The 92,169-nt window shown below is 44.5% G+C and carries 73 protein-coding genes and 1 pseudogene (1 of these 74 running past the window's edge); 30 read left to right on the plus strand and 44 right to left on the minus strand.

The window, feature by feature from the left end:
* The 3 genes from R7P72_RS10065 to R7P72_RS10075 form a co-directional block, all read left to right on the plus strand.
* Positions 1–775 carry the 3' portion of an efflux RND transporter periplasmic adaptor subunit gene (locus R7P72_RS10065; RefSeq protein ID WP_005378112.1) on the plus strand. The gene continues 323 nt to the left of window position 1, outside the view, so only the last 775 of its 1,098 coding nucleotides appear in the window; the start codon falls outside the window, past its left edge; the stop codon is at positions 773–775.
* On the plus strand, positions 772–3,882 hold the full coding sequence (gene vmeI, locus R7P72_RS10070; RefSeq protein ID WP_017634672.1) for an efflux RND transporter permease subunit VmeI: 3,111 nt from the start codon (positions 772–774) through the stop codon (positions 3,880–3,882). Before R7P72_RS10065 ends, vmeI begins: the two co-directional genes overlap by 4 nt.
* 72 nt (positions 3,883–3,954) lie before the next feature.
* Complete coding sequence (locus R7P72_RS10075) at positions 3,955–4,521, plus strand: DNA-3-methyladenine glycosylase I (protein ID WP_017634671.1); 567 nt, start codon at positions 3,955–3,957, stop codon at positions 4,519–4,521.
* A gap of 24 nt (positions 4,522–4,545) precedes the next feature.
* On the opposite strand, the gene R7P72_RS10080 is transcribed toward R7P72_RS10075, so the two are convergent.
* The 4 genes from R7P72_RS10080 to cls form a co-directional block, all read right to left on the minus strand.
* Positions 4,546–5,406 (minus strand): lipase secretion chaperone, encoded by an 861-nt coding sequence (locus R7P72_RS10080; RefSeq protein WP_047100759.1) that lies wholly within the window; start codon positions 5,404–5,406, stop codon positions 4,546–4,548.
* A 12-nt stretch (positions 5,407–5,418) separates the two neighbouring features.
* Entirely contained in the window at positions 5,419–6,324 is a 906-nt protein-coding gene (locus R7P72_RS10085; RefSeq protein ID WP_005378107.1) for an esterase/lipase family protein, read from the minus strand.
* 248 nt (positions 6,325–6,572) lie between these two features.
* Positions 6,573–7,778 carry a cystathionine beta-lyase gene (locus R7P72_RS10090; protein WP_042522027.1) on the minus strand — a complete coding sequence of 402 codons (1,206 nt, stop codon included), beginning with the start codon at positions 7,776–7,778 and terminating at the stop codon, positions 6,573–6,575.
* A 211-nt stretch (positions 7,779–7,989) separates the two neighbouring features.
* Positions 7,990–9,444 carry a cardiolipin synthase gene (cls, locus tag R7P72_RS10095; RefSeq protein ID WP_053303198.1) on the minus strand — a complete coding sequence of 485 codons (1,455 nt, stop codon included), beginning with the start codon at positions 9,442–9,444 and terminating at the stop codon, positions 7,990–7,992.
* A gap of 430 nt (positions 9,445–9,874) precedes the next feature.
* On the opposite strand from cls, the gene R7P72_RS10100 reads away from it, so the two are divergent.
* The 3 genes from R7P72_RS10100 to R7P72_RS10110 all read left to right on the plus strand — a co-directional run bounded on the left by R7P72_RS10100 (position 9,875) and on the right by R7P72_RS10110 (position 12,993).
* The gene (locus R7P72_RS10100; protein ID WP_042522154.1) at positions 9,875–11,245 is read left to right on the plus strand and encodes a sodium-dependent transporter; all 1,371 of its coding nucleotides are present in this window, start codon (positions 9,875–9,877) and stop codon (positions 11,243–11,245) included.
* Between the two features lie 82 nt (positions 11,246–11,327).
* A complete protein-coding gene (locus R7P72_RS10105; protein ID WP_213907082.1) occupies positions 11,328–12,020 on the plus strand; it encodes a TIGR01621 family pseudouridine synthase in 693 nt (230 codons plus the stop codon).
* A gap of 31 nt (positions 12,021–12,051) precedes the next feature.
* Entirely contained in the window at positions 12,052–12,993 is a 942-nt protein-coding gene (locus tag R7P72_RS10110; RefSeq protein ID WP_047100750.1) for a class I SAM-dependent methyltransferase, read from the plus strand.
* A gap of 213 nt (positions 12,994–13,206) precedes the next feature.
* On the opposite strand, the gene R7P72_RS10115 is transcribed toward R7P72_RS10110, so the two are convergent.
* The 9 genes from R7P72_RS10115 to R7P72_RS10155 all read right to left on the minus strand — a co-directional run bounded on the left by R7P72_RS10115 (position 13,207) and on the right by R7P72_RS10155 (position 23,493).
* Entirely contained in the window at positions 13,207–14,262 is a 1,056-nt protein-coding gene (locus R7P72_RS10115) for a hybrid-cluster NAD(P)-dependent oxidoreductase (RefSeq protein WP_213907083.1), read from the minus strand.
* An 81-nt stretch (positions 14,263–14,343) separates the two neighbouring features.
* Complete coding sequence (gene hcp, locus R7P72_RS10120) at positions 14,344–16,005, minus strand: hydroxylamine reductase (protein WP_213907084.1); 1,662 nt, start codon at positions 16,003–16,005, stop codon at positions 14,344–14,346.
* A 174-nt stretch (positions 16,006–16,179) separates the two neighbouring features.
* A complete protein-coding gene (gene norR, locus R7P72_RS10125; protein ID WP_005378094.1) occupies positions 16,180–17,709 on the minus strand; it encodes a nitric oxide reductase transcriptional regulator NorR in 1,530 nt (509 codons plus the stop codon).
* A 202-nt stretch (positions 17,710–17,911) separates the two neighbouring features.
* Positions 17,912–18,391, minus strand: a complete 480-nt coding sequence (locus R7P72_RS10130; RefSeq protein ID WP_031778989.1) for a glycine zipper 2TM domain-containing protein — start codon at positions 18,389–18,391, stop codon at positions 17,912–17,914.
* Positions 18,392–18,514: 123 nt separating this feature from the next.
* The gene (locus tag R7P72_RS10135; RefSeq protein WP_005378090.1) at positions 18,515–19,126 is read right to left on the minus strand and encodes a CDP-alcohol phosphatidyltransferase family protein; all 612 of its coding nucleotides are present in this window, start codon (positions 19,124–19,126) and stop codon (positions 18,515–18,517) included.
* On the minus strand, positions 19,119–19,766 hold the full coding sequence (locus R7P72_RS10140; protein ID WP_005378088.1) for an ATP-binding cassette domain-containing protein: 648 nt from the start codon (positions 19,764–19,766) through the stop codon (positions 19,119–19,121). The genes R7P72_RS10135 and R7P72_RS10140 overlap by 8 nt, the downstream gene beginning before the upstream one ends.
* Positions 19,732–21,441 (minus strand): ABC transporter permease, encoded by a 1,710-nt coding sequence (locus R7P72_RS10145; protein WP_005378086.1) that lies wholly within the window; start codon positions 21,439–21,441, stop codon positions 19,732–19,734. Before R7P72_RS10145 ends, R7P72_RS10140 begins: the two co-directional genes overlap by 35 nt.
* A 9-nt stretch (positions 21,442–21,450) precedes the next feature.
* Positions 21,451–22,611 (minus strand): ABC transporter substrate-binding protein, encoded by a 1,161-nt coding sequence (locus R7P72_RS10150; protein ID WP_005378079.1) that lies wholly within the window; start codon positions 22,609–22,611, stop codon positions 21,451–21,453.
* A 435-nt stretch (positions 22,612–23,046) separates the two neighbouring features.
* A complete protein-coding gene (locus tag R7P72_RS10155) occupies positions 23,047–23,493 on the minus strand; it encodes an META domain-containing protein (RefSeq protein ID WP_005378077.1) in 447 nt (148 codons plus the stop codon).
* 184 nt (positions 23,494–23,677) lie between these two features.
* On the opposite strand from R7P72_RS10155, the gene R7P72_RS10160 reads away from it, so the two are divergent.
* On the plus strand, positions 23,678–23,926 hold the full coding sequence (locus R7P72_RS10160; RefSeq protein WP_005378062.1) for a DUF1289 domain-containing protein: 249 nt from the start codon (positions 23,678–23,680) through the stop codon (positions 23,924–23,926).
* Positions 23,927–24,061: 135 nt separating this feature from the next.
* On the opposite strand, the gene R7P72_RS10165 is transcribed toward R7P72_RS10160, so the two are convergent.
* Together R7P72_RS10165 and ushA are read right to left on the minus strand one after the other, a co-directional pair.
* A complete protein-coding gene (locus tag R7P72_RS10165) occupies positions 24,062–24,283 on the minus strand; it encodes a hypothetical protein (RefSeq protein WP_005386686.1) in 222 nt (73 codons plus the stop codon).
* Between the two features lie 415 nt (positions 24,284–24,698).
* Entirely contained in the window at positions 24,699–26,387 is a 1,689-nt protein-coding gene (gene ushA, locus R7P72_RS10170) for a bifunctional UDP-sugar hydrolase/5'-nucleotidase UshA (RefSeq protein WP_005378064.1), read from the minus strand.
* A 751-nt stretch (positions 26,388–27,138) separates the two neighbouring features.
* Between ushA and R7P72_RS10175 the strand changes: the two genes are divergently transcribed.
* Positions 27,139–27,654 (plus strand): GNAT family N-acetyltransferase, encoded by a 516-nt coding sequence (locus R7P72_RS10175; RefSeq protein WP_005378065.1) that lies wholly within the window; start codon positions 27,139–27,141, stop codon positions 27,652–27,654.
* A 147-nt stretch (positions 27,655–27,801) separates the two neighbouring features.
* On the opposite strand, the gene rplY is transcribed toward R7P72_RS10175, so the two are convergent.
* The 5 genes from rplY to R7P72_RS10200 all read right to left on the minus strand — a co-directional run bounded on the left by rplY (position 27,802) and on the right by R7P72_RS10200 (position 32,712).
* The gene (rplY, locus tag R7P72_RS10180; RefSeq protein WP_005378066.1) at positions 27,802–28,080 is read right to left on the minus strand and encodes a 50S ribosomal protein L25; all 279 of its coding nucleotides are present in this window, start codon (positions 28,078–28,080) and stop codon (positions 27,802–27,804) included.
* 284 nt (positions 28,081–28,364) lie between these two features.
* Positions 28,365–29,714 carry an ATP-binding protein gene (locus tag R7P72_RS10185; protein WP_005378071.1) on the minus strand — a complete coding sequence of 450 codons (1,350 nt, stop codon included), beginning with the start codon at positions 29,712–29,714 and terminating at the stop codon, positions 28,365–28,367.
* Positions 29,704–30,363: a response regulator transcription factor gene (locus R7P72_RS10190; protein ID WP_005378073.1), complete on the minus strand. Its 660-nt coding sequence runs from the start codon at positions 30,361–30,363 to the stop codon at positions 29,704–29,706. The genes R7P72_RS10185 and R7P72_RS10190 overlap by 11 nt, the downstream gene beginning before the upstream one ends.
* 76 nt (positions 30,364–30,439) lie before the next feature.
* Positions 30,440–30,805 carry a PepSY domain-containing protein gene (locus R7P72_RS10195; RefSeq protein WP_372008595.1) on the minus strand — a complete coding sequence of 122 codons (366 nt, stop codon included), beginning with the start codon at positions 30,803–30,805 and terminating at the stop codon, positions 30,440–30,442.
* A 155-nt stretch (positions 30,806–30,960) separates the two neighbouring features.
* Positions 30,961–32,712 (minus strand): DEAD/DEAH box helicase, encoded by a 1,752-nt coding sequence (locus R7P72_RS10200; RefSeq protein WP_318110475.1) that lies wholly within the window; start codon positions 32,710–32,712, stop codon positions 30,961–30,963.
* A 121-nt stretch (positions 32,713–32,833) separates the two neighbouring features.
* Between R7P72_RS10200 and rsuA the strand changes: the two genes are divergently transcribed.
* The 3 genes from rsuA to R7P72_RS10215 all read left to right on the plus strand — a co-directional run bounded on the left by rsuA (position 32,834) and on the right by R7P72_RS10215 (position 35,836).
* Positions 32,834–33,535 (plus strand): 16S rRNA pseudouridine(516) synthase RsuA, encoded by a 702-nt coding sequence (gene rsuA, locus R7P72_RS10205; RefSeq protein ID WP_005378059.1) that lies wholly within the window; start codon positions 32,834–32,836, stop codon positions 33,533–33,535.
* Positions 33,536–33,971: 436 nt separating this feature from the next.
* Entirely contained in the window at positions 33,972–35,174 is a 1,203-nt protein-coding gene (locus R7P72_RS10210; protein WP_005378055.1) for a Bcr/CflA family multidrug efflux MFS transporter, read from the plus strand.
* The gene (locus R7P72_RS10215) at positions 35,174–35,836 is read left to right on the plus strand and encodes a DUF2913 family protein (RefSeq protein ID WP_005378053.1); all 663 of its coding nucleotides are present in this window, start codon (positions 35,174–35,176) and stop codon (positions 35,834–35,836) included. The genes R7P72_RS10210 and R7P72_RS10215 overlap by 1 nt, the downstream gene beginning before the upstream one ends.
* Before the next feature lie 30 nt (positions 35,837–35,866).
* Here R7P72_RS10215 and R7P72_RS10220 read toward each other — a convergent pair whose 3' ends face one another.
* Positions 35,867–37,318: a DUF2867 domain-containing protein gene (locus R7P72_RS10220; protein ID WP_005378051.1), complete on the minus strand. Its 1,452-nt coding sequence runs from the start codon at positions 37,316–37,318 to the stop codon at positions 35,867–35,869.
* A gap of 94 nt (positions 37,319–37,412) precedes the next feature.
* Between R7P72_RS10220 and R7P72_RS10225 the strand changes: the two are divergent.
* From R7P72_RS10225 to fabV, 8 genes and pseudogenes are all read left to right on the plus strand, one after another.
* Positions 37,413–38,788, plus strand: a pseudogene (locus tag R7P72_RS10225) (MATE family efflux transporter).
* A 187-nt stretch (positions 38,789–38,975) separates the two neighbouring features.
* Positions 38,976–39,647, plus strand: coding sequence for an ABC transporter ATP-binding protein (locus R7P72_RS10230; protein ID WP_005378040.1), 672 nt, complete (start codon positions 38,976–38,978; stop codon positions 39,645–39,647).
* Positions 39,628–42,081 carry an ABC transporter permease gene (locus R7P72_RS10235; RefSeq protein WP_318110478.1) on the plus strand — a complete coding sequence of 818 codons (2,454 nt, stop codon included), beginning with the start codon at positions 39,628–39,630 and terminating at the stop codon, positions 42,079–42,081. The genes R7P72_RS10230 and R7P72_RS10235 overlap by 20 nt, the downstream gene beginning before the upstream one ends.
* Entirely contained in the window at positions 42,081–43,205 is a 1,125-nt protein-coding gene (locus R7P72_RS10240) for a lipocalin-like domain-containing protein (protein ID WP_005378036.1), read from the plus strand. The genes R7P72_RS10235 and R7P72_RS10240 overlap by 1 nt, the downstream gene beginning before the upstream one ends.
* A 330-nt stretch (positions 43,206–43,535) precedes the next feature.
* A complete protein-coding gene (nhaA, locus tag R7P72_RS10245; RefSeq protein ID WP_005378034.1) occupies positions 43,536–44,687 on the plus strand; it encodes a Na+/H+ antiporter NhaA in 1,152 nt (383 codons plus the stop codon).
* A gap of 718 nt (positions 44,688–45,405) precedes the next feature.
* Positions 45,406–46,041 carry a TetR/AcrR family transcriptional regulator gene (locus tag R7P72_RS10250; RefSeq protein WP_005378033.1) on the plus strand — a complete coding sequence of 212 codons (636 nt, stop codon included), beginning with the start codon at positions 45,406–45,408 and terminating at the stop codon, positions 46,039–46,041.
* A gap of 71 nt (positions 46,042–46,112) precedes the next feature.
* On the plus strand, positions 46,113–48,395 hold the full coding sequence (locus R7P72_RS10255) for an acyl-CoA dehydrogenase (RefSeq protein WP_005378031.1): 2,283 nt from the start codon (positions 46,113–46,115) through the stop codon (positions 48,393–48,395).
* Between the two features lie 174 nt (positions 48,396–48,569).
* Positions 48,570–49,772: an enoyl-ACP reductase FabV gene (gene fabV / locus R7P72_RS10260; protein WP_005378029.1), complete on the plus strand. Its 1,203-nt coding sequence runs from the start codon at positions 48,570–48,572 to the stop codon at positions 49,770–49,772.
* A 78-nt stretch (positions 49,773–49,850) separates the two neighbouring features.
* On the opposite strand, the gene R7P72_RS10265 is transcribed toward fabV, so the two are convergent.
* The gene (locus R7P72_RS10265) at positions 49,851–51,533 is read right to left on the minus strand and encodes an aspartate:alanine antiporter (RefSeq protein ID WP_005378028.1); all 1,683 of its coding nucleotides are present in this window, start codon (positions 51,531–51,533) and stop codon (positions 49,851–49,853) included.
* A gap of 175 nt (positions 51,534–51,708) precedes the next feature.
* The gene (locus R7P72_RS10270) at positions 51,709–51,975 is read right to left on the minus strand and encodes a GrxA family glutaredoxin (RefSeq protein WP_005378026.1); all 267 of its coding nucleotides are present in this window, start codon (positions 51,973–51,975) and stop codon (positions 51,709–51,711) included.
* A gap of 377 nt (positions 51,976–52,352) precedes the next feature.
* On the opposite strand from R7P72_RS10270, the gene R7P72_RS10275 reads away from it, so the two are divergent.
* Positions 52,353–53,597: an iron-containing alcohol dehydrogenase gene (locus R7P72_RS10275; RefSeq protein WP_005378023.1), complete on the plus strand. Its 1,245-nt coding sequence runs from the start codon at positions 52,353–52,355 to the stop codon at positions 53,595–53,597.
* Positions 53,598–53,673: 76 nt separating this feature from the next.
* On the opposite strand, the gene R7P72_RS10280 is transcribed toward R7P72_RS10275, so the two are convergent.
* The 5 genes from R7P72_RS10280 to R7P72_RS10300 form a co-directional block, all read right to left on the minus strand.
* Positions 53,674–54,528 carry a MurR/RpiR family transcriptional regulator gene (locus R7P72_RS10280; RefSeq protein ID WP_005378021.1) on the minus strand — a complete coding sequence of 285 codons (855 nt, stop codon included), beginning with the start codon at positions 54,526–54,528 and terminating at the stop codon, positions 53,674–53,676.
* 311 nt (positions 54,529–54,839) lie between these two features.
* On the minus strand, positions 54,840–56,486 hold the full coding sequence (gene panP / locus R7P72_RS10285; protein ID WP_005378019.1) for a pyridoxal-dependent aspartate 1-decarboxylase PanP: 1,647 nt from the start codon (positions 56,484–56,486) through the stop codon (positions 54,840–54,842).
* Between the two features lie 211 nt (positions 56,487–56,697).
* Positions 56,698–57,210, minus strand: a complete 513-nt coding sequence (locus R7P72_RS10290; RefSeq protein ID WP_017634875.1) for a hypothetical protein — start codon at positions 57,208–57,210, stop codon at positions 56,698–56,700.
* Positions 57,211–57,418: 208 nt separating this feature from the next.
* Entirely contained in the window at positions 57,419–58,324 is a 906-nt protein-coding gene (locus R7P72_RS10295; RefSeq protein ID WP_005378011.1) for a lysine exporter LysO family protein, read from the minus strand.
* Positions 58,325–58,470: 146 nt separating this feature from the next.
* Positions 58,471–59,391 (minus strand): HDOD domain-containing protein, encoded by a 921-nt coding sequence (locus tag R7P72_RS10300; RefSeq protein ID WP_005378009.1) that lies wholly within the window; start codon positions 59,389–59,391, stop codon positions 58,471–58,473.
* A 369-nt stretch (positions 59,392–59,760) separates the two neighbouring features.
* On the opposite strand from R7P72_RS10300, the gene R7P72_RS10305 reads away from it, so the two are divergent.
* Entirely contained in the window at positions 59,761–60,348 is a 588-nt protein-coding gene (locus tag R7P72_RS10305; protein WP_005378007.1) for a TfoX/Sxy family DNA transformation protein, read from the plus strand.
* Between the two features lie 193 nt (positions 60,349–60,541).
* Here R7P72_RS10305 and R7P72_RS10310 read toward each other — a convergent pair whose 3' ends face one another.
* The 3 genes from R7P72_RS10310 to R7P72_RS10320 all read right to left on the minus strand — a co-directional run bounded on the left by R7P72_RS10310 (position 60,542) and on the right by R7P72_RS10320 (position 63,816).
* Positions 60,542–61,090 (minus strand): hypothetical protein, encoded by a 549-nt coding sequence (locus tag R7P72_RS10310; RefSeq protein WP_005378006.1) that lies wholly within the window; start codon positions 61,088–61,090, stop codon positions 60,542–60,544.
* Between the two features lie 291 nt (positions 61,091–61,381).
* A complete protein-coding gene (locus R7P72_RS10315; RefSeq protein ID WP_005378005.1) occupies positions 61,382–61,879 on the minus strand; it encodes a response regulator in 498 nt (165 codons plus the stop codon).
* A complete protein-coding gene (locus R7P72_RS10320; protein ID WP_031778988.1) occupies positions 61,876–63,816 on the minus strand; it encodes an ATP-binding protein in 1,941 nt (646 codons plus the stop codon). The genes R7P72_RS10315 and R7P72_RS10320 overlap by 4 nt, the downstream gene beginning before the upstream one ends.
* A gap of 186 nt (positions 63,817–64,002) precedes the next feature.
* Between R7P72_RS10320 and R7P72_RS10325 the strand changes: the two genes are divergently transcribed.
* From R7P72_RS10325 to R7P72_RS10335, 3 genes are all read left to right on the plus strand, one after another.
* Positions 64,003–65,271 carry a DUF945 family protein gene (locus R7P72_RS10325; RefSeq protein ID WP_005378002.1) on the plus strand — a complete coding sequence of 423 codons (1,269 nt, stop codon included), beginning with the start codon at positions 64,003–64,005 and terminating at the stop codon, positions 65,269–65,271.
* A 137-nt stretch (positions 65,272–65,408) separates the two neighbouring features.
* Positions 65,409–66,503 (plus strand): 3-phosphoserine/phosphohydroxythreonine transaminase, encoded by a 1,095-nt coding sequence (gene serC, locus R7P72_RS10330; protein WP_005378000.1) that lies wholly within the window; start codon positions 65,409–65,411, stop codon positions 66,501–66,503.
* Between the two features lie 90 nt (positions 66,504–66,593).
* Positions 66,594–67,925 (plus strand): D-serine ammonia-lyase, encoded by a 1,332-nt coding sequence (locus tag R7P72_RS10335; RefSeq protein WP_005377999.1) that lies wholly within the window; start codon positions 66,594–66,596, stop codon positions 67,923–67,925.
* Positions 67,926–68,022: 97 nt separating this feature from the next.
* Here R7P72_RS10335 and cydC read toward each other — a convergent pair whose 3' ends face one another.
* The 3 genes from cydC to trxB all read right to left on the minus strand — a co-directional run bounded on the left by cydC (position 68,023) and on the right by trxB (position 72,587).
* Positions 68,023–69,744: a heme ABC transporter ATP-binding protein/permease CydC gene (gene cydC, locus R7P72_RS10340; protein WP_005377996.1), complete on the minus strand. Its 1,722-nt coding sequence runs from the start codon at positions 69,742–69,744 to the stop codon at positions 68,023–68,025.
* Positions 69,737–71,524 (minus strand): heme ABC transporter permease/ATP-binding protein CydD, encoded by a 1,788-nt coding sequence (gene cydD / locus R7P72_RS10345; protein ID WP_005377993.1) that lies wholly within the window; start codon positions 71,522–71,524, stop codon positions 69,737–69,739. The genes cydC and cydD overlap by 8 nt, the downstream gene beginning before the upstream one ends.
* Positions 71,525–71,627: 103 nt before the next feature.
* Entirely contained in the window at positions 71,628–72,587 is a 960-nt protein-coding gene (gene trxB, locus R7P72_RS10350) for a thioredoxin-disulfide reductase (protein ID WP_005377991.1), read from the minus strand.
* Positions 72,588–72,946: 359 nt separating this feature from the next.
* Between trxB and R7P72_RS10355 the strand changes: the two genes are divergently transcribed.
* Positions 72,947–73,603, plus strand: coding sequence for a 2OG-Fe dioxygenase family protein (locus R7P72_RS10355; RefSeq protein WP_005377989.1), 657 nt, complete (start codon positions 72,947–72,949; stop codon positions 73,601–73,603).
* Positions 73,587–74,822 (plus strand): cysteine desulfurase-like protein, encoded by a 1,236-nt coding sequence (locus tag R7P72_RS10360; protein ID WP_005377986.1) that lies wholly within the window; start codon positions 73,587–73,589, stop codon positions 74,820–74,822. Before R7P72_RS10355 ends, R7P72_RS10360 begins: the two co-directional genes overlap by 17 nt.
* Before the next feature lie 90 nt (positions 74,823–74,912).
* Here R7P72_RS10360 and R7P72_RS10365 read toward each other — a convergent pair whose 3' ends face one another.
* Positions 74,913–75,737: a DUF2797 domain-containing protein gene (locus R7P72_RS10365; protein WP_005377984.1), complete on the minus strand. Its 825-nt coding sequence runs from the start codon at positions 75,735–75,737 to the stop codon at positions 74,913–74,915.
* Between the two features lie 333 nt (positions 75,738–76,070).
* On the opposite strand from R7P72_RS10365, the gene R7P72_RS10370 reads away from it, so the two are divergent.
* On the plus strand, positions 76,071–77,408 hold the full coding sequence (locus tag R7P72_RS10370) for a GGDEF domain-containing protein (RefSeq protein WP_005377983.1): 1,338 nt from the start codon (positions 76,071–76,073) through the stop codon (positions 77,406–77,408).
* Between the two features lie 142 nt (positions 77,409–77,550).
* Here R7P72_RS10370 and R7P72_RS10375 read toward each other — a convergent pair whose 3' ends face one another.
* From R7P72_RS10375 to R7P72_RS10385, 3 genes are all read right to left on the minus strand, one after another.
* Positions 77,551–78,921, minus strand: a complete 1,371-nt coding sequence (locus R7P72_RS10375; protein ID WP_005377981.1) for an SLC13 family permease — start codon at positions 78,919–78,921, stop codon at positions 77,551–77,553.
* Between the two features lie 219 nt (positions 78,922–79,140).
* Positions 79,141–79,875 carry a vancomycin high temperature exclusion protein gene (locus R7P72_RS10380; RefSeq protein ID WP_005388862.1) on the minus strand — a complete coding sequence of 245 codons (735 nt, stop codon included), beginning with the start codon at positions 79,873–79,875 and terminating at the stop codon, positions 79,141–79,143.
* 154 nt (positions 79,876–80,029) lie between these two features.
* Complete coding sequence (locus tag R7P72_RS10385) at positions 80,030–81,718, minus strand: NAD-dependent malic enzyme (RefSeq protein WP_005377977.1); 1,689 nt, start codon at positions 81,716–81,718, stop codon at positions 80,030–80,032.
* Between the two features lie 213 nt (positions 81,719–81,931).
* On the opposite strand from R7P72_RS10385, the gene R7P72_RS10390 reads away from it, so the two are divergent.
* From R7P72_RS10390 to R7P72_RS10400, 3 genes are all read left to right on the plus strand, one after another.
* Positions 81,932–84,286, plus strand: coding sequence for a helicase-related protein (locus R7P72_RS10390; protein WP_170893868.1), 2,355 nt, complete (start codon positions 81,932–81,934; stop codon positions 84,284–84,286).
* A gap of 288 nt (positions 84,287–84,574) precedes the next feature.
* The gene (locus R7P72_RS10395) at positions 84,575–84,952 is read left to right on the plus strand and encodes a hypothetical protein (RefSeq protein WP_005377965.1); all 378 of its coding nucleotides are present in this window, start codon (positions 84,575–84,577) and stop codon (positions 84,950–84,952) included.
* 330 nt (positions 84,953–85,282) lie between these two features.
* A complete protein-coding gene (locus R7P72_RS10400) occupies positions 85,283–86,956 on the plus strand; it encodes an alkaline phosphatase D family protein (protein ID WP_017820829.1) in 1,674 nt (557 codons plus the stop codon).
* A gap of 78 nt (positions 86,957–87,034) precedes the next feature.
* On the opposite strand, the gene R7P72_RS10405 is transcribed toward R7P72_RS10400, so the two are convergent.
* The 6 genes from R7P72_RS10405 to R7P72_RS10430 form a co-directional block, all read right to left on the minus strand.
* The gene (locus tag R7P72_RS10405) at positions 87,035–88,138 is read right to left on the minus strand and encodes a phosphoribosylaminoimidazolesuccinocarboxamide synthase (protein WP_005377963.1); all 1,104 of its coding nucleotides are present in this window, start codon (positions 88,136–88,138) and stop codon (positions 87,035–87,037) included.
* Between the two features lie 204 nt (positions 88,139–88,342).
* Positions 88,343–88,735 (minus strand): SulA-like leucine-rich domain-containing protein, encoded by a 393-nt coding sequence (locus tag R7P72_RS10410; RefSeq protein WP_005377962.1) that lies wholly within the window; start codon positions 88,733–88,735, stop codon positions 88,343–88,345.
* A 411-nt stretch (positions 88,736–89,146) separates the two neighbouring features.
* Complete coding sequence (locus tag R7P72_RS10415; protein WP_005377960.1) at positions 89,147–89,329, minus strand: hypothetical protein; 183 nt, start codon at positions 89,327–89,329, stop codon at positions 89,147–89,149.
* A gap of 177 nt (positions 89,330–89,506) precedes the next feature.
* Positions 89,507–90,481, minus strand: coding sequence for a hypothetical protein (locus R7P72_RS10420; protein ID WP_005377958.1), 975 nt, complete (start codon positions 90,479–90,481; stop codon positions 89,507–89,509).
* 76 nt (positions 90,482–90,557) lie between these two features.
* Positions 90,558–91,217: an OmpA family protein gene (locus R7P72_RS10425; protein ID WP_005377956.1), complete on the minus strand. Its 660-nt coding sequence runs from the start codon at positions 91,215–91,217 to the stop codon at positions 90,558–90,560.
* A gap of 217 nt (positions 91,218–91,434) precedes the next feature.
* On the minus strand, positions 91,435–92,130 hold the full coding sequence (locus tag R7P72_RS10430) for a DUF2786 domain-containing protein (RefSeq protein WP_005377954.1): 696 nt from the start codon (positions 92,128–92,130) through the stop codon (positions 91,435–91,437).
* Between the last annotated feature and the right edge of the window lie 39 nt (positions 92,131–92,169).

Consider the following 92,169-nt stretch of genomic DNA (forward strand, 5'->3'; position numbering starts at 1 on the left):
CGACAGTCAGTATCGCCGCTCACGCCCTTTGGTTGATAAAGGCCTATTAGCTAAGTCTCAGTTTGATGAAATTGCAGCACAACGACAAATCGCCTTAGCTGAGCTTCAGTTAGCCAAACTTCGTCTATCATTTACTGCCTTAAAAGCGCCCGTGGATGGGATTATTTCGCGAGTTAATATCGACCAATTCGAAAATGTTCAAGTCGGACAGCATATCGTTAATATTCACAGCTTGGAGCGAGTCGAAGTGTTGATTCAGCTTCCAGACCGCCTCTATGTGAACCAACCGCCAACGGAAGAAAGGCTCACCGCGATCAAAGCATTGGTGCGCGTGCCCAGTGGTAACGAATATAACGCGACGGTAAAAGAATTTACGACTGAGCCCGATCCAACAACAGGTACGTTTACTGTCACACTGTCGCTTCCTATGCCGGAAGAAGAGTACATCCTAGATGGTATGGCTGTTGAGGTAACTTCTAAAGACGAGAATGTTGGGCTTGATCTCAACCTAGGAATTAATGTCCCTATCGAAGCCATTTTCAATGCGGACGGTGACGAGCTGGGGCGCGAAAACAAATTTGTTTGGGTACTGAATGACGACAATACGGTATCGCGCAAACAGGTGCGAGCAGGTAAGGCATCTAAAACGTCCATTCAAATCCTTGATGGTCTCATGCTCAAAGACAAAGTCGTGATTGCCGGTGTTTCTCGATTAAGGGATGGCATGAAAGTGGAAGTGATACAGGAAATGGCTACGCAGGAGGCCGGTCTATGAGCGATCTTAATAAATCAGTGCCTCAAAGTGATGATGATGTGACCGGTATTGCTGCGTACTTCATCCGAAATCGCGTCATCAGTTGGATGGTCGCACTGATATTTTTGATTGGTGGTATCGCCGCATTCTTTGGTTTAGGGCGTCTTGAGGACCCTGCTTTTACTATTAAAGATGCGATGGTAGTGACCTCTTACCCTGGTGCGACACCGCAACAAGTCGAAGAAGAAGTGACGTACCCAATCGAAAAAGCGATTCAGCAGCTTACTTATGTTGATGAAGTAAATTCGATTTCTAGCCGGGGATTATCTCAAATCACGGTCACGATGAAGAACAATTATGGCCCTGATGATCTACCACAAATTTGGGATGAGTTGCGCCGTAAAGTGAACGACCTTAAAGGGACGTTGCCTCCAGGTGTGAATGAACCTCAAGTGATCGATGATTTTGGTGATGTTTACGGGATTTTGTTAGCGGTGACTGGCGACGGTTATAGCTATAAAGAGCTACTGGATTACGTCGATTACTTACGCCGAGAGCTCGAACTGGTTGATGGCGTGAGTAAAGTTTCGGTATCCGGGCAACAGCAAGAGCAAGTTTTCATCGAAGTATCGATGAAAAAGCTGAGCAGTATAGGTCTTGCTCCGGATACCGTGTTTAATCTTCTTTCGACGCAAAACGTGGTTTCTGACGCAGGGGCGATCAGAATTGGTGACGAGTACATCAGAATTCAGCCGACTGGCGAGTTCCAGAGTGTGGAGGAGCTGGGTGATTTGTTGATTACTGAGTCGGGCGCTCAGGGGCTCATTTTCTTGAAAGATGTGGCGGAAATAAAACGCGGGTATGTAGAAGTACCGAGTAATGTTATTAATTTTAACGGCAGCCTTGCACTGAACGTGGGTGTTTCTTTTGCTGAAGGCGTCAATGTGGTTGAAGTCGGAAAAGCGTTTGATCATCGCCTTGCCGAGCTAAAGTACCAACAACCTGTCGGTATCGAAATCTCGGAAATTTACAGTCAGCCTAAAGAGGTGGATAAATCGGTTAGCGGTTTTGTTGTCAGCTTGGCTCAAGCTGTCGGTATCGTCATTATCGTACTTCTGTTCTTTATGGGGCTACGTTCTGGGCTACTAATCGGTTTAATCTTGCTGCTGACGGTGCTGGGTACGTTCATTTTCATGAAGTATCTCGCGATAGATTTGCAGCGGATTTCATTAGGTGCCTTGGTTATCGCGTTAGGTATGCTGGTGGACAATGCAATCGTCGTGGTTGAGGGGATTTTGATTGGTACGCAAAAAGGGCGAACTCGACTCCAAGCAGCGACCGACATTGTTACCCAAACAAAGTGGCCATTACTTGGGGCAACTGTGATTGCGGTAACTGCATTTGCGCCAATTGGACTGTCTGAAGACTCGACGGGCGAATACTGTGGCACTTTATTTACGGTTCTGCTGATCTCTTTAATGTTGAGCTGGTTTACCGCTATCTCGTTGACACCATTCTTTGCTGACATCTTCTTTAAAGGCCAGAAGATTAAACAAGGTGAAGGGGAAGAAAATGATCCATATAACGGGGTTATTTTCGTTATTTATAAAAAGTTTCTTCAGTTTTGTATGCGTCGTGCTTGGTTTACCGTTGTGGTGCTGATTGCGGGATTAGCGGCAAGTGTTTACGGGTTCACCTTTGTGAAGCAAGCGTTTTTCCCATCTTCGACAACGCCGATTTTTCAGTTAGATGTATGGATGCCAGAAGGAACTGATATTCGAGCAACCAACACAACGCTTAAAGAGTTAGAAAGTTGGTTAGCTAAGCAAGAGCATGTTGACCATATCACGACGACCGCGGGTAAAGGCTTACAGCGCTTCATGTTAACGTACGCGCCAGAGAAAAGTTATGCGGCTTATGGTGAGATAACCACTCGTATGGAAAATTACGAAGCGTTGAAACCATTAATGGCGAAGTTTCGAGAGTATTTAAAAGCCAACTACCCAGAAATCAATTACAAGCTCAAACAGATTGAGTTAGGCCCTGGTGGTGGTGCAAAAATTGAAGCTCGCATTATTGGCTCAGATCCAACCGTCCTTCGTACGATAGCCGCTCAGGTCAAGGACATCATGTACGCCGACCCTCAGGCAACAAATATCAGGCATGATTGGCGTGAACGAACCCAAGTTCTTGAGCCTCAGTTTAACGAGAGTCAGGCACGTCGCTATGGCATTACCAAATCAGATGTCGATGACTTCTTGTCCATGTCATTCTCTGGAATGACGATAGGCCTTTACCGAGACGGCACGACGCTCATGCCTATCGTGGCTCGTTTACCTGAAGATGAACGTATTGATATTCGTAACATTGAAGGCATGAAAATATGGAGTCCAGCACAGAGTGAGTTTATCCCACTTCAACAAGTCACAATGGGTTACGACATGCGTTGGGAGGATCCTATCATCGTACGTAAGAACCGTAAGCGTATGCTCACTGTGATGGCAGACCCTGATATTCTAGGTGAAGAAACCGCATCGACATTGCAAAAACGCTTACAGCCCCAAATCGAAGCGATTCAATTACCACCAGGTTATTCCTTAGAGTGGGGTGGTGAATACGAATCTTCAGGTGATGCTCAAGAGTCACTGTTTACTACTATGCCAATGGGGTACTTGTTCATGTTCTTGATCACTGTATTCCTATTTAACTCTATCAAAGAGCCACTCATTGTTTGGCTTACCGTACCGCTGGCGTTAATTGGCGTCACCACTGGTTTGTTGGCACTCAACACGCCGTTTGGTTTTATGGCATTGCTCGGCTTCTTAAGCTTATCGGGAATGGTGCTCAAAAATGGCATCGTATTACTGGACCAAATTGAAATTGAAATGAAGTCCGGTAAAGAGGCTTATGACGCGGTCGTTGATGCTGCGGTAAGTCGCGTCCGTCCCGTTTGTATGGCTGCTATCACGACGATCCTTGGTATGATCCCACTGTTGCCAGATATTTTCTTCAAACCAATGGCGGTTACGATTATGTTTGGTTTGGGTTTTGCGACAGTCCTGACACTGATTGTCGTGCCAGTGTTGTATCGTTTGTTCCATAAAGTGGCAGTACCGAAACAGGCTTAGTGCTACTGATATAACGATGAAAAATATCGCGCCTCTAGCTCATCAGTTAGAGGCGCTTTTTAAGGAAGAATAATGACAGAACAAAAAACGTGTGCGTGGGCGATGAATCACCCATTAGAGCGCGAATATCATGATTCCGAATGGGGCGTGCCAGTATATGACGACCAAGTCCTGTTTGAATTTATTACTTTGGAAGGTGCGCAAGCTGGTCTTAGTTGGATCACCATCCTTAAAAAGCGCGAAGGTTACAGAGAAGCGTTCGAGAATTACGATCTAGATGCGTTGGAACAAAGAAATGAAGAACGCGCTGAATACATCGTGGAAAACTTCGATGTTGTAAGGCATCGCGGAAAGATTAACTCGGTTTTCAGTAATGCCAAAGCGGCCAAAGCGTTAATTGCTGAATACGGAAGTTTATCAGACGCGTTGTGGCAGTTCGTGGACGGCGAACCAATCATTAATCAATGGCAACATATGAGTGACGTGCCAGTTTCGACAGAGCAATCCAAAGCCATGAGTAAATTCCTAAAAAAGAAAGGCTTCAAGTTTGTCGGTGAAACCATCTGTTATGCTTTCATGCAAGCCGTCGGCATGGTGGATGACCATATCGTTGGATGTCCTAAAAAGCAGAATAAGTAACGTTTGGCTATTAAGCTAATGTTGTTAGTTCTGGCTATCATGAATACGTTCCAAAGCTTCGATTCGACGCCATTGAGTGGCATCGAAGCTTTGTTTTCTTAAAGCAATGATTTCTGCCTGTTTTTCGTCTTGCCCTAGAAAATCTCTATTCAGAATATTTTGACGCTGCTTTAAGTAAGTGGCGAGTTGAGTCTCAAATGATTCTCTTTGCTCATCAAGTTTTTGCAGCCTCTGCGCTCCGGCATCTCCTACCAGAGCAACACGGGCGATGTACTTGTCTTGTGAATCAAGCTGAGAAGCTTGCTCGAGCTGCTTTGCTAATGCGTTATTGCGTTCACTTTCTCGTATGTAATCCGGTTGTTCTGATAACGCTTGATTGAGAAGGTGTTCTTGACTCTCGATATCCGATGCCTGTGTTTTAATCGTCAGCTTTTCTAAAGCAAGTTGGCGAAGTCGGTTTTCTTCGTCAAACAATTGGGTTATCTGCGCCTCGCTAAAGTATTGAAGCTGTAAGTTCAGTATTGCTTCATTCAGCATGGTTAACTGTTCAAGCGTTAGGTGATTGTGCTCAAAAGGCTCTAATGCAGAGAGTGCTTGCTTGTAGGAAAGGTAGGTTTGAAAAAGTTTGGCATCAATATTCAGAGTTTGCTTTGCTAAAGTGTCATCATTGACTTCCGCTTTGATCGTATCGAGATCTTCTTCGCCCAGCCGGCTAAGAGAATATTCGAAGAAATCTTTTGGGGAAGAGACATCGGCGGCTATATCTTGCTGAGATGGCGAATGGTTAGAGGTTATCTCTTGTTGTTTGTCGCTTTGCAACAGAGAAAGCGCTCCCACGCCAAATATCGAGAGCAGGATAAAAGTGGTGAGAGCGACTTTCTTCATTGTGATGACCTCTTATAAACCTTGAAGTTTGAGACGATTTGCATGTTGGCGATAAAGCGTGACTGGATCGGTTTCAAAAAGATGATGAATACCGAGTAGACCGTTAATTTCATCCAAATGGTTCATTTGATAATCATCACGTATGACTTTGCCTAAATGTGTGCTGCACGCACCAACTAAGCCATCATTCGGCCCATCAAAGGCTAAGCCAAGTACCATCATGGCAGCGTCAGTCGGATCGAAAACGTTTGTAAAAGTGGATGATCCGGTCCATGAGTAGTAATAAACGCCATTTGAAGCTAGCAAGTCGCCATTACCACATTCACTGGTAGGGACTCCCTCTGGGTAGTGCTGGTTAAACGCCAATGATCCTTCCGTGGTCAAGGCTGCTAATGAGGCTAAAGGGTCTTGGTCGAGATCAGAACCACCTGATAGAAGATTAATAAGAGTGGTTAAACCTTGCGCCAGTTTTACCGCGAGCTGCTCACTCCCCGAACCCTCAGATACGGTGCCACGAACTAAATCGGCTACTTTAGACCCTTTATTAACGCCTCCTATACTCGTAACTGATGCGACTAGGTCAGGACGGACAGAGGCAACATAGCGCGTTGTTGGACCACCATGACTGTGACCAATGAGATTGACTTTCTCTGCGCCTGTAGCTGCAAGTAAGGTTTCTACTTGAGCAAGCAGTTGCTCCCCTCGAACTTCGCTGCTATTGGTCGCGGATACCTGTGCAACATAAACTTTAGCACCATCTTTTGTTAAGGAATGTGGTATTCCGAAAAAGTAATCAACGCCTGCCAGGGTATCAAAACCAAACAAACCGTGAACCAAGACAATCGGATACTTGGTTTGGGTATAACCTGTCGCAGCGTATACGGAGGTTATTGGGACGGTAACTAAGGTAAAAAGCATTAGCGCTATAAATTTGAGTTTCAAAACTATCTCCTTGTGGTATGACCTCTTATGAATGATAAAAAGTAGGAGAGAAACTCTAAATTTGAAAAGCCTATTTATGGCACATTATTTCATTCTGTGACTGCTCAATTGAAAAACAACACAAATGATTAACATTAATTAATGGTTCGGGCGAATGTTAGTTAATTCTAATTAAGTCAGAGGGTTATAAAAACGCCCCGCAATGCAGGGCGATTCAATCATTGTTATAGGGAGGCTTCTTTTTCAAGCATTAAGGCATTATAACGCGCAAAACCAGCCTCTAAATCAGCGATCAAGTCATTTACGTCTTCTAAGCCAATATGAATACGAACCAAAGTACCTTCAAAGTGTGGGTGAGCTACGGTTCTCAGGCTGTTAAAGCTCTTAGGTTCGTTAGCTAGAATGAGGCTTTCATAACCGCCCCAAGAGTAACCCATACTGAAGTGTTTCATACCATCAAGCAGAGCCGTCGTCGCTTTTGGATAAGACGTTTTGAGAACAAATGAAAACAAGCCGTTTCCACCTGTGAAGTCTCGTTTGAAAAACTCATGGCCAGGGCTTGTTTCTAAAGCTGGATGGCGGACATGATCAACTTCTGGGCGAGAAGCGAGCCACTGAGCGACTTTTAAACTGCTTTCTGCGTGCTGTCTTAGGCGAACATCCAACGTGCGAATACCTCGAAGACCTAGGTATGCGTCGTCAGGAGAAACGCACTGACCCATCAGGTAGCTTTGTTCACGAAGCTGATCCCAATACTTTTCAGAAGCCACAGCAGTACCTAGCATGACATCTGAATGTCCAACAATATACTTAGTTGCCGCTTGAATGGAAATGTCTACGCCATGCTCGAAAGGAGAGAAGTTCACGCCTGCTCCCCATGTGTTGTCAAGCATCACGATGATATCTTGCTCGTGGGCAATGCGCGCTAATGTAGGTACATCTTGGACTTCCATGGTTATTGAACCAGGAGACTCCAAGAAAAGGACTTTGGTATTCGGCTGAATCAAGTCTCGGATACCTTCACCGATCATTGGGTCATAATAGGTGGTTTCGATGCCCATTTTCTTCATTATGGTGTTACAAAAGTCACGAGTTGGTTCGTAACAAGTGTCCACCATTAGAATGTGATCGCCAGTTTCAACGAAAGAGAGGATGGCGTTTGAAATTGCTGCCGTTCCACAAGGGTAAAGCGCGCAACCAGCTCCACCTTCAATCTCAACCATTGCGTCTTGGAAAGCAAAGTGCGTGTTGGTGCCTCGGCGACCATAAAACAACGTTTTGTTTGCACGATTAATGGTGGCTTGGTTCTTTTCTGCAACGGTATTGAATACCACAGTTGAAGCGCGTTGAACGGGTGGGTTTACAACACCATTTGTCCACTTTTTATCGCGGCCAGCGGTAATGAGTTTGGTTTTTTTTCCCTCTGACATAAAAGTTCCCTGTCTTAAATATTGCGGTTTTGAATATTTAAAACATGGACGACGTAGGTTATGCAAGGGAAAAGTCGACTATCAGCCAATAACAGCCAAGATGAACAGGTAATGATGTCGAGAGGTATCGTGTAGATAGGGAGCTAAAAGAACAAACCTCCAGCAGGATGCATGTAGCGCTGGAGGTTTTTTAGTCGGTGTATTTGAGGTATTAGAGGAGTGGGTTGAAGAGATAGAACACTCGCTCTAAGAACCGAGAAAATAGGCTCCTTTTCTCCCACTCTTCCAATACAACAGTGTGAGATTGCTTAATATAGCTATCTTGTAACCAAGACATTTGCTTGGTGAACTCTTCGTCATCAACGGCGAGGGTCACTTCGAAGTTCAGCCACAAGCTGCGCATATCCATGTTTACGGTGCCAACTAAACAGAATTGGTCGTCAATTACGACAGATTTTGTATGCAGCAAACCACCATAAAACTCATAAATCTTGACCCCTGCACTCAAGAGCTCACTATAAAAAGCGCGTGACGCCCATTGCACCATCATAGAGTCATTTTTATGGGGAATAATGAGTTCAACGTCAATGCCTCGTTGTGCTGTCATCTTTAACGTTTCGAGTAAATCAGCATTGGGCACGAAATATGGTGTTGTGATTCGTACCGAGCGATTGGCTTGGTTTATTGCCAATGTTAATACTTGATAGATCAGATATTCCGGCATACCTGGGCCAGAAGGCACAACCTGAATAGGGTGTTGGAATTCACTCTCATCGATTTTACATTCAGGTAGTCTCGGTAAATGGCGTTCGCCAGTTTCGACTTCCCAATCCCAACAGTGGATGGCACTCAATACGTTTACCGTTGGTCCCGTAATGCGAACCATGATGTCCACCCAATGCCCAACGCCACTATTTTGCTTGAAGTAAGCCGGGTCAACCAAGTTCATTGAACCGGTATAAGCAATTTCATCATCAATTACGATGATCTTGCGATGCTGGCGAAGATCAAGACGACGTAAGAAAATACGCCACATCTTCACTTCTAACGCTTGAATAACTTCAATTCCAGCATCCTGCATCATTCGATACCAAGGACTTCTGAAAAAACGCGGGCTACCTGCTGAATCGAGCAATAGCTTGACATCTACGCCGCGTTTAGCCGCTCGGATAAGTGCAGAAGCGACAGAGTCAGCCAAACCACCTGGATGCCAAATGTAGAATACCATTCGAATACTGCTCTGCGCGTTTTCGATGTCTTCAATAATGGAATGCAAAATCTCATTAGGTGACTGTTGCAGCGACAATGTATTACCGCTCAATGCGGGAAGACCAAGGCGGTTGTTACATAGTTCATCAATTCGGTAGATGTGCCTTCCCATCGTTTCTGGGTTGTGCGCGTTACAGTCGTTAAGCTGACTGAACCACTTCTCAAATGGTGTAAACATCTCTTTTGCGCGTTCGGCCCGTTTTCTGCCTAAGTTCAGTTCACCGAAGAGGAAATAACACGCGACACCCAGAACGGGAAGGATATAAATGATCATTAGCCAAGCTAAAGACACGCTCACTGCACGGCGCTTTAAAACGACACGAATGGTCACACCTGCGACCAATAACCAATATAGCCCGATGCCAGCTAAAGTAAGAAAGTGATAAAACTTGTCCATATACGCTCAGAGTAATATGCCCTTCTAGGATATTAAGCATAAAAGTGGGTTGGGGGAATAGATTTCCCATTTAGACATGGGATTGACCTTATATGAGGAACGAATTTCATAACAGCTGATTCTGTTATTTTAATGTGAAAAATAAGGTCATTCTTTAACTTTTGAACAAAAAAGCAGCATTTAACCTGCGTAACTCGACACTTGTGCGATAAATGTACTTTTTTGGGGTTCCAATTTTAAAGGGGAGCTGCTTTACTTTCTAGACATAGTGCGTCGAACGCTTATTTTATAAGTGTACAATAATTTTTACATAAACTTTTTAGACGCCTATCTCTATGCATACACAACAAACTAATTTTGGAGAAAAAGCGTGGCTACAACTAATACAGCAGCACCACGTGATACGTGGGGGTCTAAACTAGGCTTCGTAATGGCAGCAGCGGGTTCCGCTGTCGGTTTAGGCAATATATGGAAATTCCCTTACACAGCAGGTGAGAGTGGCGGCGGTGCATTCGTTGCTATCTATCTTATCTTTGTAATTTTTATCGGCTTTAGCGTGATGCTGACAGAGTTCGCTATTGGTCGTAAGACAGGTCTTTCTGCCGTAGGTGCATTCAAAACAACTGACCGACGCTGGACGTTCACTGGCGTTATGGGAGTCTTCAGTGGTCTTTTGATCATGGGCTTCTACCCTGTGGTTGGTGGTTGGGCATTGGCCTACATCTTTAAAGTGGGTGGTGGTCTACTCAGCGCGCCAGAAGCAATTGGCGACAGCTTTGGCGGTTTCATCTCAGATCCGATTCAACCTTTAATGTGGATGGGTGTTTACCTGTTCCTTAACGTCATGATTGTGATGAAAGGGATCTCGGGTGGTATTGAGAAAGCCGGTAAGGTTCTGATGCCGCTTTTGTTCTTAATCCTAATCGTTGTTTCTGTTAAAGGCTTGATGCTGCCAGGTGCAATGGCTGGCCTTGAGTTCTTGTTCATGCCGGACTTTTCTAAAGTCGACAGCAATGTGGTTCTTGCTGCACTAGGGCAGGCGTTCTTCTCACTTAGCTTAGGTATGGGTTGTATGATGACGTACGGTTCTTACCTGAAGAAGAAAGAGAACCTAGTTCAAACAACCGGTATGGTTACTGCGATGGATACAGGTGTAGCGATTCTTGCTGGTGTTGCTATGTTCCCAGCTATGTTTGCCTTTGGCATGGAGCCTGCGGCAGGCCCTGGTCTTGTATTCGTTGTCGTTCCTCAACTATTTGCTGAAATGGGCGGTGTGATTGGGTTGCTATTCGCGTTGCTATTTTTCATCGGCTTGACGGTGGCGGCATTAACTTCTTCAGTATCACTATTGGAAGTTGTCGTGTCTTACCTAATCGATGAGAAAGGCATGAAGCGCTCTAACGCGGTTCTGTCTGCAAGTGCAGTTATGGCGGCATTATGTATTTTTGCGTCACTATCGTTAGGTGGAATGGGGCCAACGCTGTTTGGTACAGGTGCCTTTGATATCTTCGACTTGCTAACGGACAAAATCTTCCTAGCGGTTGGTGGTATGTTGGTTTGTATCTTTGCTGGATGGCGCCTAAGCCGTGCTGAGCTAGAAAAAGAGATCACTAATGACGGCGAAGTATCCTTCCCGTTATTTGGATTGTGGTACAACCTAGTTAAATACCTGATTCCTGTTGCGATTGCTATTGTTGCCTTCATGGGGATTAAGTCTGGCTTTGATAGTGGCAAAGGTGAAATCATGCTGCTGGGTATCGCAATCATTGGTCTTGCTGGCATTTTCTCGAAGAAGCTTTAGCAAAGACCTTGGGGGCAAGCCTCGATAGCTTTGTCCGGTAACTTATGTATACTGCTGGCTCCAAACGTGGAGCCAGTTTTTTATGTTCGATATTCTACATACCCATCCCGATTTTCTGATCATCAATAAGCATCCCAACGTCTCTGTTCATAAAGACGATGGCGACACAATGCTGCTGCAAGAAGTGGCTAAGCAGAGTGGTGATCAGCAGCTCTATCTTATCCATCGCTTGGATAAAATGACATCGGGTATTCTGCTCCTCGGACGCAACGCCAAAGCGGCCAGTGCATTATCGCAAGCTTTTGCTGACCGCCAAGTGGAAAAGTTCTATCTGGCGATTGGCTCTAAAAAGCCGAAAAAGAAACAAGGTTTGGTCGTTGGTGATATGGAGCGTTCGCGCCGTTCATCATGGAAGCTGGTCAACAGCAAAAATAACCCAGCCGTCACCCAGTTTTTCTCTCTTGCGGCAGAGTCCGGAGAGCGCCTATTTTTATGTAAGCCACACACTGGTAAAACGCATCAAATCCGCGTGGCATTAAAATCGGTTGGCTCAGGTATTGTTGGCGACCCGATTTACAATGCAGGCAATGAGGCTGATCGCGGTTACCTGCATGCATTTTCACTTTGCTTCCAATACCGAGATGAGCAATATCGCTTTGTTTGCGATCCACGAGAATACCAAGTGCTGGGTAACAAATGGCACAGTGAAATCGTCTCTCAGGGTTTGGATACTTGGCTTTCCCCTTGGGAACTGAACTGGCCTACGATCAAATAACCGTCACAAAGAAAACTAATAAGAGAACTCGATGCAAGCATCACAACTTCCGCTGTTCTTTCAGCATCTAGAAACCGAGCTCGCGCAAGCTCCTAACGAAATTCGTCGACTGTTTCATGGTCGTGGCCGTCGTTTTGAGGGCCTAGAGCAAATCACCTGTGATTGGTTACAAGGTCAGTTGATCATCAACTTGTTTAAAGAAGTCGACGACGCGTTTCTCGCTGAGCTGAAAAGCAGCCTCAATGCGTTGGCACAATCACCACTGTGGGCAGACAAGCAAGGTCGCACTATGGTTCTTCAGCACCGTTATGCCGATGGTGCGCCTTCAGAAGTGCTTGTCGGTGAATTAGACGCTCGCCCTGTCGTTGAAGAAAGCGGTTTGAAATACCAATTGGATATTGGCCGCAATCAAAACTTCGGTCTGTTTTTGGACATGCGCTACGGTCGTGATTGGGTTCGCGAAAATGCGAAGCAAAAAAACGTGCTCAACTTGTTTGCTTACACGTGTGGCTTTTCTGTCGCTGCCATTGCGGGTGGCGCAGATAAAGTGGTTAACGTCGACATGGCAAAAGCGTCGCTGTCTAAAGGTCGTGAGAACCACAAGCTAAATGGTCATAACATCAACCAGGTAAGCTTTATGGGGCACGATATCTTTAAATCGTGGGGTAAGATTAAAAAATCTGGTCAGTATGACTTGATTATCATCGATCCGCCTTCATTCCAGAAAGGCAGCTTTGCGCTGACGAAAGATTACAAAAAGATTCTACGTCGATTGCCGGATTTGTTGGCAGACGGCGGTCAAGTGATGGCATGTGTGAACTCGCCATCTGTGACAAGCGACTTCTTGATTGAAAGCATGAAAGAAGAAGCGCCAGAGTTGACATTCCGTGAGCGTCTGGATAACCCACCAGAGTTTATGGACGTAGACAGCGAAGCAGCATTGAAAGTGTTGCTGTTTAGCGAGAAGCAATGACGACGAAACGAAAGTTGTACCTATCTATAATACCAGCCGTTTGAGTACGGCTGGCATTTCCACGATACCCCGTTAATCTGAATAGCGAGACGCGAGTGTGATTCAGAGTCTATTATCAGAGTGAGTTATTCCTAACACGCTGATATTAGATTCCTGACCTCGCCTAGGCTCGTCGGAATGACGGGAAACAATAAAAGATCGATACCAACAGCATTAACCGATCTGCACTTCAAGATCCGCTTCGATGATTGATGAGCAGGCGAGCACATAGCCTTGTTCAATTTCTTCTGGCGTCAATGTTTCTAGGCTAGTGGAAGAGACGTTGCCTTTACGAACCTTGCATTTGCACGAGCCACAAATCCCGCTTCGACAAGCGACGATTAATGGTAAACCTGCGCTTTCGAGCACATCGGCCAGTACCTGACCTTTTTGAGCATCGATGCTTTGAGCAAAATCAGGAACAGAAACGTTAACCGTCTCATCGGAGACCGATGATTCTGCGCCAGTCGCTGGCGTAAAACTCTCTTGGTAGAAGTTCGTCATGTCAAAACCAAGGTCATTCAAATAGCCGTGAACATCTTGCATAAACTGGCTTGGACCACACAGGTAAACGGTGCGCTGTTTGAAATCAGGAACAAGCTCTTTAAGCCAGTCGGCATTCAAACGACCTTGTGGATGCGATGTTCCTTCGCGGTTTTTCAGCAACAACTTTAAATTGAAGTTGGGATACACAGCGTCTAACGTTTCTAGCTGATCGTAGTAAATCGTCTCTTCTGGGCTGCGTGCAATATGAAGAAATGCGATGTCCACATCGTTGTCGTTTTCATCTTGATTACTCAGCCAGTGCTTTGCCATCGAAAATACGGGCGTGACGCCGCAACCTGCACTGATAAGCAAGGCTTTTGTTTCGCCATCACGTAACACGGGTGGATGGTCGATGCAGTTAAATTCGCCTGCTGGTGGTAATGCTTGAACAGTATCACCGAGCAGCAGCGAGTCAACGATGTAGTTCGATACTTTACCGCCAGATACTCGTTTGATGGTGAGTTGAAGGTGATCGTCTTCATTGATCGAGCTGATTGAATAGGCACGAAACTCCATTTTTCCATCAATTTCGACGCCCAAGTTAATAAACTGGCCAGGCTTAAACTGAAACAGAAGTGATTCGGTTAGTTCGGCCAATTTTATGCTGACGGTGTCGTGTGTTTCGAAGTATTTGTCGATGCAACGGAGTGTGACGGGTTGGTTACCTTGCCATTCAAAAAACATAACAATCTCTTTGGTTGTGGCTATTTTTGGTTCGAAATAGATAGCGCCTCCGCGTAAGGAGGCGCGTAACAAGCAAGTTTATTAAGCTGCTAGGATGGCTTTTAGATCATCCTGAACATTGCCAATACTGCGCATATCGAACTTCTCTTGGATGATGGCGATTAGGTTTGGCGTTAGGAATGCCGGTGCAGTAGGGCCTGTGTAAATGCCTTTCACGCCCAATGCAAATAGCGTTAGCAAGATAACGATCGCTTTTTGCTCGAACCAAGAAAGCACAAGCGTGAGTGGCAGTTCATTGATGTCACAGTCAAACTCTTTCGCTAGTGCAAGTGCAAGCTGGATTGCAGAGTAAGCATCGTTACATTGGCCCACATCCAATAGGCGAGGAATGCCGTTGATATCGCCAAACGTATTCTTGTTGAAGCGGAACTTACCACACGCCAAGGTCAGGATTAGCGTGTCTTCTGGTGCTTCAGCCGTAAAATCGGTGTAGTAGCTACGTTCCGCTTTATCGCCGTCACAACCGCCGACTAGGAAGAAGTGCTTGATGTTGCCTTGCTTCACTTGGTCGATAACCGCAGGGGCGGCGTTCATCAGTGCATTTCGACCAAAACCAACCGTGATGTGGTGTTCGATTTCATCGTGTTGGAAACCATCTTGCGCTAGAGCACATTCAATCACTTGGCTAAAATCATCGCCTTCGATGTGAGCCACACCAGGCCAGCCAACAATACTACGAGTGAATAAACGGTCTGCGTATTGACCCACATTTGGATTCAACAAGCAGTTTGACGTCATTACGATTGCGCCAGGGAAGTTTGCGAATTCTTTCTGTTGGTTTTGCCATGCGCTGCCGTAGTTGCCGACAAGATGAGGATATTTCTTCAGCTCAGGGTAGCCGTGTGCAGGCAGCATTTCACCGTTGGTATAAACGTTAATGCCTTTGCCTTCAGTCTGTTGCAGGATTTTTTCTAGGTCATGCAAATCATGGCCAGAAACAAGAATACATTTGCCTTTTACTGGCTTGACGTTCACCGTGGTTGGTTCTGGATGGCCGAAGGTAATTGTTTCACCTTGGTCGAGCATTTCCATCACTTTGTAGTTCATCAGGCCGATGCGCATTGAGCAATCAAGTAGTTCGCCGAGATCTTCAGGGTCTGTGCCCAACCACGCCATGATTTCATGGTATTCGGCATAGATATCGTTGTTGGTTTGCTCAAGAACACGTGCGTGCTCCATGTACGCGGCTGCACCCTTAAGGCCGTATAGGCAAAGTAGGCGTAGGCCAATCACATCTTCATGTACTTGGTCCTTACCACGGTTAACCGCGACTTGAGGAGCAAAAGCTAAGATTGCTTCTGCGCTATTTGGTAGCTCAAAGTGAGCAACAACAGGGATGTCAGCAACTTCGGTATCGGCGAGTGTTGCAGCAGACATTACTTGCTCTTTTAGCAATGCTTTGTACGTTGCCGCTTGAGAAGTTAGCTCTAGGACACGTTCAGGGTCAAAGTTTACGTTCGTCAATGTAGAGAAAAATGCCTTTGGTGCCCATTGGTTGATTTCATCGTTAATGATGTTGAATTCAAGTGCTTTTGATGCCCAAAAAGAAACCCCTTGCAGTGTGTAAACCAACACGTCTTGAAGGTCAGATACTTCAGAAGTTTTACCACACATACCTTGTGCAAAAGAACAACCTTTAACAGCAGGGGTTTGAATTGTCTGTTCACATTGAATACAGAACATATTGGGTTCTCCAGTGATTGTTTTAATAGTCGTGATGTTGACCACTAGAGAGCAGAATGCGTGCCAATTATTATCTTGTTGATTTTTAATTATTTTATTTGTTTTTGATAGGACGAGTGATGTAATTAAGACAACGTAAATGATGTCTTAATTACATCGGCTTCTTGTGGTTGGTTATTTATTGATCCCGAGCTTTTTACCCATTCGATATAAGTTCCCGCGATCCATTTGCAAAAACTCCGCTGCTTTTGCCCAAACGCCACCAGTTTGGCTTAAAGCATGTTCAATTAAATCACGTTGATAGCTTTCTATCAGTTCTCGCATTGGTTGGCTTTCTTTGGGTAAATAATGCGATGTGTTTTTTACATCACCGAGAGCCAATGAGGTGTCGAAATGGTTAAGTATGATCGTGCTTGCGCCTTGTTGAATGGCGTGCAAAGCCGCGCGCGTTAAAGTATGTTCGAGCTCGCGCACGTTTCCGTACCAAGGTGAAGATTCCAATTGAGTCAACACTTTAGGATGAACGTGCAGATTGGGTGCATTGAATTGTTGGCGTACTTTTTCCAACAAATATCCTGCTAAAACGGGAATATCCCCGTCACGGGCACGCAGTGGGGGGACTTGGATTGGGAACACGTTCAAACGGTGGAAAAGGTCAGCTCGAAACGTGCCAGATTCGACCTCTTTTTCTAATTGTCGATTGGTCGCGGCGATGATGCGCACATTGACCATCAAATGCTGATCGCTACCTACACGTTGCAGCTCGCCTTGCTGAATTACGCGCAGCAATTTTGCTTGCAAAATCAAAGGCAGTTCGCCCACTTCATCAAGGAAAATTGTTCCACCGTCTGCCAGTTCAAACTTACCGGCACGGTGGCTATTAGCACCTGTAAATGCGCCTTTGACATGGCCAAACAGTTCACTCTCAGCCAGACCTTCTGGTAAAGCCGCACAGTTGACGTAAATCATCGGCTTATCGCTACGATGAGATTGCGCGTGTACCGAGTGCGCGACCAGTTCTTTACCAGTTCCGGTTTCTCCTAAGATAAGTACCGCGTAATCTGATTGAGCAACAGTCGCAATGTTGTTTCGTAACTGGTTGATCTGCGGACTCAAACCCACCATTTCGCCATGTTGAGAACGGGCTTGCTGGATAAGGGTTTGAGTGACGCTTTTTTGCTTCTGGTTTTGCGCTTTGAGTGCTTTTAACTGAGCAATGTTACGCAATGTCGCAGCGGTCAATGCCGCAAAGGTTTCGATAGCGACAGGATCGATGCCATCAAACGCGCCCACCGTTAGTGCATCCATCGTTAGTGCGCCAACAAGTTGGCCTTCGACATACAAGCTAAAGCCCATGCAATCGTGAACATCAATGCATTGGTCTTCAGTTAATAGTGTGCCGTCGAAAGGATCCGGCAGTGAACAATCGGCATCGAAACGCACCGGTTCACCGCTATGAATAATGGCATCTAAGCGAGGGTGCGCCTTGGGGAAATAGCGACGACCTAAGACCGAGCTGGATAAGCCTTTTACCGCGACAGGAGTTAGAAAACCATCCTCATCGAAGATAAACAGGCAGCTCGCATCACATGGGAATACTTGCGCGACCCCATCAATGAGATTTTGATATTGCTGCTCGTGAGAGCGATTTGAGCTGAGGTTTAGCGCGATATTAAGGAGTACGTGGTCAACAGTCGGAGTCATAACAAGCCCAAAGTTATCTGGAATGGGCTCATGCTAGCAACTTGATGTCATTTGAACATCGAAAGGTGTGGGAGATTGATGCTCCATTGACGACGATCAAGTTTGATACGAAAAGAAACGCGCAAGTTAACAAGCCAGTGATGTAAGCTTGCGCGGGTTAGGTGTTTGAATTAAAGCAGGCCAAAGGTTTGGTTCGTCCGAATTAACGAGGAACGACTCTAGCGTCATTACCAGAAACATTGATTTGGACCGCTTGGCCTGGTTGGAAAATCATGTTTGGATTTGCTTCTTGAACAATAGAGATAATCTTTCCGTCCTCTAAACGAATGGTCAGATTCACGCCATTTCTTTTCGCGGTTGCTTCAGCCGCTTTGCTGCCTGCATAGCCACCCAATAGACCACCACCAATGGCAGCGATATCCGAGCCAGAACCGCCCCCAACTTTTGAGCCTAAGATCCCGCCCACGGCAGCACCAGCGATGGTGCCAATGGCATTGGATTGGGTAGAGGCATCAATGGTTACGGGTTCTACTTTTTCTACTGTGCCGTAGTAAACCTGCTGAACTTTGCGAGTGTCGGATGAGCCGTATGCATCTCCGTACGGGTTAGGTGAGCTACAGCCGCCAAGCACGAGCACACAAGTAATGGTGAGCAACATGCCTAAATTGATCTGTTTTTTCATATAGCCTCCGAATGGTTTCTTCATTCAAAGAGTATATACCCCAATTTAACCTGCGTTTTGGTGCTTTATAAAACAGTGGCTTAGCGGCCTGTCCCTTAAGGAAACGCGATTTTCTAAGCAGTATTAATGATCGTTAAGCGTATGAAACCCTGAATAAATACGTGTAAAAGTAGTAAACCAGCATGCCGCGCCAAAGATATACGCGATGACGGCAAAGTGTTGCGGTAGCAAACAAAATAAAACCAAGCAGCCAATGGTTTCTGTACCTTCGGTTAAGCCGCTCATGTAGTAAAGCGATTTGTTTTTATATACCGGATTATCGATGCCTTGTTTTCCTGCCATGATGGCAAAAGCCAAAAAGCTACTACCAGTGCCGATGAAGGAAAAAATCAAAAATGCGCCTGCAACGGCATTGTGTTCTGGGTTGGCAAGCACAAAGCCAAAAGGAATCAACGAATAGAACAAAAAATCTAAGCTGATATCAAGAAAGCCACCCGCATCGGTAATGCCTTGAATCCTTGCCAGTGCACCGTCTAACCCATCACAGATTCTGTTCAGCAAAATAAACAGCAACGCCAACAAGTACTGTTCGGCGATCAAAGCAGGCAGGGCAAAACAGCCAAGCACAAAACCAAATATTGTCGTCTGATTTGCGGTGATGCCACATTTATCGATATATGTCGCACTGAGTGCCAGCGGTTTGCGGATGAGCTTTATACTCAGGCTATCAAGCATGATTTGTCTCCCACGGCCAGTTTAGGCAGCGGCTGCCATCAGGAATATCATCTTCATCGTGCGTTACCATCAAAGTAGGAATGTTCGCTTGCTGCAATTGTTCGACCACCCAATTGCGAAATTGCACGCGCAGGTCTTTATCCAGCTTGCTATAGGGCTCATCAAGTAGCGCAACTTTCGGCTTTGCTAGCAGCATACGAGTCAATGAGATACGGGCACGTTGCCCTCCCGAAATTTGGTCAGGAAAGGACTCTGCTAGTTTGGTCAATGAAATGTTCTTCAGTGCTTGCATAGCGTGAGCTTTACGCTCTTCACCTTTGATTGAGTTTGGTAGCGCGAAGGCAAGGTTCTCCCACACCGTTAAATGAGGGAAGAGCAAATCGTCTTGGAATAGAATACCGACCTGACGCTTATGGGCAGGGAGGGCATCCAACTTTTCGTTATCAAGCGTAATGGATCCAGAGTAGTTGAACTCGGCGGATAGGTGCCCGGCAATGGCATCCAACAAAGTGGATTTACCACAACCGCTAGGCCCCATCAGGGTAACGATTTCACCTTTTTCTACGGTCATATTGAACGCCGAGAAAAGCGCGTCGCCATTGGTTTTACGGATGGCGAGGTTTTCGAGACAAAGACTCATTCAGTAGTAAACCTTTTATAGACAAGCGGCGATACTTTCTGTGCAAGTGGCTAAGCAGTATCGCAAAAGAGAAGAACAAGAATGGCAGCAGAGCTTGCCAAATGGCGTAAATAGCGGTGACACGTCGGTCAAAACCACTGGATAGTGCAACGGCTTCGGTTGTGATGGTGCTAATGCGCCCAGCCCCTAGCACCAATGTCGGTAGGTATTGCGCCAGACTTACGCTAATACCGATAGCCCATGCGAATGCAATCGCAGGCAGGAGGATTGGTAGTTTCACTTTTAACCAAGCTTGCATCGGCGATTTACCCAAGCTGAGTGCGACACGAGTTAACCCATTGTCGAAGCTGCGCCACGGACCGTCTAGCGAGAGGTAAATAAATGGGAACGCAAAGAATACATGCGCCCAGCATACCCAAAAGAAATACGCGTTACTGTTTAAGTACAGTGTTACCACTTGCATACCGAATAGCACCGATAATTGAGGAATCAGCATCGGGATGGCGATGATGTAACCGGGCACCTGCCAGCGATAACGGAGACGATACTCATGTGCTATTAAAGCAAGAACTAGCGCGACAGTCGCGCTGATTAGGGCGATTGACATACTTTGTTCTAGAGTCCCTAGAATACTGTGCCATTCGTATTCCCAAAAACGCAGGCTGTAACGGCTTGGGAGCAAATCTGGAAAGCGCCAACGTTGGGCAAAGCTCCACAGCACCATGAGTGGAATCATTAGAAGTGCAAGTAGAGCAATCAGTGAAAATAGGGTTTTACCGGGTAAACGAAACCCGTTTCGACCAGAGTACTGCCAGCGTTTGAAGCCTTTGGTAATACACCATTCCATTAAGCGTGCAAATCCAATCAAAAGGCTTGCGATCGCAAACAGTATTACTGCGCCAGCGGCCGCTCTTGGTAGGAGCGATAAATCTGGATCGTTAAACCATTGCCATACCAAAACCGCAAACGTCGGCGGGTTGGTGGGGCCAATAATCAGGGCGACATCGACAACGGACAAACTGTAAGCCAATACCGCCAGCATTGGAAAGCGCAGTTTTGCTATCCACTGTGGGAACACGCATTTCCACCACGCTTGCGCCGAACTGTAGCCCATCGAATGACTGACTTTTTCAACCTTATCGACTTTCAATTGCTGAAGAATTGGAATACTCATCAACAATAAAAACGGCACTTCTTTAATCGCAAGCATGATGATCAAACCGAGTGCGTGCGGATCTTTAATCAGCAATGCTAAGTCATTCACCGTTTGTGCATTCGGGTCGTAACCAAACAGTTGGTTGAGAACCCTAACGCCCATACCAGTTGGGGCAAACAAGAACGCAAAGCCAATCGCAAACGCGACGTGCGGCATCGCGAGAAGTGGGGAAAGGCTAACTTCAATTTTTCGCCAAAACTTACTGCCCCAAGAGGCTTGTAGAATTGCAAATGCGATGAAGCAAGCCAAGTAGCTACTGAAAATGGCGGAGTAGAAAGTAAGCCCGATGGATGTCCAAACACCTTCCCAATCAAAGACGGCATTGAAGCCATCAAAAGAAAAGTGGTGTAGACCGATAGGAGGTACATAACCGAGCGCAGAGACCACCACTCCAAGTAGTCCCGGAATGGTAGGCAAAATACAAACTGCGATAATGACTAAATACAGCGCTCTTAACATGGATTCTTACTAATTCCCGTAGCGTTTCAACCATTCTTTTTCTAACGCCGCTTGCCAACTTGGATGTGGCTCAGCGATAGATTTGAATTGTTGAGTGTTTTTGGCCGAACCAGTTAGGTATTGGTTGCTTAGTACCGAAGGGTCGCCCCAGATGTTTAGGTTACCTTTGCGAGACTGTGCTTCAGGGCTCAATAAAAAGTTTATCGCAACTTGTGCACCAGCACTGGCATTTGCGTTCCAAGGAATCGCTAAAAAGTGGATATTTGAGAGTGCTCCTGCGTCCATTGCGTACGCTTTGGTGCTCTCTGCAAGATTACCGCTCGACTGCGCAGAGAAAACCGCGTTCGGGTTAAAGGTAATCGCCAGGTCAGTCTGACCATCATCTAGTAGCTGAAGGGTTTCTGCTGTACCGCCTGGAAACTGCTTACCACCGCGCCAAGCGACTTTATGGAACTCATCTAGATAAGACCACAGCGGTTGAGTGACTTGTTCAAACGTGTCATCGGTAACTGGTTGTTGCAGCTCAGGGGCGTTGTTAGACAGTTCAATGAGTAATGCTTTGATAAAGCTTGTGCCATGAAACTCTGGTGGTCGAGGGTAAGTCAGGCGATTCGGGAACGCTTTTGCATAGCTCAGCATTTCTGAGAATGATTTTGGAGGGTTATGGAGGGTTTGCTCGTCATGGATAAACACTAATTGTCCTACTCCCCAAGGCGCTTCTAGACCTTCTGTTGGCTCGGAGAAGTCCACATCAATTGGTAGAGATTTATCCACATATTGCCAGCTTGGCAAACCTTCGACAAAAGGACCAAATAGCAATTGGTTATCCTTCATTGATTTGAAGTTTTCGCCATTGATCCAAACCATATCAACACTGCCACCGCTGTTTTTGCCTGCCGCTTTTTCTGCGATAAGTCGAGTAGTGGTCTCAGAAATATCAGTTACTTTAACGTGGTTTAGCGTCACGTTATAACGTGATTTTAGCTCTCTACTCGCCCACTGTATGTAGCGATTAATTTCTTGGCTTCCGCCCCAAGCATGAAAGTAGACGGATTGCCCGTCGGCTTGCTGTTCGATTTTTTGCCATTCGCTATTCACTGATGAATCGGCAAAAGAAGGTGTCGCAAAAGTCGTGGCTAAAATGCCAATGCTGCTGAGTAGCTTTTTCATATCTATTCCGTGTTATGTCTTTTGGTGCTTGCTTTCGTTTCTATTGACGTTTTCGCAAGTCGTTCCGCTCTGTTACAAGGATAGTAATTCATCTCTCTCTATTATCAATGCCAATCCCAAACGGAATCACTCATTGATTCAAAGAATTACTCTCAATGTGAAGCAAAACGAAGAAAGGACAAATTTGGTGTCATTTTAGGAGCGGACCGTTTGTTTGAGGATATTCTTTCAAGTAATTGAAAATTATTGTCCCCAGAGATATGAATAGGTTGTTTTACAGAGCAAAATTGATGTTTAAAGCATGGAATTGAGGGCGAAAAGAGAAAGAAAGTTGGCCATTTAAATGACTTTAGCATGCATGACTAACGATTCATCGATATAAAAAAAGCAGCCGTTTGGCTGCTTTAAGATACTATCTGGTTTACTTAGTTGGGATTAGTTTACCCAGTCACGTAGTGTAAACGTCAATTCGTGATCGGCACTTTTCAGAACAAGACCATCTTTAGTTAGCGTGATATCGCTCCAGTTAGATAGTGTTTGTGTCATTGCGTTTTCGATCTTCATTTGATCTTCCATACACATCTTCATGGTCATGCCCATTTTTTCGATGCGTAGTTGGTTGTTTTTCAGCTCGGCTTGACCGAAGAAGTTGTTACAACCTGCGTTGCCGTTTGCGGTTAGATTTTCACCAATTTCTAGGCGAGCCGCTTTTTGGTGTTCGTCTAGAACGATATTTTTGCCATCAACTTGAACAAGTTCCCAGTTGTGGTGCTGCAAATCTTGAGCCGTTATTTCTTTCACATCATCACCGTTGCTAGCACAAGCAGTCATAAGAACAGGGAGAGAGATTGCTGTAACTAACGTTTTTAGGCTAAGCTTCATTTTATAGACTCCGTTTTTATAAACGCGGTAAGTATAAGTAATAAAACACTGTTTTTGTCAGCATAAGGTTATGGTTTCGTATGTTTTTGACATAACGAAGTATATAGCAAGTTTTGTTGCTGACTAATCTTCTCATTATTTAAACTAGGCCAATACGCCCTAATATGGAAAGAGCGGTTTTAGTATGGAGCAACTGGAGTTTTTTACTGTCCCAAGCCCTTGTGTTGGAGTATGTACTTCCGATGAAAAAGGGTATTGCAAGGGGTGTATGAGAAAGAGAGAGGAAAGGTTTAATTGGCTTAACTTAACCCCCGCTCAGCAGTTGCACGTTATTAAGTTGTGTCGTCAAAGGTACAGAAGAAAGATGTTGGCAGGGAAGACGAAGCCAGAACAGCTTCAAGATGAGTCATCGCCTCAACAAGACTTATTCTAGAACTCTTGTTCAGTCTGTGGTGTTACGCCTTCGCTTTCGGTTCTGATTAGGCTTTTACATATTCCCGGTCCGGCAAGGTGTCCTTTAAGAACCGGGAACCTCCTATCCATTTTCCCTATAAAGCGGTAATTGGCGTTATTTCATCGACCAACGGTCGCTAACCCAGCCTCCCGCTTGTTCGTCGAAGTGATTTCCTGAAAATCGATGATTGAATTCAACATCTAATTTACTTGTTGGGCGTTCATCCATCAGTTGATGAATATATCTCGCCATAGGATCCGTACAAGCTTCACGCTCTCTACGGGTAACTACTTCTTTGATCATTTGGAGTCTGTAGCTATTGCTGGCTCGTTTCATTTTTGACCTCCAGAACTCGATGGCAGCAGTTTGAACACATTGACGTCCAGATCGCTGCTCATTAGTGTGCGCGTGGAGGCACATCACCATCGTTTGAAGTCCAAAGACAAATTGTTTGAGAGCAGTGTTTGTAACGCCATTCACATCTTTCTCAGAATCATTGACTGTGCGATTGAAAATGTTTCGCGAAATTTAGCCGATGAACCTGCATATTTAAAAGACCTTATCAAACATAGAAGCCCAACACAGGGGCGTCAATAACACAAATGAACAATTTTTGAACATATTGTGAAGGTGGAGAGTTTTCAGTAATTTATCGAAAATAAAAAACCGAAGCACAAAGCTTCGGTTTTAAGGAAAGCCCTGACGAAATTGCTTGTAAAAGCTCTTAGCGCCAGGGGTAAGGTGTTGAGTATTAGCTACCAGTTGCAGGACAACCTTTTACTGGTTGGCCATTACTGAAGTACTTGATGTTCTCTAAGTTCTTGTTGTAGTTATCCGCAGAGATTTGTGGGTTGTTTACGAAGAACTCGCGCAAAACGTATGCATCGGTTAGCTGTGTAGATTGAACATCGATGATTGGATAGTTATCGCCACCAGCAGCACTGAAGCTGATTACAGAGAATGTGTACGTTGCGTCTAGATCGAAGCCTTTATTGTTAATATCGGTAATGGTTACTGAGCCAGCATCACAATTTACATCTAAAGTGATGTTATCTAGTTGAGCGTAAGCACCAGACCCTGCAGATTTCGTCGCAACCACGTCTAGGTATTCTTTAACTTCTTTACCTGTCATAGTTGCTTTAGTCACGAAGTTACCGAATGGCTGAACCGTTAGTACGTCACGGTAAGTGATATCACCATCTTGGATTGAATCACGCACGCCGCCAGAGTTCATCACACCAAAGTCAGCATTTACCGTTTTGTAAGTACGGTATGCCTCGCCGAGTAGGTGACCTAGGTTAGTTTGTTGAGAGCGAACTACGTTACGATCACCTTCTAACTTACCCGTCGTATTAGAAATCTTCTCATCTAATAACTCTTGACCTTGTTGTTGGTATGGCAGTAGTAACGCTTTTACTGTTGCATCTTGTTGAATTCGTTCACCGATAACTTCATCGTTTTCGTCTAGAAGGTTTACAGGAATCAGTGCGTAGTTCGCTAAGTGAAGCTTGCCGTCGTAGTATTCGAAGTCTGCACGACCCACATATTTACCCCACTCATGCGCTTGCATAATCCAAGTGCCTTTTTGTTGGTCTGGGGCACAATCATCCCCAGGTTTGAAATCAGCATACTCATTGGTACCTGGTTCCATACATACAGGGTTTTGCGAGTGACCACCGATGATAGCGTTTAGCTGTCCTTCTTCAAGAGAGCGAGCGAGTTTAACGTCACCTGGTGCTTCACTACCGTTTTTGCCATCTTCGTAGTGACCCATGTGCGTCGTTGCAAATACTAGGTCTACCTTTTCGTTCTCTTCGATTTCCTTCAGTACCTTTTTGATTTCTACTTGAGGGTCTTCGAAGTGGATGTTTGATACGTTGTCTGGATTGACTAGCTTCGCAGTGTCTTGCGTTGTTAGACCAATAACAGCGATCTTAAGGCCGTTGATAGTAAATACTTTGTAAGGGTCGAAGTAACGCTCGTTTGTATCTTTTTTATAGATATTCGCAGCCAGCATAGGGAAGTCAGCTAGCTCGGCTTGCATATCGAGAATATCTAGTGAGTTATCAAATTCGTGGTTACCGACAGCCATTGCATCGTAACCAAGTAGGTTCATCCCTACGAAGTCTGGAACCGCATCTTGCATGTCTGATTCTGGTACACCGGTATTAATATCACCGCCAGATAGCAGAATGGTTTCACCGCCTTTTGCTTCGACTTCTGCGCGGATAGATTCGATTAAAGTGTGACGCGCAGCCATGCCGTATTCGCCGTCGCTGTTATGCCAAAAGCGACCATGGTTATCGTTAGTGTGGAGAACGGTGAACTTAGTACAAGAATCTGCAGTCTCGCAGGTTACTGGAGAATTGTCGCTGTCTGAGCCGCATCCTGCTAGCGCAGCGCCCACTGCCACTACCAAAAGAGATTTGGAAAACTTCATAAGGGATCCTTTCTTTGTGATTTTGTTATTGTTACGGCGTGAAATATACGGAATTAATGTGAAACTTTAGTGATCTATCTCTTATTTATACTTCTATCGGAGAAATGAATTAATAAGCCTGCAAACTACGTCTATAAATAAACAGAATTGGTATTTAGTATTTATTTTGTATCGCTAGCTCTATTTTTTGTGAGGTAGTTAATTGAATGTGTGTTGTTTGTGTGAATCAATGCGCATTTTTGCGAAGTATTACGCTGATTTTGGTGATTATTTTGCCAAGTTTATGTTTTTCCTAATAGGTATGACACAAATCGTTATAAATTTTCGCTCTAATGATGAGGGGCTCGGTTTGTATGCATAATGAACAGCACAGAGCTTAAACTCATTTGATCATGGCTTTATTCTGCCAAACTCTATCAAAAATTGTATTTATCTCTTTACTATAATTGCGATCGTTTAGAAACCTTATGCTTTAGGCATCGTTTATTTATCCTCATCCGATACCTTATCGTGCTTATTCCGCATTTGACACTCGAGTGTTTAAACAAATAGATTCAACCTAATGAGTCAAAATGAAAAGTAAATAATGGATCGTTCTTCTTCGAATATTATGATGTGAACTATCATTTAATTAATGAAAATGAAATAGATTAATGTAAAGCGTTGCGACTGTAGCCGTTATCTTTGAGCTTTGGTTTAAAGGGTAGGGTTAAAAGAATTTGTAAGTGGTGAACGCTAATAAAGGATGCTTATGAGATACACAGTAAGGGACGCACTCAAAAAGGAAGCAGCCCAAATCGCCAAGATACACGTTGATTCTTGGCTGGTGGCGTATAAAGGATTAATGCCAAAGAGCTACATAGAGCAGTTTACGATTGAGCGTCGAGAAAGGATGTGGGCACGAGTGATGACGGAGCAACTGGCCCAATTGATCGTAGTTGAGAGGCAAGGAGAAATTGTTGGCTTTTTAAGTTACGAGTTACCTAACCACACCAGCGAAGATAAAACGGCATTAGTGACATGTTGCTACGTTACGCCGCTACATTATGGGCAAGGAGCAGGAAGTGCACTGTTAGATGAGTTAGAGACACGTTTGCTCTCTACGTCAGTTATGCAGATCAGTTTGAAAGCACTGGATACTAATCAACAGGGGCTTAACTTTTACAAGAAGTGTGGTTTTGTGCGTACTGGAGAGGAAGAGTCGGAAGTGATTGAGAGTATGACGCTGACCGATCTCACTTTAGTGAAGTATATTGCCCGCTCATAAATCAAATGCTATATGCTAAATATAGTAAAACCCCGGAGGTGGTAAGACTCCGGGGTTTTGAAATTTTTTAGATGTCTCGGTTGGTAAGTCCGATTATCTTTTATGCAAAAGGTTTGGATTTAATCCGATTAATTCCTTGGTAGGGAATTAGATGCGGATGAAGTCCATGTGTTCAACTTTTGGCTTGAACGCGTGACGTTGAACGTCTTGTGGCTTAACTTTAACTTCTTTGCCATCGATAACTAGAACGATGCCTTCGTAGAATTCAGGCTTGTCCATTTGGTTTACGATGTCGTCGTGGTTAAGAACGATAGCTACTGCTGCTTCTTCACCGCCGTATACAACTGCAGGGAATTTGCCAGCGTGACGTAGGCGGCGGCTCGCACCTTTACCTAGTTCAGTACGTACTACTGCTTCGAATTTCATAGTATTTACTCTCAAATTAGTAAAAATCAAATGTTCACAATCAACAATGCGACCTTGTTGTTCGTGGTAAAGCTTGAAACAGGAACTGTTCAAGCGAGCGCGGATACTATCATTCCAATTATAAATGGGCAACCCAAATCGTATCCAAATCAACAAAAAGGTATGATTTAGCGGGGTGGAAGGCTATCCCTTTTAACGCTTTGCTTGGATTTTGTTCACATCGACTTCATTTTCATCGGTTTACTGATCATGGTCCGAAAAACAAAGTTTATGTGTTATATGCTTTATGTTCGGCTGAGATGTAAGACTAAAGATGCTTTTAATCCACCTAAAGCGCTTGTATCCAATGTTAATTGACCTCGGTAACTGTGTGCCATTTCACTGACTATGTTTAGACCAAGACCTGAGCCAGGGGTTGTTTCATCCAATCTAACTCCTCTCTTGATTACTTGACTCAGTTTCTCTTTAGGGATGCCTGGCCCATCATCTTCAATAATGATGTGTATATTTTCCTTATCCTGAGAGGAGTGCACACGAATCATGCTGTTGGCCCACTTATAGCCATTTTCTAGCAAGTTACCTAGCATTTCATCGAGATCGGTCTGCTCTACTGCTACATTCAGCTCTGAATCAAGTTCATTAATTAAGGTAATGCTTCGGCTCGCATACACTTTATCAAACGCCATTGAGATAGCATCCACACGATCTGCTGGGTTCGACTTCACTGATAATATGTTCATCGATCCGGCCATACGGGCACGACCCAAATGGTAATCGATATGGTCTTGTATTTGATTGATTGGAGCTCTGAGACGGGATTGTGCCTCAGGTTCTAACGTCTGAACTTCATTTTTTAGAACAGAAAGTGGCGTTTTAAGTGCATGAGATAGGTTACCTGCATGATTGCGAGCTCTCTCTAGTAATTCTTGGTAATGGAACAGCAGAGCGTTGAGGTCGAAGATTAGAGGAGAAATCTCTTTTGGGTAGGTTTCTTCTAGACTCTTTTTATTACCAGACTTCAGCTCGGCTAATTCTTTTTGTAGCTTTGTAAGCGGACTCAATGACCAAGCAATTTGCAGTAAAATGACGGTAAGTACGCCCGCGAATAATAAACCCAAAATAAGCCAAAGTTGGCCGATTAACGTTTGAAGGGTATTTTTAATGGGCTCTTCGTCAATACCAATAATAATGTGAATAGGACCATCGTAATCAGGAAGGTACAGTGCTTTTTCTAGCGTAATTAGTTTTTCGCCTCTTGCTCCATACGCATCTTTATCCAAACCTTTGTATTCGATTTTTTTGTCCCACAACGAACGAGAACGTTCGAGGCTTGCCTCTGTAGAGGCACTCCAATACAAACCACTGTAAGGTCGGTTAAATCGAGGGTCTGATAGCTGAGCTGCGAGTGAAAGATGCCCGGTGTTATCGACTTCTAACTGTGCTGCGACTTCATCCATAAAAATGCTGAGCTGTGAGCGAGTGTCATCAACCATATAGTTGTAGACCTGCGTCGGTATCGTCACACCAGCGGCGAGGATCATTGCCGTTAACCAAACGATCGCCGCTAAAACGAGGCGACTTTTGATACTCAGTCGTTTTATTGCGTTCAACGGTAGCCTGTTTCTATTCGGCATTTAATTGGTATCCCAACCCTCGGACAGTTTTGATGATCTTTGGTGCGATTTTTTTGCGAATTCGGCCGATAAAAACTTCGATTGTGTTGGAGTCACGATCAAAGTCTTGTTTGTAAATGTGCTCGACGAGTTCGGTTCGAGAAATCACTTTTTCCGGGTTATGCATAAAGTAAGCGACCACTTTATACTCTAGCGCCGTCAAGCTTACCGCTTGACCTTGCCACATGACTTTAGAAGTGCGTGTATCCAAGCTCAAGTCGCCAATTTGCATCACAGGAGAGGCATTACCAGAGGCTCTTCGAAGCTGTGCACGAATACGAGCGATAAGCTCAACCATTTCAAATGGTTTAGTTAGGTAATCGTCTGCACCTGCGTTTAAGCCTTCAACTCGCTGCGTTAGGGTGTCGCGAGCGCTTAGAATCACGACAGGAGTATTAATGTTTTCATCTCTGATGCCTTTTAGGACGGTAAGACCATCCAGTTTTGGCAAGCCGAGGTCAAGAACAATGGCGTCCCATTCTTCCGAAGTCGCGCGATACAGAGCGTCTATGCCATCTTGGGACAATTCTGGTACCCAGCCGGTACTTTCTAATGTTTCGATGATTTGCTCGCCTAAACGAGGATCATCTTCAACAACAAGTATTTTCATATTGATGATTCTTATTATGTTTGGATTTTTATCGAAGTAAGCTACGCATCGTGTCTGGATGACGCATTAGACAAGTTTAGTTGTTTTGCGGCTTTAACGCTTTGTTAAAGCTGCGACCTTTGATCTCAAGCATTTCTAGCGTGGCGGCGTCGTACTCAACTTTCAGGACGCTGTTGTTGTACAGAATTTTCAATTCATACACCCAAGCATCATCATCTTCTTCAAGCTCGACCTTGATGATGCGGCCGTATAGGTCGTTTTCTACTGCGGCGTAAAGTTCCGAAAATGGTCGTATATATCCTTGTTGAACCGCGCGATAGACCTCATCTTGATCTTCATCGAATTCGATACGTGTTCCTGGCTTTTCGACATCTTGCACGATGGCGTGGCCATTTTGTGATGTGTACTCGTTGCCATGCTTGGCAAAACTTGGTGCACACATGAATGTCGTGATAAGGCCGAAAAGTAACGCAGAATGTAGAGAAGTCGTTGCTTTATACATAGTCAAACCTTTTCTGGAGCGTTAGCCGCAGTATATCGGAGATAGATGAACAGAGAGTGAATCAGCTAATTAAGTTTTGCCATGTGTTGTCGATGTTATTTCAACTCATCTTCAAAAATTTTATCTCGCAGCTTCCAAAAGCGACCAGATTTTCTAGCAATAACAAACTGAGGCAAACGGAAACGATGTTGATTAGCGACAACGCGTGTCGGTGAAGCCTCTTCAAAAGGGCGATGCTTGTCTGCTAAGTGGGGGCGTACGAACTGATCTTTAAACGTTTGTTTTTGTTTTTTGGTACTCAATGTCCAAAACTCATGAACTAACGCATTGCCTTCGCCTTGGTATGGTTCACCAGAATACGTCACCTTTAGCTGAGATTTACCATCACTGGACTTAAATACAGATAGGTCCATTTCTGTGCATTCAAAGATTAATGCATCTTTGAGATTAAGGGCTTCTTTTAGCTTTTTATCTGGGTCTACGAGCGTCGCATCACACTCATGACAAATTCGTGCAGCGATATCGTTGTCCGCACCACATTCACCGCAGTATTTGGCACGAAAACGGTAGCCACAGTGTTCACGTTCGCCTGTGTCTTCATCTTCAAAGTAACCTTGGCAACGTCTGCCAAAATGTTCAACCAAGAAACCGTTACTATCCAACTTACCCCAGAAGTTGTTATTGAATCCGCAAGCCGGGCAAGGAATCGTGATAATTTCACTGTCAGAGTCTGGTTTGGGATCACCGACTTCAGGTTGGTATAAATCGTAGCTGTTGCCTGCGTAATCAAGCACTAAACATTCTGATTTTCCGTCTGATAAGCGTAATCCTCGTCCTACTATCTGTTGGTACAGATTGACTGACTCTGTTGGTCGCAAAATCGCGATTAAATCGACATGCGGCGCATCAAACCCGGTTGTCAGTACCGAAACATTGACTAAGTATTTTATTTGACGATTCTTGAACGCTTGGATGATCGCATCGCGCTCCGGCGTAGGTGTATCACCAATGACGATTTCAGTTTCGCCTTCTGGCAATAAACTGTGTATCTCCTGTGCGTGTCGAACAGTTGCAGCGAAGATCATGACACCTTGACGCTCTTTCGCATATTGCATGATTTGCTCAACAATTTGTGGAGTCGCACGTTTGGCTTTATCGATCACCATGTCCATTTCTGTTTCTTTGTAGCGTCCGGTGTTAGCGGGCTTCAGCTGAGAGAAGTCGTAAGACAAAACGGGCGCATCCATCATGCGGGCTGGAGTGAGGAAGTTTTCGTCGAGCAAGTAACGGATCGGCAGTTCGAAAATACAATCGCGGAAGAATCGAGGCTCTTCGGTTCGCACTTGACCTCGGGTGTGATACTGATAAATCCAGCCCATTCCTAAACGATAGGGCGTTGCAGTTAGTCCCAGCACCTTAATGCCAGGGTTCAGTTCTCGTAAGTGAGTAATAACTTTTTGGTAGCTGCTGTTTTTGTCATCTGGCACACGATGGCACTCATCAATAACGAGCAGAGAAAACTGGTTTTTGAACGAATCTAAGTTACGTACGACCGATTGAACCGAAGCAAACACGACTTGCTGGTCAGTTTCTTTTCGTCCCAATCCTGCTGAGAAGATAGAACCTTTTAAACCATAACCTTCATACTTCGCGTGGTTTTGCTCGACCAGTTCTTTTACGTGGGCGAGGACTAACACTCGTCCTTTCGCAAGGCGAGCAAGTTCTGCGATCACCAAGCTTTTTCCTGCACCGGTTGGCAGCACGATCACTGCTGGTGTCGAGTGTTTACGAAAGTAATGAATAACGGCTTTAACCGAGTCGGCTTGATAAGGACGAAGTGTGTACATGAAAATATGTGAAATTGCTCAACTATTCGAACGAGGAACGCTATAATACCTGACTTTTATACCCAAGTGACCTTTAAACCAAGATTTAGAGATCACTTGGGTATAATTCAATGAGGTATTCATGCGTTTAGATAAATATTTGTGTGACGCTCTGGGTGCAACACGCAAACAGGCAACAAAGATCATCAAAAGTGGAGACATCACCGTTGACGGTGAGGTTCAAAAAAGTGGTGCATTTAAAGTACCTAAAGGTGCGGAAGTGATGTGGGAAGACCGTGTTATTGGTGCTCCTGGTCCTCGTTACATTATGTTGTATAAGCCTGCTGACTTTGTTTGTTCACATGAAGATGGCTACAACCAAACTGCATTCGCATTGCTTGATGAGCCTAAAATTGAAAACCTTCACTTTGCGGGCCGATTAGATGTCGACACAACTGGTTTAGTATTGATTACGGATGATGGTAAGTGGTCTCATCGTATTACCTCACCTAAGCATAAGTGTGAGAAAACGTACCGTGTTTGGCTCGTCGATGCTATTCAGCCAGATTACGCGGAAAAGCTCGAACAAGGCATCATTTTGCGCAATGAATCAGAAGCAACATTGCCTGCTCGTTTGGAAATCGTGAACGAGGCTGAGAATGAAGTATTGTTAACTATCGTGGAAGGTAAGTATCACCAAGTGAAACGTATGTTCGCGGCGTTAGGAAATAAAGTTGAGTACTTACATCGTGAGCGTATTGGTTCTATCGAACTTGATGAGGCACTAGAACCAGGTGATTATCGCCACCTCACGCAAGAAGAAATTGATTCTATTTGGAATTAATTGTCGGCATGGGAAATTCTTTAGTTCCTAATAGGAACTAGTCTTTTGGTAGGAATTGGCTCAAAATAAATTTTCCTACCAAAATTAGTGCCTAGACAATTCCGGTGTGCTTACTCATCTCAGTGATATGCCTTTGCATTTAGCTGATGCATGCATACTCTTATTGCAAAGCCTTCGGCTACGGTGAATGGAATGATGGTGTCAACGCCATCATTTTTACTGCATTGTGTTTGTTTCCCATAAACACATTTCGCTTTCACATGCTTTTCTATGTCGAGTTCGTCAAGGTCACACCTTGGTACATATTTGCCCTTATGATTCTCGAACGTTGGATAGAACAGGTTTTTGGCTTCTACATTCAGCGATATGAGAACTTCCGTTATTTTCACTTTGTTCTGCAAGTATTGACGGTAGGGCTCCAACAAGAGGTAAAAGAATGACAGAAAAAGCTCAAAGTGCTCCGCAATCCCAAATCAGTTTTCTATTGTTTCTGGTACTAGGAGCGATTGGTGCTTTGACGCCTTTGGCGATCGATATGTATTTGCCTGCGATGCCGACAATAGCGAAAGATTTGGGGGTCGCGCCTGGCGCGGTTCAGATTACGTTGACGGCTTATACCGCGGGTTTTGCGATCGGCCAGTTAATTCACGGGCCGCTTGCCGATAGCTTTGGTCGCAGACCTGTGTTGATTTTAGGCGTACTTTTCTTCGGCTTGGCTGCTGTTGTGAGTGCGACAACAAATGGCATTGATGCGCTGACCTATGTACGTACGGCACAAGGTTTTGCTGGCGCGGCAGCGGCGGTCATTATCCAAGCTGTCGTGCGTGACATGTTTGACCGTGAAGACTTTGCACGCGCAATGTCCTTCGTTACTCTGGTCATTACTATTGCGCCGTTGGTGGCACCGATGATCGGTGGCCATCTCGCGATTTGGTTTGGTTGGCGTTCCATTTTTTGGGTATTAGCTATTTTCGCTGTAGTCGTGATTTTTCTCGTACTTTGGAAAATCCCTGAAACGTTACAGCTTGAAAATCGTCAGCCTCTTCGTTTCCGCACGACGCTGAGAAACTACGCCAGATTATGCTCCAATCCTGAAGCGATCGGTTTGATGCTCTCAGGTGCGTTTTCATTTTCCGGAATGTTTGCATTTTTGACGGCGGGTTCGTTTGTTTATATTGATTTATATGGTGTTCGACCAGACCACTTTGGTTACCTATTTGGTTTGAACATTGTGGCGATGATCATCATGACCAGTATTAATGGTCGCTTGGTGAAGAAAGTTGGTTCCCATGCCATGCTTCGTTTTGGGTTGTTCGTGCAACTTTTGGCGGGGATTGGTTTATTCGTAAGTTGGTTAATGGACTTCGGATTATGGGGCATTGTACCTTTTGTTGTGCTGTTTATCGGTACATTGTCGACGATAGGTAGTAACGCGATGGCGCTGCTTTTAAGTGGTTACCCATCAATGGCGGGTACGGCGTCGTCTCTAGCGGGGACATTAAGATTCGGTATCGGTTCATTGGTTGGTGCGCTGGTGGCATCACTGCCCGGGAATGTTGCTTGGCCGATGATCATCGTGATGTTTGCTTGTTCTGTGCTTTCAGCACTGTTTTATTGGACTTTAGGAAGAAAGGCGTAATGTCGAATTACACCAAAGAAATTCAAAACTTGGTTAACTCAGCACTTGAAGAGTTAGATCAAGAGCATCGCTCAGGTAAGTTAGCCAATGCCCCTGTTGCGAATAACCATTATTTAGTGCGTTGGGTAACAAAGGCGCTAAAATCACAACGTTTCGGACGTACGGTAGGCGATGACTTAACGCGTTGGCAAAAAGCAGGTCGCTCAAAGGGGAACGATGCTGGTTTGTTGTTTATCTTTAAACGTATTTCTGCTTTTTATGCGCAATTCTTCCCTGAAGGTGAAGACTCCAAAGTGTTCAAAGATTCAGATATTGAGTCTTTTCTTGATTTGATGGAGCAAGCAGGCTGGGAAGTCTCGACGTCTGAGCAACTGATTGGGTGCGGCAAAGTACAAATCTTCACTGAAGGTCAAAACTCTTTAGCGTTATGTGCAGACCAATGCGAAAGCTGTTTTGATGGCGAGTTGCTCGTAAAGCCAATGAGTTGGTTTGTGCGTGGCAATCATGCTGAGTTTGTTGAGAAAGCAGCGCAAGCGGGCTTTATGGTTCATAAGGTAACAGACTACAAATCGATGGTGAAATACCATGGCGAGTACCTTATTTTTCCAGCAAACGAAGGCAACCAGTTAGCCGAAATTCCACTCTCGTTCAAAGCTGACTAAAGTGACATTTTGAGTGTTTAGAAGCCCCTGTTATTGGGGCTTTTTGTTTACTAAACGGTTTGCTTCTTTCGCGATGGCTTTGACCATGCCTTTAAATATGAAGAGATGGGCTGGCATCATTGCAAACCAATAAAGCAGCCCAAGAAACCCTTGCGGGTGCCACCAGGCGGTAATATCCAGCTCTCGTTCGTCACCGAGATCTTTGATGGTAATTTCTAAACGCCCAAGGCCTGGGCCTTTCATACCAAAAAACAGTGAAAGAAACTGGTTATTATCGCAGCGAATCACTTTCCAAGAGTCAATAAAATCACCGACTTTAAGCTCTGGTCCAGGAGGAGAAACGCGAATCGGTTTTCCGCCACCAAAAAAGATATCGAGCCATTCACGTGTACGCCACAAGATGTTGGCAAAGTAATAGCCTTTTTCGCGACTCCCGATCTTTTGCGCCACTTTCCATAATGCCGCAGCGGAGGCATGAGTTTTAATGCTCGCTCCAGCTTGTTTTGGGTAATAGCCATATCCTGGTTGCCATCGACGAAGCGCTGCGGGTTCAAACCCCCAGACATTACTGCGTACAAATGTGCCTTCATCTTGAATGGTATCAGTTACCGCTTGCTCGTAGCTGATCAGCGTTTGAGGAAATCGTTCTTCAATCGCTTTGGAGTCTGCAATGTAGTCGTGCTCTAAGCCCGCAAGTAATGCTTTACCGATACTAGTTGGCACTGAGGTAACTAAACCTAGCCAGTACGATGCCATTTTCGGAGTAAGTAGCGGGGTCGACCACAGCCGATACGGCTTGTTCGTGATTCGGCAAATGACTTTGAACTGTTCGCGGTAGCTAAGTGTATCTGGCCCACCAACTTCATAGATGTGACTTTCTTCTGGAGAGGGGGCTTCTGCTAACTTCAATAAATAGTGGTTGAGATTGGGCAAGGCAATAGGGTTCGCTTTTGAGTCGACCCATTTAGGCGCGATCAAAATAGGTAAGTTGTAGACAAAGTCACGCATGATTTCGAAAGCGGCAGAGCCGGGGCCGATGATAACGCCAGCACGCAATTCAGTTACTGGAACACCAGACTGTCGAATTATTTTTCCCGTGGCTTTACGAGCGGCTAAATGGCGAGAGTTTCCGGTTTGAGGTTGAATGGCACTCAAATAGATAACATGCTCGACGGAGCTTTGTTCCAACGCATATTTGAAGTTCAAAGCAAGGTTTAGTTCGTACTCAACAAAGTCATCACCTTGAGCCATCCCGTGCACGAGAAAAAATACTAAATCAAAATCGTTCACTACAGCCTTCGTGGTCTCTGCGTCAGCCAAGTCGAGATACCTTAACGTTAAATTAGGGTGAGGCTGAGTTCTTGACTCTAAATAATCAATATGTCGCGCCGCTGCTGTGACGGCGTAACCTTTATCTAAAAGTAACGGAAGAAGTTGAGAGCCAATGTAACCCGAGGCGCCTAGCACCAACACCTTTTTCATTATCTGTCCTTTTATCGTTGGTGGAATAAACACCACAGAGTATAATCATGAGACACTTTCCCCATTCTATCAATAAGTTGTCGTTGGAGCGCTTGTGACTTTTCTTTCTCAACTCTCAATACACGCAGATAAAGCATTCTTACGTCGTTTATTTGCAATCGCGTTACCAATTACACTGCAAAGCATGATGTTTTCTAGCAGAAGCCTCGTCGATGTTCTTATGCTTGGTCAACTTGGTGAAGCTGAAATTGCCGCTGTTGGAGTTGCTGCGCGCGCGACTTTCGTCACCACCATCATGTTAGTTGGGGTGACAACGGGCGGTGCGTTGTTAACCGCTCAATATTGGGGGGCTGGCGATAAAGTTGGGGTGCGTCGCAGTACCGCTTTAACATGGATGATCGCAATGATGTTTGCTGCGATTGCTGTTGCTTTGTTTGTTGTTTTTCCACAGCCCATCATGAGTTTGACTACCGATTCACAAGAAGTGATTGAGCTAGGGGCCAGCTATCTCATTATTTCGTCGGTTAGCATGTTTGCTGTTGCATGTGTGGCCAGTATGTCGGTGGGCCTAAGGGCGATGCACCAACCAGGCTTAAGCACTTTTTTAGTGGTATAGGCATTTTATCTAATGTTTTTCTTAACTGGGTTTTAATTTTTGGTCAATTAGGCTTTCCTGCTTTGGGTATTACGGGAGCAGCGATCGCAACGGTAATCAGTGGCGCGATCGAAGTAGGTTGCTTGTTTGGTTATCTATGGTTGAAAAAACACATAATCGCATTTGGCTGGGATGATATACGCGCAGGATTGGTCTTAGATAAAATTACGCGTTTCTTGAGCCTCTCTTTGCCAACCACATTTAACTTCTTGGCGTGGGCTGGTGGGTTGTTTGCTTATCACGCCATCATGGGGCAAGCAGGCGTGCAAGGTTTGGCGGCGCTTTCCGTAATGACACCTGTTGAGTCGATCGCATTGGCGATGATGATTGGTTTATCGAATGCGGCCGCAGTTCTAGTAGGGAACCAGCTCGGCGCTCGTAATTTTGAACCCGTTTATTATCAAGCATGGGCTACGGTCATTTTGAATGTGCTTATCGCATTTGTGGTCGCCGTCTTGTTGATAGTATCAAATCAATGGATCCTTAATGCGTTTAGTGCACTGACAACGGACACTCGCGAGCTAGCTGAACAGTTTATGGTGATTCTTGCGTTGGGTGTCGTGCTACGCTCGGTGCCGATGATGGCTATTGTTGGTGTATTACGTGCGGGCGGTGATGTTAAGTTTTGTTTGTATCAAGACATCTTGGCGCAGTGGGTGATCGGGATTCCACTCGCAGCATTTGCAGCGATTTATCTCAATTGGGACCCACAATGGGTTTACTTACTCTTTTTGACGGAAGAAGTTGTGAAGTGGGCGATTTGCTTGCCAAGAATGGTTAGCCGAAAATGGATGAAAAACCTGATTGGCCAGTAAGGAGGAACAGAGTTTATTTTGGCTGCAAAAATCTGCTCAAAACGTCAACAAAATTAGCAACAGAAAGTGAATCGAGTTGCATTTGTACTTCCATAGTGTGATCAAGCATTCAAAATACTTTCTACTAACAGGATTTTAGTGTAGATTCTGATCCCAATTTTTAAACACCATCCGAGCGGCATAATCAATGTTAAAACTGTCAGACCTATGTAAAGGCTATGTAGACGGGGGAGAGTTTCACCCTGTATTACAAGGGGCAGAATTAACATTGCAGCAAGGCGACCAAGTTGCTCTGATGGGAGAAAGTGGTTCGGGTAAAAGTACTCTACTGAATTTAATCGCCGGATTGGATACTGCTGACTCTGGTGAAGTGCAGTTTCCAAATTTTGCTATGCATGAAGCACCGGAGCATTTAAGAACCCTTTATCGCCGCAACAATATTGGGAATATCTTCCAACAATTCAACCTGCTTCCTACACTTAATATTGCCGACAATATTCGTTTTTGTCGTCAGTTAAAAGGTCTGCCGGAAGATAAAGAGTTGTGGCGTCAAATTCTTTCTGCTTTGGACTTAATGCCATTGCTAGGACGTTATCCGGAAGAGGCGTCTGGTGGTCAGCAACAACGTGCGGCGATTGCTCGTGCACTCTATATGGAACCCAAAATCCTGCTTGCTGATGAGCCAACTGGTAGTCTAGATGAGCGAAACGCAGAAGCAGTAATGCGCTTATTAACGAGTCTCGCTCGCCAACTGGAGTGTACTTTGCTGTTAGTGACGCACAGTGAAAAAGTGGCCGCCCATATGGAAGGAAAGATTCGACTTCAAGGAGGGCAGCTACATGTTATGGCCCGTAGTTAAGGCACTACTCGGTCATTACCGTCGTTACCCTCTACAAATTATTCTTGTCTGGCTGGGATTAACTTTAGGCGTGTCCCTCCTTGTTGGTGTTACTTCTATCAACCAGCATGCAAAACAAAGTTATGCTACTGGGGAAAAGCTTTTCTCCAATCCTTTGCCATACCGAATCCGAACGAAGCACTCTGCCAATAAAATTCCTCAAGGTTTCTATATTCAGTTACGTCGAGCTGGGTTCAACCAATGTGCACCGTTTGACGTGCTGCATCTAGATGCCAAGACCGATATGAGCCTGATGTTGGTGGGGATAGATCCTGTCGCGATGATCCCACTACAACAAGGAAAATCGCTAGGTGAGATGCCTGTTTTATCACTAATGAAGCCTCCTTATCCTATTCTCGTTAGTCAAGATTTGGCCGCTTACATGAGTTGGCAGGATGGGGACTTCATTGAGATGAATGACGGAAGCCGTCTTGGGCCTATTCAAGTAGATAAGGACAAGATGCTTTCGGGTACTCGGCTGGTTACTGATATATCGTTGTTGCGTATGCTCAAGCGGAGCTCAGGTTTGTCTGCGATTTCTTGTGGCGAAATGCCAGAGGAAAAGCTGATAGCACTGAAAAACATGTTGCCAAACGGAATGACGCTCGTTAGGAATACGCGTACTGAGCTTGAGTCGCTAACTAACGCATTCCATATGAATCTCACCGCGATGGGAATGCTGTCGTTTTTGGTCGGGTTGTTTATTTTTTATCAAGCGATGTCTCTGTCTTTCATCCAGCGACAACGTTTGGTAGGTATTTTGAGACAGACTGGTGTTAACGGAACACAGTTAGCGCAAGCCTTATTGCTAGAGTTGTCTTTGCTCGTCTTTATTGCGTGGGCGTGTGGTAACTTTTTTGGCTTGATCTTAGCGAATGAACTTATCCCAGCAGTGTCTTCGAGCCTGAGTGATTTTTATGATGCCAACGTAGGTTTAACCATAGGATGGTCATGGCAATCTAGCTTATATAGCCTAATCATGGCAGCGATGGGTGCGTTGATATCGTGTCTGTGGCCATTAATCCGTTTGCTGAAGTCACAACCAATCCGCCTTTCTTCTCGACTGTCGCTAATGCGATTTGCTGGAAGAGAATTCTCTTGGCAGGCGCTTGCGGCATGTGCGTTTTGTGTCGCTGCAATAGCGGTATATCAGGCGCCGAAAACACAAGAAACCGGCTTTGCAATTATTGCGCTGATGTTGGTTAGTGTGGCGTTGTTTATGCCATTTATTATGTGGCATATGTTCCAAAGTTTTTCTTATACCATGCGATGGGTTCGTGTCCGTTGGTTTTTCGCTGATGCAGCAGCCAGCATGAGCTATCGCGGTGTGGCTACGATGGCGTTTATGTTAGCGCTGGCGGCAAACATTGGTGTAGAAACAATGGTCGGAAGCTTTCGAGATACAACCGATAAGTGGCTAAATCAGCGATTAGCCGCTGATGTGTACATCTATCCGACCAACAATTCAGCCGCTAGGATGAGCGCATGGCTCCAGAATCAGCCAGAGGTGAACTCGGTTTGGTGGCGCTGGGAAAAAGATATGCCGACCGAGCACGGTGCTCTACAAGTTGTAAGTACGGGCTCTTCTGAAGGTGAGTTAGACTCACTTACCGTCAAGTTAGGTGTCCCAAATTACTGGTATCAACTGCACGCTACCAAGAGCTTAATGGTCAGTGAGTCGATGGCCTTGAAGCTGGATATCCGCCCTGGCGATTTCATTAACTTGCAAGAACCGCTTGGTGGTGATTGGCAAGTCGTAGGCGTTTACTACGATTATGGAAACCCATATAACCAGGTGATGATGTCGCACCGGAATTGGCTGTATGCATTTGCAGGTACGGGTAATGTTGGTCTTGGCGTAGTATTAAAAGATAACGTCAATGGAGAAGGGCTGAAAAATCGCTTAGAGAATGTATTCCGTCTCCCGCAAGATCGTGTGTTTGATAACGGTAATATTTATAGCCAAGCAATGAGAGTGTTTGATCATACCTTTGCGATAGCAGGAACCTTGGGCAATATCACGCTGATTATTGCCGTGTTTGGTTTATTCTTTGCGACGTTGGCAGGAGAACTTTCACGGCAGCGGCATTTTTCCTTATTAAGGTGCATGGGTGTGTCCGGAAAAGAACTTGTCGTATTAGGTGGTTTGCAGCTATTCGTCTTCGGAGCCATTTCTGCGATTATTGCAGTGCCGCTCGGCTTGGCGCTCGCACATTTGATCGTTGATATTATCATTAAGCAATCATTTGGCTGGTCTCTAGAGCTTCAAACGATTCCATGGGAGTATGCTCAAACCATTGCTTGGGCGATGCTTGCCATCATGGTTGCTGGCGCATTGCCAGTTATTAGAATGATCAAAAGTACACCGATGAAGTCATTAAGGGACGCGTTGTAATGAAAAAAATGGGCTCTAAAAAACGCTTGTTGGTTTCAACGCTCATTGTTGTTACGTTCGCTTTTCTGACTGGGGCTGCTTTTTACTCAACTTTTTGGTTAGAGGCGACAACAACACGAGAAAGCGAACTTGATTCTATCTTAACGCGTGAAAATCAAACGATTTTCGAGCCTGTACTACCTAATGAGCATGTCTCTTTACCCTCAGACTTTCGCTTTCATCCCGAGTATCAGCATGAATGGTGGCACTACTTTGCGAAACTAAAAGATGAGCAAGGCAAGATCTACAATGTTCAATGGAGCTATTTCAGGGTTGCGACGGACGAGCGAGAAACCAGCGGTTGGCAGAACCCTCAATTGTACATTTCACATGTTGTCGTCAGTCATGGCTCGCATGTATGGAAAGAGCAACGGGTAGCTAGAGGTGGGATAGGCCAAGCTGGTATGATCAATCGTCCTTTCAGGTTATGGATTGATAATTGGACTTGGCGATCACTCGGTGCGACGCCTTTCCCGGGCAACTTGAATGTGAATACTGATACGTTTGGACTTGAGCTCAATACCATGACAAACGGCCCCTTTGTGGTGAATGGAGACAAAGGCTTCCAAGTTAAACATGCGTTGCAATCTGTTGCTTCTTTCAGCTTCAGTGCTCCATTTTTAAAAGTAAAAGGCAGCTTAAGCTTAAATGGTAAGCGATTCTCAGTGACGGGTTCTGCTTGGGCGCAAAAAGAGTGGGGCAGCGGCTTAATTGGTGAGGGGCAACAAGGCTGGGATTGGTTTGTTTTCAATTTAGATGATGGTCGAGCATTAACTGTTAGCCGTTATCGTCACCATGGGCAAACACCGCACGTATTTGGCACGTTGTCGACACGCTCAGGTAAAGTCATCAACCTCTCAGACGATGATATCAGTATTAAACCAATGCAAGTGACCAGTTTATCCAATGGAAGAAGGTTACCTTTGCAGTGGATTATCAATATTCCGAAGCATCAAATTAACTTGACTACCCGCATTATCAAGTCAGATATGTGGCTACCCTTTGTAATACCTTACTGGGAAGGGCCTACTTTAGCTTCCGGCTCCAATGAAGCTTGGGGCTTTATGCAGCTGACAGGCTATTGAGTTGTGAAGAAAACCACCCCCTACGGGTGGTTTTTTAGTGCGCGAAGCTTCCTGGCTTTTTCTCAAAAGTACGGGGTTATCATGATGGTACAAGCCGTGTTATGCTGATTTTCTCATCATCTTGATAAATATTTGGTGCGACAAAAACAAATACGATCTCCGATCAAAATTGAGTGTTATGTTGGAAAATACGATGTATAGTAAACTTAACATCGAAAAAACCGAAGTTTATACTCTGAAGAAGCGATTATTCTAAAGTTTTCGACAGCTATACACTCTTATCACTCTTTGTTAATCGTTTATTAAGATAATAAATATAAGGACGAAACCATGAACGATGTCATTCGTGACTTTTTCAAAATGGAATCAGCAGGTGGTATTCTTCTCGTAATTGCAGCGGCAATTGCGATGACCATTGCTAACTCACCGCTGGGCGAAACTTATCAATCTGTACTGCATACTTATGTATTCGGTATGTCAGTTTCTCACTGGATTAATGACGGCCTAATGGCTGTTTTCTTCTTACTTATTGGCCTTGAAGTGAAGCGAGAGCTACTTGAAGGAGCGCTAAAATCAAAAGAAACCGCAATTTTCCCTGCGATTGCAGCGGTTGGTGGTATGTTAGCGCCTGCTCTTATTTACGTTGCGTTTAATGCTAACGACCCAGAGGCGGTTTCTGGCTGGGCAATTCCAGCTGCGACGGATATTGCATTTGCTCTAGGTATCATGGCGCTACTAGGTAAGCGCGTACCAGTAAGCCTTAAAGTGTTCTTGTTAGCTCTCGCTATTATCGACGATTTAGGCGTGGTTGTTATTATTGCACTGTTTTACACAGGTGATCTTTCTAGCATGGCGCTGCTTGTTGGCTTCATCATGACTGGTGTCCTGTTCATGTTGAATGCGAAGGAAGTAACGAAACTGACACCATACATGATAGTCGGCGCGATCTTATGGTTTGCGGTACTTAAATCTGGTGTTCACGCAACACTTGCAGGCGTAGTGATCGGCTTTGCTATTCCTCTTAAGGGTAAACAGGGCGAACATTCCCCACTTAAGCACATGGAGCACGCACTTCATCCATACGTGGCATTTGGTATATTACCTCTATTCGCATTTGCAAATGCGGGGATTTCGCTAGAAGGCGTATCGATGTCAGGCCTAACTTCAATGCTGCCATTAGGTATTGCTTTGGGACTACTGGTTGGTAAGCCTCTAGGTATCTTCACCTTTAGTTGGGCAGCTGTGAAAATGGGTGTAGCTAAGTTACCGGAAGGCATTAACTTCAAGCATATCTTTGCGGTCTCTGTGTTGTGTGGTATCGGTTTTACAATGTCTATATTCATTTCCTCTTTAGCGTTTGGAAATGTAAGCCCTGAGTTTGATACCTATGCTCGACTAGGTATCTTAATGGGCTCGACGACAGCCGCGTTACTTGGCTACGCGTTACTGCACTTTTCTTTGCCTAAGAAAGCGCAAGCGTAAGATACACACTGTTTAGTAAAGCCTCCCATTCGGGAGGCTTTTTTATGTCTTGCAGATCGGCACATCAACCACTTCAGGGTGGTTACTTTTGTGACCAACTAAGGTCTAGCTGATGGAGTTAGGGCAAATCATCGAAAGAGGCGCTTGGTAAATCTATAGGCGAAAAAAAGCCCAGCCGAAAATTTGACTGGGCGGATACAAACATAGGAGTTAATAAGAAAAAAGCAGCAACGTAACAATTAGATGGAAACAAGTTTGACGGCCAGTGAAACTTCAAATGCCCTAACTGTTACGTATATTCAGACCGAGCCTTTTCCAAACAGTTCCATTTTTTTTCAAAAAATTTCTACTTAATGCTTTCTAGCTTCTTACACATCCGAAAGTAATAGAAAAATCGAGATGGATTACCAACTTGGCGAAGTTACTAACTTCTGTGTTTCTCATTTTATCTCCCCTAGAACCGAAGATGTATTTCATACTCTCGTCGCTCACTCCGAGCCGCCAAGGCTATTGTTAGCGTTTCAATTGCGCTGGACTGAGAAATTTGATCGTTTTCTTCTGACAAGCTTCACTGGAGTATTCGATTGAATTTCAAAAGATTAGATCACACCTTTTACTGTCTGGTCAGACCAATTGGTTAAAGTGTGATGTTAATCATTTGTTAATCTTAAGTTTCGGGAGTATATTTTCAAACAGTTGTTTAATACGAGTGATTAAAATGGCCCCGAGAACATCAACAAAAGAAAAAATACTCGATGTCGCAGAAGGACTCTTTGCTGAACATGGCTTTAATGATACTTCGCTAAGAACGATAACAGGTAAAGCTAACGTTAACTTAGCATCGGTAAACTATCACTTTGGCGATAAAAAAACGCTGGTTAGAGCGGTTTTAGATAGGTATTTAGAAGCACTAATGCCGAGCATTAAGACTTCATTAATTGAGCTAAACACGCGCGATAGCTACAACATGGACGATGTCTTTGAGTCATTGCGATTACCTTTACGTACATTAAATGATGTACGCCCAAATGGTACTGCGCTATTTATGTTGTTAATTGGCCGCGGTTATACAGACGTTCAAGGTCATCTACGCTGGTTCATTACCACCAGATACGAAGAGGTACTAAACCTTTTCACTTTCTCGATAATGAAGGCGAACCCGGAACTATGTGAAGAACAGTTGTTTTGGCGACTGCACTTCACGTTAGGGACCTGTGTATTTACGATGGCTTCAAGCCAAGCTCTTTCGGAGCTGGCAGAAAGTAAGTTTGAAAAGGAAGTCGATGTGAAATCTGTCGTCGATTTACTGATTCCATATTTGTCAGCAGGAATGTCAGCAAAGCAGTTGGCATAAGACAAATAAGAAAGTTAAACCAATAATAAGATTATACCCCGAGCGGTTACGTGAACAAAAGGATCTGAACTATGAGCTCTCTACGAAGAAAATGGATTAGTGACCCGGCTTTTAAAGTGTTCAAAAAAGTATTGCCGCCTCTGTCTAGCACCGAGAAAGAGGCGATGGAAGCGGGTAGTGTATGGTGGGATGCCGAACTATTCTCAGGCAAGCCAAACTTCACAACATTGCATCATTATCCAACGCCTACACTGACGGCAGAAGAGCAGTCATTTATGGATAATGAGCTTGAGACCCTGCTAGAAATGCTTGATGACCAGAAGATTGTCAAAGAAGACAGGGATTTACCGCCTGAAGTATGGGAGTACCTACGTAAAGAGCGATTTTTCTCTTTGATCATCTCGAAAGCATATGGTGGTCGTGAATTTTCCGCTTTGGCGAACTCAACCATTGTTTCTCGTATTGCGACTCGAAGTATCAGTACCGCAGTATCGGTAATGGTACCGAACTCTCTTGGTCCTGGTGAGCTGCTATCGCACTATGGTACGCAAGAGCAAAAAGATTACTGGTTGCCTCGTTTAGCTGATGGTACAGACATCCCTTGTTTCGCCCTAACTGGCCCTGAAGCGGGTTCTGATGCAGGTGGCATACCTGATCAAGGCGTGGTTTGTTACGGCACCCATGAAGGCAAAGAAGTGCTTGGCGTGCGAGTTAGTTGGAATAAACGCTACATCACGCTTGCGCCAGTTGCGACAGTGCTCGGGTTAGCATTTAAACTGCAGGATCCTGAAGGGCTACTTGGAGACAAGAAAGAGGTTGGCATTACATGTGCGTTGATTCCCGCTGACCATGAAGGTGTCGAGATAGGCGAGCGCCATGATCCTCTGGGGTCTGCGTTCATGAATGGCCCAACTCGTGGTGAAGATGTCTTCATCCCTATGGACTGGTTGATCGGTGGCGCTGATTACGCAGGTAAAGGTTGGCGTATGCTGGTTGAGTGTCTTTCTGCTGGTCGTGGTATCTCTCTTCCAGCGCTTGGCACAGCGATTGGTCACCTTACTACACGTACAACAGGTGCTTATGCTTACGTGCGTAAACAGTTTGGAATGTCGATCGGTAAGTTTGAAGGTGTTGCAGAAGCAATGGGGCGCATTGGTGGTCTTACTTACCTACTAGAAGCGACGCGTACGCTAACGACGACTTCTCTCGATATGAAAGAAAAACCTGGGATTGTAACCGCGATTGCCAAGTACCACATGACGGAAATCGCGCGTACCATTCTAAATGATTCGTTTGATATCCATGCGGGTCGTGCGATTCAAGATGGTCCAATGAACTATCTTGCTAAACATTACCTTGGTATCCCGGTTGCTATCACTGTTGAAGGCGCGAATATTCTGACTCGTAACCTGATGATTTTTGGTCAAGGTGCGACTCGATGTCACCCATATGTTCTAAAAGAAATGGAAGCTGCGGCGAATCCAGATTCTGAACAAGGTGCGAAAGAATTTGACAACTTACTCTTTAAACACATCAAGCACGCGCTCGGTAATACATTCGGTGCATTTGGTGCAGCACTAACTGGTTCTCGATTTGTTAACGCGCACATGAGTGGCCCAACCCAGCAATACTACAAAGACATTACTCGTCTCAGTCGTGCACTTGCAGTAAGTGCAGACTTTGCGATGTTAACCTTAGGTGGAGACTTGAAGCGTAAAGAAATGATCTCCGCACGTTTGGGTGATGGATTAAGCTATCTATATATGGCATCTGCTGCCTTGAAAAAGTATGAAGATGAAGGCCGTCAACAAGGCGATCTAGACTTCGTTCATTACGCTGTTCAACACTGTTTGTATAACGCTTCTAAGTCATTAAATGAGGCTTACACCAACTTCCCTGTGAAATACGTTGGCGGTGTGCTTAAGGGGCTATTGTTCCCGCTTGGTAATCATTTCAATAAGCCAAGTGATGAGCTGTGTGTGAATTTGGCTGAAGCGATGATGACGCCAGGTGCGCAACGTGATCGACTTACGCATCTTTGTTACATCGGAAAATCAGAGAATGACAGCGTAGGCTTAATGGAGAATGCATTCCTTGCAATGTACGACATTAAACCTTTGGAGCGTAAACTTATGAAGGCTGCGAAGGATGGTAAAGTGGCTCGTAAAGGTCTGCTGCATGACCGTTTGCAGCAAGCATTTGAAGCAGGCGTGTTAACTGAGCAAGAAATTGATCAAATCATGGCTGCAGATAAATTGCGCTACAAGGCGATTCAAGTTGACCACTTTAGTCATGACTTTTCTGAAGTGCGAACTCATAGCCCAAAAAAGTCGCAGTTGAATCCGGCGGCATAATAGACAACTAATGTTAAGAAAAGCACCTCAATGAGGTGCTTTTTTGTATTCTTGGGGAGTGGATGGTGGGATAGTGCTCCAACCACTTGCCTTTTAAGAGCATTTTTACAGAAATTAGATGCGAAATCCCAACGAAACTTTTATCCTAACAAGGTTTTTTAAAGGAAGTTGAATATGATCATCAAACCTAGAATTCGTGGATTTATCTGTACTACAACGCACCCTGTTGGTTGTGAAGCTAACGTAAAAGAACAAATTGCGTACACCAAAGCGCAAGGTCCAATCAAAAACGCACCTAAGCGTGTTCTTGTTGTTGGTGCATCAAGTGGCTACGGTCTATCTTCTCGTATCGCTGCGGCATTTGGTGGCGGTGCATCAACTATCGGTGTTTTCTTCGAAAAAGAAGGTACTGAGAAGAAACCAGGTACAGCAGGTTTTTACAATGCCGCTGCTTTTGAAAAGCTAGCGCGTGAAGAAGGTCTGTACGCAAAAAGCTTAAACGGCGACGCTTTCTCAAATGAAGCGAAACAGAAAACTATCGAGCTCATCAAAGAAGACTTAGGTCAAATCGATATGGTGGTTTACTCACTGGCATCTCCAGTACGTAAAATGCCAGAAACTGGTGAATTAGTTCGTTCATCTCTTAAACCTATCGGTGAAACTTACACATCAACGGCTGTTGATACCAACAAAGATGTGATCATCGAAGCTAGCGTTGAGCCTGCAACAGAAGAAGAAATCAAAGACACTGTCACTGTAATGGGCGGTGAAGATTGGGAACTTTGGATCAATGCGTTGTCTGATGCTGGTGTTCTTGCTGAAGGTTGTAAGACCGTCGCGTATAGCTACATTGGTACTGAGCTAACTTGGCCAATTTATTGGGATGGTGCACTAGGTAAAGCAAAAATGGACCTAGACCGTGCAGCGAAAGCGCTAAACGACAAGTTAGCAGTAACAGGTGGTAGTGCCAATGTTGCGGTACTTAAATCTGTTGTAACTCAGGCGAGTTCTGCAATTCCTGTTATGCCACTGTACATCGCAATGGTATTCAAGAAAATGCGCGAAGAAGGTGTACACGAAGGTTGTATGGAACAAATCTACCGTATGTTCAGCCAACGTCTATACAAAGAAGACGGTAGCGCGGCAGAAGTTGATGAGATGAACCGCCTACGTCTGGATGACTGGGAACTTCGTGACGACATTCAGCAGCACTGTCGTGAGCTATGGCCTCAAATTACGACTGAGAACCTAAAAGAGCTGACTGACTACGTTGAGTACAAAGAAGAGTTCTTGAAACTATTTGGTTTCGGCGTTGAAGGAGTAGATTACGAAGCGGATGTGAATCCAGCAGTTGAAGCAGACTTCATTCAAATCTAATCTAATCACAGACTAGATAACCAATAAACAAAAGGCGCTCATTGAGCGCCTTTTTGTATATCATAGTCAAAGTGAGTATTAACTTAGTATTATCAGAATCGTACCAGCTAGCGTCATTAAAATATTCGCAATCGCATAGGTACCCGCATAACCAAGGGCTGGGATGGTGGACTTAGCGTAGTCGTTAACGACATCCATAGCCGGAGCGCAAGTACGGGCGCCAATAATGGCACCGAAGAGCAGGGCACGGTTCATCTTGAGTACGTGTGCGCCAACTAAGTAAGCCAGAACTACAGGCACAACACTGACAATAAATGCCAAACCAATGACTTTTGGTCCTACTTGCGTTAGGTGCTCGAACATCTTTCCACCTGCACTTAGACCAATTCCGACCATAAAGAACATTAACCCTAGATCTTTGACCATATTCAGCGCCCCTTGTGGGACATAACCGAAAGTAGGGTGATTTGCTCGTAAGAAACCAAGCGTAATACCGGACAACAGAAGACCCACCGCATTACCCAAACTGAAAGACACCTGACCGAACGTCATTGTGATGAGGCCAAACAGAATACCCAAAATAAAGAAGCTACAAAAAGCGAGCAAATCGGCCATTTGACTGTGGATCGAGATGAAACCGATTTTTTCCGCCAGTCCATGTACTCGGCTTTTCTCGCCGCTCACTTGAAGGACGTCCCCTTTAGCGAGCACAATGTCTAAGTCCATAGGCATTTCAATCTGAGCGCGAACTACGCGGTTTAAGAAACAGCCAAACTCAGACAAATTCAAATCCGATAAACGCTTACCAGCGATTGCGTCACTTTTTACGACGATTTCTTCTTCAACGATGCGTAAATCAAGCAAGTTACGGTCGAATACTTCTTTACCATTACGGAAGCTAGGGTCTAAGCGAGCATGGCTGTCAGGGAAGCCAACCAGTGCAATTTCATCTCCCTCTTGCAAGATAGCATCACCATCTGGGTGGGCGAGAATACCATTTCGGCGGATTCGTTCAATGTAACAGCCAGTTTGACGATAAATACCCAGTTCTCGTAAGTTTTTACCATCAGTCCAGTCAATTAGCTCTGGGCCCACTCGGTAAGCTCGAATAATGGGTAAATACACTTTTCTCTGGCTTGAATTTCCAAGGCCACGCTCTTGTGCGATTTGCTGCGCGGAATCAGAAAGGTTTTGTTTTTGCAGTTTTGGCAACAATTTAGCAAACATGATCATGCTAATTAAGCCGACCAGATAAGCCATCGCGTAGCCTACGGATAGATTTTCTAATACCAGAGAAAATTCCATATTCCGCGGTATAGTCGCAAGGCCAGAGTTAAGAGCATCTTGTGCACCAACCAGTACTGGCGTTGCGGTCAATGCGCCTGCCATCATACCGGCGGATAAGCCAAAATCGAGGCCGAAATAGTGACTCAAGCCATACGTTAAGCTGACCGCAGACACGAGAACAGTCATGCTTAAAATAAAATAATGCTTACCATCTCTGAAGAATATACCAAAAAAGTTTGGTCCAGCTTCAATGCCAACGCAGTAGATAAACAGCATAAAGCCAATGGTTAAAGCTTCTGCATTAAATGAGAAACCAAGGTGGCCCATTACCAAAGAGGTAATAAGAACGCCAATAGAGTTGCCTAATTGTAATTTGCCAAATCGAATTTTTCCGATGGCAAGGCCAATGGCTAATACGACGAAGATTAGAAGGATAGGGTTTTGCTCGAGAAGGTATACGACGTCTATGTTCACTGTGTGGCTCGGTAGAGTGTGTGCCAAAAAAGATTAAGAACTGTGAATTGTAACTAAATATAGCAAAAAGATAAGTGAATTTTTTTAGGTTTTACCATTAGTTGACTTAACGTAATAACCAGCTGAAAAATAATAAAAAAGCCGCATGAAGCGGCTTTTTTGAAAACAGTCTTTATTACTCGTCAAATAGACCTAGGTGCTCTTTCGCGTATGCTTCGAACTCGTCGCAGCCACCGATGTGCTCTTGGTCGATAAAGATCTGAGGAACGGTTTCAACTGGTTTACCAACTGTTTTCTCAAGATCTGCTTTAGAAATACCTTCAGCGTGAATATCAACGTAACGGTAGTTGAAGTCATCACGTTTTGCTTTTAGCGTTTCTGCGTGCTCTTTTGCACGAACACAGAAAGGACATGCAGGGCGACCAAAGATAACAACGAACATAATCTTATTTCTCCTAAATCTATTCTTTTTTGAAAGCGTACAAAACATAGCGGCTGAGTGCGCTTTCTTTTGTTGGAGTAACTATGCCCGATCCAGATACGGAAATAAAGCGGCAATTACCTCTTGGTTCTATAGGTGAAATCTATCGAATAAAAACTAAACGCACGTGCTTATTTTACGACTCTGAAGTATGTGAAGTGACGCATAAAAAACATACATTCTAAAGGGTTAATGATGGCAAGGTGGAATTGGTCAATTTTTTTTGTTTAAAAAAATAGCAATCTATTTTGGCTATACGCAAATAACTTCAACTCTTACATAAGTGTTAAATCAGAGGGCGAGAGGTTATTTGGGTATATTCTTTTGGGAGGGTGTGTATGTTTCAGTTTATGACTGCAACAAGGATTATATTTGGTGAAGGTGCACTTCAATCTTCATTATCCGTTATTAACCAATTTGGCTACAGTGTTTTGCTGGTTACTGGGCAGGATACCCAACGAGCCGCCCCCATTATCCAATATCTTAAAGCTCAAAATATGCGTTACCAGCACGTAGCTATCGTTGGTGAACCATACATCACGATGGTAGAAGAGACCGCAGTGCTCGGTAGAAAATTCCAACCTGATATGGTGGTTGCGATAGGTGGTGGCAGCGTCATCGATATGGGCAAAGCCTTAGCTGCCATTATTCCCAATCAAGGCAATGTTTACGATTACGTAGAAGTGGTAGGAAGAAGCGTCCCTTTAAAAGCAAAGCCTCTTCATTTTATTGCAATTCCTACGACAGCAAGCACCGGTTCAGAAGTGACCAGAAATGCTGTGCTGAAATCTGGACAAGATAAAGTGAAAGTGAGTCTTCGAAGCCCTGATATGCTCGCAGACGTTGCCATTGTAGACCCGACACTTACTTACGGGACCGACCAATACACATCTGGACGTGGCGCAATGGATGCGTTCACTCATTTAATGGAAGCGTATGTGTGTGGTGAGCCAAACCCTCTTACTGATATGGTCTGCGAAGAGGGGCTACGCCGTTTAAGCCGTTCAGTGATTGCCGCTTGTAAGCAAGATAATCATAAGGCGCGCTCTGATTTATCGTTCGCTGCATTGCTTGGTGGTATGGCGATTACTAATGCCAAATTAGGTGCTGCTCATGGGTTAGCATCGGCGTTAGGAGGCAAGTTAGACGCCCCCCATAGCGTTATTACGGCTCGCCTAGCTCCGCACGTGATGCAGGAGAACATTAACGCTGCTAAACTCGCGGGTAGGAATGATGTGATAAGTCGTTATCGTAAGCTGGCCCAATTAGTCACTGAGCGAGTAAATGCTAACGAACACGATGGAATTCTTTGGGTAAATATGGTGCTAGATAAGTTAGCGTTACCGCTACTGGCTCAATTTGGAGTATGCGAAACCTCTTTTGAGCAAGTGGCGAACGATGCGCTTAAGTCAATGGCAATCAGGGGGAATCCTTTACCTCTTAATCAGGAACGTTTGATTTACATATTGCAGCAAGTCTGTGATTGTAGCGGAGAGTGTGTAGCAGAGAGTGCACAACATGTCAGTTCTGTTGAAGTACTGGAATCAAGAGCGGACTTATCGAGTGTCAACGACTTAGGGTGATTGCTCCCTTAGCAGCATTAAAACAAAAGGGGAGCCTTGAGTTCCCCTAGATAAAGTATTGACTAAGCTTTAGTGCTTAGTACTGGCTTAGTTTGTCATAGCGACTGTCTTTCAACGCATCTTTTACGCGTTTTAGGTTCTCACGGAAACCTGTACCACGGCGAAGAGTGAAGCCAGTTGCTAGCACATCAATCACTGTCATTTGTACAACTCGGCTTGCCATTGGCATGTAAACGTCGGTATCTTCTGGAATATCGAGCGTGATGGCCAGCGAGCTTGCCTTTTCTAGAGGAGAATCCTTCGCTGTAATAGCAATAACCGTTGCGCCATTTTCACGAGCAAGGTTCGCTATTTCTACCTGACTCTTTGTTCGACCGGTATGAGAAATAAGAACCACAACATCATTATCACTGCAGTTGATACAACTCATGCGCTGCATAACAATATCTTCAAAACAAGTAATTGGAATATTAAAGCGAATAAACTTGTTTTGTGCATCTCGGGCGACAGAAGATGATGCACCAAGGCCAAAGAATGAAATGCGCTTCGCTTGCGTTAGCAAATCGACCGCACGGTTCACTTGCATTGGATCTAGGCTATTTTTCGCGACATCTAAACACGCCATCGTCGATTCGAAAATCTTATGGGTGTACGCGTCTGGGCCATCGTCTTCTTCCACATTACGGTTAACGTAAGGGGTGCCGTTGGCTAGGCTCTGTGCCAAGTGAAGCTTAAAATCTGGAAAGCCCTTGGTGTCCAGACGACGACAGAAGCGGTTTACAGTGGGCTCACTAACGTCGGCCATTTTAGCCAGCGTTGCAATGCTTGAATGAATTGCAGTTTGTGGAGACGCCATAATTACTTCCGCAACTTTGCGCTCTGACTTACTGAAATTCTCCAGGTTTTTTTGAATTTTTTCTAATGTATTCATAGTGTTCACGAGGGTATAGAGAACAACTCGCTGGCTCTGCTAACGAAAGGAAACACGAAGATTCCGGAGTAGAGTGGGGCGTTAACGAAAACAACCAGCGCCATAGAATCAGTATAAACCTGATCTTCAATCAGTCTAAACCAATAACGGGTACTATTTAGTGAGAATTTGACAGGCCTCAAACAAAATGTTGTAAAAACTACAGAATTGGATGTGTAAACGAAGTTTTGTTGCGCTAGTCGCACGATAATGATGTTTGAGTTACATCAAAACGAAAAAAAATTTCAAATTGATGTAACTCGATCTGGCTGTTAAGACGATTGAATATCAACAACCAGCTGTTGAATCCTTTTCATCAAATTTGGTGCTTGCTTGGCGATTTCGCGTTGTTCATCAAGCACTGAGCTCAAAATTTCTTTTGTGGTCAGTGGATTTGCCAAAACCACTCTAAACACTATCGTATTCATGCGTTGCCATTGGTCTGGGTTCAGTCTTGTACGTGAAACGAACGATTTGCCCGTTTCGCGCTGACGCTTTTGAATAAACTGTGTTAACTCATTGATCAGCTCATTCAGTTGTTCTTTTTGTGAGCCTTCTGCTTGTGCTAATGCTTCACGGATGAATGGCGGCAAATAACGGTATGTGAGCAGACAAAGCTCTGGTTCAGAAACCAATTCGAAATCATCTTGCTGTTTGATTAGATCCGCAAAGTAGCGAGCTTTTTCAATGCTTTGGTCAATAAGAAGCTCATAACCTGGGCGACTTATGATGTGCATTGCGGCGTAGACTAACATCGCCATACCCGAACGTGAACCTTCTAATGTATGGCTGCCTAGGTCTTTTGAACCTTTTCGCAATATATATTGAGCGTGATGCTCTATGGATTTCATTGCGTCAGGGTCTTTGAACAGAACCATACCAGCGCCCATCGGGATGTAGAGCTGCTTGTGCGCATCAATAGTTACTGAGTCTGCCATTTCCACACCTTTAAGAAGGTGACGGTGATGGTTAGACATAAGTGTTGCGCCACCCCATGCGGCATCCACATGGAAGTGACAGCCGTGAGCTTGGCAGACTTCAGCGATTTCAGGCAATGGATCAACATTACCTGTCTCTGTTGTGCCAGCCACACCAATAACAGCAATAGGCTTGATGTTTTGTTTTTCGAGCTCAACAATTTTCGCTTTCAGGTCGTTGACAATAATACGGTTGTTGGCATCGGTTTTAACCGCAACCAAGCCCTCTTGGCCTAGCCCTAATACATCGGCTGCTTTCTTAAGGGAGTAGTGACCACGCTCAGACACTAGCACCGCTAAGCCATCATAGCCATAGTGCTTCATGGCTTTAAAAAGGCCTTCCTTTTCCACGCCTTTAAATGAGCCATTGGCTCTTAACGCTTTGTTACGCGCTACCCAAAGCGCAGTGATATTGGCAATGGTGCCGCCGGAACAAAATGCGCCTAATGAGTGGTTTGCACTGTGCATCCACTGATTGTAAAACGTATCATTCTGACCATATATCAAGCGATGCAGCATACCCAAAACTTGACGCTCAAGTGGTGTAAAGGCTTTGGAAGTCTCTATTTTTACCAGGTTTTGGTTTAAGGCGATCATGATCTTTGACAGTGGCATCAAGAAATAAGGCAGTGCCGATGTCATATGACCAATGAAGCTTGGTGAAGATGTGTGAACTGAGTGCGACACCAAAGTGTCGAGTAAGTGCTCTGTATGATCTGACACGAACTCTGGCTGCTCAGGAATCTGAGCAGAAGAAAAGTCTTTTTCGATTTCGCGTAAAGGCTTTTCTTCTGCCACGATGTGTTCACGAAGAAATTGATTTAGATTTCGCGAGAGGCTCTCGTCAATTTTAGTTAACGTTGAGTCCGGACCTTCTGGGACAGTGAAGATCTTTAGCAAGCTCTCAAAGCTAACATCAGCGGTTTTTTGTTCCTTAACCATAGCAAAGAATCTTTGTAGTTATTTTGGTAATGCGAGCGGCACAATCTAAACTAAAACGGGCGCAAAGTCCCGTTTTAATTGTTGAAACCCAAGTTGTAGAAATGAAAATTTTAGGTGAAGGTTACGATATTCACATTAAAAAATTCTAGATTGAGTACGTTAAAACATTCTAGTGTTTTCGAATGCTAATCAACGACTAATGCGAGCAATCTTAGTCACATTTCTGCTTTTCAATCTTTTCTATTGACTGATTGTACTTATTAAGTGCGGTATCAATTTGTTGGGGATGACTAAGCAGATCAGCGAATGCTGAACGAAGCTCGTAGTTTTTTGGGTGGTTAGTTGATTGACGGTCGCTAAATGTCTGTTTTGCAACTTCACCTAACTTATCGCTTCGGGTCGCTAACTGCTTAACGTCATGTTGCTCTAGTTTTAACCATGCTTCGATTGGCTGTTCCGTCGCAACGCGGCTAGGGTCGTTCTCTAGAAAGTAGTGAACCGCTTCGCGGTTTAATTCAAAGTGATGTTTACGTCCATCCAAGAACCATTGACTAACTTCTTTCAGATCTGGATATTGGGTAACCGTCAAATCAACAAGATCTTGATACCACTGTAGTGAGGCATCGACGTAGCCATCGTATTTGCTAGCAAGACATTGTTGATCTGCGGCAAGCGTAAAAGTTGAGCTTGTAGCGAGGAGCGCTGCAACGACAAAGCGTTTCATTCTTCTTCCTTCTGGTTGTTATCCCTTTATTAACGCAATGCACATCAGTTGATGTTTCTCCCTTCTTTCTATTTGGTCGTGACAAATCGTTGGGCTGAATGACGAAAAGAAAGAGGGGTCTTGCCAAAAAATATTGACCACTTTGACGTTAACTGGGTATTTAAATTTTTGCCGTATTGTAATGGATGTTAAAGCGAAAACCTGAGATCTAGCTAGCAAGTGATACAAAGAAAAGCATCATAACTGGTACCAATAAACTCAAAATAAAGCCGCTAACGATAGCAACAGGAACACAACGCACACCACCGGTAGTTTGAATAACGGGTAGGGTGAAGTCCATTGCTGTTGCACCGGCATAACCAATTGCGGTGCACGGATAGCTACGAATAAAGAGAGGAATGGCAACCAGTGCGACTAACTCTCTCATCAATTCAATCAAGAACGACGCGCCACCAAATACCGGACCAAAAGCGTCACCCATTAAAATACCTGCGAGTGAATACCAGCCAAAACCTGAAGCCATTGCGAGTGCTTGATAAAGAGGAAGATCCAAAAGCACCGCTGCAAGAACGCCACCAAGCATACATGTTGCGATGACAACAGCCGCAATGGCCATTCCTTGTTTATTTAATAGGATTTGACGCAGAGTAAGTCCACTATTGCGCAGCTGAATACCAATAAAAAATAGAAGTAGAAAGAGTATCCATTCGCTTGCTGTATCTACCCAACTCAAATCAATGGGTAACAGCAGGCCAACCACTAACCCTCCGCCAACGACCACAATAAGCTTAACAGACTCTAAAGCCATCGAAGATAACGGTAGCTTCTTTTGATTCTGATTGGTCTGGAGTGGAATAATTTTATCAATAATAGGCAGAGCCAACAGGTTGCAGGCACTTAGACACAAAAAAAACGTACTCGCATAGAGGAGAATACTTTGTAAGTTGCTGCTTAAATTATCGAGCGCCGCCAAACTAAGACCCATCAACGACAAAATGACGTAAATAAGGTAGGACGTTGACTGATTGATCTTCTCCAATAACGAAGATCGAGATATAGGAATTAGATACCCCACCACAAGCGGAGCGAAAATAAATAGCATCCCTGAAAACATAAAGCTCAATGATTCCTTTTTGAGATAACATCAACACGCATAAATCAAATTATCTATCGGTTGAAATTAGAGATATTTCACCACACACAGCTCAGCCTTGAGCGAATCGTTTTATCACGTATAAGGTATTATCAGAAAGCGATAAATTACAAACCGCTAGCATTGAGTACAGCACGGATTTGATCATTGAAGTCAGTATCACTCATGTTACTAAGTTCATACAAGACTTCTGCACCAGTTAAGTTGAATTCAACTTCGTGTTCGTCAATGCGTTCATCGTGATTGCGAAACATCAATAAATGATGCGCAATTCTAGCGATGTCGAGATAACTCACTTCTGGTCGCGTTAATTCGTATTTTTCGTTTGAGGATACTTCTCTGAAGTCGTTGTCAAATCCCCAACGCTCAAGCACTAGTTTACTTGTGGCAGAACAACGTGTTTGGAAGATTTGCAATGCAATATCTGGGTCTAAGTAATTGCCCCTATCTAAGTACAAGTGGTACTCATTAATTAGGCAAAATAACCCAATATCGGCTAATAGACCGACCAATAACGCCTTTTCTTGCTCTAGATGACCATAAGTGCCTGGCTCGTGGCTACGAAACGATTGAACCAACATCACCATGACGGCACCGAGCTCACGCGATATCGCTGCACTCTTCACCAAGATGGCATTGCATTCTTTAGTGAGATTAACTGAGTGTTTAAGTTGCTCGATCGCTTGTGCGGTAACAATATCACGTACACGAAGTATTCCGAGACGAGATACCGCTGTAGTTAAGTCGTTGCAGGTGATATTTCTGCGATTGAAAATCACAGAGTTAGCGACTCGTAAAACGACCGCTGCTAATCCGGGATCTTCCAATAAACAGTTAGCAACATCGGCAATCGTGGTGTGTTCTTCGACACATAACTGCTGAATTTTAAGCACGACATCAGGAATAGGAGGTAACGAAATCTTACCCGTGGCGATGGACTGTTCTACCAGCTGAGCAAACTCGGATTCCAGTGCGTTTATAAGCTTATCTTTATTATTTGGCAGCCAAAAAAATGATAAATGTTCCATTGTGACGCTGTACTTGAGATCTTTCGTACAGTGTACCCTTACAGCGTATTCTTTATCAATTAAATGCGTATTATGTGCCCGTAATTGCCAGCGAGATCATAATGATGGCGTGTTTTAGGCATGCTATGCGTCAAAAAAATATCACCACACAAACAATAAGTGTGAAACTAATCACGTATGCAGAATTTATACTTTTTTATATGTGACCTATGTCCTAACTTATTTTTCAACGTTAAGTATGATTAAGCAAGTTGGTGAGCACAACTCACAAAAATATCGCCAACAAATCGACATTTATAATTCGCTATAAGCTGCTGTTTATCTGGTGACATCGCTAATCGGGGTAATTTATTCAGATTAAAGAGGTCAATGGACATGACAGACCAAGCTTTTTTTAAATATGTACGCACCTTCAGTGAGTACCAAAAACGTTCTATGTTCGGTGGTATTGGTTTATTCACCGATGATGCTATGTTTGCGCTTGTCAGCAATGATTGCTGCTACTTACGTGGTGGTAATGGGCTAGATGAAGTGTTTACTCAACTGAGCTGTGAGAAGTATAAGCACGTCAAAAAACAGACGACGGCAACCGTAAATTATTATGATGTAACCGATTTATTCGAATCCGGATATGTAGGGCTTGATGAACTGGTACAGAAATCAATTGAATACTCAATTAAGGAACGGAAATATCAAAAGTCCTCTGCCAGTAGACGCTTAAGAGACTTACCCAACATGCAACTAACCCTTGAACGTATGGTCAAGAAAGCCGGTGTTGATGACGTAGAAACCTTTTTAGAACTTGGACCTGTAAAAGTCTTCAACAAAGTTAAAACGGCTTACGGTAATGATGTTGATGTAAAGCTACTGTGGAAATTTGCTGGTGCAACTGATGGCGTACATTGGAAACTGATCCAAGAGCCGCGTAAAAAACAGTTATTGGCACTGTGTGACTAAGCGAAGCTGATCGCACAATGATTGACTCGTTTCGATGGAGTTAGCGGGTCGTAAAGGCAAGTGTGAAAAGCGGAAAAAGGACGTTGAAGTTTTTTACCACTTCATTGAGTTAGTCATTAAATTAGACAAAAAAACCGAGGCAGAGACCTCGGTTTTTGTTTTTTTAATTTGCTCTTTTCTTATAGCACAAATCTTAAAACTTAAAACGCGTAGTGAACATTACCTGATCACCGTAAAAATCGTTGATACGTGCTTCAGCACCCAAAGAGAAAAGCTCTGTTGAGTGGAATCGAGCGTAGGCAGAGCCAGTCCAATCGTCATCGTTATCGATAGAAACGTAGCCGACTTTGCCGCCTACTTCTAATTGAGGGCCCAACCATTGGCGAACACCTAAGTTAAGCTCCATACCAACATCTGTGCTGCTCTCATTCGAAGGTTGCACAACGCGCATTAGCATTTCACCAGTAAGATCTGCCCAGTTGTTTAGCGGAGAATGGAAGCCAAAGCCTGCAGCTGAGTCAAAATCACTTTCAAACTCAGAGTCAATACGAGCAATAACATGCGCGTTCGGGTGAATTGATTTGCTGAATCCAGCACCAAATGTCACAGGACTTGCGCCAATACGTGCTTCGAAATAGTCGTAGCTAAAGTTGCTCATAGTTGCTGGCGCATTGCGATCGTTTGCAGCTAGGGCATGGCTTGATGCCACTAGTAAGGCAGCGGCTAATAGTGTTTTACGCATAACTAACGATAAACCTTGTTCATTATTTCCATGGATTCAAGCAACCACTTGAACCGTAATCTGATTTGTCCGACATCATAATAAAAAGGAAGGTCCACGACCAACAAAAATGTGTCGATGTTTTGTCAATTAACTTAATAGTTCCTTGGTTTAAGCAAAAACTACGCCATATACGTAGTGTCCGAGAATTTCACTCGGACAAGTAACGATGTTTTTCTAACCTCATTCGACTATGCGAGGTTAGGTGGTGCAATGAGCATCGTTGAGTTCAAGTTAGAACCAAACACTTTATTACTCGCCAAAGCTTGCTCTTCTTTCTGCCATGGCGTTGAGGATTGCCTCAGAATCAAGGATTTGAGTCCAGGATAGCAGGTTATCATCATTCTCAATCACAAACGCGGTAAGCTGAGACACGATTGCTTTTCTCAATGCTTCACCTTTCCAAGGTTTGGCAATGTAATAATCGAGACTCGCGTTATTTACGGCTTCTACGGTGTCTTCCAAACCAGCTTGTCCTGTGAGTAAAACTTTGCGCGCTGCTTTTGTGTCACCATTTTGACTGAGTTCGATTAAGAAGCTGATCCCAGTTTGTTCCGGCATAATGTGGTCACATAAAATGAGCGCAAGCTGAACTTCTTCTTCCGCCATCTCCTCAATCACTTGCCGAGCTTCAGTCACCGATTCCGCTCCTTCGACGACAAAGTTCTCCTCGAAGGGAGCAAGATCTTGGAGCACGCTATCCAAGACTTCTCGTTCGTCATCGACACATAAAATTAGATACTTGGTCATGTTTCATCTCCTTCTTCGATGACTGGTAACCAGACGGTCATTCGTGTGAACTGGCCGATCTCTGATTCGACGTCAATCCACCCTCTGTGTGCTGTTACGATTTGCTGGCAGATGGACAGCCCGATGCCTAAGCCAAAATTACCTTCTTTTTTTGTGGTGAAGTTCAGCTCGAAAATGGCGTCTCTTTGCGATTCAGGAATGCCACATCCATTATCTTCAAATGAGATAACGGCATAATGTGTGTGCTCTTTTTCTATAAGGCGTGTTTGTATGTTTAACACACCTTTCTCTGGAAATGCGTCAATGGCGTTAGAGACCAAGTTCGTCCACACCTGTTGGAGTGCGATCGGTTGACAAAGGATGGAAGGCAAGTTTGCATAGTCGGTTGAAACTTGGTGCATTTTTAATTTGTTCTCGAAAATCACCAAGGTGTCTTCAATGCCCTCATGAATATCGGCATAGTGCAGGGTCTCATCATCTGACCGAGCATATCCTTTCAGGCTTTTTACCATATCAGCAATTCGTGCTGCACAGACATTAATTGAGCGAAGTGTAGAACCTGCTTTGTGGTATTGCTCTAGTGTATTGAGAGCATGATAAGACGCTTTCTGCTTTCTCGTTAGTTGGGTAAGTAGCTCTTGATCGGACTCTAATCCAAGGCTCACCACTTTTTTTGCCAATGCTCGGTCTGGAAGAGTATGGCTAAGCGCTTTTACGCGTGATCTGAGCTCGGCGGTTGAAGCGGGTTTTGAGATTTGCGCTTTGCTCAGTAATTCAATGCCTTTGCTTTGTATATCGGAACTGGGCGCATCGTTAAGTAATCGTTCTAGTGTATGCGTTAAATTCTCTACGCCCCTTAATATCGCGGCTACTGGATTGTTTAGTTCGTGGGCCACTCCCGCAACCAATTGACCAAGCATCGCCATTTTTTCTCTTTCAATGAGCTGCTGGTGGGCTGATTCTAAAGATTCGAGCGTTTTTTGAAGTTGCAGTTTGGTGTTGATGCTTCTTTGCAATCGGCGGTTGAAGTGGCGTAAGAGCAAGTTTGTAAAAAGAGGCAGTAAGTTTGAGTCGCTTTGCATCACTTTATTGAATACGTTGCGATCGAGTTTGATAACTTCTGTTTTGGTTAGTGTTAGAGCTGTCGAGAAAGAACATTCCCCAGTAACAAACGACATGCCTCCGACAATATTCCCTTTGTTATGGCGTACAACCTCTCGCTGCATGCCTTGCTCATCGCGCTTGTACAGAGCCACTTCACCTTCGGTGATAAACCACAAAAAGCAATTTGGCTCGCCTTCCACGGTTAATAAGTGTTCAGGTGAGTATGTACGGCACGCTCTTGTTTCGTCATTATCTTTGAAAAATTGCTGGAGAGCGGAGATCACTTGCTCGGCTAACTCGGCATCAGACATCGAGTGGTAGTCGTGTAAGAATCCGGCTTGATAATGGCTCATCTGGTTATTGATGTGCGCTCGCAACAAGCTGTGATGATCCAATATCTGACTGTAACTTAGCAGGTCTTCTTTGCCATTTCGCAAGATAAATTGGGTCAGCTCTTTTTGCACTGTGTTAAATAAGACGTGATCTGGCAAAGGTTTAGTGAGGCAGTGGTCGAGCCTGCCCTCATTAACGGCAGTGAGAATTGCCTCTATATCAGACGAGCAGCTAATAAGAATTTTTCTTGCTTGCTCGGTATGTGGCATCCGGTCTAAACCAATAAGAAAATCCACGCCGTTAAAATGAGCGTGATGGCTCGCTATAACTAAAGCAACAGTCTGTTCTCTTTCTTCTAGATACTCTAAAGCGCTTTGAGCCTCTTCTATCGATTCGACAGAAAAAATATCAAACTTACTTGAGAAGGCAGACAGCTCCAATCGAAACTGTTCAGCACTGATTGGGTTGTTGTCGAGACACAACACAGCATAACGATTCACAGATGTTTTAGCTCCGGTTAAAACTTCGCCACGCAAACTTTAACAATAAAAGGACATGATGAGTGGGAGCCAAGTATGATTCCTGATTAATGGACTAGAATAAGCATCAATAGTCTGATTTGTCTCAATGTTTTCTCCGCAGGTGGTTTGGGGTAGACTGACCGAAAATATCTAATAAGTGACGTTATGCAAAATCTTAAAAAAATCGGCGCCATTGGTGGTGCTATCTCATTAGCACTGTGTTGGCCATTGGCTGTCGGACAAATTGGTCAGTCCATCATTGAAGATGGTATTACCAATATGAATGATGAAATGATTAAAGGCGAAGTGGTCGAGTATCAGCGTGGCTATTTGTCTTCAGTCGTGCTGACTCGTTATTCAGTTGTTGATCCTGAGCTTAAAACGCAGTTAGAGCGTGATGGTATGCCAACGACGTTTGACGTAACCAGTGATGTTAGCCACGGTCTAACAAGCCTAACAGCAGATTCAAAATTGGTGGACAATGACTTTTTGCCTCTCACGATGCATAGCCAGACTCAACTAAATGGCAATACAGCATTTATCCTCGACCTAGACAGTTGGCATTATCGTAACGAAGCGCAAGGTGTTTCTGTTTCTACAAGCCCTGCAAAAGTAACAGGTGATGTGACGGTATTGGGTGATCTCAATTACCAAGTTTCTGTTCCTTCTGTTCAAGTGGATTTTGAAAACGGTGAAGAGCTTCATCTGAATGCATTGACAGGGCAAGGTAAAGGAAAGCAAGCAAAAGGCTACTGGTTAGGCGAGCAGTCTTTCTCTCTAGAGAAGCTAGATGTGGTTGATGCGAACTTAACGCCTGTCTTTTTGATTGAAAATGCGAGCTACCGTGGTAACACTACGATGAGTGAGTCTGGTGATAAGCTGAACAGTCAATTAAACCTAGATGCTAAGAAACTACGTTTAACTGATGGGACGGATGTCGATAACTTTAAGTTGGATTTCTCAATTGCAGATGTGGATAGCCAGTCTTTTGATCAAATTATGTCTATCTATCAAAGCTCTCCTATGCTAGATGAACAGGAAATTGCGAATTTATTGCCGCATGTCGATACGCTGTTTAGCAAAGGTTTTGATTTATCCGTGAACGAGCTTTCACTCGCGTTCGGTGACGGCAAGTTCCACAATGAGTGGCAACTATCCATCCCTGAAGGTACTGAGCATATTTCTCAAGATCCAATGAAGTTGGTGACGGCCACTACTGGTGAACTTAGCACTTACTTCTCTGATGAATTAGTAACGCATTACCCATTTATTCAAGAAGGGATTGATGAGCTCCTTATTATGGAGTTGATCGAAAAAGTAGAGGGCGGTTATCAATTAAAAGCAGAAATTGGTGAAGGCAAATTGAAGTTCGAAAATGGGCATGAGTTCCCATTGGTGGCTCTACTTATGCCTGCTTTGATGCAACAACAGTAATTCGTGTTGTTGCGAATTTGTTCCAATTCAACGCTTAGTCTTTAAAAAGAGGTCGTAAGACCTCTTTTCTTGTTTTTATCACTGCGAAAACGTGATATTAATTTCGTAATATTTACATAGCAGGAGCAATGAGCATCATGGAACAAAATACGGACAACGTATTTAACTTCAGTGCAGGGCCAGCAGGTCTGCCTAAAGCAGTTATGCAGCAAGCACAACAGGAACTAATCGATTGGCAAGGCCTTGGTACTTCGGTCATGGAAATCAGCCACCGAAGCAAAGAGTTCATCAAAGTTGCAGAAGAAGCCGAGCAGGATTTACGTGATCTTCTGAATATTCCGGACAACTATAAAGTACTGTTCTGCCAAGGTGGTGCTCGTGCTCAGTTTGCTGCTGTTCCTCTAAACTTACTTGGTGATGCCGATACGGCAACTTACATCGATGGTGGTTATTGGGCTGAAAGCGCGGTAGCTGAAGCGAAAAAATACTGCGAACCAGACGTGTTTGATGCAAAAACAGAAATCAACGGGAAAGTCGCGGTTCTACCTGCAAGTGAATGGAAAATTGCTCCAGAAGCGGCTTACGTTCACTTCTGTCCAAATGAGACCATTGATGGTATTGAGATTAACGATCTTCCTATCACCGACAAACCGATTGTTGCTGACATGTCTTCGACAATTCTTTCTCGTGAAATTGATGTGTCGAAATACGGTGTGATTTACGCGGGCGCTCAGAAAAATATTGGTCCTTCCGGCATTGCTATTGCTATCGTGCGCGATGATTTATTAGGTATGGCGAAGCAGGTACTACCAAGTATTTTGGATTACACTGTTTTGGCAGAAAAAGAATCAATGTTCAACACGCCACCAACCTTTGCATGGTACCTGTCTGGTCTTGTTTTCAAATGGCTGAAGGCACAGGGCGGAGTAAAAGCGATTGAGCAAGTGAACCGCGCTAAAGCCGCGCTACTGTATGATTACATCGATCAGTCTGATTTCTACCGTAATGGCGTGCACTCAGCAAACCGTTCTTTGATGAACGTGCCATTTCAACTTGCTAAGCCTGAACTGGATGCAACCTTCCTTGAGCTAGCAGACTCTAAAGGGCTGAAAGCGCTAAAAGGTCACCGAGCAGTTGGTGGTATGCGAGCATCCATTTATAACGCAATGCCGCTTGAAGGCGTTCAAGCGTTAGTAGACTTCATGCAAGAGTTTGAGAAAAACTACGCGTAAGCTCAAACTGATAACTGATAGTTGTTCTCCAAAGCGTCGCTATTGCGGCGCTTTTGTTTATCTCAACTCACATCATTCCAGGAAGGTAAAATGACCAAGGCAAATATTGAAGCGCTGACTAAGCAGTTCCCACTCTTGGCAGCACTTATTGATCTTGAAGAGGTTTGTTGGTTCAACCCCTATACCACTTCCTTGGAGGAAGGTTTACCTCATGTCGGGTTAGATGAAGAAGATATTCAAGCGGCGAGTGAACGGCTAGCACGATTTGCGCCTTATTTGATGAAGGCGTTTCCCGAAACGGAAACGTCGCGTGGCATTATTGAGTCCCCAGTGGTGGATATTCCCAATATGAAAGTGCGTTTGGAGCAGCAATACGACACACCAATATTGGGCCATTTAATGCTCAAAAAAGACAGTCATTTGCCAATTTCTGGTTCGATCAAAGCGAGAGGTGGTATTTATGAAGTGCTCACTCATGCAGAAAAGTTGGCGTTTGAAGCCGGCTTGCTCTGTGAAAGCGATGATTACAGCAAATTGTTCAGCAATGAGTTTCGGCAGTTTTTTAAGCAGTACAGTATTGCAGTTGGCTCAACCGGCAATCTTGGTATGTCCATCGGTATCATGAGTGCGAAGCTGGGTTTTTCAGTTTCAGTCCACATGTCTGCGGATGCGCGGGAATGGAAGAAAAATAAGCTCCGGTCACATGGTGTTAATGTCGTAGAGCACCAGGAAGATTATGGTATTGCTGTCGCGCAAGGTCGTAAAGAGGCAGAAAAAGATCCCAACTGTTTCTTTATCGATGATGAAAACTCACGAACGCTGTTTCTAGGTTACTCTGTTGCGGGTGAGCGTCTTAAGCAGCAATTTGATGACTTGGGAATCGTGGTTGATGAGCATCATCCATTGTTTGTTTATCTTCCTTGTGGTGTTGGCGGTGGACCTGGTGGGGTGGCATTTGGCTTGAAGGTAGCATTTGGCGAGCATGTCCACTGTATTTTCGCAGAGCCAACGCACTCACCGTGCATGCTGTTGGGCGTACATACAGGCTTGCATGACGATATTTCGGTACAAGATTTGGGTATCGATAACATCACCGCCGCTGATGGTTTGGCAGTCGGGCGTGCCTCGGGATTTGTCGGAAGAGCGATGGAAAGGCTACTTGATGGTTTTTACACCATTGATGACGCTCGTATGTATCACCACTTGGGTCAGTTAAGTGAACTGGAAGGTATTAATCTAGAGCCTTCTGCATTAGCCGGTATGATTGGTGCAGTGCACGTCTCGAATAACCATGCTTACCAGTCTCGAATGAAATTTGACGAAGAAAAACTCAAAAACGCAACACATCTTGTTTGGGCAACAGGTGGGGGCATGGTTCCGAAAGATGAAATGGCGGCTTATCTCAAAAAATCTGGTCGGTAAATCAGCACTGTATACGTGCTTAATTAGGTAACTAATAATACAGGAATAACAAAAGGGCTCATCGTTTGATGAGCCCTTCTCGTCACTGAAAATCGAATTATAGAGATTGTAATAGCTGGTAGTAACGACCTTTTTGAGCGAGTAGCGTTGGATGGTCGCCTTGTTCGATGATCTCACCTTGTTCCATCAAACAGATGCTATCCATACTTTCTAGCTCTATCAGTCGGTGTGTAATGAATACTACTGTCTTATTAGCAAAGTGTTCATTGAAAAGCGCCATCACTTTTTGTTCCGTACGCTTATCGAGGCCTTCAGTCGGTTCATCTAAGAGTAGGATTGGGGCATCACGTAGCAATGCTCGAGCAATACCGATTCGACGTTTCTCACCACCAGATAACTGACGACCGCCGTCGCCTAACCAAGCGTCTAACCCCGGCTCTTCAAGAAGCCCGCCAAGCTCGACTTTTTGTAAAATAGTAGACAGTTGCTCATCACTTGCATCCGGAGCGGCCATGAGTAAGTTGTCACGTAGTGTCCCGTTTAGTACATCTACGCGTTGACTGACCACAGTCATTGCTGATCGCAGGTCCGACTCGCTCCAATCTTGCAGTTTTGTACCACCGATTCGAACTTCACCTTGGTTAACATCCCAGTAGCGGCAAAGAAGCTGAATCAGTGTTGATTTACCTGAACCTGTTTGACCTACAATTGCAGTTTTAGTGCCCAACGGTAGTGAGAGTGACAAGTCTTTCAGCACCTTTTGCTGACCGTCAGGGTAAGTAAAATCTATGTTGTCGAATTCAATGTCTAACGTTGTGTCTTTATGTTTCGACTGCTCAGGGAAGACAACGTCAGGTTCAGCCAAAATTACTTCATTTAAACGACGAGCAGAGGTCAACGTTTGACCGAGATACTGGAATGCGCCTGCGATAGGCATCAGAATCTCAAAGCTCGCCATGGTTGCAAACGCAAACAGCGCAATCCAAGGATCAGGAGCACGACCACCTACGCCGTCTGCAGCAAACCAAAGCATCACAACCAGTGTAATGCCGTTCACCAGCATAAGCAGGCCTGAAGCCATGCCCGTTAAGTTCGCGTTCACAAATTGGTTAGACAGCAACTGCTTCTGCTTCTCTAGAATGAGATTACGATAACGTTCTTCTGCTCCAAAGATACTCAGTTCGCTGTAGCCTTGAAGCCAGTCCAGTGTCGCCACTCGCAATTGCGCTTTATGATGAGTGAGATTCTCGCCATTATTTTTACCCAGTTTATAGAACAGCACTGGCCATACAAACAACATGACGGTAAGAATCGAGCCAAGCAGTAGGGCGAGATGCCAATCAAAGAACGCCAGGACAGCCGTTAAACTCAATATGCCAAAAATACCAATCACGACAGGGCTGATAAGTCGAAGGTATACGTGATCCATCGCATCTACGTCCGCTACTAAGCGGTTGAGCAGATCGGCATCACGCATCGTAGAAACACGACCCGGAATCAGTGGTGCAAGTTTCTTAAAGAAGAAGATACGTAGATCGGTAAGCAGCTTGAACGTTGCATTGTGGCTAACGACACGTTCTCCCCATCGACCTGCGGTTCGAGCCATTGCAGCGCCGCGTACCCCGGCACCTGGTAACATGTAGTTGAAGGTCTCACGAGCAACCGTCAAGCCTGCCACCGCTGCGGCTGAAATAAACCAACCTGATAGCGTTAATAAGCCAATAGACGCCGCTAAGGTCAGAAATGCCAGTAGCATACCTAGCGAAAGACCAAACCAGTGTTTTTTATAGAGTTTTAGATAAGGGAGTAAATCACGCATCTAAGTTCCCCTTGTCTGTTTCACGTTGTGCGAGGTTCGCTTCCAACATGTCTTTAAATAAGCCATCTTCTGTCGACAGTGTGGCGTAATCACCACGTTGAACAATCTGGCCGTCCTGCATAACAAGAATTTGCGATACGTTTTGTAAAGGCGCAAGTTGGTGAGTAATCATCAAATTCGTTGTGGCATGCGCATACTTGTTAATGCCTTCCATCACGAGTTTTTCACTGCGAGCATCTAAGCTTGCGGTTGGTTCATCTAATAACCAAAAACGACCATTTTGTAGCATGGCGCGAGCCAGTGCTAAACGCTGCGCTTGGCCGACAGATAAACCACCAGAACGATCAGATATCGGATAATCCAACCCATGCATTTCAACAAATTCAGCAGCGTGAGAGTCATTCAACACAGAATGTACGTCTGCATCCTGAATATTGTGCTTACCTAGTGTGATGTTATCTCGAATGCTACCGTGTAATAGCATCGGGTTTTGACCAATCCAGCTTACTGCCTCTCGCCATGTGGCTAGATCCAGTTGCGACAATTCACAACCATTAATCTTCAAGCTACCTTGATAAGGCATGAAACCGAGGATGGTGTTTACCAAGCTTGTTTTACCTGCGCCACTTGGTCCAACTAAAGCCGTACTTTTGTTGGCTTCAAGAGAGAAGGATAGGGGACCTGCGAGCTGCTTACCTTCCGGACTAAAAATGGTTAACTGGTCCGCTTCAATATGGATAGGGCTGTTTTTATCTAACGCTTGGGTACCATCTTTGATTTGATCGACTTCCAAATCCAGAAACTCGACAATGCTTTCTGCTGCCCCAACCGCTTGCTGTTTCGCATGATAGAACGTGCCCAAATCACGTAATGGCTGATAAAACTCTGGAGCAAGAATCAGAATGAACAAACCAGCAAAGAGCGTAACACCTGTGCCGTAGTAGCCGAAGTCCAGCTCCCCGATATAACTAAAGCCAAAGTAGACAGCGGTAATTGCGATAGAAATGGAAGTGAAAAACTCTAACACCGCAGAAGACAGAAACGCGATTTTCAGAACGTCCATGGTACGAGTACGAAAGACTTCTGAAGCACCCTTTAGCGTCTCAGTTTCAGATTTTGTTCTATCGAATAAGCGAATGGTTGTCATTGCTTGCAAGCGGTCATAAAAGTGACCCGACAAACGCTGCATCGCTTTAAAGTTTTTACGGTTTGCTTCTGCGGCTTTCATCCCAACCAGTGCCATGAAAATAGGCACTAGTGGTGCAGTGACCAGGAAGATCAAGCCTGCTGCCCAGTTTACTGGGAATACGACAACCAAAATGATGAAAGGCACTAGTACCGATAATGACATTTGAGGCAAGTAGCGTGAGAAGAAATCTTGCATATCTTCTACTTGCTCTAAGATGAGCGTTGCCCAACTGCCAGCAGGTTTGCCTTTGATGTAAGCTGGCCCAAGTTTATGAACTTTATCTAAAATGAGTTGGCGAATATAAACTCGAATTTGCTCCCCGCAACGGTAACCGGCAAGCTCTCGACCCCAGGTACAAGCAGCTCGACCGATAACCGTGCCACCGAGCCCAACAAAATGCCAAATGAGGTCGGCTTTGTCGACTTGGTCAATGATTAACTGGTGCAGAATGGAGGCGAGCAGGGCTGCTTGAGCCAATAAAAACACGCTTGAAAGTACGCCTAGGCCTATCGCAATCATAAGCCAGCGCTTGGCTAACTTACTTTGTTGCTTCAGCCACTTATTCAAGCTGCTTTGCTTTTTCTTATCCATCGTGAAGGCTTAATGATAATTGTTTTAATGAGGCGGTAGTATACAAAAGAAAACCCAGCGGGAATACCGCTGGGCTTTAAGGATATGACACAAATGTGAAAAGTTATTTGTCACCAAGTGAGTCTAAGAAACGTTCAGCATCTAATGCAGCCATACAACCTGTACCTGCAGAGGTGATCGCTTGACGGTAGTTGTGGTCCATTACGTCGCCAGCTGCAAATACACCTTCGATACTAGTTTGTGTTGCGTTGCCTTCAAGACCTGATTGAACGATGATGTAGCCATCTTTCATGTCTACTTGGCCTTCAAAGATTTGTGTGTTTGGCTGGTGGCCAATTGCGATGAATGCACCCATTACATCGATATCTTCTGTCGCACCGCTGTTCACGTCTTTAATGCGGACGCCCGTTACGCCCATATCGTCACCCAGTACTTCATCGAGAGTGCGATCGGTATGAAGAACGATATTACCGCTTTCAACTTTATCCATCAGACGTTTCACAAGGATCTTCTCTGCGCGGAATGAATCGCGGCGGTGGATCAGGTGAACTTCTGACGCAATGTTAGATAGGTATAGCGCTTCTTCAACAGCCGTGTTACCACCGCCCACAACTGCAACTTTCTGATTACGGTAGAAGAAACCGTCACAGGTTGCACAAGCAGAAACGCCGCGACCTTTAAATGCTTCTTCAGACTCAAGGCCAAGGTATTTTGCTGATGCGCCGGTAGATATGATTAAGGCATCACAAGTGTACTCACCTGAGTCGCCTTTTAAACGAAATGGGCGTTGTGATAGCTCTACTTCATTGATGTGATCAAATACGATTTCAGTTTCAAAACGCTCGGCGTGTTCTTTCATGCGATCCATCAATGCTGGACCTGTCAGTCCCTCAGCATCGCCTGGCCAGTTTTCAACTTCAGTTGTGGTGGTTAGCTGACCACCTTGTTGCATTCCCGTCACAAGCACAGGGTTTAAGTTTGCACGCGCTGCGTAGACGGCAGCTGTGTATCCTGCAGGACCAGAACCAAGAATTAATAATTTACAGTGTTTTACGTCGCTCATTATGGCTCCAAAAAGGGCGTAACATTTCCCTCGATTGTATGGAAATTCTTAGTGCTTTAAAAGCATAAACAACGATTGTGATCGAATAATTGGTTATAGATTAGAACCCACTAAATATTGATTGAGAACGTTGACTTCTAGCATAAAATTCTATTCGTAGTAGAGAAGTCTAGTTTCAAATATTGTCAAAGCGTAAAACTGAAACATGGCTCTGTTTTTGTGGTTTGGTTTGGTTTGTTATGTTGTTTTCGTCGTTTTGTTGAAGCTATCAACGTTAAAAGCTGGTAATTGCAGAATATTTGCGTAACCTAGTGTGTAAATTAAATGTTAATTAATGTGCCTCATTAAAGGAGCAAATGATGTTACATTCACGTGAGAATACTCTACATTTAACACAGCTCAGCATGGCAGCAATTGAGCAGCTTTCCCCATCGTTTGAAGAACTGCCTCGTACCGAACATGCAGATGGTCAGTATCGACTACGACGTTATTCTGTGGTTGGCTTTGATAACGGCAAAGTCATCGACTTAAATAAAAATAGCTTTGTTCAATCCTCTGATATCAACCGATTTCAAGGTGATGTAGTAAGACAATTCGAGCCAATTGAGAAGGATATTCTTACCAGCGATGGATTTCGAGAAATGTGTGAATTGTTTGTCAATGCGAATCATCTGCCAAACGGTCAAGAAATAGAAATTCACCAAATCCGTATCAGGGCACTGGAAGAAGAAACCCAAGTAGCACCTGAAGGTGTGCACCAAGACGGTTTTGATCATATTGCAATGGTTGGTGTGGGACGCCATAACATCATCGGTGGCGACATCATGCTGTACAGCAGCCATAACCAAGCCCCATTTTTCCGTAAAGTGCTAGAAACCGGAGAGGTCGCAATCTTGGCTGATAGCAAGCTGTGGCATAACGCGTGCCCAATCCGCTCTGTTATTGATGACGAAGCGGGCCATATGGATGTATTTGTACTTACTGCTACGGATAAGCGTAATGAACTTCAATCTTAATCAGATCAGAGAGCAATTTCCGGCGTTGGCTCAATACCACAACGACAAGCCCGTGACGTTTTTTGATGGTCCAGGTGGCTCACAAGTGCCTCAACCAGTACTAGACAGCATGGTTGGGTATTTAGGTCGTTTCAACGCTAACTTAGGCGGGCATTATTTTTCTAGCCAAGTGACCGTTGACGTAATGCAAAATGCGCGTGAGTCGGCTCAGGCTCTACTTAATGCCCCTTCATCTGGCAATATTGTCTTCGGTGCCAATATGACCTCACTAACCTTTCAGCTTAGTCGCGCGATTAGTCGAGATTGGCAAGCAGGAGATGAGATCATTGTCTCCGCTTTGGATCACTATTCAAATGTATCCAGCTGGCAGCAAGCGGCAGAAGATAAAGGCGTTACGGTTCATCAAGTTCGTATCAACGAAGAAGATTGTACGCTTGATATGGAGCATTTAAGCCGCCTTCTTTCTGATAAAACGCGCCTTGTCGCTGTGACTTATGCATCGAACACGACGGGCTCTATTGTGGATGTACAGCAAGTAGTCAGCATGGCGCACAATGTTGGGGCACAAGTTTATGTGGATGCCGTCCATTATGCGCCTCATCATTTGGTTGATGTTCAAGCGTTAGGTTGTGACTTTTTAGCTTGCTCAGCTTACAAGTTTTTCGGACCACACGTTGGTATTGCTTACATAGCCGATCAGTGGCTCCACAGTATTCGCCCTTACAAAGTCGAGCCTGCCACTAATATAGGCCCTGGTCGATTTGAAACAGGAACGCAAAGTTTTGAAGGTCTTGCTGGTGTCGTTTCTGCGGTTGAGTATCTGGCTCAATTTGGTGAAGTCGGTTTACCTCTTCGCCAACGATTGGAGCAAAGCTACCAACTGTATGAACAACATGAGCAGCGCTTGAGTGAGCGTTTCTTGCAGCGTTTGAATGCATTAGATGGTGTCAATCTATTCGGTATCGCAAAGGAAGATAGCCAACTCCGCACGCCAACTTTTGCGCTAACGTTTGACCGATATTCTCCAGAGTTCATCGCGAAAACACTGGGTGAACATAACATTTGTGTATGGAATGGTCACTTTTATGCGTTGGGCTTAGTTCGTCAACTTGGTTTAGAAGAATCGGGTGGTGTAGTGCGAATTGGTTGTATGCATTACAACACAATAGAAGAAGTCGATATGTTATTCGATGTGCTAGAAAGCATCCTTGACGCATAACTAACGATTTCTTCCTAATAGAAAAACAAAAGCTCGAGTCAAACTCGAGCTTTTTTCATTTTTATTTGAATCAACGCGTTCTGCAAGCGATTACTCACTAACTTCAACTTCATAGGAAGTGAATTTTCTTACATTAATAACGCCGGTATCAAAGATGAGGTATTGACCTTTGATGCCTTGCAAAGTGCCAGTAACAACCGGGTTTTTATCGAAGTTATGCGAAGTGATCTTCGTTGGGTGCTGTTGTACCGGGTAGCTAAGGTCGGTAATGCTTTCGTTTAATACTTCAATGGCATCTTCGCCGAATTGCTGTTTTATCTCGGCAATTTTCTCTTCGACTAAAGGCAATAGCTCAGCAAAACGGTCCTGCAATGCCATAGGTTCACCGTCACCTTTTAGCAGTGTGCGCCAATTGGTCTTGTCTGCGATATGTTTCGCCAGTTCAACTTCAATTAAACCGGAGATATGGCGAGTTTTTACTTTAAAAATTGGCAAGCCCTGAGTCGCGCCTTGGTCAATCCAACGAGTCGGGATTTGAGTATGACGAGTAATACCAACTTTTAAGCTGGATGTGTTGGACAGGTAGACAAAGTGATCCACCATGCAATTCTCTTCACCCCATTGTGGTTCGCGACAAGTCCCTTGATCGTAGTGGCAGGTCTCTGGCTTCATGATACACATGTCGCAGCTTGCTAGCTTTTTCATGCATACAAAACAGTGGCCTTGCGAATAACTCTTTTTCGTTTTCTTTCCACATGAGCAACAAAAAATATTGCCAGTGTGAGTCAGTGTGAGCGTTTTACCCAGAAAAGGAGTTAAGTCGATTTCTTCCTCACCGACAGGAAGACGGTAGTTGACGGCACCGTCCAGAGAAGCACGCATTTTGTTTAGCGTGCCAGTTGCAATTAATGACATGACATTACTCATTATTGTGTTTTTGCACAGTATATACTGAAGTGGAGAAGAGATGCAGGGTTGACAGGAGCTTTAAAGTAAATGTCTTGCACTAAATTATTATGCATCGTGTTTTATTTTCTAAAAATTATGGCTGTGAAATGCTTCGCAAATAGAAGTTGGGCTGCACTTTTTAGAAATTTTAAAACGTGATAACGGTTCAAAATCCGTTACCATGTGTCGAAACTAAGAATTGAATGAAAAAGCGATTTTATTTCTTGATAAATCACCTTGATTTCATTTTTGAAATTATTGAACCCCACGTATTGTATAATCTCAGCAGGTCACTTGCCCATGAAGTGGATCCATAACTTTATCTTTGCTCTTTCTATTTGCACTATCAGTTTGGTTGCCCTTTATAGTGTGCTTGGCGATACGCGAAAGCTGACCATTACACCTGAGTATTTCAATATCTATGCAACTAAAGATGCCAGTGAAGGAGGTGTGAGTGAGGCAGATATCACATACGATCGGCAAAGCCTAGTCCTTAGCTGTGAACTAAAGCAGAGCTCGTATGCTTGGCCTTATTGCGGAATCTCGGTTTATACCGATTCAGCAACGCCAACACAGGGTATTGACCTTTCCAACTACCATACGATTCGATTGAAGGTGCGATATGAAGAGGCAGGAATAGGGGCTAACCCTAGCCACGACCTACGTTTGTATCTTCGCAATTATAATTCTGAGTATTCCAAACCGGACGACGAGTACACCATTAAATATAATGGCATGCAGTTTTCTCCGTCGGGTTCGATCGATATTGTCGAAATTCCGATTAAAAATCTTCAGGTGATGACCTGGTGGTTAGCAGATAACGGAGTCGCGATTGAACACTCTGCACCTGAATTTTCAAACATCACACGTATTGATATTGCAACTGGGTCTGGTGCGGCACTTGGTAAACATAGAATTGTGATTGATAAAATTGAGTTTGAAGGCGCTTACCTTGCGCAAGAAACATTGTTGTATGCATTATTACTCTCTTGGATGGCGCTTGGACTGGCTTTTTCACTGCATGAGTTACGAAAAAATAGAGTGGCTTATGAAAAAGCGCAAAAGCGTCACCGTCATTTGGAAAAGGTGAATGATACTTTGCGAGCTCAAAACTATGAGTTTGCAGAGCTAGCGCATCGAGATGCTTTGACGGGCGCGATGAACCGATATGCTGTGCAACACTGGCTGGAACAACAATCTCGTCAGGTTCGATGGGGGCATAACACCTTCAGTATTCTCTATTTGGACTTGGATAAGTTTAAAAAGGTGAACGACAAATTTGGGCACCAAATGGGGGATGACATATTGCGCGAATTTGTCATGGTGGTAGCGACTTCTATTTACTCAGACGATCGACTCGTTCGTTGGGGCGGCGAAGAGTTTGTCGTATTTTGCCCTGATACCAATATTGAACAAGCGTTAGAGAAGGCAGAAATGATTCGCAAAAATGTGGAGGATCATTTGTGGGTGCACGGTGAATCATTAACTTGCAGTATTGGCATTGCCCAAATGCAGAATGAACGCGTCTCAGAAACCATGGCGAGAGCTGACGAAGTGTTGTATCAGGCGAAGCGCAATGGTCGCAACCGAGTGGAAGCTCATTATGGTTTACTTGCTTGCGAAAAGAAGCAAGCCTGATAGCCGTTCACTGAAAGGAAAAAAAAAAGGTGGCCAACTGGCCACCAAGAGGGAAACTGCTGAACACCACTTAGGGGGGAAGTTTGGGTTATCGATACGATTACCGTGAGCAGCAGTGTAGTGCTAATCGAACTTGCTATTTTTACCAGAACAACCAAGCGAAAAGCGTTAGTGCAGCAATACAGGCAATGTTTAATACGAAACCAATTCGCATCATTTCTTTTTGCTTGATATGACCCGTACCGAACACAATCGCGTTTGGAGGTGTTGCAACAGGTAACATAAATGCACAAGATGCAGCGACGGCAATCAGTGCAGAGAGAATAACCGGAGACATGCCTAAGGCTTCTGCAATGGTCGCAAATACAGGGACAAGTAGCGCAGCACTGGCAGTGTTACTCGCAAACTCAGTTAAGAAGACAACAAAAGCAACCACTGCAAGAATCGTTAAGAGAATACCGGCTTGCTCAAGGAAGCCTGACAAGCTATGAGCCAAAAATACGCTTGTTCCGGTTGCTTTTAGGACGTTACTCAGACAGATACCACCACCAAATAGGATTAACACACCCCAGTCGGTTGTTTTCTCAATATCTTTCCACTCGACGGCGCGAGAAGCACCAAGTAGAAGGATGGCGCCAATGGCTACAAGAGTATCGAACTTCGCGAAGCCACCCAGCATAGCGTTAATAGGCTTACTGAATATCCACAAAGTTACGGTCAGTAAGAAAATCGCCAACGTAATCATTTTGCCGTTTGTCCATTCGACTGGTTGATGGTCAAGGTCAAACTTGTGGCTAAGGTCAGGCTTAGTCATCGTGTACAATACGAGGATAGCGATTGGCATTAATACTAGGGAAATAGGTACACCAAACTTCATCCATTCAGTGAAGCTAAGGCCAACTTCAGCTGCTGCAATTGCGTTTGGTGGGCTACCAACCAGTGTTGCAATACCACCAATTGAAGCACTGTAAGCGATACCGAGTAGAACAAACAAAAAGGTGTTGTGGTTTTTCTTGGCGTCTAGCTTTGTCATCACACCCAGCACAAGCGGTAACATCATCGCGGCGGTGGCGGTGTTTGAAATCCACATTGACAGGCCAGCACTCACACCAAATAGCATGAATACAGCGACAGACATTTTTCCTCTTGCCAGCAATAGTACTTTATCTGCAATAGCTTGATCTAACTTTTGTTTATGTAGAGCCGCAGCTAGTGCAAAACCACCCAAAAATAGAAAAATGATGGAGTTGGAAAAGTTATTCAGTGCGGTTTGAGTGTTGAACACACCCAAAAATACCGCAAGTAGTGGTATGAGCAGCGCGGTAATGCTGACGTGAATCGCTTCGGTTAGCCACAGAATAGCAACAAAAACTAAGATGCTCAGGCCGGTTACTACTTGTGGTTCAAAGGGTAAGGTATTAAACAAGATAATGAACAATAGGATATTCGCGTTCAAAATCATGCTGTTGCGAGTGAAGAACCAATTCTTCAATGTCACAGCGAGTGCGGTCATGGGTAGTGCTCCTTTTGCATTGCCTTTTGTCGGTTTTTTTATGGCAAAGTAACTGACTTGTAGTTATTTATTGATGAAATGTTACTTTGAATGCGAAAAAGAGTTTTGCCTGAATCGTAGAGCAAATTAGAAAGTGTGATGTTGAGAATTGGAAATGGGTAGAAAACTACCCATTTGTTTTATAGAAATGTTACTAGGCTTGTGAGCCACGTTATTCCTCTATTCGACGGGGACTTGAAGAGGCTCGTTAGCTGCTTTATTTGGCTCTTTTACTGCGACGATAGGTTCTTGAGGGCCAAGAAACTTAGGCTGCGTATTGATAATATACAGGTCTAAAAACGCTTTCACACGGGCTAGCAGTTCTCGAACACGCATCGATGTTTTTTGCTTGTTGGCCGTCGGCCCTGCTACCGCGAGACACTGCGCATCAATGCTGTAAGCATCAGCGATGAACAGTGCGCGTTCGCAGTGAAAGCGTTGAGTCACAATCAGAAATCGCTCCGAAGCAAAAATTTTTTTTGCTCGTACAATCGAATCTAAGGTACGAAAGCCAGCATAATCAAGGTGAATCACTTCTTCAGGCACGCCTGCTTTAAGTAAGTCGCGTTTCATTGTCCACGGTTCGTTATATGAACGGTGGGCGTTATCACCACTCAATAAAAACTGTTTTACTTTGCCTTGGTTGTAAAGCTCAATCGCCGCATTAATGCGATGAGTGTAGTAAGTGTTGAGGATCTTTCCGATGTATTTACTGGTACCAAGAACTACGGCAACCTCATGTTGAGGGATTTGCTCGTATTCAGTGAAAATGCTCTCTTTGGCTTGTAAAACCACCCACCGGTCGATGGCAATAACAGAAACAAGCAGACTAAGTGCAGAGATCGACAAAATCAAAGCAAATCGCTTCCAGGAAAATTTCAGCTTCCACTTTGATCTTATGCGAGAAAACAACAAAACGTTTTATATCCTTAACTAAAAATGTAGTTCTCATCATATCTGATAGAAACAAAAAGAGAGAAGCCCATTTATGCCAAAATCTGGTTAGGATGATAAAAAAATAAAAGCCCCTACATGGTAGGGGCTAATTATTAAACGAATTGTCTCAAGCTTAGAACGCAGTGCGTTTGTAGCGGCGGTAAACAGGTTGCCAGAACGACTGTTCAATCGCCACGTTCAATGCTTCATCAGTAATTTCTAATGCGACACCTTGTTCAATTGCCTTTTTACCAACGGCAAATGCGATTTTTTTCGATACTAAGTGGATCTCTTCCAGTGGTGGAAGTAGTGCCCCACGACCGTTGATTGCTAGAGGAGAACATGTTGCGAGCGCGCGGCTTGATTCCATTAGCATCTCGTCAGTGACACGTTTTGCATTGACAGCAAGTACACCAAGGCCAATGCCTGGGAAGATGTAGCTGTTGTTACATTGTGCAATAGGGTAAGTGCGACCTTCATGAACCACTGGCTCAAATGGGCTACCTGTTGCAACCAGTGCTTCACCATTTGTCCAACGAATGATGTCGTTCGGTGTCGCTTCCACGCGGCTTGTTGGGTTCGACAGTGGGAAGACAATCGGACGCTTACAGTGTTTATGCATTTCTTCGATGACTTCTTGGCTAAATAGGCCAGGAGCACCAGAAACACCAATTAGTACCGTTGGCTTGGCGTTACGCATAACATCGAGTAGTGAGAAGCCATTTCCTTCATTTTCCCACTCTTTCGTATTGGTATGCTTTTGCACCAAGCGTTGTTGGAAATCAAGAAGGTTAGGCATGCCTTCTTGTAACAGACCCCAACGGTCAACCATGTAAACTTGTGAGCGAGCTTGCTCGTCAGAAATTCCTTCCGATACCATTTGTGCGATGATCGCTTCTGCGATACCACAACCAGCAGACCCTGCGCCTAGGAAGGTAATACGTTGTTTAGAAAGCTGAGTTCCTGCTGCTTTACAAGCTGCAAGTAGAGAGCCAACAGTAACAGCTGCAGTACCCTGAATATCATCATTGAAGCAACACACGCGGTCTTTGTAACGCTCTAGAAGAGGCATCGCATTTTTCTGAGCAAAGTCTTCGAACTGGATCAAAGCATCAGGCCAACGGCGCTGTACCGCTTGGATAAACTCTTCTACAAATGCATCGTATTCTGCACCCGTAATACGAGGATGACGCCAACCCATGTACATCGGATCAGCTAAGCGTTGCGGGTTATTGGTACCCACATCAAGCACGATTGGTAGCGTGTAAGCAGGGCTGATACCACCACACGCGGTATATAGTGACAGTTTACCGATAGGAATACCCATGCCGCCGATACCCTGGTCACCCAAGCCAAGGATACGTTCGCCATCTGTCACAACAATCACTTTAACGTTGTGGTTTGCTGCGTTGTTCAGCAAGTCGTCAATACGGTCACGGTTCGGGTATGAAATGAACAGACCGCGACCACGACGGTAAATGTTAGAGAAGTTTTCACATGCTGCGCCAACAGTCGGCGTGTAGATGATAGGCATCATCTCAGAAATGTGATTTTGCACTAGGCGGTAATACAATGTTTCGTTGGTGTCTTGGATATTACGCAGATAAATGTGTTTATCCATATCGCTTTCGAAACTTTTGTATTGCTGGTAGGCACGTTCCACCTGCTCTTGGATAGTTTCGGTCGACTCTGGAAGCAGACCTTCTAAGTTGAATGAACTACGTTCTTCAGCAGAGAATGCACTGCCTTTGTTCAAAAGAGGGGTTGCTAAAAGAGCCGGACCCGCATATGGAATATATAGTGGGCGTTTATCGTTGTTCATTGGGTGCCTTATGTAGGGTTGAAGGATGCGCACCAAATTTTAACGGGTTCACTATTTAGTTGTAAACATGCGTTGATGCACATCAATGTAATGTCGCAAAAAAATTCAGATACCGACGAAAATATCGGCAATATTGGTTGTTTAGAGATACCTAAAGCAGGATTTTTTTACTTGGGTATAATGTTTTGCATCATCAAATCAAATCCAATTTCTATGTTTCAACTACCTATCGACAGCCTGCAAGCCGAGTTTGACCATCATGTAAGCCTTAACCATCTTGTGGTGGAAGCCGAAACCGGGTCGGGTAAATCTACCCGCTTGCCCATGTGGGCGGCAAAACACGGACGCGTTCTGGTTATTGAACCACGTCGAATTGCTTGTACCTCGCTGGCTGAATTTCTTGCGGAGCAATCTGGAGAGCCAATAGGTCGCAAAGTCGGTTACGCGATCAAGCTTCATGCCTATTTTGATGAAAAAACCGAAGTTGTATTTGTCACTCCGGGGGTTGCACTGCGTTGGTTTTCGGAAAACAAGCTAGCAGACTTTGATGTCGTGATAGTGGACGAATTTCACGAGCGACGCTGGGATATTGATCTATTAACCGCCATTTTGAAGCAAGAAAATCAACATCGATTGATCGTCACTTCCGCTACCTTAGAAGGCGAAAAGCTTGCTCGTTACCTGAATGCTAAGCGCCTGAGTTCGGAGGGACGTTGCTTTCCAGTCACGGTGACACATCGTTCTACAGACAGCCGCTATTTACCGAACAAAAAGGGATGTGAACAGGAGGTTGTCGGAGCGGTAAAAGAAGCACTGGAAGATGAAGATGGCGATATTCTTGTTTTTCTCCCAGGACGTAAAGAGATCGCCCAATGCGCGCAGATGCTACAAAGCAGCAGTGATGTCATGGTGGTTAAACTTCATGCCTCGGTCAGTGATGCAGAACGACATCGTGCGCTGACGGTACAAAAGCAACGGAAAGTCGTATTGGCAACCAACGTCGCGGAAACCTCTCTGACCATTCCTAATATCCGGGTGGTAATCGATAGCGGCTTAGAGCGCAGAACTGTACAACGAAATGGACGTACAGCACTGACGTTAACCAACATTTCTAAGGCCAGTGCCGCGCAGCGAATGGGGCGAGCAGGTCGCGTTACCGAAGGGGCTTGTATTCGTCTATATGGTGAGCACGCGCCTTTAGAGTTGGTGACACCTCCAGAATTACACAGAGAAGAGCTCGTCGAGCCCATGCTGGCAGCGGCTTGTTGTGGGTACCGTCTCTCAACACTCGATTTTCTCGACTCAATTCCCCCAAAGTCGCTAGAGGCATCTCATTCGACGTTGTTATCCATGGAAGCGATTGATGAGGATGGCAATGTCACGCAGCACGGGAGAAAAGTATATCCACTACCCATTGATGCACTGTTTGCCGATCTCGTTACCAGAATTCAAGCGAAGACAGAGAAGGAAGCAATGATTGACTTGGCAGCAGCATTATCTGTGCCTGCTCAACTCTATCAGCGACAAAGTGGTGAAGTCGCTGAGCTTCTATCTCAAGAGGAACCATACGGGTGTGATGCCTCTTTGCTTATCCGTTTGGTTCGGGGGGAGCGACTTCCGGGCATTGTCATTGATGCCAGCGCACTCGAAGAGGCGCAAGGTTTAGCGAAACAAATGCGAGAAGCATTTGAATTACCGGAACTTGACGTTGCCTCTCGATATAAACGTGAAGCGCTCTTTTTCTCCATCGCCTCATTGCACCCTGAGCTTGTGTTTGTCCGACGAGCTCGTCGAAGGGATGCTCTAGGAAATGGCGTAGTCGAGATGCTGGTTGGGCGTAACAGCCGCTTTCCTGATAAAGAAGAAGCGGCCATCGTGCTAGATAGCCATAGCGTGCCAGGACGAGGTGTTAAGCAAACACTAAACCTCGCATCGGTTATGATGCCTATCCCGCTGACGTTATTACGCGAACTTGAGCTAGGGGAGTGGCAACAAGGTGAGACGAATTATGAAGAGGAGACCCCAAGAGCAACGATGCATTTTGTCTACGCCGGACGAACAATCTGTACTGAACATCAAGCGTTAAAAGGTGATGTTGCTGTTCAGTCTATTGTCGAAATGATAGAAGACGAGACACTGTTACCAGGTTTTGCTTCTCAAAGAAAACAGCAAATCCAACACTGGAAACTCTACAACGCATTGGGCCTTAATGTCGAAGGAGAAGAGGTTAACGACTTGGCCTCCTTGACATTTTCTAGCTGGTTAAAGGATCAGTTGGAAACATTAGGCGTTGAAAACATCGATGATATGGCGTTGTTTGAACCAGAAGACTTAACATTTAATGGTGTTCCAGAATGGGAATACGACGATTTCACGGAGCAGTACCCTTTAGAACTTTCGCTGCCAGAACTCCAACTAGATGTCGAGTATTACGCGTCTCGCAAGCTGGTACAGGTCGTTTATCGAGAGGGAAACCGAAAGGGAGGCCCGAAGCGTTGGGAGCTGCCACGTTGGGCGGGTTGGAAGATACAGTATAAAAAGGCCAGTCGAGTGATTGATGTGAAGTAGGTCGGCGGATGACGTTGTGACAAGAATTGATATTTTCTTGGTGAATCTATAATGATTTCATATTGATAGCGTTACTTGCGTGTTGTTTTTAGTTTCTTAATTGAAATATTAATCAATTGAATGCTTATATATGGCGAAGCTGTACATCAGTTGTTACAAAGCTGGTTTTAATATTTCCTTTTGTATGTAAATTAGGGCATAAAAGACGAATGTTTTATATCCCATTGCTATATCAAAACAGTTGAACGATATTTGGTATATCTCATTTTCGAGTGTCGGGGGCATAGAATGGATCAACAAGGAAAGACGTGCATTGAATTCGACTACACTAGCTTTTTAGGAGCGACAGGTAGTAAAAAATGGACCTTTTTAGAGGCATTTGCCACCATAGCGCCTATTTTCGGTTTGATGTGGAAACAGAACATTGCGGAATTGAGCAAGCCTGAAGATCGGTTGTGGGATGCCGCATTAAAATCGATGTCTTCTCGTAAAAGTGATGAATCCAATTTGGTCCGCTTAACCCAGTTAGCTAAACATGAAGGGATCAATGAATTGCGAGTCGTTATGCCATATTCGCTCGATGTTCAGCAAATCGAGTACATAGAATCTCGCAGTCAGTTGAAGGTGGATACGTCAGAACAAGATGTCCTTAACATCAAGTTTTAGGCTGAGCATTTCCACTTCATCGATGTACCACTTAACAATAGTGCAATGAAAAGCGACCTCAAAGTAGGTCGCTTTTTTATTTTGAGGTTTTTGTCACAGGTCTTAGGAAGTGTGATGAATATAGAGTATTTGCACTTAAATTAACAAAAATGTAACGTTTGGAAATGCAATTGTCATAACTAGCTTCTAACTTTGTGTTTTTAGGACAAATTATCGACTAAGTGGTTGGTACTGTAAGTTCGAATTAACGTCCCTTATTGGCATACAAGGATGATCGAGTCACCACGTCATTTGGGCATAAAAACAAACACAATAAGAAAGGAAGTCAATATGTCTTTGTCTCGTCGAGACTTTATGAAAGCTGCCTCTTCAACGGCGATTGTTACCGGGCTGGTGGGCTGTGGTAGCGATGCTAGTGAATCTGTTGCGGTTACCTTTGAGCACGGAGTGGCGAGTGGAGATCCTACTCAAACACAAGTAATCATTTGGACTCGTGTTACAACCTCAGCGAGCTACGCAGATGTAAGCTGGCAAGTTTCTTCTAATGAAAATTTTACTGATATCGTACAAAGTGGCACTTTTGCCACGGACACGAGCCGAGATTTCACGGTAAAAGTCGATGTTCAAAATCTCAACGCAAATTCTCGTTACTACTATCGATTCATGGTTGGAGATGTCACTAGCGAAGTCGGGCAAACTCAAACATTACCAGAGGATGGTGTAGAAAAGGCATCCATGGCGGTTGTTTCTTGCGCAAACTATCCTGCTGGTTACTTCCATGTGTATCGAGAGATCTTAAATCAACATGAGCAAGAACCGTTTGATGTGGTACTTCATCTCGGTGATTACATTTATGAGTATGGTGCTGGTGGCTACGCTAGTGAAGATGCTGAGGCACTAGGGCGAGAACCAAGCAAAGGCACTGAATGCATTACCTTAGATGATTACCGAAAACGGTATGCGCAATATCGCCAAGATGCTGATCTGCAAGCGTTACATGCGAGCCTACCAATGATTGCTGTCTGGGATGACCATGAGCTTGCAAATGATACTTGGAAAAATGGTGCGGAAAACCATCAAGAAGAGGAAGGCAGCTTTAATGATCGTCGTGCAGCTGCGGCTGCCGCGTGGACAGAATGGTTGCCCGTTCGTGAAAACACTTTCTCAAACATGCTGATTTACCGTCAGTTTTCGTTTGGAAGTTTAGTCAATTTGATGATGCTCGACACGCGACTTGTGGGGCGTGATAAACCGTTGGATTATTTCTCGCTCAGCTCACCAACGATGGAAGCTATTGGCGGTTTAGTTGCTCAGTCGCGCAGTCAAGATCGAGAGCTGTTAGGCGCTGACCAACTCGCTTGGCTGATGGATGCGTTCAGTACGCACGACGCAACTTGGAATGTGCTAGGGCAACAAGTGTTAATGTCTCGTATGGAGTTGCCAAGTTCGGTTATGACCGCGATGTTTCAATTGTTTACTGTCACTGAAGAACAAAAAACAGAGGCGTTATTAGCGGTAAACTCTGCGATTACGGGTTATCTCTCTGACCCAAGTTTAGATACCATTGCTTTGCCATATAACCTAGATGCATGGGATGGTTACTACGTTGAGCGAGAGAAAGTTTATCAACTGGCCAAAGCCAGCAGTGGTAACTTTGTCTGCTTGGCAGGAGATACGCACAACGCATGGGCAAGTGAGCTTAAAGACATATCTAAGCATCCTATCGGGGTAGAGTTTGCAACTAGCTCGGTGAGTTCCCCTGGGCTAGAGGCCTACCTCGCGTTAGACCCTGTCGCGATCGCTCAAATGGAATACACGCTGCCGCACTTAGTGTCAGAATTACAGTGGGCAGACATCAAACAGCGTGGCTTTATGCGCGTTACTTTTACGCCCGACAAGGCAGAGTCGACCTGGTATTTCGTATCAACGATTAAAGACAAAACATATCAGGTGACGACCAAGTCAGCCTCTACAACAGATGGCACTACGTTAAATATCGGCTAAGGTGAGCCTAATACGAAAAAAGTCCGCAGGCTAGTGCGGACTTTTTATTGGAAAGCGTTTAGCAATCTAGCGACAGTGCTAGTCAATCAATCCGTATTCTTTGCTCAGAACCTCGATGATTTCCGCTTTCGGATTCTCACTCAAATGAATCGGCTTGCCTGTAATCTTCTCGGCAATACCAATGTAAGTGCTCGAAATCGCCATCAAAGATTCGACGGGTAAAGCATTATCACGAGCGAGAGCTTCGCGCTCAGGCATACGTTCTTTGTTTAGCAAGATATCTGGGTCAGGGAAGTGGTTAAGTAGGAACTGGCGGAAACCTTCTTTTGAGTTCTCTACGATGTGACCTGCTTGGTACTCTTTAGCATCCCATATACGAGACGAGTCTGGTGTACCCACTTCATCCATGTAAATCAGCTTTTCATTGCCAGCAGCATCATGAACATAACCAAATTCGAATTTGGTATCGACAAAGATTTGGTCGATTTCTTCTAACGCTTGGCTGATAACGTTAAAGCCTTCTTTCAGCAATTTTTCGTAGAGTGCGATATCGTCAGCGCTTGAGAAGTTAAATGCTTCGTAGTTGTCTACGATGTTTTGACGAGTAATATTTACGTCATCCGCTTCTGGCACACCGGGAATGCCTTTTAGAATGCCTTTTGTGGATGGGGTCATTAGCAACTCTGGCAGTGCTTTGTCTTTTCCTAACCCTTCAGGAAGTTGGATTCCACAAAACTCGCGCTCGCCATTTGCGTAAGCGCGCCACATCGAACCCGTGATGTATTTGCGGCAGATGGCTTCGATTTTTACCGGTTTGGCTTTTTGTACAATCCAAACAAAAGGGTGAGGAATGTCTAGAATATGGCTATCTGCTAAGCCATTTTCTTTGAACAGTTTGAACCAGTGATTAGAAATCGCATTAAGCGCAGCCCCTTTACCCGGGACACCATTAAGACCACCTTCAGCATGCCAAATACAATCGAATGCAGAGATTCGGTCGCTAATCACCATGATAGCCAAAGGCGCATCTGGAGCGACATTGTATCCTTTTTCTTTGATCAGTCGGGCGCTGTCTTCTTCAGTTAACCAGTAAACTGAACGAACTTTTCCACTATGAACGGGTTTATGGGTGCGAATTGGCAGGTCGTCATTGACGGCAAGTACTTGATTAGCAAGGCTCATTGCGACATTCCTATCATCTTAATCAAACGTCAGAAAGAGAAGATATTCAGCAAAATGTGGGCGCTGAATAAATCGAATGTGGGCATCATACCAGAACTATTTTAACTCGCCAGAGAAAAAGCAAACGTTTGCCTGTTTTCTTTAATACAAAAAAATGCCCCCTTAAAAAGGAGGCGAGATGCAGGATAGATAACGTCGAACTTATTAGTGGTACTTATTAACTCTGCCTTCGACGAAAAAGACTTCACACTGATAGCGCTGCGCCATGTCGCGCAACATAGATTGATTCATAAGTGCAATTTTATTGGATGCGACAACAGCACTGGCATTGCCTGAGCGGATGGCTTTTATCACGATCTCGACTTCTGAAAGCTGTTGAGAGGGCTTCATTTGAATAACGTTTTTACAGCAAATATTAGAAGCAGTGAGTTGTTCAAAGTCTGGACGAGGGCAGTCTGCTGTAAACAAAATCCATTGTTTCTGCTGCGATAAAACAGCCAGCTTAGATAGAAGCTGATCCGAAACGGCCATGGGCTTAGTTGCTTGTGCCAATACGTTGTAACGAGAGTATGTATGAGATTGACTTTGTAACTGCATCTTACTGTTCCTTTATACATGCTGTATGTGTATACAGTAGTTTGTTTTGGTGACCTGATCAACCAGTTTCTCAAAAGTTATTTGCGGTTTTTTGAGAAGGAAATAAAAGGATTTGATTCTAAGTAATTGAATTTATGTGGTTGTTTTTCATTTTTGATATGTCTAACATCAATTTAAAAATGTGAGGTGAGTAGAAAACTGGACGAGATACATACAGGGGTTTACTACTGTATATACAGGTGTTGTTTCATGGACAGTGGTTTGTATACAGTAAGAGAGGGCTGATAACCGATGCGACGTGCTATGTAGGATAGGAGGGAATACGAGATAGAAATTGGAAATAGGCTTGGCCGATCAAAAAAGCGCCTTAAAAGGCGCCTTTGAAAATCAGTTCCATTGATTCCGTCTTGCTTAGCTCGCTCGTTGCAAGCGTTCGCGCATTTGCAATTCGCCTTGGTTAAATAGGCGCACGTCGATTTTTGCCATGTCGTAACAAGCTTTACATGAGTAATGGTGCTTGCCATCTAAATAATCGTGACGAGTTACAAGACTAGGTTTTTTACACCAATCACAGGTGCCTTCTTCAGTGAACATTGATTTTCTCCCCACCTAGATTAATTTGAGTCGTTAGGTGTTATTTTGCGCCGGGCATTATGGCATAAAAGCGAGACTTAAGTTAAATGTCTGTTAATTTCTTTGAGAGGGAGATCGATTGCGGTGTTTGATTATATGGGAATAAAAGCATGGCAGCCAAAGTATCCTGACCTATTTTTACTGTTTTGTAACATTTTGTGAAACGAGCTTAAAGGCATGATTGAGTCGCTTCATTTCTTCTTCACTGCCCCTTGTGTCAGGATGATAAAGCTTTGATAACTGTCTATAGCGTAGCTTGATTGCCTGTAAATCAGGGATGGTTTGTGGTGTGTAGCCAAACATAGCACACGCGACGCTTAGCTTATGGTTTTCTGCCTGAGTTTTGGATTTCTTAAATTCTCTGAATAGTTTCTCTAACTGACGCTTCAGTTGCTTGTTCGTAAACTCTAGCTCTTTTATTTTTTCCGCCATTCGTTGATTTTGGCTTTCCTCTTTGGCTTCACGCGCTTTTCTATTCTGCTTGAGTTTTTTGATCACGAGGAAACTTAAGCCGCTGATGATGAGGATCGCCGCTAGCCAAATCAGCCATAGAAACTGCGAGTGTTTTACTTTGGGGTTTGCAACTGTGCTTTTCTCTTCTTGTGTTTGCTCTGCTTTTTTATCGAGCGACTTTATTTGCGAGACTTGTTTAGCTCGTAGCTGGTTGAAGCGCAGCTCTAACAGTTGATTATAAGCTTGTTCTGCTGCTGGATTATGCTGAGAAGCCATTTGATACAAGGCTTCAGTCAATTGAGAAGTTGTGACCTTATCTGGATTGCGCTGAATAAAATCGGCGAGAAGAAAGCCACGATCGGTTGGGTCATTGAGTGCGATAGAGGTTAGCCAATATAACGCTTGTGTTTCATTTTTTTCGCCATTTATCCCTTTAGCAAAGTCGTTCGCGAGGTGTTTTTGCGCAGGGAGGTAACCTTGGTTGGCGGATTGCTCTAGCCAGTAGCGCGTTTCTGGTGAGGCTTCAGCTTCGTTTGATGCCAATAATTGTTGTGCGTACTCGTATTGTTCGATGGGGTCATTTGGAGCTTGAGAGGCAAGTGAGTAGCCAGAAAAGCTGAGGCTAAATAAGCAGAGTAGGGCAGACGTTTTGACAGACATTAATATGTTAGGCCTAACGATAATGGTTAGGCCTGCTCCGGTAATTTTTTATTATTACCGTTATGGTGCAACCAAATTACTTCAGTGGCAAGATCTGGATTTCAACACGACGGTTGCACGCACGACCTTCAGAAGTTTGGTTTGAGCAAATTGGGTTACGTTCGCCGTAGCCGCGTGCAATTGCACGACCAGGTGCAACGTTTTGAGATACTAGGAATTGACGTACGGACTCTGCACGGCGCTCTGACAACGTTTGGTTGTATGACTCACTACCTGTGCTATCCGTGTAACCGTCAATAACGAGACTGGTATCTGGGTACTCAACTAGGATGCGAGCAACACCACGTAGAGTATTATGGATGCTAGCATCAAGCTGGTAAGAGCTTGAAGAGAAGCCGATACCGTTTTCCATACGCAGTAAAAGCTGATTTTCACCAACACGCTGAACTTGTACGCCAGAGTTTAGCAAAGCGCGACGTAACTCCGCTTCTTGTTGGTCAAAGTAGTAACCAACGCCAGCGCCAGTCGCTCCGCCTGCGGCTGCACCAATGAGTGCATGCTGACGACGTTCTTTAGCATCATCACCCGTTGCTAGGCCGATTGCTGCGCCAGCGATCGCACCAATAAGCGCGCCTTGCGTGGTGGAGTTAGTTTCGTATTCACCCGTTGTTGCATTTTGGCGTTGAGTGGCTTGACAGCCAGTAAGAGCTAGCACTAGAGCTAGTGCAATAGGCATCTTTTTCAAGGGAAAATCTCCGTATAAAACTGAGGCGAAACCATGCCTCATAATGGGATGCGAATTATGAATAAACAAGCATTAATATTTGTTATGAGAAAGTAAGATTGATAAGAGTTTCTGTAAGAAAATTCCTATCAATACTGCCAAAGCTCTCAAAGTAAGCCCCATAGACATCGAAGTCATTGCTGCTTATGTGAATCCTTTACTATCCTGGCTATTTCGATGAATCGCCCAACATTTTGCGTGCTTGTTCGCCGCCCACTCCACGGTTAACTGAAACCTTTCTACCTTTCTTTAAGCCCACTTCGTAGTCTTCAGTTAGGTTTTTCATCGCTTCTTTCAATTGCTTCTTGAACGTTTCGCGGTCAATGTTTTGGAATTCTTTATCAATATAGTCATTAATTTTATTGGCCGACTCTTCATCTGGAGAAATAATTGGCAATTTTTCAATCGCGCCTTCCACCCAGCCAGATACAAATGAGTTCACACGGCGAGTCACTTCCTGAGAAGAGGTGCCGGTGCCAGCAAAGCTGTTTCGGAATTGTCCGGTACTTTCGTTCATCTCGCGATAAACAATATCGAAAGCAAATGCAGCAAAAATAGCGCGATCTGCTTCACCGATAAATTCGACACGTTTGAGCCCTTTGTGATTCAACAATACTGCTTCGACACCGAATTTTGTGTTAATGCCGCGAATCACTCGCAATATGGTAGAACTGATGTTCGCTGGTAGCAGATGAGAAGATTGTGTTTTTCCCATTCTGATGAACTCAATATCGTCTTTATCGAGACCATATTTAAGCATGAGGCGATGTGCCATTTTGATAGCATTGGCAGCCTCATTAACATTAGCGGAATTGCCCAGTTCTAAGCACTTGGCGATTTTTTTCAGAGCTTTTTGTTTATCCATCGACAACCAGTAACGAAAGCAGAAAATTTATGAAGTCAG

It is taken from the genome of Vibrio sp. Vb0888 (assembly GCF_033338835.1).
Classification (GTDB): Bacteria; Pseudomonadota; Gammaproteobacteria; order Enterobacterales; family Vibrionaceae; genus Vibrio; species Vibrio alginolyticus.

Bases quoted from the DNA above. Each gene is read 5' to 3' on its own strand.
- R7P72_RS10375 (WP_005377981.1), bottom strand. From the start codon at position 78,921: ATGACCGCACTCGCTGTGACATTGAAGAATTGGTTCTTCACTCGCAAC.
- R7P72_RS10250 (WP_005378033.1), top strand. From the start codon at position 45,406: ATGGCCCCGAGAACATCAACAAAAGAAAAAATACTCGATGTCGCAGAA.
- R7P72_RS10075 (WP_017634671.1), top strand. From the start codon at position 3,955: ATGACAGAACAAAAAACGTGTGCGTGGGCGATGAATCACCCATTAGAG.
- R7P72_RS10235 (WP_318110478.1), top strand. From the start codon at position 39,628: ATGTTATGGCCCGTAGTTAAGGCACTACTCGGTCATTACCGTCGTTAC.
- R7P72_RS10420 (WP_005377958.1), bottom strand. From the start codon at position 90,481: ATGTCTGTCAAAACGTCTGCCCTACTCTGCTTATTTAGCCTCAGCTTT.
- R7P72_RS10190 (WP_005378073.1), bottom strand. From the start codon at position 30,363: ATGAAAATACTTGTTGTTGAAGATGATCCTCGTTTAGGCGAGCAAATC.
- R7P72_RS10410 (WP_005377962.1), bottom strand. From the start codon at position 88,735: ATGCAGTTACAAAGTCAATCTCATACATACTCTCGTTACAACGTATTG.
- R7P72_RS10305 (WP_005378007.1), top strand. From the start codon at position 59,761: ATGGACATGACAGACCAAGCTTTTTTTAAATATGTACGCACCTTCAGT.
- cydD (WP_005377993.1), bottom strand. From the start codon at position 71,524: ATGGATAAGAAAAAGCAAAGCAGCTTGAATAAGTGGCTGAAGCAACAA.
- R7P72_RS10200 (WP_318110475.1), bottom strand. From the start codon at position 32,712: ATGTACACACTTCGTCCTTATCAAGCCGACTCGGTTAAAGCCGTTATT.
- R7P72_RS10230 (WP_005378040.1), top strand. From the start codon at position 38,976: ATGTTAAAACTGTCAGACCTATGTAAAGGCTATGTAGACGGGGGAGAG.
- R7P72_RS10195 (WP_372008595.1), bottom strand. From the start codon at position 30,805: ATGTGTGCACCAAGTTTTGCCAAGCATGGCAACGAGTACACATCACAA.
- R7P72_RS10280 (WP_005378021.1), bottom strand. From the start codon at position 54,528: ATGAATACATTAGAAAAAATTCAAAAAAACCTGGAGAATTTCAGTAAG.
- R7P72_RS10220 (WP_005378051.1), bottom strand. From the start codon at position 37,318: ATGAAAAAGGTGTTGGTGCTAGGCGCCTCGGGTTACATTGGCTCTCAA.
- R7P72_RS10150 (WP_005378079.1), bottom strand. From the start codon at position 22,611: ATGAAAAAGCTACTCAGCAGCATTGGCATTTTAGCCACGACTTTTGCG.
- serC (WP_005378000.1), top strand. From the start codon at position 65,409: ATGGAACAAAATACGGACAACGTATTTAACTTCAGTGCAGGGCCAGCA.
- R7P72_RS10390 (WP_170893868.1), top strand. From the start codon at position 81,932: ATGTTTCAACTACCTATCGACAGCCTGCAAGCCGAGTTTGACCATCAT.
- R7P72_RS10295 (WP_005378011.1), bottom strand. From the start codon at position 58,324: ATGTTTTCAGGGATGCTATTTATTTTCGCTCCGCTTGTGGTGGGGTAT.
- rplY (WP_005378066.1), bottom strand. From the start codon at position 28,080: ATGAAATTCGAAGCAGTAGTACGTACTGAACTAGGTAAAGGTGCGAGC.
- R7P72_RS10325 (WP_005378002.1), top strand. From the start codon at position 64,003: ATGCAAAATCTTAAAAAAATCGGCGCCATTGGTGGTGCTATCTCATTA.
- R7P72_RS10430 (WP_005377954.1), bottom strand. From the start codon at position 92,130: ATGGATAAACAAAAAGCTCTGAAAAAAATCGCCAAGTGCTTAGAACTG.
- hcp (WP_213907084.1), bottom strand. From the start codon at position 16,005: ATGTTCTGTATTCAATGTGAACAGACAATTCAAACCCCTGCTGTTAAA.
- R7P72_RS10385 (WP_005377977.1), bottom strand. From the start codon at position 81,718: ATGAACAACGATAAACGCCCACTATATATTCCATATGCGGGTCCGGCT.
- R7P72_RS10315 (WP_005378005.1), bottom strand. From the start codon at position 61,879: ATGACCAAGTATCTAATTTTATGTGTCGATGACGAACGAGAAGTCTTG.
- panP (WP_005378019.1), bottom strand. From the start codon at position 56,486: ATGGTTAAGGAACAAAAAACCGCTGATGTTAGCTTTGAGAGCTTGCTA.
- R7P72_RS10270 (WP_005378026.1), bottom strand. From the start codon at position 51,975: ATGTTCGTTGTTATCTTTGGTCGCCCTGCATGTCCTTTCTGTGTTCGT.
- vmeI (WP_017634672.1), top strand. From the start codon at position 772: ATGAGCGATCTTAATAAATCAGTGCCTCAAAGTGATGATGATGTGACC.
- R7P72_RS10160 (WP_005378062.1), top strand. From the start codon at position 23,678: ATGGAGCAACTGGAGTTTTTTACTGTCCCAAGCCCTTGTGTTGGAGTA.
- R7P72_RS10290 (WP_017634875.1), bottom strand. From the start codon at position 57,210: ATGAAACGCTTTGTCGTTGCAGCGCTCCTCGCTACAAGCTCAACTTTT.
- R7P72_RS10140 (WP_005378088.1), bottom strand. From the start codon at position 19,766: ATGAGTCTTTGTCTCGAAAACCTCGCCATCCGTAAAACCAATGGCGAC.
- R7P72_RS10425 (WP_005377956.1), bottom strand. From the start codon at position 91,217: ATGCCTATTGCACTAGCTCTAGTGCTAGCTCTTACTGGCTGTCAAGCC.
- R7P72_RS10175 (WP_005378065.1), top strand. From the start codon at position 27,139: ATGAGATACACAGTAAGGGACGCACTCAAAAAGGAAGCAGCCCAAATC.
- R7P72_RS10135 (WP_005378090.1), bottom strand. From the start codon at position 19,126: ATGCTTGATAGCCTGAGTATAAAGCTCATCCGCAAACCGCTGGCACTC.
- R7P72_RS10395 (WP_005377965.1), top strand. From the start codon at position 84,575: ATGGATCAACAAGGAAAGACGTGCATTGAATTCGACTACACTAGCTTT.
- R7P72_RS10115 (WP_213907083.1), bottom strand. From the start codon at position 14,262: ATGTTTTTTGAATGGCAAGGTAACCAACCCGTCACACTCCGTTGCATC.
- R7P72_RS10155 (WP_005378077.1), bottom strand. From the start codon at position 23,493: ATGAAGCTTAGCCTAAAAACGTTAGTTACAGCAATCTCTCTCCCTGTT.
- R7P72_RS10105 (WP_213907082.1), top strand. From the start codon at position 11,328: ATGTTCGATATTCTACATACCCATCCCGATTTTCTGATCATCAATAAG.
- R7P72_RS10165 (WP_005386686.1), bottom strand. From the start codon at position 24,283: ATGAAACGAGCCAGCAATAGCTACAGACTCCAAATGATCAAAGAAGTA.
- R7P72_RS10400 (WP_017820829.1), top strand. From the start codon at position 85,283: ATGTCTTTGTCTCGTCGAGACTTTATGAAAGCTGCCTCTTCAACGGCG.
- trxB (WP_005377991.1), bottom strand. From the start codon at position 72,587: ATGAGCGACGTAAAACACTGTAAATTATTAATTCTTGGTTCTGGTCCT.
- R7P72_RS10090 (WP_042522027.1), bottom strand. From the start codon at position 7,778: ATGTCAGAGGGAAAAAAAACCAAACTCATTACCGCTGGCCGCGATAAA.
- norR (WP_005378094.1), bottom strand. From the start codon at position 17,709: ATGACTCCGACTGTTGACCACGTACTCCTTAATATCGCGCTAAACCTC.
- R7P72_RS10405 (WP_005377963.1), bottom strand. From the start codon at position 88,138: ATGAGCCTTGCTAATCAAGTACTTGCCGTCAATGACGACCTGCCAATT.
- R7P72_RS10355 (WP_005377989.1), top strand. From the start codon at position 72,947: ATGTTACATTCACGTGAGAATACTCTACATTTAACACAGCTCAGCATG.
- cls (WP_053303198.1), bottom strand. From the start codon at position 9,444: ATGGACAAGTTTTATCACTTTCTTACTTTAGCTGGCATCGGGCTATAT.
- R7P72_RS10085 (WP_005378107.1), bottom strand. From the start codon at position 6,324: ATGCTTTTTACCTTAGTTACCGTCCCAATAACCTCCGTATACGCTGCG.
- R7P72_RS10145 (WP_005378086.1), bottom strand. From the start codon at position 21,441: ATGTTAAGAGCGCTGTATTTAGTCATTATCGCAGTTTGTATTTTGCCT.
- R7P72_RS10215 (WP_005378053.1), top strand. From the start codon at position 35,174: ATGTCGAATTACACCAAAGAAATTCAAAACTTGGTTAACTCAGCACTT.
- R7P72_RS10255 (WP_005378031.1), top strand. From the start codon at position 46,113: ATGAGCTCTCTACGAAGAAAATGGATTAGTGACCCGGCTTTTAAAGTG.
- R7P72_RS10185 (WP_005378071.1), bottom strand. From the start codon at position 29,714: ATGCCGAATAGAAACAGGCTACCGTTGAACGCAATAAAACGACTGAGT.
- R7P72_RS10335 (WP_005377999.1), top strand. From the start codon at position 66,594: ATGACCAAGGCAAATATTGAAGCGCTGACTAAGCAGTTCCCACTCTTG.
- rsuA (WP_005378059.1), top strand. From the start codon at position 32,834: ATGCGTTTAGATAAATATTTGTGTGACGCTCTGGGTGCAACACGCAAA.
- R7P72_RS10100 (WP_042522154.1), top strand. From the start codon at position 9,875: ATGGCAGCAGCGGGTTCCGCTGTCGGTTTAGGCAATATATGGAAATTC.
- R7P72_RS10275 (WP_005378023.1), top strand. From the start codon at position 52,353: ATGTTTCAGTTTATGACTGCAACAAGGATTATATTTGGTGAAGGTGCA.
- R7P72_RS10310 (WP_005378006.1), bottom strand. From the start codon at position 61,090: ATGCGTAAAACACTATTAGCCGCTGCCTTACTAGTGGCATCAAGCCAT.
- ushA (WP_005378064.1), bottom strand. From the start codon at position 26,387: ATGAAGTTTTCCAAATCTCTTTTGGTAGTGGCAGTGGGCGCTGCGCTA.
- cydC (WP_005377996.1), bottom strand. From the start codon at position 69,744: ATGCGTGATTTACTCCCTTATCTAAAACTCTATAAAAAACACTGGTTT.
- R7P72_RS10240 (WP_005378036.1), top strand. From the start codon at position 42,081: ATGAAAAAAATGGGCTCTAAAAAACGCTTGTTGGTTTCAACGCTCATT.
- R7P72_RS10360 (WP_005377986.1), top strand. From the start codon at position 73,587: ATGAACTTCAATCTTAATCAGATCAGAGAGCAATTTCCGGCGTTGGCT.
- R7P72_RS10080 (WP_047100759.1), bottom strand. From the start codon at position 5,406: ATGAAGAAAGTCGCTCTCACCACTTTTATCCTGCTCTCGATATTTGGC.
- R7P72_RS10130 (WP_031778989.1), bottom strand. From the start codon at position 18,391: ATGAAAAAACAGATCAATTTAGGCATGTTGCTCACCATTACTTGTGTG.
- fabV (WP_005378029.1), top strand. From the start codon at position 48,570: ATGATCATCAAACCTAGAATTCGTGGATTTATCTGTACTACAACGCAC.
- R7P72_RS10370 (WP_005377983.1), top strand. From the start codon at position 76,071: ATGAAGTGGATCCATAACTTTATCTTTGCTCTTTCTATTTGCACTATC.
- R7P72_RS10300 (WP_005378009.1), bottom strand. From the start codon at position 59,391: ATGGAACATTTATCATTTTTTTGGCTGCCAAATAATAAAGATAAGCTT.
- R7P72_RS10415 (WP_005377960.1), bottom strand. From the start codon at position 89,329: ATGTTCACTGAAGAAGGCACCTGTGATTGGTGTAAAAAACCTAGTCTT.
- R7P72_RS10110 (WP_047100750.1), top strand. From the start codon at position 12,052: ATGCAAGCATCACAACTTCCGCTGTTCTTTCAGCATCTAGAAACCGAG.
- R7P72_RS10210 (WP_005378055.1), top strand. From the start codon at position 33,972: ATGACAGAAAAAGCTCAAAGTGCTCCGCAATCCCAAATCAGTTTTCTA.
- R7P72_RS10365 (WP_005377984.1), bottom strand. From the start codon at position 75,737: ATGTCATTAATTGCAACTGGCACGCTAAACAAAATGCGTGCTTCTCTG.
- nhaA (WP_005378034.1), top strand. From the start codon at position 43,536: ATGAACGATGTCATTCGTGACTTTTTCAAAATGGAATCAGCAGGTGGT.